Annotated in this window: 110 protein-coding genes (2 of these 110 cut by a window edge); 67 read left to right on the top strand and 43 right to left on the bottom strand. The window is 68.5% G+C overall.

The annotated features are described in order from the left end of the window. From trxB to FFF93_RS16795, 4 genes are all read right to left on the bottom strand, one after another. A protein-coding gene (gene trxB / locus FFF93_RS16820) for a thioredoxin-disulfide reductase (RefSeq protein WP_138767914.1) crosses the window boundary here: on the bottom strand, positions 1–455 show its beginning. The gene continues 502 nt to the left of window position 1, outside the view; only the first 455 of its 957 coding nucleotides appear in the window; its start codon is at positions 453–455; its stop codon lies off the left edge, out of view. Between the two features lie 179 nt (positions 456–634). Then, positions 635–2,233, bottom strand: coding sequence for an ABC transporter substrate-binding protein (locus FFF93_RS17005; protein ID WP_186372192.1), 1,599 nt, complete (start codon positions 2,231–2,233; stop codon positions 635–637). Between the two features lie 171 nt (positions 2,234–2,404). Beyond that, positions 2,405–4,489: a murein biosynthesis integral membrane protein MurJ gene (murJ, locus tag FFF93_RS16800; protein WP_261375213.1), complete on the bottom strand. Its 2,085-nt coding sequence runs from the start codon at positions 4,487–4,489 to the stop codon at positions 2,405–2,407. A gap of 115 nt (positions 4,490–4,604) precedes the next feature. After that, on the bottom strand, positions 4,605–5,105 hold the full coding sequence (locus FFF93_RS16795; protein WP_138767919.1) for an NUDIX hydrolase: 501 nt from the start codon (positions 5,103–5,105) through the stop codon (positions 4,605–4,607). Positions 5,106–5,323: 218 nt separating this feature from the next. Here FFF93_RS16795 and FFF93_RS16790 point away from each other — a divergent pair, with 218 nt between their 5' ends. From FFF93_RS16790 to FFF93_RS16775, 5 genes are all read left to right on the top strand, one after another. Continuing rightward, positions 5,324–6,796, top strand: a complete 1,473-nt coding sequence (locus FFF93_RS16790; protein WP_138767920.1) for a CCA tRNA nucleotidyltransferase — start codon at positions 5,324–5,326, stop codon at positions 6,794–6,796. Further along, positions 6,797–7,381 (top strand): histidine phosphatase family protein, encoded by a 585-nt coding sequence (locus FFF93_RS16785; protein ID WP_395858401.1) that lies wholly within the window; start codon positions 6,797–6,799, stop codon positions 7,379–7,381. Between the two features lie 680 nt (positions 7,382–8,061). Next, positions 8,062–8,202: a hypothetical protein gene (locus FFF93_RS17000; protein ID WP_186372191.1), complete on the top strand. Its 141-nt coding sequence runs from the start codon at positions 8,062–8,064 to the stop codon at positions 8,200–8,202. A 150-nt stretch (positions 8,203–8,352) separates the two neighbouring features. After that, on the top strand, positions 8,353–9,822 hold the full coding sequence (locus tag FFF93_RS16780) for a glycosyltransferase family 87 protein (RefSeq protein WP_138767921.1): 1,470 nt from the start codon (positions 8,353–8,355) through the stop codon (positions 9,820–9,822). A 5-nt stretch (positions 9,823–9,827) separates the two neighbouring features. Beyond that, positions 9,828–11,267 (top strand): NAD(P)/FAD-dependent oxidoreductase, encoded by a 1,440-nt coding sequence (locus tag FFF93_RS16775; RefSeq protein ID WP_138770295.1) that lies wholly within the window; start codon positions 9,828–9,830, stop codon positions 11,265–11,267. Here the strand turns inward: FFF93_RS16775 and FFF93_RS16770 are convergent. Continuing rightward, on the bottom strand, positions 11,264–11,959 hold the full coding sequence (locus tag FFF93_RS16770) for an ABC transporter ATP-binding protein (RefSeq protein WP_138767922.1): 696 nt from the start codon (positions 11,957–11,959) through the stop codon (positions 11,264–11,266). The genes FFF93_RS16775 and FFF93_RS16770 overlap by 4 nt on opposite strands. Before the next feature lie 63 nt (positions 11,960–12,022). Beyond that, positions 12,023–13,117 (bottom strand): ABC transporter permease, encoded by a 1,095-nt coding sequence (locus FFF93_RS16765; protein ID WP_138767923.1) that lies wholly within the window; start codon positions 13,115–13,117, stop codon positions 12,023–12,025. Positions 13,118–13,339: 222 nt separating this feature from the next. Between FFF93_RS16765 and FFF93_RS16760 the strand changes: the two genes are divergently transcribed. The 5 genes from FFF93_RS16760 to FFF93_RS16740 are packed head-to-tail and all read left to right on the top strand — an operon-like array spanning position 13,340 to position 20,285. Further along, on the top strand, positions 13,340–14,653 hold the full coding sequence (locus tag FFF93_RS16760; protein ID WP_138767924.1) for a sensor histidine kinase: 1,314 nt from the start codon (positions 13,340–13,342) through the stop codon (positions 14,651–14,653). Then, positions 14,650–15,306 carry a response regulator transcription factor gene (locus FFF93_RS16755; protein ID WP_138767925.1) on the top strand — a complete coding sequence of 219 codons (657 nt, stop codon included), beginning with the start codon at positions 14,650–14,652 and terminating at the stop codon, positions 15,304–15,306. Before FFF93_RS16760 ends, FFF93_RS16755 begins: the two co-directional genes overlap by 4 nt. 51 nt (positions 15,307–15,357) lie before the next feature. Next, complete coding sequence (locus tag FFF93_RS16750) at positions 15,358–17,334, top strand: penicillin-binding transpeptidase domain-containing protein (protein ID WP_138767926.1); 1,977 nt, start codon at positions 15,358–15,360, stop codon at positions 17,332–17,334. Between the two features lie 50 nt (positions 17,335–17,384). Further along, the gene (locus FFF93_RS16745) at positions 17,385–19,067 is read left to right on the top strand and encodes an ABC-F family ATP-binding cassette domain-containing protein (protein WP_138767927.1); all 1,683 of its coding nucleotides are present in this window, start codon (positions 17,385–17,387) and stop codon (positions 19,065–19,067) included. A 30-nt stretch (positions 19,068–19,097) separates the two neighbouring features. Next, the gene (locus FFF93_RS16740; protein WP_138767928.1) at positions 19,098–20,285 is read left to right on the top strand and encodes an MFS transporter; all 1,188 of its coding nucleotides are present in this window, start codon (positions 19,098–19,100) and stop codon (positions 20,283–20,285) included. Here the strand turns inward: FFF93_RS16740 and FFF93_RS16735 are convergent. Continuing rightward, positions 20,218–20,934 carry a phosphatase PAP2 family protein gene (locus tag FFF93_RS16735; protein WP_138767929.1) on the bottom strand — a complete coding sequence of 239 codons (717 nt, stop codon included), beginning with the start codon at positions 20,932–20,934 and terminating at the stop codon, positions 20,218–20,220. The genes FFF93_RS16740 and FFF93_RS16735 overlap by 68 nt on opposite strands. 38 nt (positions 20,935–20,972) lie before the next feature. Between FFF93_RS16735 and FFF93_RS16730 the strand changes: the two genes are divergently transcribed. The 6 genes from FFF93_RS16730 to FFF93_RS16705 all read left to right on the top strand — a co-directional run bounded on the left by FFF93_RS16730 (position 20,973) and on the right by FFF93_RS16705 (position 28,653). Beyond that, positions 20,973–22,475, top strand: a complete 1,503-nt coding sequence (locus FFF93_RS16730) for a bifunctional phosphatase PAP2/diacylglycerol kinase family protein (protein ID WP_138767930.1) — start codon at positions 20,973–20,975, stop codon at positions 22,473–22,475. Positions 22,476–22,601: 126 nt separating this feature from the next. After that, positions 22,602–23,546: an ABC transporter ATP-binding protein gene (locus tag FFF93_RS16725; RefSeq protein ID WP_138767931.1), complete on the top strand. Its 945-nt coding sequence runs from the start codon at positions 22,602–22,604 to the stop codon at positions 23,544–23,546. Between the two features lie 3 nt (positions 23,547–23,549). Beyond that, the gene (locus tag FFF93_RS16720; RefSeq protein ID WP_138767932.1) at positions 23,550–24,455 is read left to right on the top strand and encodes an ABC transporter permease; all 906 of its coding nucleotides are present in this window, start codon (positions 23,550–23,552) and stop codon (positions 24,453–24,455) included. A 298-nt stretch (positions 24,456–24,753) separates the two neighbouring features. Next, positions 24,754–26,184: an amino acid permease gene (locus tag FFF93_RS16715; protein ID WP_261375210.1), complete on the top strand. Its 1,431-nt coding sequence runs from the start codon at positions 24,754–24,756 to the stop codon at positions 26,182–26,184. A 179-nt stretch (positions 26,185–26,363) separates the two neighbouring features. Beyond that, positions 26,364–27,287 (top strand): 3,4-dioxygenase subunit beta, encoded by a 924-nt coding sequence (locus FFF93_RS16710; RefSeq protein ID WP_138767933.1) that lies wholly within the window; start codon positions 26,364–26,366, stop codon positions 27,285–27,287. A gap of 22 nt (positions 27,288–27,309) precedes the next feature. Then, positions 27,310–28,653: a M18 family aminopeptidase gene (locus FFF93_RS16705; RefSeq protein ID WP_138767934.1), complete on the top strand. Its 1,344-nt coding sequence runs from the start codon at positions 27,310–27,312 to the stop codon at positions 28,651–28,653. On the opposite strand, the gene FFF93_RS16700 is transcribed toward FFF93_RS16705, so the two are convergent. Next, positions 28,650–29,339: a DUF1345 domain-containing protein gene (locus FFF93_RS16700; protein ID WP_261375209.1), complete on the bottom strand. Its 690-nt coding sequence runs from the start codon at positions 29,337–29,339 to the stop codon at positions 28,650–28,652. The two genes, FFF93_RS16705 and FFF93_RS16700, sit on opposite strands and share 4 nt — an antisense overlap. Before the next feature lie 249 nt (positions 29,340–29,588). Here FFF93_RS16700 and rpsF point away from each other — a divergent pair, with 249 nt between their 5' ends. The 6 genes from rpsF to FFF93_RS16670 all read left to right on the top strand — a co-directional run bounded on the left by rpsF (position 29,589) and on the right by FFF93_RS16670 (position 32,578). Continuing rightward, positions 29,589–29,894 (top strand): 30S ribosomal protein S6, encoded by a 306-nt coding sequence (rpsF, locus tag FFF93_RS16695; RefSeq protein WP_056428835.1) that lies wholly within the window; start codon positions 29,589–29,591, stop codon positions 29,892–29,894. 53 nt (positions 29,895–29,947) lie between these two features. Next, a complete protein-coding gene (locus tag FFF93_RS16690; protein WP_138767935.1) occupies positions 29,948–30,520 on the top strand; it encodes a single-stranded DNA-binding protein in 573 nt (190 codons plus the stop codon). A gap of 125 nt (positions 30,521–30,645) precedes the next feature. Beyond that, a complete protein-coding gene (gene rpsR, locus FFF93_RS16685) occupies positions 30,646–30,885 on the top strand; it encodes a 30S ribosomal protein S18 (protein ID WP_003800144.1) in 240 nt (79 codons plus the stop codon). 17 nt (positions 30,886–30,902) lie between these two features. Continuing rightward, on the top strand, positions 30,903–31,355 hold the full coding sequence (rplI, locus tag FFF93_RS16680; protein ID WP_056736830.1) for a 50S ribosomal protein L9: 453 nt from the start codon (positions 30,903–30,905) through the stop codon (positions 31,353–31,355). A 196-nt stretch (positions 31,356–31,551) separates the two neighbouring features. Further along, positions 31,552–32,178, top strand: a complete 627-nt coding sequence (locus FFF93_RS16675; protein ID WP_138767936.1) for an FMN reductase — start codon at positions 31,552–31,554, stop codon at positions 32,176–32,178. Positions 32,179–32,254: 76 nt separating this feature from the next. Next, the gene (locus FFF93_RS16670; protein ID WP_138767937.1) at positions 32,255–32,578 is read left to right on the top strand and encodes a zf-TFIIB domain-containing protein; all 324 of its coding nucleotides are present in this window, start codon (positions 32,255–32,257) and stop codon (positions 32,576–32,578) included. Between the two features lie 25 nt (positions 32,579–32,603). Here FFF93_RS16670 and FFF93_RS16665 read toward each other — a convergent pair whose 3' ends face one another. Then, the gene (locus FFF93_RS16665) at positions 32,604–33,179 is read right to left on the bottom strand and encodes a hypothetical protein (RefSeq protein ID WP_138767938.1); all 576 of its coding nucleotides are present in this window, start codon (positions 33,177–33,179) and stop codon (positions 32,604–32,606) included. Between the two features lie 3 nt (positions 33,180–33,182). Further along, the gene (locus FFF93_RS16660) at positions 33,183–33,650 is read right to left on the bottom strand and encodes a hypothetical protein (RefSeq protein ID WP_186372190.1); all 468 of its coding nucleotides are present in this window, start codon (positions 33,648–33,650) and stop codon (positions 33,183–33,185) included. 625 nt (positions 33,651–34,275) lie between these two features. Here FFF93_RS16660 and dnaB point away from each other — a divergent pair. Beyond that, positions 34,276–35,658: a replicative DNA helicase gene (dnaB, locus tag FFF93_RS16655; protein WP_138767940.1), complete on the top strand. Its 1,383-nt coding sequence runs from the start codon at positions 34,276–34,278 to the stop codon at positions 35,656–35,658. Here the strand turns inward: dnaB and FFF93_RS16650 are convergent. Beyond that, positions 35,655–36,614, bottom strand: coding sequence for an acyl-CoA thioesterase (locus tag FFF93_RS16650; protein ID WP_138767941.1), 960 nt, complete (start codon positions 36,612–36,614; stop codon positions 35,655–35,657). The genes dnaB and FFF93_RS16650 overlap by 4 nt on opposite strands. 144 nt (positions 36,615–36,758) lie before the next feature. Beyond that, positions 36,759–37,193: a DoxX family protein gene (locus FFF93_RS16645; RefSeq protein WP_138767942.1), complete on the bottom strand. Its 435-nt coding sequence runs from the start codon at positions 37,191–37,193 to the stop codon at positions 36,759–36,761. 173 nt (positions 37,194–37,366) lie between these two features. Here FFF93_RS16645 and FFF93_RS16640 point away from each other — a divergent pair, with 173 nt between their 5' ends. The 3 genes from FFF93_RS16640 (at position 37,367) to FFF93_RS16630 (ending at position 39,820) form a co-directional block, all read left to right on the top strand. Further along, entirely contained in the window at positions 37,367–38,719 is a 1,353-nt protein-coding gene (locus tag FFF93_RS16640) for an MATE family efflux transporter (RefSeq protein WP_186372189.1), read from the top strand. Positions 38,720–38,793: 74 nt separating this feature from the next. After that, positions 38,794–39,387, top strand: a complete 594-nt coding sequence (locus FFF93_RS16635) for a hypothetical protein (protein ID WP_138767943.1) — start codon at positions 38,794–38,796, stop codon at positions 39,385–39,387. 85 nt (positions 39,388–39,472) lie between these two features. Then, on the top strand, positions 39,473–39,820 hold the full coding sequence (locus FFF93_RS16630; protein ID WP_138767944.1) for a hypothetical protein: 348 nt from the start codon (positions 39,473–39,475) through the stop codon (positions 39,818–39,820). On the opposite strand, the gene FFF93_RS16625 is transcribed toward FFF93_RS16630, so the two are convergent. Beyond that, a complete protein-coding gene (locus FFF93_RS16625; protein WP_138767945.1) occupies positions 39,817–40,359 on the bottom strand; it encodes a CGNR zinc finger domain-containing protein in 543 nt (180 codons plus the stop codon). The two genes, FFF93_RS16630 and FFF93_RS16625, sit on opposite strands and share 4 nt — an antisense overlap. Positions 40,360–40,524: 165 nt before the next feature. On the opposite strand from FFF93_RS16625, the gene FFF93_RS16620 reads away from it, so the two are divergent. After that, positions 40,525–41,475, top strand: a complete 951-nt coding sequence (locus FFF93_RS16620) for a DMT family transporter (protein ID WP_138770298.1) — start codon at positions 40,525–40,527, stop codon at positions 41,473–41,475. A 74-nt stretch (positions 41,476–41,549) separates the two neighbouring features. Here FFF93_RS16620 and FFF93_RS16615 read toward each other — a convergent pair whose 3' ends face one another. From FFF93_RS16615 to FFF93_RS16590, 6 genes are all read right to left on the bottom strand, one after another. Next, positions 41,550–41,816 (bottom strand): WXG100 family type VII secretion target, encoded by a 267-nt coding sequence (locus FFF93_RS16615; protein ID WP_138767946.1) that lies wholly within the window; start codon positions 41,814–41,816, stop codon positions 41,550–41,552. A 144-nt stretch (positions 41,817–41,960) separates the two neighbouring features. Continuing rightward, positions 41,961–44,225: a cation-translocating P-type ATPase gene (locus tag FFF93_RS16610; protein ID WP_138767947.1), complete on the bottom strand. Its 2,265-nt coding sequence runs from the start codon at positions 44,223–44,225 to the stop codon at positions 41,961–41,963. Between the two features lie 51 nt (positions 44,226–44,276). After that, complete coding sequence (locus tag FFF93_RS16605) at positions 44,277–44,507, bottom strand: heavy-metal-associated domain-containing protein (protein ID WP_138767948.1); 231 nt, start codon at positions 44,505–44,507, stop codon at positions 44,277–44,279. A gap of 73 nt (positions 44,508–44,580) precedes the next feature. Beyond that, on the bottom strand, positions 44,581–44,928 hold the full coding sequence (locus FFF93_RS16600) for a metal-sensitive transcriptional regulator (protein WP_138767949.1): 348 nt from the start codon (positions 44,926–44,928) through the stop codon (positions 44,581–44,583). A gap of 238 nt (positions 44,929–45,166) precedes the next feature. Next, on the bottom strand, positions 45,167–45,766 hold the full coding sequence (locus tag FFF93_RS16595; protein WP_261375204.1) for a DinB family protein: 600 nt from the start codon (positions 45,764–45,766) through the stop codon (positions 45,167–45,169). Beyond that, the gene (locus FFF93_RS16590) at positions 45,756–46,265 is read right to left on the bottom strand and encodes a universal stress protein (RefSeq protein ID WP_138767950.1); all 510 of its coding nucleotides are present in this window, start codon (positions 46,263–46,265) and stop codon (positions 45,756–45,758) included. The genes FFF93_RS16595 and FFF93_RS16590 overlap by 11 nt, the downstream gene beginning before the upstream one ends. A gap of 113 nt (positions 46,266–46,378) precedes the next feature. Between FFF93_RS16590 and FFF93_RS16585 the strand changes: the two genes are divergently transcribed. The 3 genes from FFF93_RS16585 to FFF93_RS16575 are packed head-to-tail and all read left to right on the top strand — an operon-like array spanning position 46,379 to position 48,078. After that, positions 46,379–46,579: a hypothetical protein gene (locus tag FFF93_RS16585; protein WP_138767951.1), complete on the top strand. Its 201-nt coding sequence runs from the start codon at positions 46,379–46,381 to the stop codon at positions 46,577–46,579. Between the two features lie 50 nt (positions 46,580–46,629). Next, positions 46,630–47,781: a sialidase family protein gene (locus FFF93_RS16580; protein WP_138767952.1), complete on the top strand. Its 1,152-nt coding sequence runs from the start codon at positions 46,630–46,632 to the stop codon at positions 47,779–47,781. Positions 47,782–47,790: 9 nt separating this feature from the next. Next, positions 47,791–48,078 (top strand): MoaD/ThiS family protein, encoded by a 288-nt coding sequence (locus tag FFF93_RS16575; protein WP_138767953.1) that lies wholly within the window; start codon positions 47,791–47,793, stop codon positions 48,076–48,078. Positions 48,079–48,082: 4 nt separating this feature from the next. On the opposite strand, the gene FFF93_RS16570 is transcribed toward FFF93_RS16575, so the two are convergent. Next, complete coding sequence (locus FFF93_RS16570; RefSeq protein ID WP_138767954.1) at positions 48,083–48,319, bottom strand: hypothetical protein; 237 nt, start codon at positions 48,317–48,319, stop codon at positions 48,083–48,085. A 185-nt stretch (positions 48,320–48,504) separates the two neighbouring features. Here FFF93_RS16570 and FFF93_RS16565 point away from each other — a divergent pair, with 185 nt between their 5' ends. Further along, positions 48,505–49,599: an ATP-dependent DNA ligase gene (locus FFF93_RS16565; protein ID WP_138767955.1), complete on the top strand. Its 1,095-nt coding sequence runs from the start codon at positions 48,505–48,507 to the stop codon at positions 49,597–49,599. A gap of 37 nt (positions 49,600–49,636) precedes the next feature. Here FFF93_RS16565 and FFF93_RS16560 read toward each other — a convergent pair whose 3' ends face one another. Beyond that, complete coding sequence (locus FFF93_RS16560; RefSeq protein WP_138767956.1) at positions 49,637–50,956, bottom strand: MFS transporter; 1,320 nt, start codon at positions 50,954–50,956, stop codon at positions 49,637–49,639. A gap of 225 nt (positions 50,957–51,181) precedes the next feature. On the opposite strand from FFF93_RS16560, the gene FFF93_RS16555 reads away from it, so the two are divergent. From FFF93_RS16555 to FFF93_RS16500, 12 genes are all read left to right on the top strand, one after another. Next, a complete protein-coding gene (locus tag FFF93_RS16555; protein WP_395858400.1) occupies positions 51,182–52,051 on the top strand; it encodes an IclR family transcriptional regulator in 870 nt (289 codons plus the stop codon). Between the two features lie 125 nt (positions 52,052–52,176). Then, positions 52,177–53,058: a shikimate dehydrogenase gene (locus FFF93_RS16550; protein ID WP_138767957.1), complete on the top strand. Its 882-nt coding sequence runs from the start codon at positions 52,177–52,179 to the stop codon at positions 53,056–53,058. Next, positions 53,058–54,998, top strand: a complete 1,941-nt coding sequence (locus FFF93_RS16545; protein ID WP_138767958.1) for a bifunctional sugar phosphate isomerase/epimerase/4-hydroxyphenylpyruvate dioxygenase family protein — start codon at positions 53,058–53,060, stop codon at positions 54,996–54,998. The genes FFF93_RS16550 and FFF93_RS16545 overlap by 1 nt, the downstream gene beginning before the upstream one ends. A 50-nt stretch (positions 54,999–55,048) precedes the next feature. Further along, positions 55,049–55,957, top strand: a complete 909-nt coding sequence (pcaH, locus tag FFF93_RS16540) for a protocatechuate 3,4-dioxygenase subunit beta (RefSeq protein ID WP_186372188.1) — start codon at positions 55,049–55,051, stop codon at positions 55,955–55,957. Continuing rightward, positions 55,950–56,543, top strand: a complete 594-nt coding sequence (pcaG, locus tag FFF93_RS16535; RefSeq protein ID WP_138767959.1) for a protocatechuate 3,4-dioxygenase subunit alpha — start codon at positions 55,950–55,952, stop codon at positions 56,541–56,543. Before pcaH ends, pcaG begins: the two co-directional genes overlap by 8 nt. Next, the gene (locus FFF93_RS16530; protein ID WP_138767960.1) at positions 56,540–58,036 is read left to right on the top strand and encodes a lyase family protein; all 1,497 of its coding nucleotides are present in this window, start codon (positions 56,540–56,542) and stop codon (positions 58,034–58,036) included. Before pcaG ends, FFF93_RS16530 begins: the two co-directional genes overlap by 4 nt. Next, complete coding sequence (locus tag FFF93_RS16525) at positions 58,029–58,847, top strand: alpha/beta fold hydrolase (RefSeq protein ID WP_138767961.1); 819 nt, start codon at positions 58,029–58,031, stop codon at positions 58,845–58,847. The genes FFF93_RS16530 and FFF93_RS16525 overlap by 8 nt, the downstream gene beginning before the upstream one ends. Then, positions 58,844–59,278 carry a 4-carboxymuconolactone decarboxylase gene (gene pcaC, locus FFF93_RS16520; protein ID WP_138767962.1) on the top strand — a complete coding sequence of 145 codons (435 nt, stop codon included), beginning with the start codon at positions 58,844–58,846 and terminating at the stop codon, positions 59,276–59,278. Before FFF93_RS16525 ends, pcaC begins: the two co-directional genes overlap by 4 nt. Before the next feature lie 51 nt (positions 59,279–59,329). After that, positions 59,330–60,544 carry a thiolase family protein gene (locus FFF93_RS16515; RefSeq protein WP_138770302.1) on the top strand — a complete coding sequence of 405 codons (1,215 nt, stop codon included), beginning with the start codon at positions 59,330–59,332 and terminating at the stop codon, positions 60,542–60,544. Between the two features lie 3 nt (positions 60,545–60,547). After that, positions 60,548–61,207, top strand: a complete 660-nt coding sequence (locus FFF93_RS16510; RefSeq protein WP_138767963.1) for a 3-oxoacid CoA-transferase subunit A — start codon at positions 60,548–60,550, stop codon at positions 61,205–61,207. Between the two features lies 1 nt (position 61,208). Next, complete coding sequence (locus tag FFF93_RS16505; RefSeq protein WP_138767964.1) at positions 61,209–61,880, top strand: 3-oxoacid CoA-transferase subunit B; 672 nt, start codon at positions 61,209–61,211, stop codon at positions 61,878–61,880. A gap of 101 nt (positions 61,881–61,981) precedes the next feature. Then, a complete protein-coding gene (locus FFF93_RS16500) occupies positions 61,982–62,797 on the top strand; it encodes an IclR family transcriptional regulator C-terminal domain-containing protein (RefSeq protein WP_138767965.1) in 816 nt (271 codons plus the stop codon). A 54-nt stretch (positions 62,798–62,851) separates the two neighbouring features. Here the strand turns inward: FFF93_RS16500 and FFF93_RS16495 are convergent, their stop codons facing one another. Together FFF93_RS16495 and FFF93_RS16490 are read right to left on the bottom strand one after the other, a co-directional pair. After that, positions 62,852–63,478 carry a hypothetical protein gene (locus tag FFF93_RS16495; protein ID WP_138767966.1) on the bottom strand — a complete coding sequence of 209 codons (627 nt, stop codon included), beginning with the start codon at positions 63,476–63,478 and terminating at the stop codon, positions 62,852–62,854. 112 nt (positions 63,479–63,590) lie between these two features. Then, positions 63,591–63,824: a hypothetical protein gene (locus tag FFF93_RS16490; protein ID WP_138767967.1), complete on the bottom strand. Its 234-nt coding sequence runs from the start codon at positions 63,822–63,824 to the stop codon at positions 63,591–63,593. Positions 63,825–64,033: 209 nt separating this feature from the next. On the opposite strand from FFF93_RS16490, the gene FFF93_RS16485 reads away from it, so the two are divergent. Continuing rightward, entirely contained in the window at positions 64,034–64,993 is a 960-nt protein-coding gene (locus FFF93_RS16485) for a diacylglycerol kinase family protein (RefSeq protein ID WP_138767968.1), read from the top strand. On the opposite strand, the gene FFF93_RS16480 is transcribed toward FFF93_RS16485, so the two are convergent. Together FFF93_RS16480 and mscL are read right to left on the bottom strand one after the other, a co-directional pair. Next, positions 64,990–65,877, bottom strand: a complete 888-nt coding sequence (locus FFF93_RS16480; RefSeq protein WP_395858399.1) for an amino acid-binding protein — start codon at positions 65,875–65,877, stop codon at positions 64,990–64,992. The two genes, FFF93_RS16485 and FFF93_RS16480, sit on opposite strands and share 4 nt — an antisense overlap. A 98-nt stretch (positions 65,878–65,975) precedes the next feature. Further along, positions 65,976–66,485: a large conductance mechanosensitive channel protein MscL gene (gene mscL / locus FFF93_RS16475; RefSeq protein WP_138767970.1), complete on the bottom strand. Its 510-nt coding sequence runs from the start codon at positions 66,483–66,485 to the stop codon at positions 65,976–65,978. A 215-nt stretch (positions 66,486–66,700) separates the two neighbouring features. On the opposite strand from mscL, the gene FFF93_RS16470 reads away from it, so the two are divergent. From FFF93_RS16470 to FFF93_RS16455, 4 genes are all read left to right on the top strand, one after another. Beyond that, entirely contained in the window at positions 66,701–67,753 is a 1,053-nt protein-coding gene (locus FFF93_RS16470; RefSeq protein ID WP_138770303.1) for an FUSC family protein, read from the top strand. Between the two features lie 36 nt (positions 67,754–67,789). After that, positions 67,790–68,569, top strand: a complete 780-nt coding sequence (locus FFF93_RS16465) for an IclR family transcriptional regulator (RefSeq protein ID WP_138767971.1) — start codon at positions 67,790–67,792, stop codon at positions 68,567–68,569. A 93-nt stretch (positions 68,570–68,662) separates the two neighbouring features. Next, a complete protein-coding gene (locus tag FFF93_RS16460) occupies positions 68,663–69,853 on the top strand; it encodes a 4-hydroxybenzoate 3-monooxygenase (RefSeq protein WP_138767972.1) in 1,191 nt (396 codons plus the stop codon). A 107-nt stretch (positions 69,854–69,960) separates the two neighbouring features. Continuing rightward, positions 69,961–70,353, top strand: coding sequence for a nuclear transport factor 2 family protein (locus tag FFF93_RS16455; protein ID WP_138767973.1), 393 nt, complete (start codon positions 69,961–69,963; stop codon positions 70,351–70,353). Between the two features lie 51 nt (positions 70,354–70,404). Here the strand turns inward: FFF93_RS16455 and FFF93_RS16450 are convergent, their stop codons facing one another. From FFF93_RS16450 to purB, 8 genes are all read right to left on the bottom strand, one after another. After that, entirely contained in the window at positions 70,405–72,177 is a 1,773-nt protein-coding gene (locus FFF93_RS16450) for an iron ABC transporter permease (protein WP_138770304.1), read from the bottom strand. Positions 72,178–72,209: 32 nt separating this feature from the next. Next, complete coding sequence (locus FFF93_RS16445) at positions 72,210–73,274, bottom strand: ABC transporter ATP-binding protein (RefSeq protein WP_138767974.1); 1,065 nt, start codon at positions 73,272–73,274, stop codon at positions 72,210–72,212. A 92-nt stretch (positions 73,275–73,366) separates the two neighbouring features. Beyond that, positions 73,367–74,470, bottom strand: coding sequence for an extracellular solute-binding protein (locus FFF93_RS16440; protein WP_138767975.1), 1,104 nt, complete (start codon positions 74,468–74,470; stop codon positions 73,367–73,369). Between the two features lie 186 nt (positions 74,471–74,656). Continuing rightward, the gene (locus FFF93_RS16435) at positions 74,657–75,823 is read right to left on the bottom strand and encodes an alkaline phosphatase family protein (protein WP_261375203.1); all 1,167 of its coding nucleotides are present in this window, start codon (positions 75,821–75,823) and stop codon (positions 74,657–74,659) included. Positions 75,824–75,917: 94 nt separating this feature from the next. Then, positions 75,918–76,421 (bottom strand): GNAT family N-acetyltransferase, encoded by a 504-nt coding sequence (locus FFF93_RS16430; protein ID WP_138767976.1) that lies wholly within the window; start codon positions 76,419–76,421, stop codon positions 75,918–75,920. Between the two features lie 173 nt (positions 76,422–76,594). Continuing rightward, positions 76,595–77,263, bottom strand: a complete 669-nt coding sequence (locus FFF93_RS16425; RefSeq protein ID WP_138767977.1) for a histidine phosphatase family protein — start codon at positions 77,261–77,263, stop codon at positions 76,595–76,597. 40 nt (positions 77,264–77,303) lie between these two features. Next, positions 77,304–78,182, bottom strand: a complete 879-nt coding sequence (locus FFF93_RS16420) for an endonuclease/exonuclease/phosphatase family protein (RefSeq protein WP_222424635.1) — start codon at positions 78,180–78,182, stop codon at positions 77,304–77,306. A gap of 109 nt (positions 78,183–78,291) precedes the next feature. Next, a complete protein-coding gene (gene purB / locus FFF93_RS16415) occupies positions 78,292–79,734 on the bottom strand; it encodes an adenylosuccinate lyase (protein WP_138767978.1) in 1,443 nt (480 codons plus the stop codon). 214 nt (positions 79,735–79,948) lie between these two features. On the opposite strand from purB, the gene FFF93_RS16410 reads away from it, so the two are divergent. Together FFF93_RS16410 and FFF93_RS16405 are read left to right on the top strand one after the other, a co-directional pair. Then, complete coding sequence (locus tag FFF93_RS16410; RefSeq protein ID WP_138767979.1) at positions 79,949–80,245, top strand: hypothetical protein; 297 nt, start codon at positions 79,949–79,951, stop codon at positions 80,243–80,245. Next, positions 80,245–81,717: a hypothetical protein gene (locus FFF93_RS16405; RefSeq protein ID WP_138767980.1), complete on the top strand. Its 1,473-nt coding sequence runs from the start codon at positions 80,245–80,247 to the stop codon at positions 81,715–81,717. Before FFF93_RS16410 ends, FFF93_RS16405 begins: the two co-directional genes overlap by 1 nt. Before the next feature lie 22 nt (positions 81,718–81,739). On the opposite strand, the gene FFF93_RS16400 is transcribed toward FFF93_RS16405, so the two are convergent. Continuing rightward, positions 81,740–82,168, bottom strand: coding sequence for a phage holin family protein (locus FFF93_RS16400; RefSeq protein WP_138767981.1), 429 nt, complete (start codon positions 82,166–82,168; stop codon positions 81,740–81,742). A gap of 59 nt (positions 82,169–82,227) precedes the next feature. On the opposite strand from FFF93_RS16400, the gene FFF93_RS16395 reads away from it, so the two are divergent. From FFF93_RS16395 to FFF93_RS16380, 4 genes are all read left to right on the top strand, one after another. Beyond that, the gene (locus FFF93_RS16395) at positions 82,228–83,346 is read left to right on the top strand and encodes a histidinol-phosphate transaminase (protein WP_186372187.1); all 1,119 of its coding nucleotides are present in this window, start codon (positions 82,228–82,230) and stop codon (positions 83,344–83,346) included. A 147-nt stretch (positions 83,347–83,493) separates the two neighbouring features. Further along, on the top strand, positions 83,494–84,735 hold the full coding sequence (pdhA, locus tag FFF93_RS16390; protein ID WP_138767983.1) for a pyruvate dehydrogenase (acetyl-transferring) E1 component subunit alpha: 1,242 nt from the start codon (positions 83,494–83,496) through the stop codon (positions 84,733–84,735). Then, positions 84,735–85,715 carry an alpha-ketoacid dehydrogenase subunit beta gene (locus FFF93_RS16385; RefSeq protein WP_138767984.1) on the top strand — a complete coding sequence of 327 codons (981 nt, stop codon included), beginning with the start codon at positions 84,735–84,737 and terminating at the stop codon, positions 85,713–85,715. The genes pdhA and FFF93_RS16385 overlap by 1 nt, the downstream gene beginning before the upstream one ends. Before the next feature lie 11 nt (positions 85,716–85,726). Continuing rightward, the gene (locus FFF93_RS16380; protein ID WP_138767985.1) at positions 85,727–87,232 is read left to right on the top strand and encodes a dihydrolipoamide acetyltransferase family protein; all 1,506 of its coding nucleotides are present in this window, start codon (positions 85,727–85,729) and stop codon (positions 87,230–87,232) included. A 37-nt stretch (positions 87,233–87,269) separates the two neighbouring features. Here FFF93_RS16380 and FFF93_RS16375 read toward each other — a convergent pair whose 3' ends face one another. After that, on the bottom strand, positions 87,270–87,605 hold the full coding sequence (locus FFF93_RS16375) for a hypothetical protein (RefSeq protein WP_138767986.1): 336 nt from the start codon (positions 87,603–87,605) through the stop codon (positions 87,270–87,272). A 222-nt stretch (positions 87,606–87,827) separates the two neighbouring features. On the opposite strand from FFF93_RS16375, the gene FFF93_RS16370 reads away from it, so the two are divergent. Further along, positions 87,828–89,429 (top strand): AMP-binding protein, encoded by a 1,602-nt coding sequence (locus FFF93_RS16370; protein ID WP_222424634.1) that lies wholly within the window; start codon positions 87,828–87,830, stop codon positions 89,427–89,429. 15 nt (positions 89,430–89,444) lie between these two features. Here FFF93_RS16370 and FFF93_RS16365 read toward each other — a convergent pair whose 3' ends face one another. The 3 genes from FFF93_RS16365 to FFF93_RS16355 form a co-directional block, all read right to left on the bottom strand. Further along, the gene (locus tag FFF93_RS16365; RefSeq protein WP_138767987.1) at positions 89,445–89,876 is read right to left on the bottom strand and encodes a universal stress protein; all 432 of its coding nucleotides are present in this window, start codon (positions 89,874–89,876) and stop codon (positions 89,445–89,447) included. Between the two features lie 49 nt (positions 89,877–89,925). Then, on the bottom strand, positions 89,926–91,218 hold the full coding sequence (locus FFF93_RS16360) for a PLP-dependent aminotransferase family protein (protein WP_138767988.1): 1,293 nt from the start codon (positions 91,216–91,218) through the stop codon (positions 89,926–89,928). A gap of 127 nt (positions 91,219–91,345) precedes the next feature. Then, positions 91,346–91,909 (bottom strand): NAD(P)H-dependent oxidoreductase, encoded by a 564-nt coding sequence (locus tag FFF93_RS16355; RefSeq protein WP_138767989.1) that lies wholly within the window; start codon positions 91,907–91,909, stop codon positions 91,346–91,348. A gap of 125 nt (positions 91,910–92,034) precedes the next feature. Here FFF93_RS16355 and FFF93_RS16350 point away from each other — a divergent pair, with 125 nt between their 5' ends. The 6 genes from FFF93_RS16350 (at position 92,035) to FFF93_RS16325 (ending at position 100,206) form a co-directional block, all read left to right on the top strand. Beyond that, positions 92,035–92,688, top strand: coding sequence for a helix-turn-helix domain-containing protein (locus FFF93_RS16350; protein ID WP_315851463.1), 654 nt, complete (start codon positions 92,035–92,037; stop codon positions 92,686–92,688). A gap of 364 nt (positions 92,689–93,052) precedes the next feature. Continuing rightward, a complete protein-coding gene (locus FFF93_RS16345) occupies positions 93,053–94,039 on the top strand; it encodes an ABC transporter permease (RefSeq protein ID WP_138767991.1) in 987 nt (328 codons plus the stop codon). Between the two features lie 2 nt (positions 94,040–94,041). Next, a complete protein-coding gene (locus FFF93_RS16340; RefSeq protein ID WP_138767992.1) occupies positions 94,042–95,004 on the top strand; it encodes an ABC transporter permease in 963 nt (320 codons plus the stop codon). Next, positions 95,001–97,241, top strand: coding sequence for an ABC transporter ATP-binding protein (locus FFF93_RS16335; RefSeq protein WP_138767993.1), 2,241 nt, complete (start codon positions 95,001–95,003; stop codon positions 97,239–97,241). Before FFF93_RS16340 ends, FFF93_RS16335 begins: the two co-directional genes overlap by 4 nt. Positions 97,242–97,287: 46 nt before the next feature. Further along, entirely contained in the window at positions 97,288–99,000 is a 1,713-nt protein-coding gene (locus tag FFF93_RS16330; protein ID WP_138767994.1) for an ABC transporter family substrate-binding protein, read from the top strand. Positions 99,001–99,135: 135 nt separating this feature from the next. Further along, on the top strand, positions 99,136–100,206 hold the full coding sequence (locus FFF93_RS16325; protein ID WP_138767995.1) for a Gfo/Idh/MocA family oxidoreductase: 1,071 nt from the start codon (positions 99,136–99,138) through the stop codon (positions 100,204–100,206). A gap of 14 nt (positions 100,207–100,220) precedes the next feature. On the opposite strand, the gene ald is transcribed toward FFF93_RS16325, so the two are convergent. Continuing rightward, a complete protein-coding gene (gene ald / locus FFF93_RS16320; RefSeq protein WP_138767996.1) occupies positions 100,221–101,339 on the bottom strand; it encodes an alanine dehydrogenase in 1,119 nt (372 codons plus the stop codon). A gap of 245 nt (positions 101,340–101,584) precedes the next feature. Between ald and FFF93_RS16315 the strand changes: the two genes are divergently transcribed. Further along, positions 101,585–102,805, top strand: coding sequence for a CdaR family transcriptional regulator (locus FFF93_RS16315; RefSeq protein ID WP_138767997.1), 1,221 nt, complete (start codon positions 101,585–101,587; stop codon positions 102,803–102,805). Between the two features lie 12 nt (positions 102,806–102,817). Here FFF93_RS16315 and FFF93_RS16310 read toward each other — a convergent pair whose 3' ends face one another. From FFF93_RS16310 to ptsP, 3 genes are all read right to left on the bottom strand, one after another. Beyond that, positions 102,818–103,075 (bottom strand): hypothetical protein, encoded by a 258-nt coding sequence (locus tag FFF93_RS16310; RefSeq protein ID WP_138767998.1) that lies wholly within the window; start codon positions 103,073–103,075, stop codon positions 102,818–102,820. A 74-nt stretch (positions 103,076–103,149) separates the two neighbouring features. Then, positions 103,150–103,599, bottom strand: coding sequence for a helix-turn-helix domain-containing protein (locus FFF93_RS16305; protein ID WP_138767999.1), 450 nt, complete (start codon positions 103,597–103,599; stop codon positions 103,150–103,152). Between the two features lie 41 nt (positions 103,600–103,640). Next, on the bottom strand, positions 103,641–105,326 hold the full coding sequence (ptsP, locus tag FFF93_RS16300; RefSeq protein ID WP_138768000.1) for a phosphoenolpyruvate--protein phosphotransferase: 1,686 nt from the start codon (positions 105,324–105,326) through the stop codon (positions 103,641–103,643). A gap of 90 nt (positions 105,327–105,416) precedes the next feature. Between ptsP and FFF93_RS16295 the strand changes: the two genes are divergently transcribed. The 3 genes from FFF93_RS16295 to FFF93_RS16285 are packed head-to-tail and all read left to right on the top strand — an operon-like array spanning position 105,417 to position 109,346. Then, entirely contained in the window at positions 105,417–106,145 is a 729-nt protein-coding gene (locus FFF93_RS16295; RefSeq protein WP_138768001.1) for a TetR/AcrR family transcriptional regulator, read from the top strand. Positions 106,146–106,203: 58 nt separating this feature from the next. Beyond that, positions 106,204–108,198, top strand: a complete 1,995-nt coding sequence (locus tag FFF93_RS16290) for a PTS mannitol transporter subunit IICBA (RefSeq protein WP_138768002.1) — start codon at positions 106,204–106,206, stop codon at positions 108,196–108,198. Continuing rightward, complete coding sequence (locus tag FFF93_RS16285; RefSeq protein WP_138768003.1) at positions 108,198–109,346, top strand: mannitol-1-phosphate 5-dehydrogenase; 1,149 nt, start codon at positions 108,198–108,200, stop codon at positions 109,344–109,346. Before FFF93_RS16290 ends, FFF93_RS16285 begins: the two co-directional genes overlap by 1 nt. A 95-nt stretch (positions 109,347–109,441) precedes the next feature. Here FFF93_RS16285 and FFF93_RS16280 read toward each other — a convergent pair whose 3' ends face one another. Then, positions 109,442–110,905: an amino acid permease gene (locus tag FFF93_RS16280; RefSeq protein ID WP_138768004.1), complete on the bottom strand. Its 1,464-nt coding sequence runs from the start codon at positions 110,903–110,905 to the stop codon at positions 109,442–109,444. A 126-nt stretch (positions 110,906–111,031) separates the two neighbouring features. Here FFF93_RS16280 and FFF93_RS16275 point away from each other — a divergent pair, with 126 nt between their 5' ends. Next, a complete protein-coding gene (locus FFF93_RS16275) occupies positions 111,032–111,553 on the top strand; it encodes a GNAT family N-acetyltransferase (RefSeq protein WP_261375202.1) in 522 nt (173 codons plus the stop codon). Positions 111,554–111,597: 44 nt separating this feature from the next. Next, on the top strand, positions 111,598–112,018 hold the 5' portion of the coding sequence (locus tag FFF93_RS16270) for a MarR family winged helix-turn-helix transcriptional regulator (protein WP_138768005.1). 53 nt of this gene lie beyond the right edge of the window; only the first 421 of its 474 coding nucleotides appear in the window; the start codon lies at positions 111,598–111,600; its stop codon lies off the right edge, out of view.

Below are 112,018 nucleotides of genomic sequence, written 5' to 3'. Positions count from 1 at the left end.
TTGAAAAAGAAACCGTCGCACGTTGCACACCAGCTCACACCGTGTCCCGAGAGGCGCTTCTCGTTCGCGAGTCCAAGCTCGCGGTAAGCAGATCCGGTAGACAGGATGATGGACCGGGCCTGGAAGGTCTCCCCCGTGCCGATGGTCACGGTCTTGATGTCGCCGTCGAGATTCAGTGCGGTGACGTCCTCAAACTGGATTTCCGTGCCGAAGCGTTCTGCCTGCTTCTCGAAGTTCTCCATCAGGTCCGGGCCCATGATGCCGTCCGGGAATCCCGGGTAGTTCTCGACGTCGGTGGTGTTCATCAGCTCTCCGCCGGCGGTCACCGACCCTGCCAGGAGCAGCGGCTTCAGGTTGGCGCGTGCCGTGTACACCGCGGCGGTATAGCCCGCGGGGCCGGAGCCGACGATGATGACATCACGTACTTCGGACGCGGTGTTTTCTGCGTTGCTCACTGAACGGTGAACCTCTTCCTTTGTCGATGCGCCCGCCTGGATGGCCGGCCACATGGCACAACTGCCGTGCGGGCGCGAATATTCCGCTGATGCCGGTCACAGCGAAGGCATCCACAAGTACTCAGGGTACCGGTGGGCACAGGAAACCGGGGTGTGTCGGCCCGGGTTGCGAGGGCCGGTTACTGGACTTTGATCTCGGCCAGGCGCAAGCCGTAGCCGTAGCGGGTCTTGGGTGCGGCCAGCTTGGGCAGGCTCTTGATGGAGACGATCACATACTGCGCCGTGACGGGCTCCGGCAGCGGCATGGTGAGCTCCGGCGAGGTGAAGCTGTTGCTACCCACCTGCTTGGCTCCGTCCAGCGAGGGCCGGTCATTGGTGAAGACGCTGATGTTGCCGCCGGAGGCTCCGAGCTGGCTAAGGGTCACCGAGGAAATCTGGGCCGGACTCTTGAGCTTGACGATCAGCGGAACGCCGTCGGGCGCGAAGCCGCCCCAGCTGTCGGTGGCGAATTCCATGTCGGACCAGTAGCTAGCGGCGTTGCCGTCATAGGTCTTCACCAGATCGCCGTCGTAGGTGGCGGCGAAGTCGAAGTTGCCTTGGCGGGTGACGGACTCAATGACTGGCGGCACGGCTGCCGGCCGTGCGCTTTGGCTCGCCGACGCCGTGCCCGACTGGGTGGGGGTAGCAGCGGCAGTGGTGGTCTTGGCAGCTTCTGGCGCACCGCCCTTGAAAAGCCCGCCCAGGTTGGTGACGGCGAAGATGAGGCCGATGACCAGCACGGCAGCCAGCAGGGCGCCCACGAGCCAACGCATGGACCGCGGCTCGCGCCGGGGCTCGTCATCGTTGTTATCGTCGTTGGCGTCGTAGTCCGCGTAATCGTCCTCCACCGCACGTTTCCGGGCGAAGGCTGGGAAGCGTGCGGCGGCGGCGCCGGCGCCCTTTGAGCCGGCCGTCTCCAACGAGGTGGTCCGCTGCTCAGGCTCGGCGTAATCGTAATTTTCGTCCTCCCAGAGGGAGACCTTCGGCTTCTCCCCGGCCGGGGATGCCTGGGCCGCGGGCTCGGCTGGCTGGGCGGGCTGGACCGGGTGGGCCGCCGTTGGCTGCGGCGTGGCCGCCTGGGGCGCGGTCTTGGGGGACCTGGCTGAGTTTGCGGCGGCGGCCCCCGCGGCTACACCGGCGGCACCGGCAGCGGCAGCCCCCGCTGCGCCGGCTCCACGGGCACCGGCGCCTGCGCCCCCGGCACCAGCAGCCGGAGAGGCCTCCGGTGGGGCGGGAACGCGCTGCGGAGGGGCCGACGGCGTCGTGGGTCGAAGTCCGGCCTGGCGCTGTTGTTCGCCGTAATTGATGTACCCGGCTTCGACTTCCTCGTCGTCGTAGAGTCCGTCATAGGTCTCGGGTTCCGTGGAGCGCGCCTGGCCGAAGATTTCGCTGCCCAGCGTGTCGGTGAAGAAGGGCTCGACGTAAGGCGGGTTGGAACTGACCACCAGGTCCAGCAGGTCAGCGGCCGAGGTGTGGTTGGTAATGAGGTAGGTGGCGGCGTCGCTGACCCCGAGATCGAGGATCTGGACGTGGCCGGGGCGTTCACCCGTTGCCACCTCGCGGGCGCTCTGGGCCACCTGGTCGGCGTTTCCCGGGCCGGCAACGAGGATGCTCACGGGGCGGTTGAGCACCTGGTCCACGCCGTCCAGCACCAGATCCTGGTCATGCGAGGTCAGTACCGTGGCTGTGACCTTGTAGCGGCCGCCAAGTACTGATCCGACATCGATCGGGTGGGACACGGGTTCCTCCTAGACTGTCCGGGAACTGCCGGCCCTGATGACGTCAACAGTCATCGCAGGCCCCCCGGTAAGCCGGTGGACCCCAGGTCTGCAACTCCCCTTGTTAGTCTTCGATCCTAGCCGATGCAGTGTCCGCGCCGCGTGATTCAGGCATCCGGAAGCGCAGTGGGGTTATTTTTTCTTCCGCCGGCCGAACGGGAAGTAAGGGTTGTGTCCTGCCTGCCCCTGATACGTCCGGCGGCCCGGCAGGGGTATCTCGGACCGACCCTGGGTGGCCTGGGCGGTGCCGGGAAGCTCCTCCTCGGGGAGGTAGCCGCCGTCGGCCCCCCAGCCGCGGCCGTCGTCGCGGAGGTCCGGGCCGGCGCGGAAGGAAGCCGCGTCGAATTCGCCCGAGATCCGGGGGATCAGGCCGGTGTCCACCGAGGTGGTGGCCCGCTGGGGCATCGTATGGGCGGGGGCCTGAGCCTCGTGCGCCACTGCCTCTCCGGCGCCGGTCTCCGGTCCGGTTTCGGGGTGCGTTTCAGCGGCGGCGGGGGCACGGCGGAGGCGGCCGAGCAGCGGCTGCAGCAGGTCCTGCAGCTCCGTGACGCGGAGGGCCTTGAGCAGGACAAAGTAGACGGCGAGCATGACGGGGCCGACGACGACGATCGTCACCAGGGCCGCGGGCCTGCTGCTCCAGGCGAAGCCGTCGGGCCGGTAGCTGCCCATGAGCCACAGCGCGCCGGCGGCGGCCACGGCCGAGCCGAGTGCGGCGTAGCCCATACGGATGTAAGAGCTGGCGACCCGCGGCCCATCAAGGTGCCCGAGCAGCCGGCGCAGGAAGAACGCACTGACGATGACCGAGAGGATGTTGCCGCCGGTGTAGAGGACGGCAATGGCGAAGATGATCTGGTCGAACGGCAGGTACTGGATAAAGAAGGCCGCCACGACGTTGACCGCGGCCAGCACCAGCTGGATGAAGAACGGGGTGCGGGCGTCCTCATTGGCGTAGAACACCCTCGACATCATGAAGTTGGCGCTCATGAACGGGGTGCTAAGGGCCAGGATGGTGAGCGTCTGGGCCAGCATGACGCCGTCCTGCCGCTGTTCCCCGGAGAAGAACATGCCCAGCGGTCCGGCCAGGGCGAAGAGCGCCAGGGCCCCGAAGACCGTCGCCACGGCCATGGTGCGCAGACCGTGCGACAGTGCCCGGCGCAGCTCGGCCCGGTTGCCGTCCTGGGAGGCCCGCGTCATGCGGTTGAAGAGCACCGTGGCCAGCGAAAGCGCAATGATCGAGTGCGGGAGCAGGTAAAGCTGGCTGGCCACTTCCAGCACGGCGTTGCCCGGGAGGGTGGCCGCCGCGGCGTGGTCGCCCGCGCGTTCGAGCCTGAGGCGCTCCGCACCGGGGATCGTGGCGATGCGCATGACATAGAGGAACGCCAGCTGGCCGGCGGCGGCGGTGGCCAGCGTCCAGACGCTCAGCCTCGCGGCCTGCCCCAGGCCCACGCCACGCCAGCCGAAGCGCGGCCGCAGGCCCAGCCGCAACCGGAAGACGGGAACCAGCAGGATGGCGGTCTGCGCGATGACGCCGATGGTGGAGAACCCTGCCACCAGGAAGGTCTGGAAGGGCCCCCAGTTGTCGATGGTGTGCGGGTTGGCGGCGTTGGCGCCCAGGATCCAGATGAACATGCCCAGGCCCGCAATGGCGACCACGTTGTTCAGGATCGGGGCCCACATGGCGGGCCCGAAGGCGCCGTTGGCGTTCAGCACCTGCGTGAGCAGGGCGTACAGGCCGTAGAAGAAGATCTGCGGAAGGCACCAGAACGCGAACGAGACGGCCAGCGATTTCTGCTGCGGCGAGTAGCCCTGAGTGGTCAACTCAATGACCCAGGGTGCGAGCAGCGTCACCAGCAGCGTCAGGGAGAGCAACACCACGACCGCCAGGGTCAGCAGCCGGCTGATGTAGTCCGCGCCGCGGTCCGGTCCCTTGCTGGCCTTGATGATCTGGGGCACGAGGACGGCATTGAAGACGCCGCCGGCCACTAGCAGGAAGATCAGGTTCGGCAGGTTGTTGGCGTTGATGAAAGTGTCGGTAACCGTCGAGCCGAGACCGAGGGCCGCTGCCAGCATCCAGGTCTTCCCGAAGCCCAGGAAGCGTGAAACCAACGTTCCGGCGGCCATGACGGCGCTGGAACGCGCCTCTCCGGGATGGGCGGCCTGGGCGGCGGCCGCCCCGGAGGGGGCGGGCTTTTCTGAAGGGGGCTTGGCTGCAGACATTGTCTTCATCGTCTCACCCGGGCGTGCTTTTGTGCGCAATCCGCGCAAGGGAGCACCCCGGGCGGCGCGCCGTGGAGCGCGGCCGGTGCGGCGTGTGGCATCCCCTCGGGATGCCTCAGCGGTGTTCGGGGAGCACTTCCCGGGCGAGGTCCGCGATGCGGCGCTCATTCGGGAAGGAGAGCTTGCGGGCCAGTTCGTGGAGCGGGACCCAGGCGACGTCGACGGCTTCCTGGTCCGGATCGTTCTCGATGGTCAGTTCCCCGCCGGTGGACTGCAGGAGGTAGTGGTGGACGGTCTTGTGGACGCGGTGCCCGCTGACGGTGAACCAGTAATCGATGCTTCCGAGCGGCGCCAGGATCTTGCCTTCGATCCCGGTTTCCTCCGCGATCTCGCGGACTGCGGCTTCCTCGTTGCTTTCCTCGCCCTCCGGGTGGCCCTTGGGCAGGCACCACTCGAGGCGTCCGCCGCGGTTGAGGCGGGCAATAATGGCAACCCGCAACTCGGCGTCGGAGGTGTCCACCACAACGCCGCCGGCAGAGATTTCCTCGACGGTCGGCAGCGAAGCCGGTCCCGGGTGCTGCGCAGGCGCGACGTTGGCACCTATTGCCGATGGCAACGGTGCGTTTGTCCTCCTGCCGGGAGCGCTCGGTACGGGATGGGCCATGAAGTCCACTCTAACGACTCTTGCCCTGACTTGATGACCTAAACATGACGGGAACGTGGCCGGGCAGAAAACCGGCGCGGCGTCCCTGCCGGTCCGCGCCGCGGCCTCCGGCGGATCGTGGAGGGCTCCGGTGTGGTGCTGGCCGGGATTTCTGACAAGCTTAAGAGACTATGGCGCACGCACATCACCAGACTGACTCCCACACCGTCGACTTCCAGGTGGACCCGGTGGTCCTCGAACTTGGGCAGCGCTTCGTCGACGCCGGTCATGAGCTTTCCCTGGTGGGCGGTCCGGTGCGTGATCTCTTCCTGGGCCGGGTCTCACCGGACCTGGACTTCACCACGGACGCGACGCCGGATCAGACCGTGGCACTGATCAAAAAATGGGCGGACAACTACTGGGAGATCGGGCGCGCCTTCGGAACGATCGGCATGCGCAAGGCCGGGTTCCAGATCGAGATCACCACCTACCGCGCCGAGGCCTACGATCCGGAGTCGCGCAAGCCTGTGGTGGCGTTCGGAACATCCCTCACCGACGACCTGTTGCGCCGGGACTTCACCATCAATGCCATGGCCCTGCGGCTGCCGGCGATGGAACTGGTCGACCCCTTCGGCGGGGTCCGGGACCTGCACTCCTCCACGCTCGCCACGCCCGGTTCCCCGGAGGACTCCTTCTCCGATGACCCGCTGCGGATGATGCGTGCCGCCCGCTTCGCGGCCCAGCTGGGCGTGACGGTGCACCCGGACGTGCGCCAGGCCATGACAAAAATGGCGGAGCGGATCAAGATCATCTCCGCCGAACGGGTCCGCGACGAGCTCGTCAAGCTCATCTGCGCCGCCCGGCCCCGGACCGGCGTGGACCTGCTGGTGGAGACCGGGCTGGCGGAATTCGTGCTGCCCGAAGTCTCGGCCCTGCGCCTCGAATCCGATGAGCACCACCGCCACAAGGACGTCTACCAGCACTCGCTGCAGGTCCTGGAGCAGGCCGCGGCGCTGGAATCGGAGGCTGACGGTCCCGTGCCCGGCCCGGACTTCGTGCTGCGGTTCGCGGCGCTGATGCACGACGTCGGCAAGCCCGCGACGCGCCGCTTCGAGCCCGGCGGTGCGGTGAGCTTCCGCCACCACGACATGGTCGGGTCCAAACTGACCTCCAAGCGGATGAAAGCGCTGCGCTTCGACAACGACACCATCAAGGCCGTGGCCAGGCTGGTGGAACTGCACATGCGCTTCTACGGCTACGGCGACGCCGGCTGGAGCGATTCGGCTGTCCGCCGCTACGTCACCGACGCCGGACCGCTCCTGGAGCGCCTGCACCGCCTGACCCGTTCGGATGTGACCACCCGTAACCAGCGCAAGGCGGAGCGGCTGGCCTTTGCCTACGACGACCTGGAGGCGCGCATCGCGGCGCTTCGGGAGCAGGAGTCCCTCGAGGCCGTCCGTCCCGACCTCGATGGCGGCCGAATCATGGCCCTGCTGGGACTCAAGCCGGGTCCCGTGGTGGGGCGGGCCTACAAGTTCCTTCTGGAAGAGCGGATGGAACACGGCCCGCTGGATCCGGCCGTGGCCGAAGCAAAGCTGCACGAATGGTGGGCGGCGCAGCCGGAAGCTGCCGCCGTCGATATTTCCCCAACAGAGGAGTCCTAAGTGATTGCACCTTCGAGCGGGCCCCGCCCGCAGCTCTGGATCCTGCGCCACGGCGAAACGGAATGGTCCAAGAGCGGGCAGTACACCGGCCTCACCGACCTCCCGCTCACGGTGGAAGGCGAGCAGCAGGCCGTGGAAGCGCGGAAGGTGCTCGACGCCGTCGACTTCGACCTTGTGCTGACCTCGCCGCTGCGCCGGGCACGCCGGACGGCGGAGCTGGCTGGTTTCCCCGACGCCCAGCTGGAACCCCTCGCGGTGGAATGGGACTACGGCGAGTACGAAGGCATCAGCTCCGACCTGATCCGCAAGGACAACCCCGACTATCTGATCTGGACGCACGGGGTGCCGAACGGGGAATCCCTCGACGACGTCGCGGCCCGCGCGGACAAAATCGTCGCGCGCGTCCTTGAATCCGGGCTGGACAATGTGCTCATTGTGGCGCACGGCCATTTCTCCCGGATCCTGACCGCGCGGTGGCTTGGCCTCGACGCCCACGAGGGCCGTCACTTTGTGCTCGGCACCGCGAAAGTGTGCACCCTGGGCTGGGATAAGAAGACCCCTGCCGTCGTCCGCTGGGGACTATAAAGTCCGTGTATATAGTCCGCGGGGAAAAGTTTTTCCGAGAATCTTTATGAATTATGTGGTCAATGGCCGCATTCATGGTGTATTTTTATTCCTGACCCCAGTGCGTCTTGCCAGGGTCCCGGCGCGCGTCGCCCGGCCAGTCAGCCGGAGCTACGGCAGAACAGAAAAGGAGGTTGGGAAAATGATTACTTTGACTCGCGGATGGATGTACACCCTCACCGCCACCCCGGCCTCTGACGCTGCCGCGCGCCCGAAAGTCGGACTTTCCGCCTGCTAATCCCCCGCTCCCGGCCTGAAGCCGGAGTCGGTAGCTTGCCAGGGCTTTCCTTCACGGAATGCCTGGAAGGAACGTCGGACCCAGCGGACCTTCGCGGTTGCGCCATCACCCCATAGTTCGGAACCCAGCTTCTTGTTGGGGCTGCAGCGCATTGCGTACGGGGGCCATTCCTTCGCGGTCGTTCTTGACGGCCGCGAAACCACCTCATTAGTGCCCGGTATTTTCGCGCCCAATTTCGAGGCTCATTTCACCGATTTTAAAAGGCTCTAATTGGCATGCCCAATTGTTTTCCATTGCCGCAAATGAAAGGTCCAGCGTGACTATCGCAACGAGTTCAACCGCACGAGCCGCCACCCGGCGGCGCCTATCTCTCCGCCGGAACCATCGAAGGGAGGTGACCACCATGATCCGAAAACTGCATGAGGTACTTGTCTTCAACCCGAACCAGGTTCGCCGGGAAGGGACGCAGTTCAACGGCCAGTTGCTGGAACAGCGGCGAGAAGAGGTTTTCCTCGCCATGTACCAGCTGGGACGTCTCCGCTGATGTCGCGGCGATCCGGCCCGACCTGGCAGAGAAATGCGCCCAGCGAAGGAGGAACTGGTGACAGCGATTGGAACCGATCCGCAAGGAGCCCACGCGGCGACGCGTGGGCTCCCCCGTTTAACCGCCCGGCCGCCCCGGTAAGCTCGAGGCATGCAGGAGACAAAGCCGCCGGGGAACCGCAAGCGGACCCGACTGGTAGTCCCGAGCCGCAGTGACCTGCTGCTGCGGAACTTCACCGAACTCATCGGCGGCCCGCTTGGCTGGCGGACGGCCCCCGGCATCGTCTCCCCCGGCTTTTTCACCGTCGAACGGGTCCTGGTTCTACTCACCGTCCTCGCCGCCCTGCTAGGGATCCTGCTCAAGAGCTACTGCCGCGGCAACGGCTGGGAATCCCCCAGCCAGTTCTACGCCACCTGCTATTCGGACTTCCCCGAGCTATTCCGGAACCGCGGACTCGGCGACGGCGCCTTTCCCTTCGTCACCGCAGGCAGCTTCTTCGAATACCCCGTGCTGATGGGGTTCATCGCCGGAGCCACGGCCCTCCTGGTCCCCGGCCACGGCGTCAGCGATTCCCGCGTCCTGGCCTACTTCGACGTCAACGCCACCCTGATCGCCGCCGTCTGGATCGTCACCGTGCTGGCCACCGCACGAACCGCGCGGCGCCGGGCCTGGGACGCCGCCATGGTGGCCCTCGCCCCCGGCATTGTCCTCGCGGGCTTCATCAACTGGGACATGTGGGCCGTCGCCCTGCTGGCCCTTGGCATGTACTTTTTCTCGAAGAACAAACTGCTGCTCGCCGGCCTTTGTATCGGACTCGGCACCGCGACCAAGCTCTACCCGCTGCTGGTCCTCGGCGCGGTGGTGCTGCTGGCAATCCGCACCGGCAAGGTCCGTGCCTTCCTTGTCACCGCCGCCGCTGCCGCCGCCGCCTGGCTGGCCGTGAACATCCCGGCTGCCACCACCGACCCGGCCGGCTGGAAGTACTTCTACCAGTTCACGGAGTCACGGCCGGCGGGCTACAGCTCCCCCTGGTTCGCCTACAACCTCGTGGCCGGACGCCTGGGCTGGAAGCCGCTGGAGGCCGAGGCCATCAACGCCTCGGCCCTCAACCTCTTCCTGGTGGCCTGCGTGCTGATCGCGGTCCTGGCCCTCGCGGCCCCGCGCAGGCCGAGGCTGGCCCAGCTGGCGTTCCTGATCGTGGCCGCCTTTATCCTCACCAACAAGGTGTATTCGCCGCAGTTCGTGATCTGGCTGATCCCGCTGCTGGCCCTGGCCCGGCCCCGGTGGCGCGACTTCCTCATCTGGCAGGCCGTCGAGGGGCTGCACTGGGCCGCCATCTGGATGTACCTCGGTCAGGTCACCAGCGGCGGCGCCGCCCAGCACAACATCGACATGCCCTACTACGTCCTCGCAGTCCTGGCCCACATGCTCGCCACCGGCTACCTGATGGCGCGGGTGGTGTGGGACATCTGCGACCCGGGATACGACGTCGTTCGCCGCCACGGCGCTGATGATCCCCACGGCGGCCCCTTCGACCGGGCCGCGGACTGGCTCCGGCTGGATCTCCTGCGCCCCTCGGCATCCGTGCTGCCGTGGCGGCGCGCCCGCACCGGGGCCTGATCCGGGTGCCCGACGTCGCCGTCGTAGGTTCCGGGCCCAACGGGCTGGCTGCCGCCGTGACGATGGCGCGGGCCGGGCTGGCGGTGCACGTCTACGAGGCAGCTGCGACCGTGGGCGGGGGGCTTCGCACTGCGGAGCTCATCGAGCCAGGCCATTTCCACGACGTGTGCTCAGCGGTGCACCCGATGGCCCTGGCATCGCCGTTCTTCCGCGAGTTCGAACTGTCTCGTCGCCTCCGGCTGGAGGTCCCGGTGCTCTCCCACGGCGCACCCCTCGACGGCGGGCGTGCCGCGCTGGGGTACCGCTCGCTGGAGCGGACCGTGGCCTCCCTGGGGCGCGACGGCCCGGCCTACCGCCGGCTCATGGCGCCCCTGCTTGACCGGCTGGACGGGATCGCCGATCTCACCCTCAACCAGCTGCTCCGGGTGCCCCGCGACCCGCTGGCGGCAGCCGTCTTCGGACTGCGGACCATCGAGCAGGGCTCGGCCCTGTGGGGAGTGAGGTTCCGCGACGAGCTCGCACCGGCACTGCTCAGCGGGGTGGCCGCCCACGCCGTGGCTCCCCTGCCGACGCTGCCCGCCGCGGCAGCCGGCCTGCTGCTGGGCGCGCTGGGCCACGCCGGCGGCTGGCCCATCCCGGTGGGCGGCTCGGCGGCGATCGCCCGGGCGATGGTGGCCGACATCGAAGACCACGGCGGGGTGGTGGAAACCGGGGCGCGGATCGTCTCGCTGGCACAATTGCCCCCGGTCAAGGCCACGCTGCTGGATGTCGCCCCGCCGGGACTGCTTCGGATCGCCGGCAGCCGGCTTCCGGCCGGGTACCGCCGCGCGCTCGAGTCGTTCCGCTTTGGCAACGCCGCCTGCAAGGTCGATTTCATCCTGTCCGGCCCGGTGCCGTGGGCCGCCCCCGAACTCGCCGACGCCGGCACGGTCCACGTGGGCGGCACCCGGGCCGAAACCGCCGCGTCCGAACGCACTGTGGCTGCCGGCCGGCATCCCGAGCGGCCCTATGTCCTGGTTTCCCAGCCTTCCCGCTTCGATCCGGGACGCGCCCCCGCCAGCCGGCAGGTTCTGTGGACCTACTGCCACGTTCCCGCAGGATCCACCGTGGATATGGGCGAGGCAGTCACGGCCCAGCTGGAGCGCTTCGCCCCGGGTTTCCGGGACCTGGTCGTGGGCCGCCGCGTGACGACGGCCGCGGAACTGGCCGGATACAACGAGAACTACGTTGGCGGCGACTTCAGCGCCGGGGTGATGGATCTGCGCGGCCTGCTCCGGCGCCCTGTGCTGGGACCCGTACCGTGGCGGACACCCGTTCCGGGTCTGTACCTCTGCTCCTCGTCCACCCCGCCCGGGCCTGGTGTCACCGGTATGCCGGGCTTCCACGCGGCCAAACATGCCTTGAAGGACATATTCGGACTGCCAGCGCCGGCGCTGGGGTTCTAGGACGCAGCAGCCAGGATTCCCGCCGACAGGCGGCCGTCCCGCATGGTCGCCACGGCGTCGGTGAAGGAAACCAGACCGGTATCGTGCGTGACCATCAGGGTTGCCACGCCGAATTCGTCCGTGACCTGGCGGAGCAGCCGGACAATCTCCTCACTTCGGCCGCGGTCCAGCGCCGCCGTGGGCTCGTCAACCAGCAGCACCGCCGGGCTGGCCATGAGGGCCCTCGCGATGTTCACGCGCTGCCGCTGCCCGCCGGAGAGCTGGTGCGGACGTTTGTCGAGCACCGACGCCAGGCCAACACGCCCGAGCAGCTCCACGGCCTTCCGCCGTGCCTCGACCAACGGCTCGGCCCGCAGATGGGCGGCGACCAGAAGCTGTTCCACCGCGGTGAGCGACGGCAGCAGGTTCGGCTGCTGGAAGATGATCCCGATGCTGTCCCGGCGGAGTGACGTCCGCCCGGCGTCCGGAAGCGCGGCGGCATCCTGGCCCGCCACCAGGACGGATCCGGCGGTGGGACGCACCAAGGTGGCGGCCACGGCCAGCAACGACGACTTTCCGGAACCTGACGGGCCCACAAGGGAGACGAATTCGCCGCGGCGCAGTTCCAGGCTGACGTCGTCGAGGGCACGCAAGGTGCCCTCGCCGTCGGGGTATTCGAGGGTGACATGGCTGAAGTTCAGGACGGGTTCCATTTATATGCCTTTCAGGGAATGTTTTTAGCGGCCGGGGCAGCGCACGGGCGGGATGGGCGGGTGTTAGTTGCCGCCGAGTGCCAGGAGCGGGTCGATCCGGGCGATGCCGCGCACTGCCAGCGCCGCGCCGGCCAGTCCCAGGACCACAATCCCGGCGACGGGCAGCAGGGTGGTCTGCACGGTGGTGAGGAACGGCGCCGCCTGTGCGGCCAGCAGGCCGCCGACCACGCCGGCCGCACCTCCGGCGGCGGCCCCGGCGACAAGGACGACCGCCGCCTGCACCATGGCGTCCTTGAGCACGTACGCCGAGGAACCGCCGAGGGCCTTGACGACGGCAATGTCCCTGGTGCGCTGTACCGTCCACACGGTCAGAAACGCCACGATCACCAGCGCCGAGATGCCGTAGAGGAAGGCTTGCATGAGCATCAAGGACCCGTTCTCGCTGCGGTAGGAGCCGAGCGCCTGGAAGGAACCCTCCCGGCTGGCACTGACCGTTCCGGCAGCCTGGTCCGCCGCCGGGACGTCCGCGCCGCCGTCGGTGAAGCTCGCCGCGATCACGGTGGCGACGGCGTCCCCTCCGGCCAGATGGGCCAGCTTCCGCCAATCGGCCAAGGTGGTCCAGACGACGCCGGTGTGCGAATACCACTGCTCCTGGACCACGGCCGAAACCGCGAGTTCGGTGCCGCCCACCGACACCCGGCTGCCGACTGCGAGGTCGAGTTCCCTGGCGAGTCCGGACCCCACCACCACCGTGCCCTCGGCGACCGGGGCCGGGGCGAGGCGGCCGCCGGAGTCGACGCCGAAGACTGCCACGTTGGCGGTGCCGGCCGGGTCTCCGCCCGCGCCGAGGGCCTGCAGGCGGGTTTGGCTGATGCCGAGCGCTTCGGCCCTGCTGACGCCGTCGCGGGCGGCCCAGGCGGCCAGCTGGGTGCCGGTGACCTCGGATTCGGTGAAGGAGGCCTTCGGGCTGGTGCCGGCCGGTGCACCGAAAACGATGTGATCTGCCGGCAGGTCGGCAATGGCAGAGGTTGACTGGTTGCCGAGTCCTGCGGTGAGTCCGGAGAGCATCACGAGCAGCAGGGTAATCAGGGCAACGACCCCGCCCATCAGGGCGAAGCGGCCCTTGGCGAAGCGGATGTCGCGGATGGCGAGAAACATTGGTGTCCTTTGCGGTGGTTAATGGCGTCCTTCCACTCTGGCGCCGCGGGAGCGGCCTGACATCGGGCGTCCGGATGGTCCGGGGCGGACACCTGGTTGATCCGCCGGTCAACCAAAAGGTTGATTGTGGCCGCCCGCCGCCTGTTGTCCGGCTTTGTTGTCCGGCTTTGTTGTCCGGCTTTGTTGTCCGGCCTGCGGCCGGCTCCGGGCTAGGCTGAAAGCATGGAGGACCAAAGCGGCGCTGCGGAGCACGACTTCACCGGAGCAGCCGTGATCCTCCGCGTCCTGCGGGTCAGCCTGCACGTGGGTTTCGCCGTGCTGCTGCTGGTGGCGCTGGTGCGGCTGCTGGCCGCCGGGGTCCACGGAGCGGCGTGGCTCCAGGTCGGTCTGGTGCTCTGCCTTGCCGGCGTCTACCTTGCGGGCACGGTACTGGAGAAACGCCACTCCGTCCGGCCCGGCCGGTTCGACCCACGACCGCTGTCCGCCTGGTGGCTGGCCGCGGTGTGCCTGCTTTGGCTGCTGTTGGTCTGGGGCAGCGCGGACTTCGTCTGGCTGGCCTTCCCGCTGTTCTTCCTGCAGCTGCACGTGCTTCCGCGGGGTCCGGCGCTGGCCGCCATCGCGGCCAGCACCATGATGGTCGTCGCGGCCCTGTGGTTCCACAACGGCGGGCCGGCCGGGAGCCAGCTGCAGCTGCCAATCGTGCTCGGGCCGGCCTTTGGCGCGGCCTTCGCCGTGGTCACCGGGCTGGCCTACCGGGCGCTCTACCTGGAGGCGGAGAATCAGCGGCTGGCAGCCGAGGAACTCCGCGCCACCCGCGCCGAACTGGCCCGCAGCCAGCACGACGCCGGGACGCTGGCGGAGCGGACCCGGCTGGCCTGCGAAATCCACGACACCCTGGCCCAGGGCTTCTCCAGCATCGTGCTGATGGGACGCTCGGCCGAACAGGCGCTGGACGCCGGGGACACGGGACTGGCCCGAAACCGGCTCCGGACCGTCCAGGACACCGCCGCCGCCAACCTGGCCGAGGCGCGCAACTTCGTCCGCGGCCTGCAGTCCCCCGACCTCGAGCAAAGTTCACTGGTGGACAGCCTGCGCCGGCTGTGCGCGCAGACCGAAACGGAGGCGGCCGCCCGCGGCGCGGCCCTGAGCTGCCGGCTTGAGGTGGAGGGCACCCCCGCGGACCTCCCCAACCCGTACCGGACCACCCTGCTGAGGGCTGCCCAGTCCAGCCTCGCCAACGTGTGGACCCACGCGAACGCCGGAACCGCCGTCGTGACCCTGTCCTTCCTGGGCTCCGAGGTGGCCATGGACATCTTCGACGACGGCGCCGGCTTCGACCCCGCCGCGGTGCCGAACCGCGCCGACGGATCCGGCTTCGGCCTGGCGTCGCTGCGGGACCGGGTGGCGGCGCTGGCCGGGACCCTGGACCTTGAGTCCGCCCCCGGCGAAGGGACCGTCGTCGCCATCCGGCTGCCGCTCGAGGGGCGGACACCACCGGGCACGCCGGCCGGTGCGCCCGGGAAGGCGGGACGGTGAACCAGATCCGGGTCCTGCTGGTCGACGATCATCCCGTGGTCCGGGCCGGCCTGCGGGCCATGCTGGCCGGCTTCGAGGGCATCGCCGTCGCCGCGGAGGCCGCCGACGGCGCCGCCGCCCTCGCCGCGCTGGCGCGGCTGAACACCCTGGGCGAGCCGGTCGACGTCGTGCTCATGGACCTGCAGATGGGCGCGGGCATGGACGGGGTCACGGCAACGGGCAGGATTAAGGCTGGCGAGGCCGGGACGCCGGCACCGCCCGTACTGATACTCACGACCTTCGACTCCGACGCGGACATCCTCGCCGCGGTGGAGGCCGGCGCGAGCGGCTACATGCTCAAGGATGCGCCGCCGGAGCAGATCCGCCAGGCGGTGCTGGCTGCCGCCGCGGGCCAGACCGCGTTGGCCCCGGAGGTCGCCGCACGGCTGCTGGGCCGGATCCGGAACCCCGAGCCGGCCCTTTCCGCCCGGGAAATCCAGCTGCTCGAGCTGCTTGCCACCGGCCTGGGGAACCGGGCCATCGCCCGGCAGCTGTTCATTTCGGAGGCGACGGTGAAGACGCACCTGGTACATATCTACGGGAAACTCGGCGTGGACAACCGCACGGCCGCCATCGCCGTGGCGACGCAGCGGCGGATCATCCGCCGGGGCTAGGGCCGACCCGGTGACACGGCAATGTCCCTGGCACAGGGCATAATGGCGCGAATGGGGAAAATTCAAAAGCTTTCACTGGGCCTGGTGGGCCTCCTTCTCGGCGCCTCGCTGGTGGCCTGCGACGACGGCCGGGCCGGCGCGCAGGAGGCCGCGAAGCAGCTCGCGTCCGCGGTGGCCGCGCTCGACGTCGGCGCCGTGCCCTTTGAAGGCAAGGACTCCGTGGCGGCGAACGAGAAGCTCCACGAGGTCTTCAAGGGGCTGGACCCGGTCAAGCCTGCGGTCCAGAGCGGCGAACTCAAGCTGGACGCCGCCACCGCGACCGTGCCCCTGGAGTACAGCTGGAAGATCGGCGCCGCCGAATGGAAGTACTCCGTCTCCGCCCAGCTGAAGAAGTCGGGCGACAAATGGCTCACCGTGTGGAGCCCGGGGCTGCTGGTGCCCGGACTGGCCGACACTGAGATCCTTGGCACCTCGACCGAGGCGCCGCAACGGGCCGAGATCCTGGGTGCCGCCGACGCAAAGCTGGTCACCTACCGGCCCGTGGTCCACGTCGGCATCGACAAGCCCCGGCTGGGTTCGGCGGACCCCGCCGCCTCCGCGGCCAAGCTCGCCCAGCTGGTGGGCGCCGATCCCGCCGCCTACACCCAGCAGGTCCAGGCAGCCGGCGCCGAGGCGTTTGTCACCGCCATCACCCTCCGCCAGGATGGCCGGACCATCACCGACGAGCAGATCGCCGCAGTGCCGGGCGCCCGCGCCATCGCCGATTCACTCCCCCTCGCGCCCTCCCGCACCTTTGCCCGCGCGCTGCTGGGCAGCGTGGCCGAGGCCAGCGCCGAACAGATCGAGAAATCCGGCGGTGCGCTCAAAGCCGGGGACAGCACGGGCACCGGCGGCCTGCAGCAGCAATACGATGCCCAGTTGCGCGGCACGGACGGCGTCCAGGTCTTTGCCCAGACCGCGGGGCTCACCGCTGAGCAGCGCCAGGCCCAGCTCAACGGCGGCCGCCGTGTCCTCTTCCAGGAACCGATGAAACCCGGAACCCCGCTGAAGACGACCCTTGACCCGAAGCTGCAGCAGCTGGCCGAGGACACCCTGGCCAAGGTGGGCCCGGCGTCGGCCATCGTGGCGCTGCGGCCCTCCAGCGGAGCGGTGCTGGCCGCCGCTTCGGGGCCGGGCAGCAACGGCTATGACACGGCCATGCTCGGCCAGTACGCGCCAGGGTCCATCTTCAAGATCGTGGATTCGCTGGCTATGTTCCGCAACGGCATGACCCCGGACGCCACGGTGGACTGCCCGGCCACCCTCACGGTGGACGGCCGGACGTTCAAGAATGCCGAGGGCTACCCAGCATCCTCGCTGGGCTCGGTCACCCTGCGGGACGCCTTCGCGCACTCCTGCAACACCGCCTTCATCAACGCGCGGGAAAAGGTCAGCCAGGCCCAGCTGGAATCGGCGGCCACGTCCCTGGGCGTCGCCGTGGAGGCGCCCACGCTGGGCGCCGCGGCCTTCCTGGGCTCGGTCCCGGGCGAGGCCACCGGCACCGAGCACGCTGCCTCGATGATCGGCCAGGGCAAGGTGCTGATGTCCCCGCTCGCCGCGGCCATCATGGCCGGCTCGGTGGCCAAGGGGGCCCCCGTCGCCCCCGTGCTGGTCCTGAACCCGAACGCCGCCGCGGCCGGAAGCCCCGCGCCGTCGGCCGGGGCCACCGCCGGGCCCTCGACGTCGGCCCCCGCCCCCGCAAAGTCCGCCGGCACCCCGGTGACGGCCGCCGAAGCCGCCTCCCTGGCGGACATGATGCGCGCCGTGGTGACCTCCGGCCACGCGGGCTTCCTGGCCTCCGTGCCCGGCGCACCCGTGGGCGCCAAGACCGGCACCGCGGAATTCGGCAAGGAGAACCCGCCCAAGACCCATGCGTGGATCGTGGCCGTCCACGGGGACCTCGCAGTGGCCGTGTTCGTCGAGGACGGCGGCCTCGGCGCCACCACGTCCGGGCCGCTGCTCAAGGAGTTCCTCACCGCCGCGGGCTGAGGCAGGCGTTCCGCCGCCTTCGGCCGCACCGGCCGTGGGAGGATTGCAGTGTGGCTCATATTGACGTATCCGGCATCGACTACTTCCTCTCCGACGGCACCCAGCTGCTCAACGGGGTGACGTTCAAGGTCCCGGACGGCACGAAGACGGCGCTGATCGGGCCCAACGGAACCGGCAAGACGACGTTGTTCCGGATCATCTCCGGGGACCTCGTCCCGGACGAAGGCGTGATCGGCCGGTCCGGGAACATGGGCATCATGCGCCAGTTCGTCGGCCAGGTGCGGGACGAATCGAGCGTCCGCGACCTGCTGGTCTCCGCCGCGCCGCCCGCGCTGGCGGCCGCCGCGCACGCCGTCGATAAGGCGGAACTGGCGATGATGGAGCACGACGACGAGCCCACCCAGATGGCCTACGCGCAGGCCATCGTGGACTGGGGCGACGCCGGCGGCTACGACGTCGAAACCGTCTGGGACGAGGTCTGCATGGCCGCCCTCGGCCTGCCCTTCGACCGCGCACAGCACCGCCCGGCGTCGAGCCTCTCCGGCGGCGAGCAGAAGCGGCTGGTGCTCGAGGCGCTGTTCGCCGGACCGGACGAGCTGCTGCTCCTGGACGAGCCGGACAACTACCTTGACGTCCCGGGCAAGCGTTGGCTCGAGGCGAAGCTCAACGAGTCGAAAAAGACCGTGTTTTTCATCAGCCACGACCGCGAACTGCTGAACAACGCCGCGGGCCGCATCGTGACCCTGGAACCAGGCATCAACGGTGCCGGCGCCTGGGTCCACGGCGGCGGCTTCGGCTCCTACGTGGACGCCCGCGCGGACCGCAACGCCCGCTTCGAGGAGCTCCGCAAGCGCTGGGACGAGGAGCACGTGAAGCTCAAGGAACTCGTCAATATGTACAAGAACAAGGCCGCGTTCCGCTCCGACATGGCCAACCGCTACCACGCGGCGCAGACCCGGCTGGCGAAATTCCTCGAAGCCGGCCCGCCCGAGGCACTGCCGATCGAGCAGAACGTGAAGATGCGGCTCAAGGGCGGCCGCACCGCCAAGCGCGCCATCGTGGCGGAGAGGCTGGAGCTCACCGGACTGATGAAGCCGTTCTCCACCGAGGTGTGGTTCGGCGACCGGGTCGGCGTGCTTGGCTCCAACGGTTCGGGAAAAAGCCACTTCCTGCGGCTGCTGGCCACCGGCGGCACCGATCCGGAACGCGAGCACCTGCCGGTCTCCGACGTCGAAATCGCCGAAGTCCCGCACGAGGGGACGGTAAAACTCGGGGCCCGGATCCGGCCCGGATTCTTCGCGCAGACCCACGTCCGGCCCGACCTGCTGGGCAAGACGCTGCTGGAGATCCTGCACCGCGGCGACGAACACCGCTCCGGGCTGGCCCGCGAGGCGGCCGCCGGCGCGCTGGACGGCTACGGCCTGGCGGGGCAGTCGGAGCAGAAGTACGAGTCCCTCTCCGGCGGGCAGCAGGCGAGGTTCCAGATCCTGCTGCTGCAGCTCTCCGGGGCCACCCTGCTGCTGCTCGACGAGCCCACGGACAACCTGGACCTGCACTCGGCCGAGGCCCTGGAACGGGCCATCGACCACTTCGAGGGAACGGTCCTGGCCGTCACCCACGACCGCTGGTTCGCCCGGACCTTCGACCGCTTCCTGGTCTTCGGCTCGGACGGCAGGGTCTACGAATCGGCCGAACCGGTCTGGGACGAAAAACGCGTCGAGCGTGCCCGCTGAGTGCCCACAACCCGGGGGAGCAGTGAACCCATGACCAGAACCGCCAGCGCACCGGAACTGAAAGCCGCCGCCGGCGCGACCTTCCTCGTTTTTGGCATCAACGGACTCGTCTTCGCCAGCTGGGCCGCCCGGATCCCCGCGGTGACCGAGATCCTGCACATCACCTCGGGACAGATGGGAACCCTGCTGCTGTGCGTCGCCGTGGGCTCGCTGATCGCGCTGCCCACCGCCGGGTTCGTGGTGGGGCGGCTCGGAACCGCCAACACCGTGCGCGCCGCCGGCCTGCTGGCCGCCGTCGCAGGTGCCGGCGTGGCACTGTCCCTCGCCGCCGCAGCCGTTCCCGGAACGGCCGTCTCGCTCTTCTTCCTCGGCATCGGCATCGGCCTCTGGGACGTCTCCCAGAACATTGAAGGGGCCGACGTCGAACACCGCCTGGGGCGCACCATCATGCCGCAGTTCCACGCTGCCTTCAGCGGCGGCGCCTTCGTGGGGGCGCTGGTTGGCGCGGGACTGTCCGGCCTCGGCGTCGGGCTCCCGGCGCACCTGCTGGCGATTGCCGCCGTCGTCGCGGTCCTGACCACGCTGGCCCCGCGGTACTTCCTGCCGCATGCCCCGGAGCCGCGCCCGGCCGCCGGGGAAGCCGGGAAGCCACGGGCCGCTTCGGCCTGGCGGGACGGCCGCACCCTGCTGATCGGCGTCGTCGTCCTGGGCGCCACGTTGACCGAGGGTGCCGGCAACGACTGGATCGCCAAGGCCGCCGTGGACGGCCTGGGCGCCCAACAGTCCACCGGGGCCCTGCTCTTCGCGGCTTTTGTGCTGGCGATGACCGCCATGCGCTTTTTCGGCGGCCGCGCGATCGACGTGTACGGAAGGGTGGCGGTGCTGCGGGCCAGCATGGCCGCCGCAGCGGCCGGACTGGGCTTCTTCGTTTTTGCCGGGAATATCTGGCTCGCCACCGCCGGCGCCGCGTTGTGGGGCGTTGGCGCCGCCCTCGCGTTCCCGATGGGCATGTCCGCCGCGGCCGATGACCCGAGGTACGCCGCGGCGCGCGTCTCGGTGGTTTCCACCATCGGGTACATCGCGTTCCTTGCGGGGCCGCCGCTGCTGGGCTACCTCGGCGACCTCACCGGGATCCGGCTGGCGCTGCTCGCTATCGGGGTGCCGATTCTGGGGGCGCTGCTGCTCGCCGGCGCCGCGAAGCCCTTGCGCGCCAGCTGAGCAGCCGCCTGGCGTCGGCGTTCTCCCTGATGCAGCTCTGTTGCCAGCCGAGCCAGAGCAGCAGCACCACCGGCGCGGCGAGGCACAGCGCACCGACGGTGTCCGTCAGCCAATGCGCCGACAGGTACGTCCTGCTGATCATCATGGCCACGGTGCCGGCCCCGGCGACCAGCCAGACCCAGGCCTTCGCCATCAGGAGCGCCAGCACCAGGACGAAGGCCGTGGTCGAGGCGACGTGCCCGGACGGGAAGGACCCCGTATCGGTCAGGACCACCGTGTTGTGCGGGCGTTCGCGCAGCAGGGCGGCCTTGAGGAGTTGGGTCAGAATGAGTACGGCCACCCCCGCCGCCGCGCTGAAGACGGCAGCCCGCGGCCGCCGTCGGACCAGGAGCGCCACAACCAGCAGCCCGTGGAGCAACAGCACGCCGCGGTAGCCGGCGATGTTCAGGAAGGCGTTGGTTCCGTCCCAGAAGGGGCTGCGCAGCCCGGTGACAAACCCGGCCCAGGCGTGGTCGAGGCCCAGAAACGGCGGGCTGGCCACGTCGGCGAGCAGCAGGCCGCCCAGCACCGCCGCGACGGCCAGCATTGCGGTGCAGGCCGCGAGGAGGCGGCCCGGGGACACATGCCGGGGATCCAACACTCGGGTCATCGCCTCATCCTAGCGGGGCTCGGCAGTAGGCTGGGGAAATGCGAAGCATGCTGAGAAAAGCGCCTGGCCGGCTCGAGAAGCTCGACCGGAAACTGGTCCGGGCCGTCTCCCGGTTACCCGGCGGAGGCCACGACGACTTCTTCCGGCGGCTCTCGGCGGCCGCGAACAACGGCAAGCTCTGGTTCGGAATAGCCGCGGTGATGGCGCTCTTTCCCGGCAGGACCCGGCGGGCGGCACTGCACGGAGTGCTGGCGCAGGGCGTGGCCTCCGCGGTGACGAACCTGGTCTTCAAGACGCTGCTGCCGCGGGCCCGACCGCTGCCCGAGCATCTCCCGGTCTTCCGCTTCGTCCACCCGCAGCCCACCAGTTCCTCCATGCCGTCGGGGCATTCTGCCTCCGCCGCTGCCTTCGCCCTCGGCGTGGGGCTGGTCCGGCCGGCACTGGGCGCCGCGGTGGCGCCCGTCGCCGCCGGCGTTGCCTACTCCCGGGTCCACACCGGGGCTCACTGGCCCTCCGATGTCTTCTTCGGCACCGCGATCGGGGCGGGGGCGGCGCTCGTGACGCGTACCTGGTGGCCGGTCCGGCCCCCGTTCCCCGCGGTCCAGCGCACCCCCGTTCCGGCGCCGGCGCTCCCCGACGGGGAGGGGCTCGGAATCGCGGTCAACACGCTGGGCGGCTCCTACGCCGAGGAAACGGCCGACGCCCTGCAAGAAGTATTCCCTAAGGCGTATATAAAGGAGATCGGGCCGGACGAGGATGTCGCCGCGGCAATCGAGGCCGTGGCGACCCGGCCCGGCGTCGTCGCGCTCGGCGTCTGGGGCGGTGACGGGACGGTGGGCACCGCCGCCGCGTCTGCCGTCGAGCACTCGGTGCCGCTCCTGGTGCTGCCCGGCGGCACGCTGAACCACTTTGCCCGCGACGCCGGCACCCCCACCCTGCAGATCGCCGTCGACGCCGCAAGCAACGGGGAGGCTGCGCGGGCCGATATCGGCCACGTCGCGGTGGAGCGGGGTTTGCCGGACAGCCCGGAGAAGCTTGAGATCACCATGCTGAACACGGCCAGCATCGGCCTGTACCCCAACCTCGTGCGGCGCCGGGAACAGCTCCAGCCGGCCCTGGGCAAGCCGCTGGCCGGGGTCGTCGCCATGTTGCGGACCTTCGCCGCGGGCACCCCGAGCACGCTGGTGGTGGACGGCGTGCGGCACAAGCTCTGGATCCTCTACGTCGGCCGCGGCCGCTATTATCCCCGCGACCATGCGCCGCTGGTCCGACCGGTGCTCGACGACGGCGTGCTGGATCTGCGCATGATCACCGCGGACGAGTCGTTTGCGCGCCTGCGCCTGCTGTGGGCCGTGCTGACCGGCACCGTGGCCACTTCGCGGATCACCCACCTGCGCGAAGCCAGCCGGATCCGGGTGGAACCGGGCGACTCGACCATGGTGCTGGCGGTGGACGGCGAAGTCATGCCCGCTGTCCGGGCCGTGGAGTTCTCGGTCAAGCACGGCGGCATGGTCTATTACACGCCGCAGCAGAACGACTGACGGCCGGCCATTGCTTGGGAACCACCCTGATTCGCCCCTGAAACAACCCTGAGAACGGCGAATTTGCGACATTGCCTCGGTAGCGTGGGGCGTACACAACCACACGCTACGCAAAGGAACGCTTCCATGATCGAAGCACGAGGCCTGACGAAGGTGTACGGCGAGAAGACTGCCGTCGCCGGAGTCAATTTTAACGTCGAGGCCGGCCGGGTCACCGGCTTCCTGGGCCCCAACGGCGCCGGCAAGTCCACCACCATGCGCATGATCATGGGACTGGACCGGCCGACGTCGGGATCGGTCACCGTCAATGGTGTGCCCTTCAACCGGCACCACGCCCCGTTGCGCGACGTCGGCGCCCTGCTGGACGCCAAGGCGGTCCACACCAGCCGCTCGGCCTACAACCACCTGCTCGCCATGGCCGCCACCCACGGCATCCCGAAGAAGCGCGTGCACGACGTCATCGAAATGACCGGGCTGGCCGAGGTGGCCAGGAAGAAGGTGGGCGGATTCTCCCTTGGCATGGGCCAGCGCCTTGGTATCGCCGCGGCGCTGCTGGGCGACCCCCAGACCGTCATCCTGGACGAGCCCGTCAACGGCCTCGACCCGGAAGGCGTGGTCTGGGTCCGCAACCTCGTTAAGTACCTCGCCTCCGAGGGCCGCACCGTGTTCCTCTCCAGCCACCTGATGAGCGAAATGGCCGTCACGGCGGACCACCTGATCGTGATCGGACGCGGCCGGATCATCGCCGACGCCCCGATCCAGGAGATCGTCAACGGCAAGGGGCAAGGCCGCACCCGGGTCCGCACCGACCAGCCGGACCATCTGGTGCGCCTGCTGGCCGGCACCGGTGTCTCGGTGCAGGTGCAGGACAACGAACTCCTGGAGGTCACGGGGCTGGAGCCGAAGCACATCGCCCGCACCGCCCTCGACAACCACGTCATGATCTACGAACTCACCCCGCTCCAGGCCAGCCTCGAGGAGGCCTACATGGAGCTGACGAAGGATGAGGTCGAATACCACTCGCTGATCACCACGGGCGCCAACGCCCCCGCCCAGGCCGGAGACCACTAAGCCATGAGCTCGACCACACTCGAACCCACCCCGTCCCGCCGCGGGGCTCACTCCGGCGCCTCAAACAACCAGGCAACCGACCGGGCCGGCAGCGGCCTCAGCACCGGCCCCGGACCGAGTTTCCCGCGGGTGCTCAACTCCGAATTCATCAAGTTCCGCACCCTGCTGTCCACGCTGATCCTGCTCGGCGCTACCATCGTGGTCATTGTGGGGGTCGGCGCCCTTGCTGCCTGGGGAATCGGCCAGGCGCTGCAGTCCTCCGGCGCCAACCCGCAGCGTGCCGCGGCGCTAGCCGCCCAGGGCGACATTGCCGCCTCCGCGCCCAGCGCGGGCATCTCCTTCGCGCAGTTGATCCTCGGTTCGCTGGCCGTGCTGATCATCAGCTCGGAGTTCACCACGGGAATGGCCCGGTCCACGTTCACGGCCGTGCCGAAGAGGATCCCGGCTTACCTTGCCAAGGTCCTCATCGTTATCGTTGCGGCCTTCCTGGTCACGGCACTCTCGCTCTGGCTCGCCGGGCTCGTGGCGGTCCCGATCTTCGACCAGTACGGGCACACCCTGGACGTCTCCAGCGGCCACTACTACCGCACCCTGCTGATCAACAGCGGCTACGTGGCCGCCGTGGCCGCGATCGGCATGGCCCTGGGCGCCCTGCTGCGCAACTCCGCCGGCGGCATCATGAGCCTCGTCGGGATCTTCTTTGTGCTGCCGATCGCGCTGCAGATCATCCAGGGCGACTTCGTCAAGGAACTCCGCAAGTTCATCCCGTCCAACACGCTGGCCCCGATGACTGCCGCCGAGCACCTCCCCGACACCCTGGAGGCCTGGCAGGCCGCCCTGGTCCTGGGCGCGTGGGTGGTCGTCCCGGTGCTGCTGGCCGGGATCCTGCTCAAGAAGCGGGACGTCTAGTCCGAAGTCACGGGGGCGCGCCGGCCGGCTGGCGCGCCCCCGGCCCCTACCCCAAAGGTCCCGAAACAGTGGTTTCCGGCACATTGCGGAATTGCCGGTGAGGCATCAGGCCTTGCCTGGGAGGCCCTCCCACTGGAGATCCGCCCCAAAACACGCGGCGTAATCTGTGGGATTGCACAGAACATCGCGTTTCCTTTGCCGTCTAGGGTGAAACGACACTGTGGTCCACTGCACATCCGTCCCGGGCATCGCCTGGCGCGGGTCACGGACCGACACCACCCACGAAGGACGGCGCTTAATGCAGGCTGACCAGCAACTCTCCAAATCCCTGAAACCACGGCATCTGTCCATGATCGCCATCGCCGGCGTCATCGGTGCCGGGCTCTTCGTCGGCTCCGGCGCAGCGATCCAGCAGGCCGGCCCCGGCATCCTGGTCGCCTACCTTGCCGCCGGCCTCGTCGTCATCCTCGTCATGCGCATGCTTGGCGAAATGGCGGCAGCCAATCCCGAAACCGGTTCCTTCTCGACCTACGCCGACAAGGCCCTTGGCCGCTGGGCCGGTTTCAGCATCGGCTGGCTCTATGCCTGGTTCTGGATCATCGTGCTCGGCATTGAGGCCACGGCGGGAGCGGCCATCATGCACCGCTGGGTGCCCGGCATCGACCAGTGGGTGTGGGCGCTGGTCCTCATGGTGCTGCTGACCCTGACCAACCTCGGCTCAGTGAAATCCTACGGCGAGTTCGAGTTCTGGTTCGCCTCCATCAAGGTCGCCGCGATCGTGCTGTTCCTGCTCTTCGGCGCCGCCGCGATCCTCGGCCTGGTACCCGGCGTCCAGGCCCCCGGCCTGGACAACCTGACCGGCAAGGGCGGTTTTATGCCCAACGGCCCCGGCGCCGTCCTCGCCGGCATCCTGGTGGTCGTGTTCTCCTTCTTCGGCGCCGAGATCGCCACCATCGCCGCCGGCGAATCGGAAAACCCTGTCGACGCCGTCAAGAAAGCCGTCAAGTCCACCGTCTGGCGCATCCTGGTGTTCTACATCGGCTCCATCGCGATCGTCGTGACCCTGCTGCCATGGAATTCCGCGTCCGTGGCGAAGAGCCCGTACGTCGCCGTGATCGAGCTGTTCGGCATCCCCGGGGCCGGAACCATCATGGACATCGTTGTGCTGACCTCCGTGCTGTCCTGCCTCAACTCGGGCCTGTACACCGCCAGCCGCATGCTCTTCTCGCTCTCCCGCCGCGGCGATGCACCCCGCTCGTGGATGCGGATCTCCAGGCGCGGCGTCCCCGCCGCCGCCGTGCTGGCATCAACCGTGGTGGGATTCATCACCGTGGGCCTGAACTACATCGCCCCGGACACCGTCTTCCTGTTCCTGGTCAACACCTCAGGCGCCATTGCCCTGTTCGTCTGGCTGGTCATTTCCGTTTCCCAGCTGATCCTGCGCCGCCGGATGGGCACCGCAGCCCGGGAACTGCAACTGAAGATGTGGCTATTCCCGTACCTGACCTGGGTCGCGATTGTCAGCATCGTCGCGCTGCTGGTGGGCATGGTGGTACTCGATTCCACCCGCGAATCGCTACTGCTCTCACTGGCACTGGCCGCCGTCGTGGTCGGAATCGGGCTCTGGCGCTACCGCAAGCACAGCACCTCCGCTCCCGCCCAGCCGGGGCCGAACTCCGCCGCCGATGCCCCCAGCGAGGAAGCCACCGCCGGCGTCGGCCCGGCCTAAGGTCCGCCGGACATGCCGCGCCACCGGACATGCCCTGCGCCGGGGGCCGCGGATGGACATATTGCCTTTATGCCCATCGGCGGCAGCCACGGGAGGGCATGTCCGGTGATCGGCGGGGCCACAGGGCGGCCACAGCAGCGCCCTAGCCCTGGCACAGCGCCGCGCGGCTGCATGGGGGCATGGACACCTCGACCCCGCCCCCGCTCGAACCGCACCCCAACCACGACCGCGGCCTGGAATTCGACCTCGGAACGCTGATGAGCCGCCGCTCGCTGGGCATATTCCTTGGCGCGGGCACCGCGGCGGCCCTCGCCGCCTGCACCCCTGGCGGCTCCCGGGCCGGTGCCGCCTCCTCCACGGGCGCGGCGCCCTCGGCGGCCTCAACGGCGGCGGCCGCCACGGCGCCGGGTTCGACGGCGGCGGCTGCCGGCACGGCCTCCGCCTCACCCACCCTGACCCGCGCCATCGCCGAATGCGGCGTCGAGATCCCGAGGGAAACGGCCGGACCGTTCCCCGGCGACGGATCCAACGGGCCGAACGCCCTGGCGGCATCCGGGGTGGTCCGGAAGGACATCACCGCCAGCTTCGGCACCTCGTCCACCAAGGCCGACGGCGTGACCCTGACCGTCACCCTTACCCTGCTCGACAACGCCAAGGGCTGCGCACCGCTGGCCGGCGCCGCCGTCTACGCCTGGCATTGCGACAAGGACGGAAAATACTCGATGTACGACGCCGGACTGAAGAACGAGAACTACCTCCGCGGCGTCCAGGAGGCCGATGCCAACGGGCAGGTCACCTTCACCACCATCTTCCCTGGCGCCTACAGCGGACGCTGGCCGCACATCCATTTCGAAGTCTTCGAGTCCATGAGCAACGCCACCTCGGCCGGACAGATCCTCACCGTCTCGCAAATCGCGCTGACCGACGCCGCCTGCAGGGACGTCTACGCCTCGGCCGGCTACGAATCGAGTGCCCGAAACTTCCCGCGGACCACGCTGAAGTCGGACAACGTCTTTGGCAACGACGGGGGGATCTACCAGCTGGCCACCATGGCCGGTTCGGTGACCGGCGGGTACACGGCCGGACTCAACGTCACGGTCTAGCGCCGGCGCTAGACTCGGAGCCATGCCTTCCTCCGCCACAGCCGCAGACCATATCCAGGACCTCGGCGCGTACGTCAGCGCGTCGCCGTCGAGCTTCCATGCCGTCCACGAGGCCGCCCGCCGGCTGGACGACGCGGGATTCACCGGCCTCGACGAGCTGCAGGCCTGGGACGGCGCGGCCGCCGCGGGTTCCGCCGGCAGGTTCTACGTGGTCCGCGACGGCGCCCTCATCGCCTGGGTGACGCCGACGGGTGCCGGACCCGCCACCGGCTTCAACATCCTCGGCGCGCACACCGATTCGCCGTCGTTCAAGCTCAAGCCCAAGGCCACCACCGGCAAGTTCGGCTGGCTGCAGGCCGGCGTCGAGGTCTACGGCGGGCCGCTGCTCAACTCCTGGCTTGACCGCGAACTGCAGCTCGCCGGGCGGCTGGTGATGCGTGACGGCACCGAGCACCTCACCGCCACCGGGCCGCTGTTGCGCTTCCCCCAGCTGGCCATCCACCTGGACCGCGCCGTGAACGACGGCCTGGCCCTGGACAAGCAACAGCACATGAACCCGGTCTTCGGCCTCGGCGACCCCGCCGGCGCGGACCTCCTTGGCCTCCTCGCGGACCGGGTGCCCGGTGCCACCGTGGATCCGGGGCAGATCGGCGGCTACGACGTCGTTATTGCGGATACCCAGGCGCCGGCCGTGTTCGGTGCCCGCGGCGAGTTCTTCGCTTCAGGGCGGCTGGACAACCTCTCCGCCACGCATGCCGGTCTCGCCGCACTCATCGCGCACGCGTCCGGACCGGTCCCGGCGGACGGGCCGATCGCCGTGCTGGCCGCCTTCGACCACGAGGAAATCGGCTCCGCCTCGCGCTCGGGGGCCTGCGGCCCGGTCCTGGAGGACATCCTGGTCCGGATCTCCGACGGGCTCGGGGCGACGGCGAGCCAGCGGCGGCAGGCGTTCGCGGCGTCGTTCTGCGTGTCCGCCGACGCCGGGCACGCCGTGCACCCCAACTACCCGGAGCGCCACGACCCGGCCAACCGGCCCGTCCTGAACGGCGGCCCGCTGCTGAAGATCAACGCCAACCAGCGCTACGCCACCGACGCCGCCGGCGCGGCACTCTGGGCCGGGCTCTGCGCCGACGCCGGGATCCCCTACCAGGAGTTCGTCTCCAACAACGTGATGCCCTGCGGGTCGACGATCGGTCCCCTGACCGCCACCCGGCTAGGGATCCGGACGGTCGACGTCGGCGTTCCGCTGTTGTCGATGCACTCGGCCCGCGAGCTCTGCGGCGTCGAGGACCCGCACCGGCTGGCGCTGGTCACCGAACTGTTCTTCCGCACCGCCTCCCACCCGGTACCCCGGGCCGTCTCCTAGGAGCCGGCGAGGCCGATCACGAGGTTGATGGTCGCGGCCAGGATAACCGTGCCAAACAGGTAGGACAGCAGGCTGTGCTTGAGGGCCTCGGCGCGGATCGCATGGTTTTTCAGGGCCGTGTCCGACACCTGGTAAGTCATCCCCAGGCTCGTGGCGAGGTAGGCGAAGTCGGTGTACTGGGGCGGTTCGTCCTGGTTGAAATCGATGCCGCCCACCGCGGACCCTGCCTGCGGTGCGGTGCTGTAGTACAGCCCGGCGTACCGGACGGTAAAAAGCGTCTGCACCAGCATCCAGGCCAGTGCGACGGACGCGAGTGCCAGCAGGCCCCCGCCGAGCCGCGATCCGCCGTCGTTGCTGCTGTGCGAATCGAGCACGACGGCGGCCACCGCCGCGAGGCTGGCGACGTTGGCGGCCAGGATCATCAGGTCCGTGACGCGGCGGGACGGATCCTCCGAGGTGGCGTGCGCCCGGGTGTCGGCGGCGTCCAGCGGCCCGATCACGATCCACACCCACACCACATAGGTCAGCGCGGCGCTGCTCCAGCCCACCGCCGGGGCCTCCACCCAGCGCCCGGCGAGCCCTGAAGCGCCGGCGGCCAGCAGACCGGCAAGCACCATGACGGCGAAGCGCAGCCGGCTGCGGTGGATCGTCGTTGCCGTGGAACGGGAGGGCGAACCAGTACTCATGCCCCGATCATGGCACACGCACCCGGGAGGTTATCCACATGCCTGCGGGGGGCGCTTCCGCCGCCGCCGCCGGTGACCTACGGTGGCGGTGGAGAAAATCGCTGAAACCGGCCGGGATGCACTAAGCTGTTGAAGTCTGTGCTGCGCCCTGCCTCCGTTCCGGGGGCGATGCCCGGCACAAACACCGCAAATGAACCTCCTGTTACGGAAATGCCGTAACCGCTTAGCCCAAAGGAGGTGGGTTCACATATGCGTCCTTACGAATTGATGGTAATCATCGACCCCGAGGTCGAAGAGCGTACCGTTGAGCCAACGCTTCAGAAGTTCCTGAACGTCATCACGACCGATGGTGGAACCATCGAAAAGGTTGACATCTGGGGCCGTCGTCGCCTGGCTTACGAAATCCAGAAGAAGTCCGAAGGTATCTACGCCGTGGTGAACTTCACCGCTGAGCCGGCTACCGCCAAGGAACTTGACCGCCAGCTGAGTCTCAACGAGACCATCATGCGCACCAAGATCACCCGCCCCGAAGAGCAGAAGGTTGTTGCTGAGTAATCAGCTCCATCCCTCAATCTTTAACCCCGCAGGAACGAACAAGGAGGCAGTAGATGGCAGGCGAAACCACTATTACGGTCATCGGTAATCTCACCAATGATCCCGAACTGAGGTTCACACCGTCAGGTTCGGCAGTAGCTAACTTCACCATCGCGTCTACTCCCCGCACCTTCGACCGCCAGTCCAATGAGTGGAAGGACGGGGAAACCCTGTTCCTCCGCGCCTCGGTATGGCGCGAAGCAGCCGAAAATGTCGCGGAGTCCCTCACCAAGGGCATGCGCGTGATCGTTTCCGGCCGCCTGAAGAGCCGTTCCTACGAAACCAAGGAAGGCGAGAAGCGCACCGTTATCGAGCTTGAGGTCGACGAGATCGGCCCCAGCCTGCGCTACGCCAACGCCAAGGTCAACCGCACCCAGCGCTCCGGCGGACAGGGTGGCCAGGGTGGCTTCGGCGGCGGCAACAGCGGCGGTTTCGGTGGCAACTCTGGTGGAAGCCAGGGCGGCAACTCCGGCGGAAGCTGGGGCGGCAACCAGCCCGCGCAGCAGGATGATCCCTGGGCCACGCCCGGGTTCAGCAATGCAGGCGGCGGCTGGGGCAACGGCCCGGATTCCGAACCTCCCTTCTAAACAACATCTAAGGTCCGACGTCGGGACCCGCGAGGCAGCCGCACGGCAGCCACGCGACGACCGCCGCGGATCACCACCATCCCGTGGATCAATATCCACGGGCTCCATCGAATAGGAGCTCCACGATGGCTAAGGCTGAACTCCGTAAGCCCAAACCAAAGTCCAACCCCTTGAAGGCCGCTGACATCACTGTCATCGACTACAAGGACGTAGCATTGCTGCGCAAGTTCATCTCCGACCGCGGAAAGATCCGCGCCCGTCGCGTCACTGGCGTCACGGTGCAGGAACAGCGCAAGATCGCCCAGGCAATCAAGAACGCCCGCGAAGTTGCTCTGCTGCCTTACTCCGGCGCTGGCCGCGGCTAAGGAAGGGATTAACTAACATGGCAAAGCTCATTCTGACCCACGAAGTAACCGGTCTCGGTGCTGCTGGCGACGTTGTCGAGGTCAAGGACGGTTACGCACGTAACTACCTGCTGCCCCGCAACTTCGCCCTGACCTGGTCGAAGGGTGGCGAGAAGCAGGTTGAATCCATCAAGGCTGCCCGTGCCGCCCGCGAGCACGCTTCCCTGGAAGACGCTCAGAAGCAGGCCGCTGCGCTGCAGGCCAAGCCGGTCAAGCTCGTTGTCAAGGCTGGCGAGACCGGACGCCTGTTCGGCACCGTCAAGCAGGGCGACGTGGCCGACGCTGTTGAGGCCGCAGGCCTTGGCCGCATCGACAAGCGCAAGGTTGAACTGCCGGCTCACATCAAGTCGACCGGTTCCTACCAGGCCAACGTCCGTCTTCACGACGACGTGTCCGCTGTGATCGAGCTCGACGTCGTTGCAGGTAAGTAGTCTTTTCGACTGACTGAACTGCACAGGAGGCCCTCGCCTCCGGATTCCCTTGGGAACCGGACGCGGGGGCCTTCCGCGTTTAACCCCGGCGCCGTGGACGGTGGCAGGGAATAAACGGGTGATGCCGCCGCTTCTACAGGTAGATGCAAATGCATGTAGTGGCATTGCAGATCTGGATCCGAACTAGGAGTACACCGTGGAAACCCGCCGTATCACCGTTCTCTCCGCCGGACTCGGCGTCCCGTCGTCAAGCCGCCTACTGGCGGACCAGCTGGCGGCTTCGGCCGAACGCCAGCTGACCAACGCGGGCTACGCTGTGACGGTCGACGTCGTCGAACTGCGGGATCTGGCCGTTGAGATCGCCAATAACTTCGTGACCGGCTACGCTGCGCCGCGCCTGGCCGAGGTGATCGCCGGGGTGGAGGCTTCCGACGGCATCATCGCCGTCAGCCCGGTCTTCAGCGCGTCCTACAGCGGATTGTTCAAGTCGTTCATCGACGTGCTGGACCCCAAGTCGCTGGACGGCAAGGCCGTGTTGCTGGGCGCCACCGGCGGCACCGACCGGCATCAGATGGTGCTGGACTACGCGATGCGCCCTCTCTTCAGCTACCTGCGCACCCGGACCGCCGCCACGGGCGTCTTCGCCGGGCCCCAGGACTGGGGAACGACCGGCGACGGCGGCACCCCGCTCTCGGCGAGGATCGAGCGGGCGGCGGGGGAGTTCACCCGCCTGCTCGACGGTGCGCAGCCGCGGCAGCAGCAGGCGCCGCTGGAGTCACTGCCGTTCGAGCAGTTGCTCGCCGGCATCTCCGCCGGCAACTAGCGGAGCCGCCGGCCACCCGCCGCTGCCTTGGCCGTCCGGGCTGAACTTATTCGATGCCCGGGTCGTTGTGCGGTACATGAAATGTCCCCTGGATTCCGTAGACCTGGTAATGACCGAACGTAGCGGCGTGGAAATTGATTACTGCCCGCAGTGCCGCGGGGTGTGGCTGGACCGCGGCGAACTGGACAAGATCATCGATCGGGCGGCGGACAGTTACCGCGGCCCCGGCCCGGTCGCACCCGCGCCCGCCGCGGCGCCGACCCCGCCGGGGCACATTCCGCCGCCTCTCTACAACCTGGATCCGCGCCGGAATGACCGTCGCCCGGATGACCGGCGCTTTGACGACCACCGCCGGCCAAAGAAAAAGGAAGGCTGGCTGGGGGACCTGTTCGACTTTTAGGCGCTGCGCGTCGCAGTGCAGCCGGTCATTCTTCGAGCAGCGCGATGAACTCGCGGGCCTGCTTCAGGGAAATGTCCGAGTGCCGGGTCAGCGCGGCCGCCGCGCCCTCGGTGTCGCCGCTCCTGGCCAGCGTGCGGATCCGGCCGTAAATCTCGTCGTTGAGCATGTTGCTGCTGACCTCGCGGGTGATCTCTCCCTTGCTCGCAATCGCCCGGTACCGGTAGGGAAAGCGCTGCGGCGCGTCCTCGTCGTCGTCGTGGGCGGGCTGCTCGGGCGCCTGCCGGGGCCGGTACGGCTGCGGGTGGGCGGCCAGGGCTCCAACCGCGTCCCGGGAGGCCCGGAGGCCCTCGCCGGTGGCTTCCAAGTAGAGCTTGATGGCTGCCATGGCCTGGCCCTGCGCGATCAGGGCGTACAGCCGGCGGTGCTGCTCCTGATCCAGCTTCGCCGCGGCCGTGCGGGCAAGCTCCGCCGAATTGCGGATGGGCTGTGGGGCCTCGTCCGGCCGGGCGGCCGGACGGCGGCGCCCCACGGCGCGGGCGGCCAGGACGACGGCGACGCCCGCGAACACGAGGATCAAGAGGGGGACGAGCAGGGCTTCCATGGGCTACAGCCGATCTACGTAATTCTTGGCGGTCAAGAGGTCTGAATGGGTGGCCTGGCGCAGCAGCCTGATCGCTTGCATCTTGTGCCCGGAGCGAGCCAGGGACTGGAGCTGCAGGGTGAACTGGGGGCTGAGCTGGCCGCCGGGCAGCACGGCACCCATGTGACCGGGCCGTCCCGCGTCGCTGAAGGAGCCTGGCCGGGCGCCCAGGGCCGCGCGGGCGTGCTCCTCCTGCTGCGATTGCTGCTGTGCGTTCTGGCTGGGGCGGGTTGAGGCATCCACACGCGCCCGTGCGGCCATGGCGGCCCTCACCTGGGCCTCGTAATGGGCACGTGAGCGCACGGCCAGTTCCAGCTGGTACCGCTCGGCGTCGGAGATGCCGAGGTTGCGTGGTTTCAGTGCCGCGGCTACTGCCCACAGGATGCCTGCGAGGATGAGGGCAGGCAGCATGACTATCAAGACGTCGCCCATGGCCACAGCTTATGCCAGATAGCAGTTATCCACAGCACATTCTGGGTTTCGCATACAAGCCGCGGTCAGGGCCGTCAATTCCGCCCCTTCCGGTGACAAACATCACAAAATTCGCATATTTGCGTCGGCCTGTGGCCTCCGTACGCCGCCGCTATCCCCAGCCGCCGGGTGCAAGCTGTGGATGAAACTTGGTGCAATTTCTTTTTCGTCCACAAGGAAAACGGTGTATTTCCGCAGGTCAGCGGCATGTTAGGCGGCAAAGTATTCTTCTATCCACAGCCGTTCCCACAGGCTGTGCACAAGCAGGGGCCGTTAGTCCACAACTTATCCACAGGGGTGCGGGGAAGCCGGGTTGGAGCCTGCCCGATCGGGGGCTAACGTTGCGGGTGTCCAGCCGCGGCGGCACCGACTTCCGGTCCCGCTGCGAGGTGCCGGGCGGGCTGGCACCGCATGGCCGGCGCAGCTCCTGCGGGCAGGTCAAAAAGTCGGTGCGGGCTGATAGGAAGTAAGCGGCGGGCGCCTGGGGGCCCGGGGCACGTTTCGCTGCAACGCGGGCACCACAACAGATGGCTTAAACGCCGGCGGGGAACGCGACACCGCCGGAACACTATGAAGGACGGCAGTTTTGTCAGTTACGCATCTTGACTCGGTTGAGGGCACCCGGGGGGCCGAAGGCAGCCGCAAGCCGCCGCAGGACATCCCCGCCGAACAGTCCGTGCTGGGCGGCATGATGCTGTCCAAGGATGCCATCGCGGACGTTGTGGAAATCCTGCGCGGCCAGGACTTCTACCGCCCGGCGCACGAGACCGTCTACGAGGCCATCATCGACCTCTACGGCCGCGGCGAGCCCGCCGATGCCGTGACCGTGTCGGATGAGCTGACCAAGCGGGGCGAAATCAACCGGATCGGCGGCCCGGCCTACCTCCACGAGCTGATCCAGACCGTTCCCACCGCGGCCAATGCCGGCTACTACGCCGAGATTGTGGCCGAACGGGCCGTCCTCCGCCGGCTGGTCAATGCGGGCACCAAGATCGTCCAGCTCGGCTACGGCCAGGACGGCGAGGTGGAGGACCTGGTCAACCAGGCGCAGGCGGAGGTCTACGCCGTGGCCGAGCGCCGCACCGCCGAGGACTACGTCGTCCTCAAGGACGTCATGGAATCGACAGTGGATGAGATCGAGGCGTCCGGGCACCGCGGCGAAGGCATGGTGGGCGTCCCCACCGGCTTCTATGAACTCGACGAACTGACCCACGGCCTGCACCCGGGCCAGATGATCGTTATCGCCGCCCGTCCCGCCGTCGGCAAGTCCACGTTCGCGCTGGACTTCGCCCGCTCCGCGGCCATCAAGAACAACCTCGCCACGGTCATGTTTTCGCTCGAAATGGGCCGGAACGAAATCGCGATGCGCCTGCTCTCGGCGGAGGCCACGATCGGCCTGCAGGACCTTCGCAAGGGCACCATCAAGGACGAGCAATGGTCCAAGATCGCCACCACCATGGGCCGGATGAACGATGCCCCGCTGTTCATCGATGACAGCCCCAATATGTCGCTGATGGAAATCCGCGCCAAGTGCCGCCGGCTGAAGCAGCAGCACGACCTAAAGCTGGTCATCCTCGACTACCTGCAGCTCATGAGCTCGGGCAAGAAGGTCGAATCCCGCCAGCAGGAAGTCTCGGAGTTCTCCCGCGCACTCAAGCTGCTGGCCAAAGAACTGCAGGTTCCCGTCATCGCGCTGTCGCAGCTGAACCGTGGCTCCGAGCAGCGCCAGGACAAGCGTCCGATGGTCTCCGACCTGCGCGAGTCCGGCTCGATCGAGCAGGACGCCGACATGGTCATCCTGCTGCACCGCGAAGACGTCTACGACAAGGAGTCCCCGCGCGCCGGCGAGGCGGACATCCTGATCGCCAAGCACCGCAACGGTCCCACCAAGGACATCGTGGTGGCGTTCCAGGGCCACTACTCCCGCTTCGCCAACATGGCGGGCGATGCCGGCGGCGGAGGCTTCTAGAGCAGGTGGTTGGGCAGCCGGTTTCCGGGTGCCCGGCCCCTGATCTCCAGCAGCTCCCGGGCATGCGCGTGCAGCCGCTTATCCTCCGCGGAGACCGGAACCCACCTCGGGACCGGCACGGAGGTCCCGTTCTCGTCCCGGGCCACCATGACGGTCAGGCAGTACGTGGTGAGGTTCAGTTCGTGCCCCTTGGGATCGCCGGAGCGGACGTGGACGGCAATGTGCATGCCCTTCGTCCCGGTGTAGACCAGCCGGGCCTCCACCTCCACGAGGTGGCCGATGAGCAGCGGCCGGTAGAACCGCACGCCGCCGGAGAAGACCGCCACCGTGTCCATCCCGCAGTAGCGTGAGGCGCACACGTAGGCGGCCTCGTCGATCCACTTCATGACGATTCCGCCGTGGACCTTGCCGCCCCAGTTCACGTCCGTGGGGGCCGCCATGAACCGCAGCGTAACGCGTTCGGCGGTTCCGGCGTCGGTGTATTCCTGCCCGCTCATGGCCTGGACGATGTCCTCGCGGACCTTGATCCGCGCCAGCGCGTGGTCGCGCTGCTCGATCTCGGCCGGCGTCGACGGTTCATACTGCGGCACCGGAATCGGTTTGCCGTCCTCGCCCACGGCCACGAAGATCACCATGCACTGGCTGCGCATTGTGGCGGGGCTGCCCTTGGGATCGCCGGAGGAGACGACGGTCCGGATGTGCATGGAGGAACGGCCGGTGTAGGCGATGGTTGCCGTGACCTCCACCATGTCGCCGCTGTTCACCGGATCCGCGAAGTGGATATTCCCCACATAGGCGGTCACGCAGTAGGACTTCGCCCAGCCGACGGCGGCGGCGTAGGCTGCCTTGTCCACCCACTCGAGCACCGTCCCGGCGTCCACGGAGCCGCTGTGGCCGACGTCCGTGGGGGCGGCAAGGAAGCGCAGGGTGACGGCGTTGGCGGAAGTCTCACTCATGGAAGTGAGTGTACTGACCGGCTGCCACACCGCCTCGGGGCCACCGACATAATCGCGGCGCCGGGCGCCACACAGACCGCCACCGACGACGGCGGGCGGCCACCGTAAGATGACTGCCCGCCGTCGTGCGCGTTGGATCCGGGGCTACGCCAGGGCGCTGAGCTTGGATCCGCTGCGGCCAAAGACGGCCTTGTCGACGGATACCCGACCGGCGCCGACGAGCGCTACGGCGAGGGCCGCGGCGGCCAGGAGCAGCACCAGCTCATAGCCGCCCGCGGCGGCAAATATGCCCGCCGGCGCATGCACCAGGAACAGGGCGCCCAGCATGTCCAGGGCGAGGAGCACTGCGAACACGCGGGTCAGCACGCCGAGGATCAGGGCGACGCCGCCGACAAGTTCCAGGGTGGCGATGACCGGGGCGACGAGGTTTGCGGCCGGGACACCCATTTGCACGAAGGCGGCCTGAGTACCGGGAATGGTGAATTCGTTGAATTTCTGCCAGCCGTGGGCGGCGAACAGGAAGCCGGTGACGACGCGCAGGATCGTGCGGGCCGCGGTGGTGAGTGTGGGCTGGTTCATGACATACCGTTCTGACGATGGGAAAGCCGGGGGCGGGTCAACTCTTTAGTTGAAGATTCAAGTTATATTGTGCTCACACTTAGTTGAAAAGTCAACTAATGAGGCCCGCGGTGACAGCGGGGTGGGACAGGGGTGACGCCGGAGGACGCCGGGAGGGCCGCTAGGGTGGTTCCGTGCCAGAACCAGCCCCGGCCCCAGCAACGCTGACGCCCCACGCCCGCCGGCGGGAAATCCTCCGCCTTGCCGTTCCCGCGTTCGGGGCGCTGGTCGCGGAGCCGCTGTTCCTGCTGGCCGACTCCGCCATCGTCGGACACCTGGGTGTGGCCGAGCTCGCCGGTGTCGGGCTGGCCTCCGCCGTGCTGCATACCGCGGTGGGGCTGATGGTGTTCCTGGCCTACTCCACAACCCCGGCGGTGGCGCGGGCGGTCGGCAACGGGCAGCTGACCCGGGCCCTGGCGGCCGGACGTGACGGCGTGTGGCTCGCCCTGGTGCTGGGTGTCGCCCTGGCCGCGGCCGGATTCTTCGCCGCTGAACCGCTGCTGGACCTGATGGGTGCCCGCGGCGAGGTGCGGACCTTTGCCGTGGACTACCTGCGCTGGTCCATGCCCGGCCTCGTGGCAATGCTGCTCGTCTTTGCCGGGACCGGTGTCCTGCGGGGCCTGCAGGACACCCGGACGCCGCTGGCCGTGGCTGCGGCCGGCTTCACCGCGAACATCGCGCTGAACTTTTTCCTGGTCTACGGCGTGCGGCTCTCTGTCACCGGCTCGGCCGTGGGCACCAGCATCGCCCAGTGGGCCATGGCCCTGGCCTATGTCGCGATGGTCCAACGCAACGCGCGCAACCATGGGGTGTCCCTGCGCCCGGACTGGCACGGCATCCGGGCGCTGGCCCGGGTGGGCTCGTGGCTGATGCTGCGGACGCTCAGCCTCCGCATCGCCATCCTTGCCACCGTGCTGGTGGCCACGGCCCAGGGGCCGGTCAACCTGGCTGCGCACCAGCTCGCCATGACCATCTTCACCTTCCTCGCGTTCGCCCTGGACGCCCTCGCGATTGCCGCCCAGGCGCTTATCGGCAAGGAACTTGGGGCCGCCCGACCGGCCGCCGCCCGCGAGCTGACCGGAACCATGGTCCGCTGGGGACTTGGCTTCGGCGCGCTGACCGGAGTCCTGCTCGCCGCCGCCGCGCCGTGGGCCGGGCTGCTGTTCACGCCCGATGACGGCGTCCGGTCCGCCCTCACGCTCGCCCTGTGGGTCCTCGCCGCCGGGCAACCGCTCGCGGGCTACGTCTTTGTCCTCGACGGGGTGCTGATCGGGGCCGGTGACGCGCGGTACCTGGCGATCGCCGGCGTCGTGAATCTCGCCGCCTACCTGCCCCTGCTCCTGGCGGTCCAGCTCTCCGGTTCCGCCGGCGGCCCGGCGCTGCTCTGGCTGTGGGCCGCCTTCTCGCTCGGCTACATGCTGGCCCGCGCGCTCACGCTGGGGCTGCGGGCCCGCACGGACCGCTGGATGCTGCTCGGCGCCCGCTGATGCCGTGGCCGCAGGCCGGTGCGGGCGGCGGGCGGACGGTGCGGCCGGGATCCGGAAGCCCCTAAACTGGACGGGTGACTCTCCCCGCAGCCCCCCACGCCGCCACTGCCCAGCCCGCCGCCACGGACCTCTGGAAGCCCGTCCTGGTCCGGGCCGCCGTCGCGCTGGCGTTCGGCGCCGTCACGGTGTTCTGGGCGGCGCCGTCCGTCTCGGGCATGGGCTGGGCGGGCGGTCTCTACCTGCTCGCCAGCGGCGTGGTGCTGGTCTGGAGCGTCAAGAAGACCGGATTGCCGCACGGGACGGGCACCGCCAAGGCCCTCGCCGCCGCCGGTGCGGTGCTCACGGGCACCGGTGCGGCCGTCGGGCTGATCCCCGGAAGCCTGGTCTTCGGCATCGTCGGCGCCCTCGGCCTGGGGCTCGCCGGCGCCGCGGAGCTGTACCTCGGCCTGGCCACCCGCCGCCGCTCGGTGCTGGCGCGCGACTGGATCGCCTCCGGCGTGGTCGGCCTCGGCACCGCCGCGGCGCTGCCCTTCTTCATCGAGCTCGGTCCGCACGCGCTGCTGGGCGTGGCCGGCGGCGGCGCCATCATCAGCGGCGTGCTGTGGACCCTGGCCGGACTGACCCTGCGGCACGATGCGCGGGGCGTTTCCGCGGAGGCCGTAAACTAGGAGGGACAGGTTCTACCCTGCGTAGAACAACCGCGGTATCACGACTGCCACGCCTGCCCGGCGCTGGCGGCAGGAGGAAAGCACCTTGGCAGAGCAGAAATCAGGAGCACGCCGCAGTCTGCGGACCTCGGTCAAGGGACCGCTGATGTTCTCCGCGTTCTGGGCAGTGCTGGCCTTTGTCGCCGTCCTGATCTTCGCCTCCGGGGGCAGCGCCAAAGCGCCCCGCTTCGACCTCGCCTTTACCGGCGCCGGCATCGCCTTCATCGTCACGCTCGTGATCGCCGCCATGCTTTCGATGAGTTACAAGGACAACGCCGAGCACCTGGGCAAGGGGTCCGGCGTCAACCTCAGCTCCAAGCGGCCGTCGTCGTCCCACGGCCACTCCGGCGCGCAGCCGGCCCCGGACGCTGACGAGGCCGGCGAAATCCGCTAGGACGCCGCCTTCCGTGCACGGTAGGCAGCGACGTGCGCGCGGTTGGCGCAGTTTCCGGTGTCACAGTAGCGCTTGGAACGGTTCCGGCTGAGATCCAGCACGACGGCGTCGCAGTCGTCCGCGGCGCAGACCAGCATCCGCTGCATTTCCTTGCTGCGGATTACGTCCACCAGGGCCATCGCTGCCTCGGTGCTCATCCGGTCGGCCAGCGGCGCCTCGGGGCTGGTGGCGTGCAGGTGCCAGTCCCAGCCGTCGTGCTTCATGAGTTGCGGCAGGGCCCTGGCCTCGCGCAGCAGCCGGTTAACGGTCTCCACGGCGGTGGCTTCGTCGGCCAGCCACAGTTCGGCCAGCTCGGCGCGCAACCGGTGCACGCTCGCCAGCTCCCCGGCGTCCCGGGTCCGTGAGCCGCTGAAGCCCTCGGCCTCGAGGAAGCGGTCCAGGTCCGCGACGGTGGACAGTTGCTCTTCACCGTTGGCGGCCGTGTTGATCAGGCCGACCACCGAGCGCAGCGCAACTTCCGTGTCAGGGGCAAAAACCATCTTGACTCCTTACGTTGTCCGGGCGTACTGTCATGACCATAACCCCACTTTACTCCTGACAGGAGGCAGCCCGTGTCTGCCGCACGCCGCCCCGCCGGGGCCCAGGCCACGAACCAGCCCGCGTTCCGCGGCGCCGACAACTCCCGGCCGGACGCGCCAGGCTTCCTGGCCTCGGGGCTCGGGGTGGCGTTGTTTTCCTCGGCCGTGTTCGGACTTTCCGGTTCCTTCGCCAAGGCGCTCCTGGAGACGGGCTGGACCCCCGGTGCCGCCGTGACGGCCCGGCTCACCGGAGCCGCGCTGGTCCTGGCGGTCCCGGCCGTCGCCGCCCTGCGGGGCCGCTGGCATCAGCTCCGGAACAACTGGCTCACGGTGCTGCTGTTCGGCCTGATCGGCGTGGCCGCGTGCCAGCTGTTCTACTTCAATGCGGTTGCGCGGCTGTCGGTCGGCGTTGCGCTCCTGCTCGAATACCTTGCCCCGGTCATCATTGTGCTGTGGCTCTGGGCGGCCAGCCGGAAGCGGCCGAGGCCGCTCACGATTGCGGGCACGCTGCTCTCGCTCGCCGGACTGGTCCTGGTGCTGGACCTCACCGGGGCGGTGAAAATCGACGTCGCCGGCGTGCTGTGGGGGATCGCGGCCGCGGTCTGCCTGGCCATCTACTTCTTCATCACGGCCAAGGAGAATGACACGCTCCCGCCGATCGTGCTGGCCTCGGGGGGACTCATGGTGGGTGCGCTGGTGATGTGGCTTGCGGCGGCGACCGGGCTGCTGCCGATGGCCGCCAGCACCTCCGACACGCGGCTTGGCCCCTGGGTCACGCCCTGGTGGGTGGCGCTGGGCGGCCTGGTTGTCCTGGCCACCGTGCTCGCCTACGTCTCCGGCGTCGTGGCCGCGCGGGCGCTGGGCTCAAAGGTGGCATCCTTCGTCTCACTGACCGAGGTGCTGTTCGCCGTCATCTGGGCCTGGCTGCTGCTCGGCGAGCTTCCCGGCCCGGTCCAACTCCTCGGCGGCCTGCTGATTGTCGGCGGGGTGGTGCTGGTCCGGCTGGATGAACTGCGGCGCCCGGCCGCCCTGGCCGCCGAACTCGACCACGCGAACGACGTCGAACCCGTCCCCTGAGCGGCGGCGGCGGCCGCAGCGGCAAACGGCCCGGACGCGGCGTGCGTCCGGGCCGTTCGCTGCACTCTGGGTGCCTAGCGGGAGGAGGCGCTTTCCTGGTCGGCGGCGTTGCGGGTGGCCTGCTGGCTGGCCTGCTGCAGGGCCTGCGAGACCCGGGTGAGGGCGGCCATGTGCTCGCCGTTCCACTCGTTCCGGAACTTGTCCGCATCCGGGCCCATCCACTGGGTTCCGGCCAGGACCTTGGTCAGCATCGACTTCTGGTTCTCGATCTCCTGCGAACCGGCCTGCAGCTTCGACCCAAGAGTCTTGAGCTGAGCAACATCTGCACCCCAAATAGCCATTCGAAAAATCTCCTTCAGTTCACCGGACCCGAAACCTGTCGGCATCCCCAGCGGCCTCCGGCTGCTCCGGAAGATCCATTGCCTAGAACCTACCCCGCCCCGCAAAAAACTGTCGATGGGCAGCCCTCCCCATTGGGCGGCGGGCTACTTGCCGAAGCTGCGGAGCCGCAGCGAGTTGGCGACCACCAGCACGGAGCTCGCCGCCATTGCCGCGCCGGCAATCATCGGATTGAGCAGGCCCAGCGCGGCCACCGGGATGCCGACCGCGTTGTAGAAGAAGGCCCAGAACAGGTTCGTCTTGATCGTGGCCAGCGTCCGGCGGGACAGCTCAATGGCCTGTCCGACCTGCCGCAGGTCGTTGCCCATCACGGTCAGGTCCGCGGCTTCGATGGCGACGTCCGTGCCGGAGCCCATGGCGATGCCCAGATCCGCCTGCGCCAGGGCCGCGGCGTCGTTCACGCCGTCGCCGGCCATTGCCACCGTGGCCCCGCCGGCCTGCAGTTTCCGGACCGCGTCCACCTTGCCCTTGGGCAGGACGCCCGCGAAGACGTCCTCCGGCGGGATGCCGACGGCGGCGGCAACCTGGCCGGCCACAGCGGCGTTGTCTCCGGTCAGCAGGATGGGTCGCAGGCCCAGTTCGCGGAGCCGGGCAATGGCCGCCGCGGAGCCGGGCTTCAGCGTGTCCCGCAGGCTGATGATGCCGGCCGGTTCCCCGTCGACGGCCACCCAGATGGCGGTGGCTCCGGCCGCCTCGGCGGCGGACAGGGCCTCCCGCTGCGCTCCGGAGACCGCGACGCCGTTCTCCTGCAGCCAGCCGGACCGGCCCACCGTAACGAGACGCCCGTCCACGCTGCCGCGCACGCCGCCGCCGGGGGCCGAATGGAAGTCGGTGACTGCGGGCAGCCGAGCGGCGTCGCCGGACCCGTGCCCGCCGGTGAGTGCCGCCGCGGCGATGGCCCGGGCGACGGGATGTTCGGAGGCGGCTTCTGCCGCACCCGCGAGCCGCAGGACCTCGCTTTCGCCGAACGGAGCGAAGGCGCGGGTGCCGTCGACGGCGAGGTGGCCGGTCGTGACCGTGCCCGTTTTGTCCAGCAGGATGGTATCCACGGTGCGGGTGTCTTCGAGTACCTGCGGACCCTTGATCAGGATGCCCAGCTGGGCACCGCGTCCGGTCCCGGTGAGCAGGCCGACCGGGGTGGCCAGGCCCAGCGCGCACGGGCAGGCGATGACCAGCACAGCGACGGCGGCGGTGAAGGCGGCGCGGAGCTCGGCGTCGCTGACGGCCGGTCCGGCCGCGAGCAGCCAGACGCCGAAAGTGACCGCGGCGAGGACGAGGACCATCGGGACGAAGACGGCGCTGATCCGGTCCGCGAGCCGGGCAATTGGCGCCTTTCCGGACTGCGCCTGGGAGACCAGCCGGCCCATCTGGGCCAGTGTCGTGTCAGCGCCCACCCTGGTGGCGCGGACCAGGAGCCGCCCGGAGGTGTTGATCGTGGCGCCGGTGACCTGGCTGTCCGGTCCGACTTCGACCGGCACCGATTCCCCGGTGACGAGGGAGGCGTCGACGGCGGACGAGCCCTCGATGACCACGCCGTCGGTGGCGATCTTCTCGCCGGGGCGGACGACGACGACGTCCCCGACCCGGAGCCGGTCGGCGGGCACCTTGAACTCCAGGCCGTCCCGGAGGACGGTGGCGTCCTTGGCGCCCAGGTCCAGCAGGGCCTTAAGCGCGTCGCCGGCCTTCTGCTTGGCGTTGGCCTCCAGGTAGCGGCCGAGCAGCAGGAAAGTGGTGACGACGGCGGCGACCTCGAAGTACAGTGCGCCGGCTCCCATGCCTTCCATGCCCGGGTGCTCGGTGAGCCTGGGATCGGCCAGGAGCTGCCACGCGGAGAAGGCGTAAGCGGAAGTGACGCCGATCGACACGAGCGTGTCCATGGTGGACGACAGATGCCGGGCGTTTACGGCGGCGGCCCGGTGGAACGGCCAGGCCGCCCAGCTGACCACCGGCAAAGCCAGGGCGCCGGCAACCCAGCCCCAGTTCGGGAACTGGAGGGCCGGGAACATGGAAATCAGGAACACGGGGACGGTCAGGGCCGCCGCGGCCACCAGTCGTGGCCTCAGCGTTGCCGCCGGGCCCGCGGCCGCCGCCTCGGCCGCCGTCTCATGCGGTGTTCGGAGCGTGGCCTTGTAGCCGGCGGCATTCACGGTGGCGGTGATTTGCTCGTCCGTGATGCCGGCCGGAACGGTGACCCGGGCGGACTCGAGCGGCAGGTTGACCGAGGCGGTGACGCCGTCGAGCTTTCCGAGCTTGCGTTCGACCCGCCCCACACAGGAGGCGCAGGTCATGCCCTCGATGTCGAGTTCAATCACCCGGCTTCCGGGCTGGTCCAGCAGCTGCGCGTTGCTCACGGTATGTTTCCCTTCAGTCCTGCCTGGTAAATGTCCGGCCCGGTGGCGGGCTCAGGCCTCGTTTGCTACCACCAGGTAGCCGGCTTCGGCGACTGCTTCGCCGATTTCGGAAGGCGAGAGCGGCTTCGCGGAGGTGATCGTCACGGTGGAGATGCCGCCGGCGTTGAGGTCGACGTCGACGCTTTCGACGCCGGCGAGGGACTCAAGTTCTTCGGAGACGGAGGAGACGCAGTGTCCGCAGGTCATGCCGGATACCTCGATGGTGGTGGAAACGGTGCTCATGGCTTGCTCCTTGGTGGGGGACTGGTGGTTCATCAGCCCGGTCGTTTGGTGCGGGGTGTGGTTGGTGTTGCCGCTACCGCAGCAGGCGCCCGATGGCATCGGTGGCCTCCTTCACTTTGAAGTCGATGGCTTCCGCCCGGAGTGCAGGATCCGGCTCGGCCGCCGCGCCGACCACACAGTGGCCGATGTGCTCTTCAACCAGCCCGAGGCTGACGGCGTGCAGGGCCTTGGTGACGGCGGCAACCTGGGTGAGGATGTCGATGCAGTACTTGTCCTCATCGACCATCCGGGCGATGCCGCGGACCTGTCCCTCGATCCGTTTGAGCCGCTTGAGGTAGGCGTCCTTGTTGGCGGAGTAGCCGTGCTGCTGGGGCGCGGCGTCGTCCAGGGCGGCCGTGGCGGAGGTCTGGGACTCGTTCATGCCCCCAACCTATACCCCATGGGGGTATCTGACAAGTACCCTCCAGGGGTATCGTCGCGGGGCGCGGAAGGGGCCGCGCAACGGGACTCGGCCGGCCGGAAATTAAAGAGCTCCGGAGTGCGTTATTGGGGGATACGCACTCCGGAGCAGCTATGGGGTAGGGGGTTTCCCGCCTACGAATACAACCTTACTTGGCGGTAGCGACGATGCGCCAGCACCTCGAATAACTACTTTCGCTTTATTTTCCCGGGGCGGGCCGGGGGCTGAATTTCCGGGAAGCAGGGGCATCCGGTGACAGCTGGCCGGCATGGAAATCGAAGTGCTCAATCGGGTAGGCGTAGATATCCGCCAGGGACATCGTCAGCCGGAAGAACGGATCCCAGCGCTCGGGAAAAGACATGCTGCGGCCCAAGTCCTCAGGAGCCTCGCTCGCCAGGCGGCGTTCCAGGGCCGAGGTGACGCGGCGGAGTTTGGCGGCCATCCTGCGGTGGTTGAACACGCGGGCGCCGGCCTTGGAGCCCCAGTAGTTGACGACGTCGAACGGTGCCGTCCCGGAGTTGAGCAGCCGCGCGAAGCCGCGGTTGACGGGAAGCGGCAGCCGGCCAAAGACGCGCACCATCGGCAGCAGCGCCAGCACCACCATGTAGCCGAACACCATGTGGTACAGCAGTTCCTCGTTGCTCCAGCGGGTTCCCGCGCTGCGCCGCCGCAGCCACTCCGGGGTGGCGGAGGCCAGGCAGGCTTCCAAGTCGTTGCAGTTTCGGTGGTAGCCAGCCGCCACGGCCGCCCGGTCGAGGCGGTCCGGTTGGCCGCCGGGAGCTGCGGGTTCAGGGAGCACGGCGGGTTTTGCCGGGTCCGGGGGCCCGCGTGGGGACGATCAGGATGGGCCGGTCCTGGTGGTGGCTGAGCCAGGCGGCCACAGAGCCGTTGAGGGCGGCGGTGATCCGGTGCCCCAGCCCGGGTTCGGGGGTGCCCACCACGATCATCGCCGCGCCGGCGTCGGCCGCCAGCCGCCCGAGGGCCCTGGCCGGATCCCCCCCCAGGGTCCGCAGGGTCCATTCGACGCCGTGGCCCTCGCACACAGCGGCAATGTCGGACCGCAGGCGTTCCGTTTGCTTCCGGATCTCCTCGTTATCCGCCTCGGGGTGCAGCGACAACCGGTGGGCGGAACGGGCCGGATCCCACTCGACCAGGTAGCTGGCCTCGTCCACGAACGCGCAGAGCAGTGGCGCGGCAAGGACCCCGGCCAGCGTTACGGCGGTTTCGAGCACCTCCGGAGGCTGTCCCGGGAGGACGCCGACAACCAGCGGTGCGTGGGGCGTGCGCTCTGCGGGCATAGTCCATTCTTGCCCCGCGGCCGCCTGCCCGGCTAGGGCCATCCTCCCCGAAACAGCCCTTGATCGGCCCTCCCGCCGGACCTACCGTTGAAGGACAGCGGAAGGCGGGCAGCGTGGAAATCTATATGTGGTGGCTGGACCTGGACCTCGCCAGCAAGGAGTGGCTGCGGGAGAACCTGCGTGCCGCGGAGCTGCCGCTGCCGGTGCTGCAGGGCATCGCCGAGGCCGGCGGCCCGCACCCGGACAGGGCCACCGGGGTGCTGAGCGACGCCGATTGGGACTTCGTCGAGACCCAGTCCGAGTTCGTCGACTGAATGGGCTTAAACCATTGCGGCGGCCGGGCCGGGGTGGTTGCATGTAGGGCATGGCTACCGCAGAGAGTTATGTCCTGGCGATTGGAACCAAGAAGGGCCTGTGGCTGGCAACCAGCCGGGACCGCCAAAACTGGTCGCTGTCCGGCCCCCATTTCCTGATGAGCGAGATCCCCAGCATCGGCATCGATACCCGCGAGGGCCGGACGCGGATCCTGGTCGGGGTCCGCTCGGAGCACTGGGGACCCACCGTCTTCCACTCCGATGACCTCGGCGAAACCTGGCACGAGCCCGAAAACGGCGCCATTCGATTCCCCGAGGACACCGACGCCGCACTGGAGCGCGTCTGGCAGATCCACCCCGACGCCGAGTCCCGCCCCGGTGTCGTCTGGGCCGGCTGCGAGCCGATTTCCGTCTGGAAGTCCACCGACGGCGGTGAACACTTCGAACTCAACCGCGGCCTTTGGGACCACCCGCACCGCAGCGAATGGGGGGCCGGCTACGGCGGTGCCGCCGCCCACTCGATCGTCGTCAACCCCGACGGTGACAAGGTGCACGTGGCGATGAGCACCGGCGGGGTCTACCGCTCGGTCGACGGCGGCACCTCCTGGGAGCCGCGGAACAAGGGGATCTCCGCACGCTTCAACCCCGACCCCTACCCCGAATTCGGCCAGTGCGTCCATAAGATCGCGGCGGACGCCGCCGTCGACGGCCGCCTGTACGCCCAGAACCACCACGGCGTCTACCGCAGCGACGACGACGCCGAAAGCTGGGAGTCGATTGCCGAGGGGCTGCCGGCGGACTTTGGCTTTGTTATGCTCACGCACCCGCGCCGCGCCGGCACGGCCTGGGTCATCCCGCTCAAGGCCGACGGCGAACGGATTCCGCCGGAAGGGAAGCTGGCCGTGCACCGGACGGACGACGCCGGGGCGCACTGGAAACGGCTGGATCACGGCCTCCCGCAGGCCGATTTCAATGCCGTGCTGCGCGACGCGGCCTGCGTCGATGCGGCCGAACCCGCCGGCGTCTACTTCGGGACCCGCGGCGGCAGCGTCTACGCCAGTGCCGACGAAGGCGAACACTTCACTGAGGTCGCATCGCACCTGCCCGACGTACTCTGCGTCCGGGCCGCGGCGCTCACCGGCGCTCCGGCGACCGGCGCCCAGGACGACGGCGCCCTCGCCGCGGCCGAGGTTTCCGCGTGAGGCGTCCCTTTGCCTGACATCACCGTGGTGCTGCCCAGCGTCCTGCAGCCGCTGGCCGGCGGGCAGTCCATCCTGACTGCGCCCGCCGAGGGGGCCGTAACGGTGCGGTGGCTGCTGGATACGGTGGCCGGTGACTTTCCCGCGCTGTCCCGGCGGCTGCGGGACGAAACCGGTGCTGTCCGCCGTTTCGTGAATATCTACGTCAACGGGAACGAAATCCGGCGCCTGCAGGGTCTGGGCACGGAGGTGGCGCCGGGCCAGGAAGTGCTGATCATCCAGTCCGTCGCCGGCGGCTAGCCGGTCAGGCCACCCGCCAGAGGCTGCATTCGTCCGTGTTGACGGCCTTGCGCGTGCCCGACTGCCGGTCCAGGATCCAGACGACGCCGATTCCCGGTGCCGTTTCCTGCACGCAGCCGCGGCGGATCACGACGTCGTCGTAGTTCGGGCCGACGCGCAGCCGGGCCTCGATCTCGTCGCCGCGGTGCAGCTGGTCAAGGGCGCGGACTCTGGTTATGTGGGCTTTGGCTTCCTTCAACATGGCTGGCCTCCTGGACTGGAGCTGGTGCCTGCTCTTGCCGGCACTTCCAGTGTCCGGCGCCAATGTTGCCGCCGCGTTTCCGCCCGGTAAGCGCTGGGTTAGTTTTGCGGGGCCGCCCCGGCAGCCGTCCGGGCCGGGCATCCGGGGGATCGACGCGGGCGTTCCCCCGCGCCAGAATAGGGCCCATGCAACTGCCCCTGATGCCCCCGATCGCACCTATGCTGGCGAAGGCGGTCAGCGCCCTGCCCGAGGGCCCGATGAGCTTTGAGCCCAAGTGGGACGGATTCCGGTCCATCATCTTCCGCGACGGCGACGAGGTGGAGATCGGCAGCCGCAATGGCAAGCCCCTGACCCGCTACTTTCCGGAGCTGGTGGAGGCCCTGAAGCTGAACCTCCCGCCCCGCTGTGTGCTCGACGGCGAGATCGTGCTGGTGGGGGCCTCGGGGGACCGCCTTGACTTCGACGCGCTCCAGCAGCGGATCCACCCCGCCGCGAGCCGGGTCCGCCTGCTCGCTGACCAGACCCCCGCGAGCTTTGTCGCCTTCGACCTGCTGGCCCTGGACGACGAGGATTTCACCGCCCGGCCGTTCGAGGAGCGCCGGGCGGCTCTTGAGGTGGCGCTCGCCCGCTGCGCCGCGCCGGTGCACCTCACCGCCGCGACCCGGGACCGGGACACCGCGGGACGGTGGTTCCGGCAGTTCGAGGGCGCCGGCCTGGACGGGATCGTGGCCAAGGCGCTTGCCTCCAGCTACCAGCCGGACAAACGCACGATGTTTAAGGTCAAGCACGAGCGCACGGCGGATTGTGTCCTCGCCGGGTACAGGGTGCACACCTCGGGCCCGGACCGGATCGGTTCGCTGCTGCTGGGGCTGTACGACGGCGACGGCGTCCTCGCCAGCGTCGGGGTGGTGGGCGCATTTCCGATGCAGCGCCGCAAGGAACTGTTTGAGGAGCTCCAGCCGCTGGTCACCGACTTTTCCGACCACCCGTGGGCGTGGGCCCGGCAGGAGGAGGGGGCGCGGACGCCGCGCAACGCCGAAGGGAGCCGGTGGAGCGGGAACAAGGACCTGGGTTTTACGCCGCTGCGCCCGGAGCGGGTGGTCGAGGTGAAGTACGACCACATGGAGGGCGAGCGGTTCCGGCACACCACCCAGTTCGTCCGGTGGCGGCCGGACCGGGAGCCCGGTTCCTGCACCTACGCGCAGCTGGAGGAGCCCGTCAGCTATGACCTGGCCGCGGTGCTGGGTGCCGGCGGCCCGGGGACGGCGGACGGCGGCTGAACCTCCCGCCGTCGGGGACGCCGTCGCCTTCCGTCCGTCAGCGCAGGCCGAGTTCCTTGGTGGGAACCTTGAAGGTTTCCTGGGCGGTCAGTGCAGAGACGGCGGCAATGACGCAGATGATGCCGGTGAAGATGGTGATCTGGACCCAGCCGCCTGGCTTGATGCCGCCCATGGCCGCGACGATTGCCGGGGCGAAGCCCGCCATCAGGAAGCCGAGCTGGGTGCCGATCGCCAGTCCGGAGAAGCGGACCTTGGTGCTGAACATCTCGGCGTAGAAGGAGGGCCAGACGGCGTTGGAGGCCGCGTAGCCGAAGGAGAAGAAGCCGATGGCGGCCAGGAACATCAGCGGGACACTGCCGGATTCGAGGCTGAGCAGGAACACCGGGGTCAGCACCGCGCTGGAGAGCGCGCCGTAGATGAAGACCGGCTTGCGGCCGATCCGGTCGGCCAGCTTGCCGAAGAGCGGTTGGGTGCCGAGGGCGACCAGGTTGGCGCCCACCACCAGCCAGAGTGTGACGGTGCCGTCCACATTGGCGACGTTCTTGGCGTAGCTGATCGCCAGGGTCCCGAACACGGTGGAGACGGCGGCGATGAAGGCACAGGCCACCACGCGCAGCACGTCGCGCCAGTGGTGCTTGAGCAGGTCGGCGACGGGGAGCTTGGAGATCTGGGCGCTCTTCTGTGCTTCCTCGAAGGCCGGCGGCTCGTGCAGGGTGCGGCGGATGAAGAACGCGACCACCACGACGACGGCGCTGAGCCAGAACGGGATGCGCCAGCCGATGCCGTACTTGATCTCGTCCGGCAGCGCCAGGACGGGGATGAAGACCAGGGCGGCGAGAATCTGGCCGCCCTGGGTGCCGGTCAGGGTCCAGGAGGTGAAGAAGGAACGGCGGTTGTCCGGGGCGTGCTCCAGGGTCATGGAGGAGGCGCCGGCCTGCTCGCCGGCGGCGGAGAGGCCCTGGCAGAGCCGGGCGATCACCAGCAGCACGGGTGCCCACCAGCCGACGGTCTTGAAGTCCGGCAGGCAGCCGATCACGAACGTGGAGGCGCCCATCAGCAGCAGCGTGAACATCAGGACCTTCCTGCGGCCCACCCGGTCACCGAAGTGGCCCAGGATCACGGCGCCCACCGGGCGTGCCACGTAGGCGAAGCCAAAGGTGGCGAAGGACATGATCGCGGCGTTCGCGTCGGCGTCCGGGAAGAAGACTTTCGGGAAGATCAGGGCGGCGGCGGAACCGAAAATGAAGAAGTCGTAGTACTCGACGGCGCTTCCCAGGAAGCTGGCGAGGGCTGCCTTCTTTGGTGTCCCGGCCGGTGCGGCAGTGCCCGGCGTCGTAGACGGGAGTGTCTGGCTCATGGTGTTCCTTTGTGTGACGACGTTGTCGCGGATGGATCGGGAAGGTCTCACCGGCCGGTGGCTTTAGGTGTGAGGCAGCCGGTGGACCGAGGAAAGACCCGGACTAGTAGCCACATGGTGGGAGCTACTTGTGCGATGTAGCAAGCATGGCTGTGATTGCCATCACTTGTCAACAAAAATAATCATCATCTAGCAATAGCTCTCACCATGTGAGAACATCGATGCATGAGTGTGAACCAAGACACAGAGTCGGCCCTCGCTGCCGACGCCCCCGCCGACGCCACTGCAGGCACGCCCGCCGAGGCCCCCGCGGGCGGCCCCAGGAAGCCCGGGCGGGAGGATTCCCGCACCGACATGGTGGGCAAGGCCCTGGGGCTGCTGGTCCTGCTGGGGGACGAGCCCCGCGGGGCCAGCGCGGCGGAGCTCTCGCGCCGCGCCGAACTGCCGTTCAGCACCACGTACCGGCTGCTCGGCTCACTGACCAGGGACGGCTTCGTGGACTACGAGCCGGACGGCCGGCGCTACCACCTGGGCCTGCGCGTCTTCCAGCTCGGCCAGCGGGTATCCAACCATCACGGCTTCGCCGGCACCGCGCTTCCCATCCTGCGGCGCGTCACCGAGGAGACCGGCGAGGCCACCATCCTGTCCGTGCGCGACGGGAACCACCACCTCACCGTCAACAAGGTGGACGGCCCGCAGACGTTCCGCGTCACCTCCGACCCCGGCCACCTCGGCGCCCTGCACACGACGTCGGTGGGCAAGGCGCTCGTCGCCTTTGCCGATGACGCCACGCGGCGCCAGCTGGTGGAGGAGCTCGAGCTGGAGCCGCTCACGGACCTTTCCATCACCGACCGGGACGCTTTCCGGACCGAGATCGAACTGGTTCGCAAGCGCGGCTACGCCACCATGGACGAGGAAAACGAGCTCGGCATGCGCGCCGTCGCCGTCCCCGTCTTCAACTCCCAGGGGTACGCCTTCGCCTCGCTGGCCACGGCGGTCCCGGTGTTCCGGATGAGCATGGAGGCCCTCGTGGCCCTGGTGCCGCTGCTCCAGTCCGCAGCGGCCGAGCTTTCGGCCCGGCTTCCCCAGCAATAAGTCATGTTCGTAATAAGAACAACCGTGCAAGATGTGAACAATTGCGGTAATGTAATCCCCATCACCCGGCCCGCCGCCGTCCACACCGCGGCCCGCCGAGTGCCGTTGTCAAAGGAGCTAGACGGATGAGCAACCGAGCCGAGTCCTTCCTCGTGGGCCTCGTAGGCGATGGCGTCACGCCATCCCTCACGCCCCCCATGCACGAACGGGAGGGCGACGTGCAGGGCCTGCGGTACCTGTACCGCCCCATCGACCTCACCGGACTCGGCCTCCCGGGGCAGGCCATCGGGGAACTCCTCACCGGCGCGCAGCGGCTGGGCTTCAACGGCCTGAACATCACCCACCCCTGCAAGCAGCTGGTGCTCCAGCACCTCGACGAGGTCTCCCCGGACGCCCGGCGCCTCGGGGCGGTCAACACCGTGACCATCCGCGACGGCCGCTTCATCGGCCATAACACCGACTTTTCCGGATTTGCCTCCGCGCTCGCCTCCGGCCTGCCCGGGGCCAAGCTGGACCGCGTGGTGCAGCTCGGCGCCGGCGGCGCCGGATCCGCCGTCGCCTACGCCCTGCTCACCGCCGGGGTCCGCCGTCTGGACCTCGTGGATACCGACGCGGCCCGCTGCGCCGACCGGGCCGCCGAACTCGCCGGGCTCTTCCCGGACAGCCAGGTCACCGCGCGGACGACGGCGGAGCTCCCGGAGCTCATGCCGCTCGCCGACGGCCTGGTCCACTGCACCCCCGTGGGGATGGCTGCCCACCCCGGGGTGCCGCTGGAGACCTCCCTGCTGGAGTCCCGGCACTGGGTCGCGGACATCGTCTACCGGCCGATCGAGACCGAACTGGTCCGCGAAGCCCGCGCCAGGGGCTGCGAGGTGCTCGACGGCGGCCGGATGGCCGTGGGCCAGGCCGCCGACGCCTTCCGGATCTTCACCGGACTCGAAGCCGACGCGGACCGCATGCGAGCCCATTTCCTGGAGCTCGTCGCCGCCGAGGAGGTGGCCGCCTGATGCGCACCGGAATCGCCACCGTCTGCCTCTCCGGCACCCTGAAGGAGAAGATGCAGGCCTGCGCCATCGCCGGTTTCGACGGGATAGAGATCTTCGAACAGGACCTCGTCACCACCTCGCTGAGCCCGGAGCACGTCCGCTCGATGGCCGCGGACCTGGGCCTTACCCTTGACCTGTACCAGCCGTTCCGCGACTTCGACAGCGTCCCGGAGGAGCTGCTCGCCGCCAACCTGCGCCGGGCCGAGGCCAAGTTCCGGCTGATGTCACGGCTGGGCATGGACACCATCCTGGTCTGCTCCAACGTGGCCACCGCCAGCATCGACGACGACGAGCTGCGCGCCGCCCAGCTGTCCCGGCTGGCCGAGCTCGCCGGCGGGCACGGGGTGAAGGTCGCCTACGAGGCCCTGGCCTGGGGGAAGTACGTCAACGACTACGAGCACGCCCACCGGCTGGTGGAACTCGTGGACCACCCGAACCTGGGCACCTGCCTGGATTCCTTCCACATCCTGTCCCGGGACTGGGATACGGCACCGATCGAGGGGTTCAACCCGGAGAAGGTCTTCTTCGTCCAGGTGGCGGACGCCCCGAAGCTGTCCATGGATGTGCTGTCCTGGAGCCGGCACTACCGGGTCTTCCCGGGCGAGGGACAGTTCCAGCTCGCCAAGTTCATGGGCCACGTGGTCCGCGCCGGCTACACCGGCCCCGTCTCGCTTGAGGTCTTCAACGACGTCTTCCGGCAGTCCGACGTCGAACGCACCGCCGTCGATGCCATGCGCTCGCTGATCTGGCTCGAGGAACAAAGCGCCAGGTGGCTGGAGGCCAACCCCACCCCCGCAGAGGCGGCCGCCGGTCCCGGACGCCGCCGCCATCCGATGGAACTGGCGACGCTGCCCCGGGTGGCCGAACCGGCCGGGTTCAACTTCGCCGAGGTCCGGGCCGCCGACACCGGTGCCCTGGAGACCCTGCTGGGCCAGCTGGGCTTCGGGTTCAACGGCCGGCACCGGACCAAGAATGTGCAATTGTGGACCATGGGCCACGCACGCGTGATCATCAACGAGGAAGCCCCCGCCGCCGCGGAGACCGCCATTGCCGCGGTCGGCTTCGACGTCGATTCCCCCGTGATCGCCGCCGCCCGGGCCCAGCAGCTGAAGGCCCCCGCGGTGCCGCGCAAGAGCCAGGCGGACGAGGAAGTCTTCCAGGGCTTCGCCGCGCCGGACTCCACCGAAATCTTCCTCTGCCAGGGCAGCCCGGACGGCACCGCCGCCTGGGTCAAGGAATTCGGCACGGCCGCTGGAACCGCCGGAACCGGCGCCGCGGGTCCGCAGGCCGTGATCGACCACGTCAACCTCGCCCAGCCCTGGCAGCACTTCGACGAGGCCGTGCTCTTCTACACCAGCGCGCTGGCCCTTGAGCCGCAGCCGTACGCCGAGGTGGCCAGCCCCACCGGCCTGGTCCGCTCCCAGGTGATGACCACCCGTGACCGGGGCGTGCGGCTGGTGCTGAACCTGGCGCCGCTGCTCCAGCAGGAGGGCGGGCCCGAGTCGGCCGGCACCGGATCTTCCGGGGACGCGTTCGCCGGAACCCAGCGCCGGACCTACCAGGAGCACATCGCCTTCGCGGTCGATGACCTGGTGGCCACGGCCCGGGCTGCCCGCGGCCGCGGCCTGGAGTTCCTGCGCATCCCGGCGAACTACTACGAGGACCTGGACGCGCGCTTCGACCTGGACCCGGCGTTCCTGGCCACGCTGAGCGAGCTGAACCTGCTCTACGACCGCGACGCCGACGGCGAGTTCCTGCACTTCTACACCGCCACCGTGGGCAGCGTGTTCTTCGAAATGGTGGAACGGCGCGGCTCCTACGACGGCTACGGGGCCCCCAACGCCCCGGTCCGGCACGCCGTCCAGTACGACCACCTGCACCAGCTGAAACTCACCGCCTGACCGCACCCGGCCAGGACCGACCCATCCCAACCCAATGAAAGGAGGCTGCTGTGCCTGAAGAGATCAACCTCGAGATTTTCAACGCGGACCCGCTCACCGAGGACGTGTCCGACGCAGCGCCCGAGGGCGCATCGAAGGCTGCCGCCCGGCAAGTTCCGGCCCTGGACACCGCGGCGGAATCGCAGCAGATTCTCAGCGACGAGATGACGGCGCTCGGGGATGCCTACGCGCAGGCGCTCCGAAACGGGGCCCCGGCGGAAACCCAGCCGCGGCTGGACTACCCGCCGTACCGCAGCAGCATCCTGCGCCACCCGACCAAGAGCCTGCAGCACGCGGACCCGGAAACCATCGAGCTGTATTCACCGGCATTCGGGCACATGGACGTGCACGCGCTGGAATCCGACCTCACCATCCAGCACAACGGCGAGCCGCTGGGCGAGCGGATCATCGTCTCCGGCCGCGTGCTCGACGGCGACGGCCGGCCGGTGGCGGGCCAGCTCGTGGAGATCTGGCAGGCCAACTCCTCCGGCCGCTACATCCACAAACGCGACCAGCACCCGGCACCGCTCGACCCGAACTTCACCGGCGTCGGCCGCTGCATCACCGGCGCGGACGGGTCCTACAGCTTCACCACGATCAAGCCCGGCGCCTACCCGTGGAAGAACCACCTGAACGCCTGGCGGCCGGCGCACATCCACTTCTCCCTCTTCGGCCAGGAGTTCACCCAGCGGATCGTGACGCAGATGTACTTCCCCGGCGACCCGCTCTTCGCCCTGGACCCGATCTACCAATCGATCGTGGACCAGGACGCACGGGACCGCCTGGTTGCCACTTACAACCATGATCAGACCAAGCCGGAGTGGGCGCTGGCCTACAACTGGGACATCGTCCTGACCGGTTCGAAGCGGACCTGGACCGAGAACGAGGCACTGGGCGCAGAAGGAGACGACCATGAGTAAATTGACCCCTACCCCCGGCCAGACGGTGGGCCCGTTTTACGGCTACGCCCTGCCCTACGCCAAGGACCGCGAGCTGATGGCCCCCGGTTCCGCCGGTTCCATCCGGCTGCAGGGCACCGTCTTCGACGGCGCCGGCAACCCCGTCCCGGACGCCATCCTGGAGATCTGGCAGGCCGACGCCGAGGGCAACGTCCCGCAGCACACCGGCTCCCTGGTCCGCGACGGCTACACCTTCACCGGATTCGGCCGCAGCGCCGTGGGCAACACCGGCGTCTTCACCTTCACCACGGTCAACCCCGGCCCCACCGCCCCCGGCGCCGCGCCGTTCATCTCCGTGGTCGTGTTCGCCCGCGGCCTGATGAACCGGCTCTTCACCCGCGTCTACCTGCCGGAAAACGAGGAAGCCCTCGCCGCCGACCCGCTGCTGGCCTCGCTCGATCCGGAACGCCGCCGGACCCTGATCGCCCGGCGCGACCCCGACGGCGGCCTGAGCTGGGACATCCGGTTGCAGGGCGAGGACGAGACGGTGTTCCTCGACTTCGAGGGCGCCGGCCTTGCGGGCGCGGGTGCCGGGGACGCCCGGTGAGATCTCCGCACACTGAGGGCAGCGGCCCGGACGGCGACTACGGCCTCCTGAGCCCGGTGTCGGCGTCGCCCAGGGTGGCGGCACTGACCGGGGACCGGGCGGTGCTCGACGCCCTGCTCCGGGTTGAAGCCGGCTGGGCTGCCGTTCTGGAAGAAGCTTCCCTGGCGCCGGCCGGCTCCGCCGCCCTCGTGGCGGCGGCCGCCGACGTTGCCCGCTACGACATTGCCGGGATCGCCGTCCGTGCCCAGGGCGGCGGCAACCCGGTGATCCCGCTGCTCGCCGACCTCCGCGATCAGGTCACGGCGCTGGACACGGACGGCATCGGTGCCGCAAAGGCCGTGCACACCTCGCTGACCAGCCAGGATGTGCTCGACACCGCCCTGATGCTGCTGGCCGCCGGCGCCGTCCGGGAACTGCTCACCGAGACCCGCCGCACGACGGCGGCCCTGGCCGACCTGGCGCAGCGGCACCAGCAGACCCTGTGCGTGGGCCGCAGCCTGACCCAGCACTCGCTGCCGTTCAGCTTCAGCCTGAAGGCCGCGCAGTGGTTCCACGGGCTCGCCGCCGCCGCGCAACGGCTCGAGGCACTCGAACTGCCGGTCCAGACCGGGGGGGCCGCAGGCACCCTGGCGGCCGGAACCGTGCTGGCCGAAGGCTCCGCCCTGGCACCCCTCGACCTTGCCGACCGCCTGGCCGCCCGGCTGGGTCTGGCCGCCGCCCCGGCACCCTGGCACACCAACCGCCTGGCCGTCACCGCGCTCGGCGACGCCCTGGCCGCCGTGACGGACGCCGCGGGCAAGATCGCCGCCGACGTGCTGTTCCTGAGCCGGCCCGAGGTAGCCGAACTCGCCGAACCCCGGGCGGCCGGCCGCGGCGGCTCCTCGGCCATGCCGCAGAAGCAAAACCCGGTGCTGTCCGTGCTGGTGCGCAGCGCCGCCTTGCAGACTCCGGCGCTGGCAGCCCAGCTGCACCTGGCGGCGGCCAATTTCAACGACGAACGTCCCGACGGCGCCTGGCACAGCGAGTGGACCGCGTTGCGGTCGCTTCTGCGCCTGGCCCTCGGCGCTGCAGGACAGCTCCGCGAACTGACCGAGGGCCTTCAGGTCTTCCCGTCGGCGATGCGGCGGAACCTGGACCTCTCCGGCCCCCTGCTGCTCTCCGAAGCGGTGGGTGCCGCCGTCGGACCCCTGCTCGGGACGGACGGCCGACGCCGGCTCCAGGCGGTGGTGGACCAGACTCTCCAGGTGCACGCCGCCGAACAGTCCAGCTCCTACCGGAAACTGCTCCGGGCGGCCGTCCCGGCGGAACTGCTCTCCGACGAGCGGCTTGAGGACCTGCTGGATCCGGCCAACTACCTCGGCCAGTCCGCCGAAATCTCGCGCCGCATCCTCGCCGCGTGGCCCGCCTACGCCCAGCCTGAGGTCGCGCAACCCCGTCGCGAACCGACCGAACGTAACAACCCGCCCGAAGAGAAAGGCGCCCACCGTGGCTAGACCAACCCTCAAGGCCGTACTGCTCTCGCCCGTGCGCGAGCTCGGCGACAAGCCGCTCCTCGTGGTGGGCCCGTCCCTGGGGACGTCCACGCTGCTCTGGAGCCAGGCCGGTGCCCTGCTCGGCGACGACGTCGACGTCGTCGCCTGGGACCTCCCCGGCCACGGCATCTCCCCGGCCGCGGCGGAGACCTTCACGGTCGACGAACTGGCCGACGCTGTCGTCGAACTGGTCGATTCGATCGCCCCCGGCGCGCGCTTCCACTACGCCGGCGTGTCCCTCGGCGGGGCCATCGGCCTGCAGCTGGGCATCAAGCACGGCGAACGGCTCAAGAGCCTGTCCGTGCAGTGCACGGGCGCGAAGATCGGCACCCCGGAGGGATGGCTGGAACGGGCCGAGACGGTCCGCAACCAGGGCACCCCGGTGATGATCGAGGGCTCCGCCCAGCGCTGGTTCGCGCCGGGTTTCATGGAGCGCGAGCCCGACCGCAGCAGCCGCCTGCTGCACACCCTGCGTGATACTGACCGCTTCAGCTACGCGTTCTGCTGCGAGGCCCTCGCCGGATTCGACGTCCGCGAAGAACTGGGCAGCATCCGGGTCCCCACCCAGGCGCTGGCCGGCGCCCACGACACCGTCGCCCCGCCGTCGTTCGCCCAGGAGATCGCCGACGGCATCACCGCCGGCGGCGGCACGGCCAATGCGGCGACCCTGGAGGGGGTGGCCCATCTGGCTCCCTTCGAGGCACCCGGCCACGTGGCCGAACTGCTGCGCAGCCTGATCCGCTGGACCGAATCGCGCGGAGCGGGCCAGTGACCGGGCCCGAGCGGAACGGTGTGGTCCAGCCGGATGCCACCAGCCAGGAGATCTACGACGGCGGCATGAGGGTGCGCCGCGAAGTGCTCGGTGCCGCGCACGTGGACCGGGCCAACGCCGCCAAGGACGACTTCACCGAGGACTTCCAGGACATGATCACCCGGATCGCGTGGGGCGGGATCTGGACGCGGCCCGGAATCAGCCGCCAGATGCGCTCCGCCGTCACCATCACCGCGATGGTGGCGCACGGCCACTGGGAAGAGCTGGCGATGCACATCCGCGCCGCCATCACCAACGGCCTGAGCAGGGACGAAATCAAGGAAATCCTGCTGCAGACCGCGATCTACTGCGGGGTCCCCTCCGCCAATACCGCCTTCAAGACCGCCCAGCAGGTGTTCCGTTCCATGGACGACGCCACCCCGCCCAACTAGCTCGCAACAACTGCCAGCTGCTTGGGCTCCACAGAGAATTCAGAGGAAATGATGAATCACGCTTTTGTGTACGACGCCGTGCGGACCCCGTTCGGGAAGTTCGGCGGCGGGCTCGCCGGGGTGCGTCCGGATGACCTGGCCGCGCACGTGATCGGCGAGGCCGTGAAGCGGGCCCCGGGGCTCGATCCGGAGCGGATCGATGAGGTGGTGTTCGGCAACGCCAACGGCGCGGGCGAGGAGAACCGCAATGTGGCCCGGATGGGTACCCTGCTGGCGGGGTTGCCGGTCTCGGTCCCGGGGACCACGGTGAACCGGCTGTGCGGGTCCTCGCTGGACGCGGCGATCATCGCGTCGCGGCAGATCAACACCGGCGACGCGGAGCTGGTGCTGGTCGGCGGGGTCGAATCGATGTCCCGGGCGCCGTGGGTGCTGCCGAAGACGGAGAAGCCCTACCCGGCCGGGGACCTGTCCCTGGTCTCCACGACGCTGGGCTGGCGCCTGGTCAACCCGGCGATGCGCCCGGACTGGACGGTGTCCCTGGGTGAGGCGACCGAGCGGCTGGCCGACAAGTACGGGGTGACCCGGGAGGCGCAGGACGAGTTCTCGGCCGCGTCGCACAACCTTGCCGCCGCGGCGTGGGATGAGGGGTTCTACGACCGGCTCGTCGCCGCGGTCCCGGGCACGGACCTGGTCCGGGACGAGGGGATCCGTCCCGGGTCCTCGGCGGCCAAGCTCGCCGGGCTAAAGACCGTGTTCCGTGCCGAGAACGGCACCGTCACGGCCGGGAACGCGTCCCCGCTCTCGGACGGCGCGTCCGCGGCGTGGCTCGGCTCCGAGGCCGCCGCCGGGCTGCTGGGGCTGGACCCGCTGGCCCGGGTCGCCGGTCGCGGGGCGCACGCGAACGATCCGCAGTTCTTCGGCTACGCCCCGGTCGAGGCGGCGAACAAGGCCCTCGCGAAGGCCGGGATCGGCTGGGACCAGGTCGGCGCCGTCGAACTCAACGAAGCCTTCGCCGCGCAGTCCCTGGCCTGCATCAACGCCTGGGGCATCGACCCGGCGATCGTGAACCGGCACGGCGGCGCGATCGCGATGGGACACCCGCTCGGCGCCTCCGGGGCCCGGATCCTGGGCACCCTGGCCCGGTCCCTGCAGGCCTCCGGGCAGCGCTGGGGCGTCGCCGCGATCTGCATCGGCGTCGGCCAGGGCCTCGCCGTCGTCCTCGAAAACGTATCTGCCGCACCGTCGGCACCGGCCGCAAAGGGCTAGGACATGCTGAACTTCATTGACACCGTCGGCGAGGCCGTCGCCGGCATCAAGGACGGCTCCACGGTGATGATCGGCGGCTTCGGCAACGCCGGGCAGCCGTTCGAACTCATCGACGCCCTGTTGGACTGCGGCGCCACGGACCTCACCGTGGTGAACAACAACGCCGGCCAGGGCGACCAGGGCCTCGCGCTGCTGATCAAGGAGGGCCGGGTCAGGAAGATGATCTGCTCGTTCCCGCGGCAGTCCGACTCCTGGCACTTCGACGCGAAGTTCCGCGCCGGCGAGATCGAGCTGGAGCTGGTGCCGCAGGGGAACCTGGCCGAGCGGATCCGCGCCGCCGGCGCCGGCATCGGCGGATTCTTCACCCCGACCGGCTACGGCACCATGCTGGCCGAGGGCAAGGAAACCCGTTTCCTGGACGGCAAGTGGCAGGTGTTCGAAACCCCCATCCACGCCGACGTCGCGCTGATCAAGGCGCTCAAGGCCGACGGCAAGGGCAACCTCGTCTACCGCAAGACGGCCCGCAACTTCGGCCCCATCATGGCGGCGGCCGCCCAACACACGATCGTCCAGGTCTCCGAGGTCGTCCCCACCGGCGGCCTGGACCCCGAGAACGTCGTGACCCCCGGAATCTACGTCAACAGCATCGTGAAGGTGGCCTGAGATGAGCCTCAAGACGAGTATCCAGACTTCGGACGCGCCGCTGGGCCGCGATGACCTGGCGCGCCTGGTGGCCCGGGACATCAAACCCGGCTCGTTCGTGAACCTGGGCATCGGCCAGCCCACCCTGGTCTCCAACTACCTCCAGCCGGAGCAGAACATCACGCTCCACACCGAGAACGGCATGCTCGGCATGGGCCCGGAGGCCACCGGCGACCAGGTCGACGGCGACCTCATCAACGCCGGCAAGATCCCGGTGACGGAACTGCCCGGAGCCTCCTACTTCCACCACGCGGACTCCTTCGCGATCATGCGCGGCGGGCACCTGGACATCTGCGTTCTGGGCGCCTTCCAGGTCTCCGCGACCGGCGACCTCGCGAACTGGCACACCGGCGCGCCCGACGCGATCCCCGCCGTCGGCGGCGCAATGGACCTGGCGACCGGCGCCAAGGACGTCTTCGTGATGATGACGCTGCTGACCCGTGAAGGTGTGTCCAAGCTGGTGGAGAGCTGTAGCTATCCGCTCACCGGAATCGGCTGCGTCACCCGGGTCTACACCGACAAGGCTGTGTTCCTCACCGGCCCCGACGGCGTCCAGGTGCGCGAAACCTTCGGCTGCACGCTCGAGGAGCTGCAGGACATGGTGCCGGTGCCGCTCACCGCCGCCGCAGCCTGACCACCGCGCGAACGTACACTTGAGGCCCCGCCGGAGCGCCGTTTCGGGGCCTCAAGTGTACGTTCGCGCGTATAAAGTGATGCGTGACCGAGAGGCGTGAAATGACTGAGGCAGCAAAGGGCACCCGGGCCGACGGTGCGCCCGCGGCCAGCGACCAGTACGTGCAGTCGCTGGCGAGGGGACTGGCGGTGATCCGGTCCTTCGACTCGGAGCACCCGCTGATGACGCTGACCGAGGTCGCTGCCCGCACCGGACTCACCCGCGCCACTGCGCGCCGGTTCCTGCACACCCTCGTCGAGCTCGGGTACGTCCGCACCGACGGCAAGGCCTTCGCGCTGACGGCCAAGGTGCTCCAGCTCGGCTACGCCTACCTCTCCGGGCTGTCGCTGCCGCAAATCGCCCAGCCGCACCTGGAGGAGCTCTCGCTCAAGCTGGGGGAGTCGACGTCGGCGGCCGTGCTGGACGGGACCGACATCGCCTACATCGCCCGGGTGGCGACGCGACGGATCATGACCGTCGGGATCACTGTCGGCACCCGTTTCCCGGCGTACGCCACCTCAATGGGCCGGGTGCTGCTGGCCGCCCTCCCGCCGGCCCAGTTGAAGGAGTATCTGGCCACGGCCGAGCTCCGGCCCCTCACGCCACGAGCCATCTCCACCCCCGAAGACCTCGCGGCGGAGCTGGAAACCGTCCGGGCCCAGGGCTGGTGCCTGCTGGACCAGGAACTCGAGCTCGGCCTGATGTCCCTGGCGGCGCCGATCCACGATGGTCCCAAGGTGGTCGCGGCCATCAACGTCTCGCTGCAGGCCCAGGCCGTCGCGGCGCAGCCCGATCCGGCGGCCTACCTGGATTCGGTGCGCGAGGCCGCCGTCGCGACGGCGGAGCTCATCTCGGCGGATCTCTCCGCCGGCGGCTGAAAGCGTTGGAGGCTGAAGGCGCCGGAGTCTGACCCGCCCGCCCCGGACCGCTGCCTAACCGCGCCGGGACCGGGCGAACAGCTGCCGCAGCGTAAAAAAGCAGCCCAGGGCGCTGAACAGCAGCGCCATCAGGAACTCACCCCGGAGGCCTTCGACCAGCTGCGGGTTGTTGCCCAGGTTGTAGCCCAGCAGGTCCCACGCCCGGGGCTCGAACAGCAACCCCAGCGGCGGGGCACCCAGGTACTCGGCCAGGTCCAGCCAGATGCTGCCCATGAAGGACAGCAGCACCGTCGCCAGGGTCACGCCAACCACCACCCATGCCCCGCGCCGGGTTATGGCGCCGCCGCCGCCCGCCGTGCTGCCGGCGAGATACAGCCGGGCGGCCCCGGCAGCTGTCACGAAGGCAACGATGGAACCCATCCACCCCAGCTTCCACATGACCAGCCAGAGCCCGACGCCGACCGGGACCACGGCGAGGGCAAACACGGTGCCGCGCACCGCGCTTTCCAGGGACTCCGGCCGGACCGCGGGGAGGGGCAGGGCGGGTAGCTGAGACTGCCGGTGTTCCGCGGAATCCGGCCACGGCGCCCCGTCCGGCCAGCGCTGGCCGTATTGCGGCTCGGCCTTGCCAAAGGATTCGGATTTTTTTCCGGCGTCAAAATCTGCGCGCTCTGTCATCATTCCCCCAAATGAGATGAGTGTTCCGGTCAACGATGTGCCGGTAAATCCCGCTTAGTCTGGCACAAAGCGGAAGGAAAATGATGATTTGGGCGCCATTGTTTCGGCGCCGCGGTCAGGGCGCGGGCACTGGCTGCGTCGAGATCGCGATAGTGACCCCGGCCCCGTCGTCGCTGATCCTCAGGTGCAGCGGCCGGTCCACGAGACTGGCGTGCATGTCTTCGCTGTCTTCCGGGGCCAGTTGCTCGGCCAGCCGGGTGAGGGCCAGTGCCATCGCCCGCCCCCAGTCGTGCGGGTCCCTGCTCGATGCTTCGGCTTCGGCTGAGTAGTTTTCTTCCGATCCGGTCATGTGCTGCCGCCTTCCGTGCCTGGAACGAGGCCGCCCGGCGAATCCGGGGCATCCGGCCGGGCCGGGCGCGCGACAGTTCCTAAACATGGCCAGTGTAGTGACCGCCCGGACGGTGCGTCCATGATTCCCGGGCACGTTGCGCAAGGTTCCGGCCCTGCCCCGATAGGATTTCCCTGCGGGGCCCATCCCGTCACTTGCCGAAGGACGCCATGCCACAGACTAATGCCGCGCAGGACACCTCCGCGCAGGGCACCCCCGTACAGCCCCGCCGCGCCGCCGTGGTCATCAACCCCATGAAATCCCCCGGCGAGGACTTCAAGGCCGCCTTCTACCGGCTCTGCGAAACGCAGGGCTGGACGGAGCCGCTGTGGCTCGAGACCACGGCCGAGGACACCGGACTGGGCCAGGCGCGGGAGGCGCTGGAGGCAGGCGTCGACGTCGTGATCGCCGCCGGCGGCGACGGAACGGTCCGCTGCGTGGCCGAGGTCCTGGCGGGTACCGGGACGCCGATGGGCCTGGTTCCGATGGGCACCGGCAACCTGTTGGCCCGCAACATCGGCGTCGACATCACCGACCCGGTGGCCGCCAGCTACGACATCCTGAACGGCAGCGACATCAAGGTGGACGTCGTAAAGGCAAGCCTGGACCACGCGGAGGACGAACAGCTCTTCCTGGTCATGGCCGGCCTCGGCTACGACGCGGCGATCATGGCGAACACCGTCGACGAACTCAAGGACCGCGTGGGCTGGCTCGCCTATGTGGAGGCCGGCATCCGGCACCTGCCCGGCAAGCCGGTCAAGGCACACATCAGCATCGACGGACAGCACCCGGTCCGGCGCAGGATCCGCAGCGTCATGGTGGGCAACTGCGGCAAGATCACCGGGGGCGTGGAGGTCTTCCCCGACGCAAAGATCGATGACAACGTCTTGGACGTCCTGATCCTGGCCCCGGCGGGCAAGCTCGGCTGGTTCAGCGTCCTGGCCGGCATGTTCGGCCGGAAGAACGGCAAGAACAAGTCCGTGGAGTACTTTGCCGGGAAGTCCGCGGAAATCAGCCTCGACCATGAGCAGGAGTTCCAGCTCGACGGCGACCACATCGGCAAGGCCAAGCACCTCAAGGTGGCCGTGGAGCACGAGGGCCTCACCATCAGGATGACGAAGGCGGCTTAGCCCTCCGTCACCGGGACCTGCCGGTAGGCGAGGATCTCGGCGAGCTCGGCCAGCCGGTGCGCCCGCGCGGATTCCGCGGGGGTGAACGGCTCGCCGGGCCGGACAAAGCTGATCGGACCGTGCCAAGCGGTCGGAATCCGGAGCAAGGTTCCGTCCTGCGGGTCCTGGAACGGCGGCCCCGGATGCGAGCCGGGCAACGCCACGATCCGTGCCCGCAGCAGCTCCGCCACGGCCAGCGGCAATTCGGCGGGATGGGCTGCGATCCGAGCGGCGAGGGTCAGTGCGCCGGTCTGCCCGTCGGCCATGGCCAGGGCGGTTGTGGGCCAGACCTGGGGCTCGCGGCCGCCGCCCTCGCGCAAGGCCCGCAGCAGACCGAGTTCGCCCACCTCCCCCGGGGCCGCCAGGACAAATTCGTCCAGGACGCCGCCCGGCACGTGATGGACGTGGATGCTCAGGATGTTCGTGTCCAGGCCGGCCAGTTCCTGCGTGAGCTTTTGCAGTGCCCCTGGCCGATCCCTCAGCACCGTGCGCGCCCGCCACAGGGCAGGGGCGGCGCCGAGCCGGCTGCGGTGCCGCAGGGCCGGGGCGTGCAGCCACCGCCGCAGCATCCGCGCCGCCGAGGGTTCGGCCACCCAGATCACCAGGACCGTGGCGGTCACCGTGAGGACCAGCACCTTGGCCAGGTAGGGCAGATGGGTTTCGACCACGGCGGCGTGCACCAGCAGTTCGATCGGTAGCATGACGGCGACATTGGCCAGGGTCAGCCGCGCCTTGGTCGGTTCGGGCATCTGGCCGCAGACTTCGCAGCTTAACTCCGCCGCGGCCCGGGCCGGGTGCGCGGGACGTGGCCCCGCGGGCGTTCCACGTTTTGCTCTGGGCTTCATGCTCCCATCGTGTCCGCCAGCTGTTTCAGGCCGGTTGCCGCCGGATGAAGATTTCCGTCGACGGGTTCCGGCTGCGGGACTGTGGCGCTGCGGCCAGGCTAGCGGCTGTGCCCGCCGGAGTACTCGGCCGCCCGGCCGGCCCGGGCGTCCGCGGGGCGTTCGCCGCCGTCGTCCGCGGTCGCGCCGCCGGCGTCGGCTACCCCGGTCCCGGCCAGCGAGGCCAGCAGGTCACGGATCTCCGCCAGCAGCGCGGTGTCCGGCGGGAGGGGCTTCTCCTCGGGCTCGGCGGTGGCCAGCCGCTGCTTGACCAGCCGGTTGATCCGGTTCATCGGCGCCACGAAGATGAAGTACACCACGGCGGCGGTGATGATGAAGGTCACGAAGGCCGTGATGACGGCGCCGATGTTGACGAAGGTCTTCGTGTTTCCGGGCCAGACGTAGAAGCCGAGTCCCTGGGTCTCGACGCCGCCGGCGGCAGCGATGACCGGGTTGATGATGTTCGTGGTGAACGCCGTGACCAGGGCGGTGAAGGCGGTGCCGACGAAGACGGCGATGGACAGTTCGATCACGTTGCCGCGCAGGATAAAGTCCTTGAATCCTTTGAGCATGGTGTCCTCTCGAATGGATGCCGTGTGGTTGGTTCAACCGCTAGACGCTACCATCTTGGCCCGTGGCCACGTCTTCCGGTGAACGGAATCTGACGCCAGCGATGTCCCGGTTCCGGCGTAGGATTCAGGCGGATGCCAGTGCCGCCGTCGTTCCCTCAACCGAATGCAAAGGAAGGCCCATCCCGCCCGTGAAGCCCGCGACATTGCTTGCCGACATGTTCACCATGGCTCCGGCCAACAAGGATCACCAGGTCGCGGTGCGGTGCGCCGTGGGCGTCTTCGTCCCGTTGCTCAGCCTGGTGCTGCTGGGCAGACTGGATCTGGCCATCTTTGCCTCCTTCGGCGCCTTCACCGGGATCTACGGCCGAAACGAGCCCCATGGCAGGCGGCTGATCCTCCAACTGCGGGCCGGCACGCTCATGCTCGCCGTCATCCTGCTCGGCGCCCTGACGGCCCGCGCCGGGGAAGCGTTGGCCCTCACGCCGTCCGGCAGCATCTGGCTGCAGGTCCTCGCCACCACGCTGGTGGCCGGCGGCTGTTCGCTGATCGTCGCCTGGTGGCGGCTCCGTCCGGCGGGGTCCCTGTTCCACATCTTCGCCTTCGCGGCAATTGCCTCTATCCACAACCAGCCGCCGCTGTGGCAGGGAATGCTGGTGGCCGTCCTGACCGTCCTTTTCGCGCTAGTGGTCGGCATGTCCGCCCGCGTGGTCCCGAGCCGCCGCAAGCCCTGGTCGTGGCCCCCGCCGGCACGGCTCACCGACCGGGAGCGCCGCGTCGCCTGGCGTGAAGCGGTGGGATACCTCGTGGCGGCGGGGCTGGCCGGCACCCTTGCCACCGTGGTCGGGGAGTGGCTCGGCTTCGGCCACAACTACTGGGCGATGGTGGCCGCCGTCGTGCCGCTTGTGGGGCACACAACCCGGCACCGCCTCAGCCGCGGCCTCCAGCGCATCATCGGTACCGCCCTGGGACTGGTCCTGCTAGCCCTCATCCTGCTGCTGGCACCCGCCCCCTGGCAAACGGTCCTGGTGATCGCCGCCTGCCAGTTCGGTGCCGAACTGTTCATCGCCCGCCAATACGTGCTGGCCCAGGTCTTCGTCACCCCTCTGGCGCTGATTTCGACCCTGCTGGTGGCTCCGACGCCGGCGGGAACGCTGCTGCGGGACCGCTTCCTGGAGACGCTCATCGGAGCCGCCGTCGGCGTCGCCGTTGTCCTGGCCCCGCTCGTGTGGCGCCGGCTGGGCGCGGGCGTCCATTCAATGGAAGACTGATTCCAAGGCAAAACAACAGTTCGGGAAGCAGGGCGGATGGCTAACTCCCGCACCGGGGAATCGGTGGTTGACCGGGTGGTGCGTCTGATCGAGGCGTTCCCCGAAGGTTCGGCGTCCCTGCAGCTCTCCGACCTCGCGGACCGGGCCGGCCTGCCGCTAACGACGGCGCACCGGCTGGTCCGGCAGCTGGCCGGACACGGTCTGGTGGAGCTGGGCGGCGGCGGATCGGTCCGGCTGGGGCTGCGGCTGTGGGAACTGGTGAACCGGAATTCCCCCACGCTGGCCCTGCGGCAGGCGGCGATGCCCTTTATGGAGGACATCCAGCAGGTGCTCAACCAGAATGTGAACCTGGCCGTGCTGGACGGCTGGGAGGCCCTGTTCGTGGAGCGGCTGTCCCGCCGCGGCTCCGTGGCGAACCGCGCCCAGATCGCCGGCCGGATGCCCGTGCACCTGTCCTCGGCCGGGCTCGCCCTGATGGCCCACCAGCCCGCGGCGGTGCAGGCCGCGTACCTGCGCCAGTTCACCGACCCCGCGGGGAGGCTCCGCGCAGGCGATGTCCGGGCGCTCCTCGCCGAGTCGGCCGGCCAGGGATTCGCGGAGCTGGCAGGGGTGGTGGACCCGGACACCTGGGGGATCGCCGTGCCCGTTCTGGACGCCAGGAAGCGGACGGTGGCGGCCCTCGGCGTCGTGGTTCCGCTGCGGGAGGTGCGGCTGCAGGCGCTGGTGCCAGCGCTGCAGACCGCGGCTAGGGGGATCGGCCGCCGGCTCGGAGACGCCCGCACGGCCGCTGAATTCCGTTCAATGGAAGACCTGTAACGCGGATCACTCCGGCGGGCGCACACTGTAGCCAGAGAATCCACCGGCCCCGGACGCCCAGCAGTCCGGGCCCCGCAACGAAGCGAGGACACCATGGCAAACCGCAAAGTCATGACCACCCAGGTCGCGATCATGGGCGCCGGCCCGGCAGGGCTGATGCTCTCGCACCTGCTGGCCAAAGAGGGAATCGAATCCACCGTGATCGAGATCCGCAGCCACAAGGAAATCTCCGAAACCGTCCGGGCGGGCATCCTGGAGCACGGCTCCGTGAACCTGCTCGTGGACAGCGATGTTTCGGACCGCGTCCTGCGTGACGGGGACCGGCACGACGGCATCGAACTGCGCTTCAACGGGGAAAGCCACCGAATCGACTTCCAGGACCTCGTCGGCGAGTCGGTCTGGCTCTACCCCCAGACCGACGTTTTCCTCGACCTCGCCGCGCGGCGCCAGGCGGACGGCGGCGATGTCCGCTACAGCGTCACCGACACCACCATCTACGACCTTGAGGGTAAGCCAAAGGTCTGGTTCACCGATGCCGAGGGAGTGGAATGGGAGCTGCAGGCCGACTTCATCGCCGGCGCGGACGGTTCGCGCAGCCACAGCCGCTTCCAGATCCCGGAGGCCCAGCGCAAGTGGTACTTCCACGAGTACCCCTTCGCCTGGTTCGGGATCCTGGCCGAAGCACCGCGCAGCTCCGACGAACTGATCTACGCCAACTCAGAGAACGGCTTCGCCCTGATCAGCCAGCGGACCGAGACGGTCCAGCGGATGTACTTCCAGTGCGACCCGAATGAGGACGTCAACGACTGGAGCGAAGACCGGATCTGGGACGCCTTCCGCAGCCGGGTCAACGGCAACGGCTTCGAACTCAAGGAGGGTCCGGTCATCGACAAGACCGTCCTGAAGTTCCGCAGCTTCGTGCACGCCCCAATGCGCCACGGCAAGCTCTTTCTCGCCGGCGACGCCGCCCACACCGTCCCGCCGACCGGGGCCAAGGGCCTGAACCTCGCACTGCACGACGTCAAGGTGCTGTTTGAGGGCCTCGACAGCTTCTACAAGACCGGCTCCACCAAGCTCCTGGATGTGTACAGCGACCGCGCCCTGGACCGGGTCTGGAAGGCGCAGCATTTCTCCTACTGGATGACGTCCATGCTCCACACCCCGACCGACGCCGACGACTTCGCCCGCGCCCGCCAGCTCGGCGAGCTCAGCTCCGTCGTGTCGTCGCGGTACGGCCGCGCCTACCTCGCGGAGGCCTACACGGGCTGGCCGTCAGGGCGCTAGGAACGGCCCCGGGGAGGGGCACAATTCCGTCGACAGCACCCCCGCCCAGGACTAGCCTTTAACCGTCCCAGCATGACCCGACAAGGACGACGGAGAGGTGTCCGATCATGGGAACCGCAGAAAATATTGAGCTGGTCCGGCGGGGGTACGAAGCCTTCAACACCGGGGATATGGCAACCCTCAACGAGCTGTTCGCGGAGGACGCAGTCTGGCACGTGGCCGGCAGCGGCGTGCTCTCGGGCACGAAACAGGGCCGCGACGCCATCCTGGCCTACTTTGGGGAACTGGGAGCACGCACCCAGGGTGACTTCCAGGCCAGGGTCCAGGACATCGTCGGCGGCGAGGACCACACAGTCGCGATCCAGCAAACACACGGCACCAACAACGGCAAGACCCTGGACATGTCCACCGTCATCACGTTTGTGGTCCGCGACGGAAAGATCGCCGAGGGCAGGGAGTATTTCGAGGACACTGCCAGGGCGGACGACTTCTGGGTCTAGGCCGCGCCGACACCCCGGGCCAGGCGGCGGCCAGCCCACACCGGGTGGCGGTCACGGAACGGGCGCGGGATCTTTCCGCGCGTCGTCCACGGGGACCGTCGCCGGGCTTGCCGTGACGCCCTCGCGGGCCTTTGCCGGCGCGCCCGGCTTCCGCCCGGACCGGCCGTAGACCAAGTACATCGTGACGCCGGTGATCACCATCAGCAGCACCGTGTAAACGAAGGTGTTCGACACCCCCTCGATGCCCTCCGCGCCGTCGGTGTTGGCTTTGATGACCAGGCCCAGCGGTTGGAACAGCGGATGGGCGAGGAAGATCGCCGTGTCGTAGTCGTCCAGCATGCTGTTGAAGTTCAACGCCGTCACCGCGGCCGCGGCCGGCAGCACGATCGGCAGCAGGATGCGCCGGAAGATGTAGAGCGTTTTCGCCCCCATGATCCCGGCGGCCTCCTCGAGGGAGGAATTGACCGCGGCAAACGATGCCTTGAGCATCCTGAGCGTAAAGGGGATCTTCACCGTGACGAAGGCGACCAGCAGGATCACGGTGGTTCCGGTCAGCACTGCGCCGCCCACCAGCGGATTCGGGTGGTCGTAGCTGAGGATCAGGCCCAGGGCCAGCAGCGCCGCAGGCAGGATCCACGGGATGTGCAGCAGGTACTCGACGGCGGTCGTGACCCAGTTGCGGTACTTCTGCAGGATCCGGGCCACGAACAGCAACCCGCCGACGGCGATCACGGCGGCCAGGGCGCTGTAGGCAATGCTGATGAGGAAGGGCCGCAGCCCCGCGGGCTGGGTCAGTACCCGGACGTAGTTGTCCAGGGTCAGGCTCCCCGGCTGGAGCTGGCCGGTCTGGATGGCGGCGCCGTCGGCAAAGGAGTACAGCACAATCAGGACCACCGGCAGCGTGTACACCGCGAACAGCAGGTACGCGAGGGCGTGCACGACGGCGTTGGCCGCGCGGTTGGTGATCTGTTGCTTCTGCAGCCCGGCGGAGACCTTTGACACCGAGAAGTACGTTCCGCCCTTCTCCAGCCGCGTCATGACGGCGAGCATCAGCATGGTCGCCACGCCCAGGATGACGGCCAGCAGGGCTGCGAGATCCCGGGAAGTGGGGCTGTTGGTGAACGTCAGGATCATCGGGGTGATGGTCTGGAAGTCCCGACCGCCGAGCACCTGCGGGGCCGACAGGGCGCCCAGGCCGGTCAGGAAGGACAGCACCGTCACGGCGAACAGGGTGGGCTTGAGCATCGGCAGCACGATCCGGCGCAGGATGGTCCAGGTGGAGGCCCCCATGTTCCGGGCCGCCTCGATGGTCTGGTAGTCCACGCCCTTGAGGGCGTTGGTGACAAACAGCATGTGGTTGGTGGTGGTGGCAAATGTCATCACGGCCAGGACGGCGAAAAATCCGGAAAACCAGCCGCGGTCCAGGTCCGGGAAGAGGGCGACCAGAAACCCGGTGACGATCCCCTTGTCCCCGTAGATGAACTTGTACCCTGCGGCGAGGACGATGCCGCCGTAGATGAACGTGGTGGCGTAGCCGAGGAACAGGATCCGCGAACCGCGGATCTTGAAGTACTGCGTGACCAGGACAATGAAGATGCCCACCACATTGACCGTGATGGACAGTGCCACGGCAAGCAGGAAGCTATTGCCCAGCGATTTCATCGCCCGCTGGGAGGAGAAGAGCTTCTCGGCGGCCCGGCCGGAGAAGTGTCCGTCGGGGAAGAACGTCTGGATCAGCACGTTCGCGTTGGGCCAGAGCAGGAAGGCGGCGATGAACCAGGTCAGGACGACGCCGGCCACCAGCACCGCCGGGGAGCGGAGCATGCTCCGGATGCTGGCGCCGCTGGCCCCCCGGCTCACGCCCGGTTCGCTTCCTGCAGCCGGGAATCCAGGGAGATCCCGGTCTCCGAGTGGTACTGGAGCACGTGGGCCGGCTGGACGTACACGGTCGCGGGGCTGCCGGTGACGGGGTGCGCCCCGCCGTCCTCCTTGACCAGTAGGCGGATCTCGGACCCGTGGCAGCGCACAACGTAGCGGCTGTGCAGGCCGTGGTACGTCCGGGAGATCACGGTGCCGTCCACCGGAACGGCCGAGCCGTCGGCGGCCGGCTCCAGCGACGCTTTCTCCACCCGAAGGTAGGAGCTGGCCGAGGGGTCGAGGGCCCGGCGTGACTGCCGGTTCAGCTCGGCGACGAAATCCGCGCTCAGGCGCGAGCTGTCGCCGATGAAGTTGCAGACGAACTCGGTGGCTGACTCGTCGTAGATGCTTTGCGGCGTGCCCACCTGCTCCACCACGCCCTTGTTGAAGACGGCCACCCGGTCGCTCATGGCCAGCGCCTCGTCCTGGTCATGCGTGACGTAGACGGTGGTGATGCCGAACTCGCTCTGCAGGTCCTTGAGCTGCTGCCGGAGCTGGTGCCGGAGCTTGGCGTCCAGATTCGAGAGTGGCTCGTCGAGCAGCAGGATCTTCGGCTGCAGCACCAGCGCGCGGGCGACGGCGACCCGCTGTTGCTGCCCGCCGGAGAGCTCGGCGACGTTCTTGTGCAGCTGCTCCTCGGACAAGTCCACGCGCCGGGCGATGTCGCGGACCAGCCGGTCGCTGTCCGCCGCCTTTTCCTTGCGGACGCGCAGGCCGAAGGCGATGTTTTCCCAGACGCTCATGCTGGGGAAGAGGGCGTAGTTCTGAAACACCATGCCCACCTGCCGCTTGTCGCTGGCGAGCCGGGTGACGGCCTTGCCGTCGACGTAGACCTCGCCGGCCGAAGGTTCGATGAATCCGGCCAGCGTGCGCAGGGCCGTCGTTTTTCCGCAGCCCGAGGGCCCCAGCAGGGTGAAGAACTCGCCCTGCTTCACCTCCAGGTTCAGCTCGGGGATGGCGGTGAAGTCGCCGAAGGTGACCTCGATGTTTTCGAAGCGGATCATGGGACCTGTCTTTTCTGGCGGCGGGGCGGGGGTGGCAGCGGCGACGGCGGGGCCCGGCCGGCGCTATTGCCGGCCGGGCCCGTCCGCACGGCTCAGCTCATGTATTCCAGTTCGATCTTTTCTACCCACTTGCCCATGTTCGCCTGCACGAAGTTCCAGTCGATGTCCTGCTGCTTGAGCGTCTTGAAGAACTCGACGACCTCCGGCTTGGCCTTGGCCACCGCAGCCGTGTTGACCGGCATGGAGTTGAACTGCTGGGCCCATTCGCCCTGGGTCTGCGCGCTGCCGAACCAGTTGATGAATTTGAGCGCCTCATCCTTTTTCTTTGAGCCCTTGACCAGGGCCACCTGCTCGATCGCCAGCGGCACGCCGACCGACGGCATGACGGTTCCCACCGTGACCTTGAAGGACTTCTGGCGTTCGGCGATGATCGAGGACGGCATCTGGCCCATGTCCGTGTCACCCGAGGCGATGCGGGCGAAGAGGTCGGTCTTGGCGACCGCCGGGGTGCCGTTCTTGAAGTAGCCTTCGATCTGCTTCCAGCCCTCGTCGGAGATGCCCAGGTCGCCGCCGTCGTCCTTGTAGCGGGTCAGGATACTGGCGAACACCAGCTGGGCGGTCGCGGTGCCCAGCCCGGTGACGCGCTCGTAGCGGGTCTTGAACTTGTCCTGCGTCCAGAGGTCGGTCCAGTCCTTGGGTGCCTGGTCCTTGGTGTACTTGGCGGAGTTGTAGCCGAGCAGGATTGCCTGCTGGACCAGGGGCCAGTACGCCTTGGAATCGGACTTGTCGCCCTTGGCGGCATCGACTTCCCCGGACCACGACGGGGTGAACGGCTCAATCGCCCCGGCGGCCTTGATCTGCTCGAAATACATGTTGTTCAGGCCGAACGCGACGTCGGCAATCGGGTTGTTCTTTTCGGCGATGAGCTTGTTGGTGGCGTCGGCGCCGCCGGCGCCCACGATTTCAATCTTGAACCCGGCCTCCGCGGCCTTCTTGGTGAGCCACTCGCCGCGGCCTTCGCCATTGGAGTTCGTGTAGACAACGAGGGTCTCGCCGGACGGCGGTCCGGAGGGAGCGACGGCGGCCGGCCCGGCGGCGGCGCCGGAAGAGGACCCTGGGGCTGCGGCCCCGGCGCCGCAGCCGGAGAGGAGGCTGACGGCAACGGCGGCGGCAACCATGGTTTTCAACGTGCGCACAGGTGGGACTCGATTCTGATTGGGACCAGGGGCATTGTGGGGCCAGCCTATAGCCGCGGAATGCGGATTGGGGCGATTATGCCTATCGAATCGATGAAATCGTTCGGACCACGGTGTTTGAGTCTGGCCTGCGCGCGGTAACGGCGGGCGCCGGCGGCCTTAACGCGTCGTGAACACCCGGCGCCGTCAGGAGCGGGCGTTGAACACGTCCGCGCCGAAGCTCTTGAGCCCCGGCGCCCCGGCGTACCCCAGCCGTGGCAGCGAGAAGATGTCCTCGATGCTGGCCAGGAGGCTGAAGTGGTTGTAGGGCGTGTCCGATGCTGTGCCGCCGCGGGTGAAGGGTGAGAGCACAAGGGCGCCGACGCGGCCCCCGGCGGCGCCCCCCGGAATCGTGGCGGACCCGGTCGTCTGGCCCTCGGTCTCGTCGAAGGTGATGACCAGCACGCCGTCCTGCTTGAAGGCGGGGGAGTCGAGGATGGCAGGCACCTGCTCGCGAAGCCAGCTGTCGCTGGCTGCCAGCCCTCCCGGGCTGCCGTCGACGCAGGGGTTGTCGTGGCCGTCATGGCAGAGGTTGGGCGAGATGTAGGCGAGGTTCGGGGTCGTGGCTGCCGACTGCAGGTCGCCGGCCAGGGCCGAGAAGTCCACCACGTTGCGCTCGCAGTCCGGCGACGAGGTAATCGAGGTGAAGTAGACGAAGGGGTTGTGCCGGGTGGCGTACTGGTCGCCCGTCCTGGCGCCCGCATGGTCGTCCTTGGCCCCGGGTTCAGGATGCAGGCAGGGCGTCCCCATGTCCTCCATGTAGCCCTTCCAAGTCTTTCCCGCCGCACTGAGCTGGCCGGCGACAGTGGGAACGGACTCGGGATAGACACAGCCGGTGCCCTGCACCAGGCCCAGGGCGGCCGTCCCGGTCTGGGTGAAAGGCGCATACGTCGGGCAGTCCGCACGGGTCATCGGGTTTGATCCCTGCCCCGAGATTTGGGCCAGGTAATTCGGATTGGAGTTGTGGGCGATGGCGTAATAGTCGGAGAGCAGCACGCCCTGGGCGCGCAGGGTCCGGGAGAGGTAAGGGGCCGCGGAGCCGGCCCCCCAGACCTTGTCGTAGCCCTTGTTTTCGAGGTTGATGACAAAGACATGGCCGGGTTTGCCACCAGCCTGCGCCCCGCCGGTGGCGGACGCCGAGGACGACGGCGGAGCGAAGGACGACGTCGGCGGTGCAGTCGCCGTGGAAGTCCCGCTGCCGGTGGGCCCGGGCGGCGGTGGGGCCGGGGTGCAGGCCGCGGCGGCTGCGATGAGCACGGCGGCAAGCAGGAGGCCGGTCATCCGGCGGGCGGGGTGGGCACGGTTCCGGCTCATGCGTTCCGGCTTTCTCTTGACGCTGTGGTCCGTGTCTTAAGCAAAGCCCTTCGCGGCCCCCGGCGACAGCGGCCGGGCAGTATTCACAGGGAGTTCACACCATTGCCGTGCGCGCGGCGCTGTGCGAGTCGATTGCCTTGGCGTAGCAGTACGAGTGTTCCACCCCGACGTAGGGGTCGAAATTGGGCACGGCCGTGAAGCCCGAACTCTCGTAGAAGTGCCGGCCGTCCGCCTGCACCGAACCCGCCTCCGCGGTCAGGGTGGTGATGCCGAGGGCATGGGCATGTCCTTCCAGCGCCGCCAGGATCGAACTGGCCACCCCCGAGCCGCGGGTGTACGGCAATACATAGAGCCGTTTGATCTCCGCGGAGTGGTCGTCCAGCAGCCGCAGCCCCCCGCAGCCAACCGGCTGGCCGGACGCCTTGTCGTGGGCCACCAGAAAAACCGCGGTGTCGGCCTCCGACGGCGGCGGTCCGGGCTCGTGATCGCTGTGGCCGAAGCGGGCGTCCAGTTCCGCCTGCTGGGCGGCCCGCAGGTCGGCGCCCACGGGGTTGGCCCAGGGGACCTGCCGGATGTGGAGCCGCGGGTTGGTCTGCATCGCTGCCTCGATTCGCCGAAGGGTTATGCAGACCAAGGCTAGGGAGCGGCGGTTTCGGCGGTGTTTCCGCCGTGTAAGGCCTTCGAGAACTCGGCACCCTGCCGTTTCGACGGTTCCGCGCCCACTCGACGTTCGCAAGCGCCCCTCCGGCACGGAAGCGTCGAAACGGGCCGTCAGGCCGGGCGGCCGGTGGGGTCTTCCGCCGTCGGATCCGCGAGGGCAAGTCCGCCCACCGGACTGCCGTCCCAGTGGATCAGGCGCCAGCCGGCGTCGGGATCGCCGTCGAGAGCCACGATGCCGGTGTTGGCGAGCACGTGCCGCGCCGCGAACTCCGCCTCGACATTGGCGGCACGCAGCCCGGTCCAGACCCGGATCGCCGCGCCGTGGCTGACCACGGCGACGGTGGCCTGGTCCCCGCCGGTGTTGGCGGCGGCGATCCTGGCGATGGAGTCGTCGAAGCGTTCGAAGAAGTCGTGGCCGCTGGGGCCGGAGGGCATCCGCCGGTCCAGTTCACCCGCGGTCCAGGCAAACACGGTGCCCAGGTAGCGCAGGTGGGATTCGCGGTCGGTGAGCTTTTCCAGGGCCCCGGCCTCGATTTCCCGCAGCCCGGCCAGCACCTCGATCTCCAGGCCCCGGCTGCTGGCCAGCGGCGTGGCCGTGAGCTGGGTGCGGACCAGGGTGGATGCGTAGAGCAGTTCGATCCGCTCGTTCACCAGGGAACGGGCAAGGGCGGCCGCCTGGCGCTCGCCGAGCTCGGTCAGGCCAGGTCCCGGATGGGCAGTGTCCAGCTGGCCCAGGACATTGCCCGGGGTCTGCCCGTGGCGGATCAGCAGAAGCCTCATGGCAGCGATTTTACCGGCTGCTTTTATCGGCTGCGCCGGGTTACTGGATCCGGACCGTGGCCTGGATCGGCGCGTGGTCGCTGGGGTAGCGGTCGTCCAGGCGGAAGGTGTTGACCGCTGCCTCGGCAACCTGGATATCCGGCGTCACCGCGATCCAGTCGATGCGGCTTTCGCCGATGACCGGGTCCTTGTAATTCGGGAACGTGCCGTACTCGGGGGTCAGCCGTTGCTGCGCGGCGGTCCAGGAATCCCGGAAGGCGCCGCTGCCCACCAGGGTGCTGTACGCCCCGGAGGCGCCGGCGTCGGCGTTGAAGTCCCCCATCAGGACGGTCGGCAGCGCCGGCCCGCGGGTGGCATGCTCGATGATGGCCTCGGCGCTGCGCAACTGGGCGTTCTCTGACTCGTGATCAAAATGTGTGTTGACCACCATCAGCTCACGCCCGGTGCAGTTGTCTTCGAACCGGCCCCACGTGGCGATCCGGGTGACGTCGTTGCCCCAGGTCGCCGAGCCGGGCACCGTGGGCGTATCCGAGAGCCAGAACTGGTCCCACTCGTGCAGCCGCAGGCGGCGGGAGTCGTAGAAGATGCAGGAGTGCTCGCCCCGGCTGCCGCCCTCGCGGCCGTGGCCGATCATCCGGTAATGCTCCGGAAGGGCCTCCTCGATCACGGCCAGCTGGTGCTCCAGCCCTTCCTGGATCCCCAGCACTTCCGGGAGTTCCTCGGCCAGGACGGCCTGCAGCGCCGGAACCCGCTCGGGCCAGTAGTCGGCCTGCCCCGGCAGGGTCGCCGGGATGTCGCAGCGGATGTTGAAGCTCATCAGGCTCAGGGCGGCCGGGTCGGCGCTGGGTCCCGCCGGGCCGGGGTCGGCGTCGGGTTCGGTCAGAACAGTCCGTGCTGTCGACTCAGTGTCGCTCGGCAAGGGGTCTCCTCGTGTCGGTAACAACCCCAGCTTCCACCTGGAAGCTGGCCAGTCCTCGACGGCCGCGTAAACGGCGGCCTGCCGGAAGGTTAATTCGGGGCAAGCCCGGCTAGGCCAGGTGGTCGACCAGCTTGTCCGCGATGCCGGTGTACTTGCCGGGGGTGAGGGCCAGCAGCCGGGCCTCGGCGTCCGCGGACAGGCCCAGGCCCTGGACGAATTCCTGCATCCGGGCGGCGTCGACGCGCTGGCCGCGGGTCAGGTCCTTGAGTCGTTCGTACGGGTTTTCCATGCCCGCGACACCGGCGATAGCCTCGGCGCGCATCACCATCTGGATTGCTTCGCCAAGGACCTCCCAGTTGGTGTCCAGATCCCGCGCCAGCACGTCCTCCGCGACGTCCAGGCGGTCCAGGCCCTTGGCAACGTTGGAGATGGCGAGCAGGGAGTGGCCGAACGCCACTCCGATGTTGCGCTGCGAGGAGGAATCGGTGAGGTCGCGCTGCCAGCGGGAGGTGACCAGGGTGGAGCCCAGCACGTCCAGCAGCCCTGAGGAGATCTCCAGGTTCGCCTCGGCGTTCTCGAAGCGGATCGGGTTGACCTTGTGCGGCATGGTGGAGGACCCCGTGGCGCCGGCCACCGGGATCTGCGCGAAGTAGCCGATCGAGATGTAGCTCCAGATGTCCGTGCAGACGTTGTGCAGGATCCGGTTGAAGCGTGCGACGTCGGCGTACAGCTCGGCCTGCCAGTCGTGGCTTTCGATCTGGGTGGTCAGCGGGTTCCAGTCCAGGCCAAGGCCCTCGACGAAGCTCCGGGCGACCTGCTCCCAGTCGGCGCCCGGCACGGAGGCGACGTGCGCCGCGTAGGTGCCGGTGGCCCCGTTGATCTTGCCGAGGTACTCGGTCCGGGCGATGCGGTCCAGCTGGCGGGTCAGCCGGTGTGCGATCACGGCGAGTTCCTTGCCCAGCGTTGTGGGGGTGGCGGGCTGGCCGTGGGTGCGCGAGAGCATCGGCACCGCGCGGTTGGCCTCGGCCATCGCGCTGATCTGGGCGACGAGCTTGCGGGCGGCGGGCAGCCAGACGTCCTCCACGGCGCCCTTGACACCCAGCGCGTAGGAGAGGTTGTTGATGTCCTCGGAGGTGCAGCCGAAGTGCACCATGGCGGTCAGGTGCTCGATGCCGATCCCGGGCAGGCGCCGGCCAATGTAGTACTCCACGGCCTTGACGTCGTGCACTGTGACGGCCTCGATGTCGGCCAGCTCGGCGACCGACGCGGCGTCGAATTCGGTCACAATGGCGCGCAGCTTCGCCTGCTGCTCTGAGCTCAGCGGGCCCGCGCCGGGCAGCACGTTGTTGCTGGTCAGGTGGATGAGCCATTCAACCTCGACGGCGACCCGGTCGCGGTTGAGGGCGGCCTCGGAGAGGTAATCCACCAGCGGCGCGACGGCCGACTGGTAGCGGCCGTCGAGCGGGCCGAGCGCGATCTGGTGGTCGGAAGCGGCGAGGGCCAGGCGTCCGGACGGCGTGCGGGTCTCAGCTGTGGCGGCAGTTTCAGGCATGGTTCGATTCTTTCACGAAGTGCCGCCGGCCTTGAAGCGCGCGGTTGCGTATGACATTCCGGCTGCGGGCCCGGTCCCCGGTCTGGGTGGCGGCGGGTCCCCGGTCTGCGGGCCGGGTGCTTTTCCACATAGCCGCAGCGGCCGCTTCCGACGCCGGCCGCGGGTCCCTAGCGTCGAACCCGGAACTGAAGGGAAAAGGAAGGGAGTTCCGGTCATGAGCGGCACGTTGACAGCAGCCGATGCGACGGCCTGCGCCTCACGCAGCTACGAGGTCCAGCAGTTGGCTGCCAGGGTGGCGTCCTGCGCGGAGCAGGCCGGCGCGGTTCTTGGCAGTCTGGGCCGGCTGGAACTCCAGGCCTGGCAGTCCCCGGCGGGCCGCGCCTACCGCACAACACTGTCGCTGCAGGCCGCGTCCCTGCGGCGCGCCCGGGACGGGTTGCAGGGCGCGGCTACGGCGGTGCTGCGGCACGCCCAGCATGTGACGCTCTCTTCGGGGCGCCCGGGCTTCTGATGACGGAGTTCACCCCGGCCGGCTCCGGAGAGGTTCCGCGCCCTTCGCCGCCTCCTCCGGACGGGATGCTGCGCATCCGCGGCGGGGTGGGCGGACTGAGCTTCCAGTTCGAGGAGCTGCTGGCCGGCGCGGCTGCCCTGGACGCGGTGGTGCGGCAGCTGTACGCCGTGGAAGGGGAGGCCGACGGGATCAGGCGGTCGCTCTTCGAGTACCAGACGGATTCCTATCGCAGCGGCAGCGACGCCATTATCGCGGTGGGCGAGGCCGGCCGGGACGTCGGCCGGGTCCGGGCAGAACTGGAACATATCGCAGCCCAGGTGCGGGCCAGCCACCGGGAGTACGAGTTCACCGAAGCCCGCAACGCGCTGTTGCTCAGGATGGGACTCAGCGGCCCGGAGTACGGGTCCGCCCAGGGGCCCTTCGAGCTCCCCGGCGTGCGCGACCAGGTCGAACACGGGGTGGCCGCGGCTCCCCGCGGCCTCGCCCTGCTGCTGGGCCTGCCCGTTCCGCTCGCCGGCGCCGTCGGGGCGCTCAGCGGGCCCGCCGACGTCCGCCGCGCGGTGCGGGAACTGACGACGGCGCCGGGGCTGGGCTTCCTGAAGCCGCGGCCGGTCAGGGTCGTCGGCAGCGAAACGGCCATTGCGGACGTTGATGTCTCGCCGGGCGGTCTGCTGCGCCGTGCGGAGGCGGTGGGCCGGAACAGCGGCGACATCGAGGTCATCCGGATCGACGGCGGAGACCGCCCCGCCTGGGTGGTCATCATCCCGGGAACGCAGCTCGGCGGCCCGCCCGAGGGAACGAACCCCTTCGACGCGGCCGGCATCGCCGAGGCGCTTGGCTACGACTCGGCGGCAACCAGCGCGGCCGTCGGGCAGGCATTGCGGGAGGCCGGCGCGGAAGCGGGGGAGCAACTCGCCGTGGTGGGCTACAGCCAGGGCGGTATCCATGCCATGAACCTGAGCCGGGACAAAGCGTTCCTTGCCGAATTCGACCTCAAGTTCGTGCTGACCGCGGGTTCCCCGGTCGGTGGCATCAGCCCGGAGCCTGGGATCGGCAGCCTGCATCTGGAACACCAGCATGACTGGGTGCCGGGGGCAGACGGGCTGGCCAATGCCGACACCAGGGACCGGGTGACTGTCACGCTGACCAACAACCTGACCCTGCCGCCGCCACAGGATTTCGGCCTCGGCCCGGGCCACAACCTGGAGAACTACGCGGCCGGGGCGGAAGCGGTCTCGGCGAGCCGGGATCCCTCGCTGCAGGCCTCCACGGCGGCCTTGGCCGCCGTGGTCGGGGCGGGCGGCAGCGCAACGGTGACCAGGTTCTCCCTCCGGCGCGAGGCGCTGCCTGCGCCGGGGGTACTCACGGCGCCGGGCCCGGAGCGGAGGGCGGCCGTGCCGCCGTCGGCCAGGCCCGCCGTGCCGCGAACGGGACCGGCCGCGACGCCGGTACCACTGGGCGTGCCCGGTTAGCCCCGACGCTTAAAGCGGCCGGTTAGCGCCGACGGCCGCCCGGGAGCCGGCCGGCTACCAGGGACACCACGGTGATGATGATGGCCGCGAGCACCGCGGTCCAGAAGAAGGAGTCGATGGTGAAATGCACCGGTGTGTAGGAGCTCAGCCACGAGGTGAGGTACAGCATGGCCGCGTTGATGACGATCGTGAACAGCCCCAGGGTGAGGATGGTGATCGGCAGCGACAGCAGGCTGACCAGCGGTTTGACGAGGGCATTGACGAGGCCGAAGATCAGGCCGATGAACAGGTAGGCCAGGATGATCCCGATCGTGTCCGTGCCCTGCGTGACGCCGCTTTTGGCCACGGCCCCGGTGGTGGCCGAGGTGGAGATATCGAGCCCGGGAAGGATCCAGCTGGCGATCCACAGGGCCAGTGCATTGACGATGACCCGCACGAAGAGTGAGCGCATGGCCCCATGCTGTCACACCACCGCGCCACCCGGCAGGAGGGCGAAGTAGGCTAGGTGGCATGACTTCATCAGACAACCAGGCCGGGGGGATCCGCCCGCGGCCGGTGGTAGACCTCCTTCCCCGCTACGCGGCCGGCAAGCCGCCGGTCCCGGTCGAGGGGCTCGTGAGCTACAAGCTGTCCTCCAACGAGAACCCCCTGCCCCCGATTCCTGCAGTGCAGCAGGCCATCGCGGCGCAGACCGACTTCAACCGCTACCCGGACCCGATGAGCAGCAAACTGCGCGGGGAGCTCGCCGGGTTCCTGGACGTCCCGGCCGAGGACATCGTCACCGGCGCCGGCAGTCTCGGAGCCCTCAACCAGTTGCTGGCCACCTTCGCCGGGCAGAACGACGACGGCAAAGCCGACGAGGTCATCTACGCGTGGCGCTCCTTTGAGGCCTATCCCATCAGCGTGGGCCTCGCCGGCGCGGACAGCGTGCAGATCCCGCTGACGGCCGAGGGCCGGCACGACCTCGACGCGATGGCCGCCGCGGTGACGGCGCGCACCCGGATGATCCTGCTCTGCACCCCCAACAACCCCACCGGTCCCATCCTCACCACCGAGGAAACTGAGCGCTTCCTCAAGAGGGTCCCGTCGGACATCGTGGTGGTCATTGACGAGGCGTACCAGGAGTTCGTCCGGGCCGGGGACGCGGTGGACGGCATCGAGATGTACCGCAAGTATCCCAACGTCGTCGTGCTGCGGACCTTCTCGAAAGCCCACGGGCTGGCCGGACTGCGGGTGGGCTACAGCGTGTCCCAGCCGGAGCTCACGCAGCACCTGCGCGTCACGGCCACGCCGTTCGCGGTTTCCCAGATCGCCGAGGCGGCAGCTGTCACCTCGCTCCAGCACTTCGGCGAGGTTGTAGAAAGGGTACAAAGCCTGGTCGACGAACGGGACCGCGTGACGGCCGGACTGCGCGAGCTCGGCTGGTTTGTGCCGGATGCGCAGGGCAACTTTGTCTGGCTGAATCTCGGCGCCAACAGCGCGGAATTCGCCGCGCTGGCGGGCGAACGGGCACTGTCTGTCCGGGCTTTCGGCACCGAGGGAGTGCGGGTAAGCATCGGCGAGCCGGAGGCCAACACCCGGTTCCTCGAATTGTGTGCGATCTATACAAAAGCCCCGCAACGTTCCTAGCGCTTAACATGAAGCCCGCGGGGAGCCCGCTGCGGATAAAGTAGGGGACGAGTTAGCCAAATATATGCCGGGCCAGGAATGTATTCCCGGTCCGGCATGTATCCCAGCGATTGCGGCGCATTCGGATGCGGCAGGCAAGGAGACGGTATGGGCGCCACACATCTGCCCTCTACCGAGTTCGACGGAACCGACGTGGACGACCAGCGCGAGGCGCAGGCCGAAGCCGTGTTGGGCGACCCCGCTGTCCCCATGGTCCAACTGCTGGGCCCGGACGGCACCCTGGGCACCGATCCGGTGTTCTCCGAGTACGCGGCCCGGCTCGACGCCGAAAAACTCCGCAGCTTCTACGCCGACATGGCCAAAATCCGCCGCTTCGACGTGGAGGCTACCGCGCTGCAGCGCCAGGGCCAGCTGGCCCTGTGGGTCCCGCTTACCGGCCAGGAAGCGGCCCAGATCGGTTCCGGCCGGGCCAGCCAGCCGCAGGACTACATCTTTCCCACCTACCGGGAGCACGGCGTCGCGCTGACCCGCAATGTGGACCTGGCCGAACTGCTCCGCCAGTTCCGCGGCGTGTCCAACGGCGGCTGGAATCCGAAGGACACCAACTTCCACCTGTACACCTTGGTCCTCGCCGCCCAGACCCCGCACGCCGTCGGCTACGCCATGGGCATCCAGCGGGATCAGAAGCTCGCCGCCGCCACGGCCGGGGAGTCTGAGGCCGGGGCGGAGAAGCCCAAGGCCGCCGTCATGGTCTACTTCGGCGACGGCGCCAGCTCCGAGGGTGACGTCCATGAGTCCATGGTGTTCGCTTCCTCCTACAACGCTCCCGTGGTGTTCTTCTGCCAGAACAACCACTGGGCCATCTCCGTGCCCACCGCCGTGCAGACCCGGATCCCGCTCTCCAACCGCGCCAAGGGCTACGGTTTCCCCGGGATCCGGGTGGACGGCAATGACGTGATCGCGGTCCACGCCGTCACGGAGTGGGCCCTGGAACGTGCCCGCGAAGGCAAGAGCCCGGTCCTGATCGAGGCCTTCACCTACCGCGTCGGCGCGCACACCACTGCGGACGACCCCACGAAGTACCGCGGCTCCGAGGAGGAAGCGCAGTGGCGGGCGAAAGACCCGCTGGAGCGGCTCGAGAAGTACCTCCGCGCCGAAGGCCTTGCCGACGACACCTTCTTCGAACAGGTCAAGGCCGACGGCGACGAGCTCGCCGCCTACGTCCGCAAGACCACGCACGACCTGGAAACCCCGGACATCCGCACGGCGTTCGCCAACACCTACGCCGAGGCGCACCCCCTGGTGGCCGAAGAGCTGGCGTGGTTCGAGGAATACAGCGCCGGCTTTGCCGACGAGGCGGAGCCGGCCGACACGGAGGCGGCCAACTGATGACCACCATGACCATTGCCAAGGCCATCAACGAGGGCCTGCGCGCGACCCTGGCCGGCAACCCGCGCACCCTGCTGATGGGCGAGGACATCGGCCCGCTGGGCGGCGTCTATCGCGTCACCGACGGCCTGATCGGCGAGTTCGGCGCCGACCGCGTCGTGGACACCCCGCTGGCCGAGTCCGGCATCATCGGCACCGCGATCGGCCTGGCGCTGAGCGGCTACCTGCCGGTCTGCGAGATCCAGTTCGACGGCTTCGTCTTTCCGGGCTTCAACCAGATCACCACGCAGCTGGCCAAGATGCATTCGCGCAGCAACGGCAACCTCACCGTCCCGGTCGTCATCCGGATCCCCTACGGCGGCGGGATCGGCTCGATCGAGCACCACTCCGAGTCCCCGGAAGCGCTGTTCGCCCACACCGCCGGGCTGCGGATCATCACCCCGTCCAACCCGCACGACGCCTACTGGATGATCCAGCAGGCCGTCGACTGCCTGGACCCGGTGATCGTCTTCGAACCGAAGCGCCGCTACTGGCTCAAGGGCGACGTCGACACCGACTCCCCGGGCCAGTCCGCGGACCCGTTCCGGGCCCACGTGCTGCGCGCCGGTACCGACGCCACAGTCGTGGCCTACGGCCCACTGGTTCCGGTGGCCCTCGCCGCGGCCGCAGCCGCCGCCGAGGACGGCCTCAGTGTGGAGGTGATCGACCTGCGCTCCATCTCGCCGATCGACTTCGACACTGTCACGGCCTCGGTCCGCAAAACCGGCCGGCTGATCGTGGCGCATGAGGCACCGACCTTCGGCGGCATCGGCGGCGAGATCGCCGCCCGGGTCAGCGAGCGGGCCTTCCACTCGCTCGAGGCCCCGGTCATCCGCGTCGGCGGCTTCCACATGCCCTACCCGGTGGCCAAGGTGGAGGAAGACTACCTGCCGGACATCGACCGCATCCTTGAGGCGCTGGAACGCGCCCTCGCCTACTGACGGGGATCTCCATGACCGTGAACAAGTTCAACCTTCCCGACGTCGGCGAGGGCCTGACCGAGGCCGAGATCGTGTCCTGGAAGGTCAAAGCCGGCGACACCGTGGCCGTCAACGACGTGCTCTGCGAAATCGAGACCGCCAAATCCCTCGTGGAACTGCCCTCCCCATACGCCGGGACCGTCACCGAACTGCTGGTCGCGGAGGGCGTGACGGTCGACGTCGGTACGCCCATCATCAGCGTCTCCGACACTGCGACGGCCGAGCCCGCCTCCGCCGCAAAACCGGCGGCTGCACCTGCCGCAATGGCTCCCGCAACCCCGGACGAAGCGCCGATGTACGGGAAGCTGGAGCCGGACACCTCCGAGGCCGGCGGCCCTCCGGCCGGCGGTCCGCTGGTCGGTTCCGGTCCCAAGGCCGACGCCGTCAAACGCCGGCGCCGGATCTCCGCCCCGCCGGTTCCGGCCGCCGCCGCCCAGGCCCCCGCCGTCGAACCCGTCGAGGCGCACGACATCTGGATCAGCCCTGAAGCCGTCGCCCGCGCCGAACGTCCGGCCCCGGCAGACGCCGAAGCCGTCGACCAGCGGCCCACCCTGGGCGGCGCCATCACGGGCCTCGTCAGCCGCGTCCTGGCCAAACCCCCGGTCCGGAAGATTGCCCGGGACCTCGGCATCGACCTGGCCGACGTCGTGCCCACCGGCGCACGCGGCGAGGTGACCCGCGAGGACCTGGTGAGCTACCAGGCGCAGCGCGACGCCGAGCTGGACCAGGCGGATTCATTCTGGGGCAAGACCGGCCGGCCCCAGGAACAGCGGATCGAGCGGATCCCAGTCAAGGGCGTGCGCAAGGCCACAGCCCGGGCCATGGTGGAGTCCGCCTTCGCGGCCCCGCACGTGTCCATCTTCGTGGACGTCGATGCCAGCCGCACCATGGAGTTCGTCAAGCGGCTCAAGGTTTCCCGCGACTTCGAGGGCATCAAGGTCTCGCCGCTGCTGATTCTCGCCAAGGCGGTCATCTGGGCCGCGGCGCGCAACCCCAGCGTCAACGCGAGCTGGGTGGATGCCGGAGACGGCAGCGACTCGGCCGAGATCCATGTCAAGCACTTCATGAACCTTGGCATCGCTGCCGCGACTCCGCGCGGCCTGATGGTGCCGAACATCAAAAACGCCCAGGACCTCTCGCTCAAGGAACTCGCCCTGGCGCTCAACGATCTGGCCACCACGGCGAGGGCAGGCAAGACCCAGCCGGCGCAGATGCAGGGCGGCACCCTCACGGTCACCAATATCGGCGCCCTGGGCATCGACACCGGAACGCCGATCATCAACCCCGGCGAGGTGGCGATCGTGGCTTTCGGGACCATCAAGCAGAAGCCGTGGGTGCTCGACGGCGAGGTGATCCCGCGCTGGATCACGACCCTTGGCGGCTCCTTCGACCACCGCGTGGTGGACGGGGACCTCTCGGCGCGCTTTATGGCCGACGTGGCGGCCATCCTGGAGGAGCCGGCCCTGCTGCTGGACTGAGTTCCGGCCCGGGGGACCGGGCCGGAGCAGCGGGCTGCTAGCCGGCGTAGGACGAAAGCAGCTCCGCCATACCCGGGGCGCCGCCCCAGCCCGCAACGGCCCCGGCGGCGGCAAACACCGCGCCGGCCAGGCCGAAACTGGCGGCCGTGACGCCGCCCAGGAACTTCCAGTCCTCGCGCAGGATGCTGCGGACCGTGTCGGGCATCCGCAGGGCCGGGGAGATCAGGTTAGGTGCACTGTCCACGGAGCCATCATCGAGGTAGGCGACCACACGGCCGCCGGCGCGGTCCACCCGCATGCTGCTGATGTGGTTTCCGTGCCGGGCCAGCAGGATGTCATGGCCGACGAGCTGGCGGCGCTGAAGGGCAGGCATAGCTTCTCCCCGGAGTGGGCGGATAGGACTGTCCGCACCATCGGGGGCACCCCCAATTTTACCGCCGTGCCGTTCGCCCCGGCCGGCAAAATGGGGGTGAGACTGCCCACCAGGTCTGGTGACGCCGATCAAATCCCTGGGATTCCTGTCCCTGGCCCGCGCGGCGGCACTAGAGTGGCACCAGCCGTCGCGCCGGCGGACGCCGATCAAAGGAGATTTTGCGTGTTCTCGAGCCCGTTCCCCGCTGTCGATATTCCCGACGTCAGCCTCTACGAATACCTCTTCGGCTCTCTGACGGAGGACGACCTGGACCGGATCGCCGTCGTCGACGGCACCAGCGGCGCGGAAACCAGCTACCGCGAGCTGCGCGACCGGATCAACGCCCTCGCCGGCTCCGTTGCCGCCCAAGGTCTGGGAGTCCACGGGGTCGCCGCCATCCTGTGCCCGAACATCCCGGCGTTCACCGTAGTTTTCCACGGCCTGCTCCTGGCCGGCGCCACCGTCACGCCGATCAATTCGCTGTACACGGCGGACGAGATTGAAAAGCAGCTCACCGACGCCGGAGCCAGCTGGCTGTTTACGATTTCCGCCCTGCTGCCCGCCGCCCAGGAGGCCGCCGGCCGCGTCGGGATCCCGGCGGAGCGGCTGGTGGTGCTCGACGGCGCCGAGGGCCACCCCTCGCTGACAGAGTTGCTCACGTCCGGCGCGCCGGCCCCGGAGATCAGCTTCGATCCGGCTACCCACATCGCGGTGCTGCCGTACTCCTCGGGCACCACCGGCCGGCCCAAGGGCGTGATGCTCAGCCACCGGAACCTCGTGGCGAACGTTGAACAGTCGCGCGGGCTGCTCAAGGTCCGGCCGGAGGACCGGTTGCTGGCGCTGCTGCCCTTCTTCCACATCTACGGACTGACCGTGCTGCTGAACCTGGCCCTCCGGGAACGCGCCCGCCTGGTCACCATCCCCAAGTTCGACCTCGCGGAGTTCCTGCGGATCGTCCAGGACCACAAGTGCAGTTACCTCTTCATCGCACCTCCGGTGGCCGTGGCGCTGTCCAAGCACCCCATGGTGGCGGACTACGACCTCAGCTCCGTCCACACCACCCTCTCCGGGGCGGCGCCCCTGGACGGCGAACTCGGGGCGCGGCTGGGCGAGCGGCTCGGCTGCAGGGTGCTCCAGGGCTACGGCATGACGGAAATGAGCCCCGTCTCGCACCTGATTCCGGTCGATGCCACGGACGTTCCGGTCAGCTCGGTGGGCTACACGGTCCCCAACATGGAGTGCAGGCTGCTCGACCCGGCCACGGGGGAGGAGATCGAGGTCCCTGCCGAGGGAACCAGCGCCCCGGGCCACCTGCTCTGCCGGGGGCCCAACGTCATGCTCGGTTACCTGAACCGGCCCGAGGAAACGGCGGACACCCTGGATGCGGACGGTTTCCTGCACACCGGCGACATCGCCACGGTGCGGGCGGACGGGGTGGTGTCGGTCGTGGACCGGCTCAAGGAACTGATCAAGTACAAGGGCTACCAGATCGCGCCGGCCGAGCTCGAGGCGCTGCTGCTCACCCACCCCGGCATCGCCGACGCGGCCGTGATCGGAACCGCCGACGCCGACGGCCAGGAGGTGCCGATGGCCTTCGTCGTGCGCCAGCCCGGCGCCGACGGCGAGGCGCTGGACGAGGCCGCCGTGCAGGACTTCGTTGCCGCCAGGGTGGCTCCGTTCAAGAAGATCCGGCGCGTCGAGTTCATCGACGCGGTGCCGAAGTCCTCCTCCGGCAAGATCCTGCGCCGGATGCTGAAGACGGCGGAGCCGGCACCGCAGCCCTAGCGGTGCTGGCCAGCCCTAGTCGGAGGAGTCGGTCTTGGCGATGTAAACGTCGCAGGGGGCGTTGTGGGCCACGCTGTTCGCAACGCTCCCCAGGACGCGGCCGAGGCCGCGCATACGGCGGTTGCCGACCACGATCATCTGCGCACCGGAGCGCTCGGCCTCGTGGATCAGCGCTTCCGCGGGCTTGCCCCGGGCAGCGGCGTAGGTGACGTTGACCTCGGCCGTGCGCAGGCCCTCTGCGACGGACTTGGCGACCTTTTCGGCATCGTCGGCGTCGGAAACAATCCACCGGTCGCTGCCGCTGCTGAACACCTCGGTCCGGTCGCTGTCGAAGGCGCTGACCACGTGCAGGGTGGCCCCCAGGGAGACCGCGAGGTCCCGGGCCGTGTGCGCGGCCTTGAGGGCAGTTTCACTGCCATCGACGCCAACAACGATAATTCCGGTCATAGGGAACTCCTCTGGTCAAGCACGGATCGGGCCACAGCAATGATTCAGGCTACAACGCGGCGACGGCTTCCCCCAGCACCGGCGCCAGGCGTCGGACGCCTTCTTCGATGGCGTCGGGAGGCACCGCGCTGTATGCGAGCCGCAGTTTGTTGGAGGGCTCATCCGAGTGGGTGAAGGCCGCCCCGGGCACAAAGACGACGCCGGCGTCGATGGCCTTCTGCAGCAGCGGATAGGTGTCGACGCCCTCGGGCAGCGTAACCCAGACGAAGAAGCCGCCCTCAGGCCGCGTCCAACTCAGCCCTTCCGGCATGTACTTCTCCAGTGCCGCGAGCATCGCCTCGCAGCGTTCCTGGTAGAGCCCGCGGTACGTGGCGATCTGGCCGCGCCAGTCGTAATCCCGGAGGTACGCGGAGACCAGCATCTGGTTGAGCGTCGGAGGGCACAGGGTGACAGCCTCCGAGGCCAGGTAGTAGCGGCGCTGGAGATGCGCCGGGACCAGCGCCCAGCCGATCCGCAGGCCCGGGGCGAAGATCTTGGAAAAGGAGCCCATGTAGATGACGTCATCCGGGTTCCCGGCCCGCAGCGGGGTCAGCGGCTTGCCGTCAAAGCGCAGCAGGCCGTAGGGGTTGTCCTCCAGGATGAGAATATTCGCGTTGCGGCATATATCAACGACCTGCTGCCGGCGCTCGGCGGCGAGGGTGATGCCGGAGGGGTTGTTAAAGCTCGGGATGGTGTAGAGGAACTTGATGTTCTTGCCCGCGGTCTGCAGGGCGGCGATCTTGGCTTCCAGGAGGTCCGGAATGATTCCGTTGCCGTCCATCGGCACGGTGCCCACCTCGACCTGGTAGGCCTCGAATGTGTTGAGCGCGCCGACGTAGGTGGGATCTTCGACAAGGACGACGTCGCCCGGGTTGCAGAAAACCTTGGTGGCGACGTCCTGGGCGGACTGCGAGCCAGCGGTGATGACAACGTTTTCAGGCTTGGCGTCAAGGATGCCCTCGGCTGCCATGACCTCGCAGATCTGCGTGCGGAGTTCCTCGGTTCCCTGCCCGCCGCCGTACTGGAGGGCGGTCATACCCTGTTCCGCGATGATCTTCGCGGCGGACTGGCCGAGGCGTTCGAGCGGGAGTGACTGAAGGTAGGGGCTGCCGCCGGCCAGCGAAACGAGGCCGGGACGCAGGGAGATCTCGAAGACGTCCCGTACGGCGGACTGCTTGATGTTTGCGGCGCGCTCCGAGAAAAGCCTCTCGTGGCGGTGGGCGGACGTAGCCGCGCGTTCGATTGCGTCAATTGCCTCGGCCGGGAGAAGCTCTGCGGCGGCATCAAGTGTTTCGTGGCTCACAGTCCTAGGATACAGGGCCGGGTTGCCAGTGGGAAAACTTTTGTTCACAAAATCGCCGAAAGGTGCCCGGACGCAGGACACCCCGGCAGCTGGGGGACTGCCGGGGTGTCGGTCTGCAGGCCGGGGATTAGGCTGCTTCGGTGCTGCGGGCCTCTTCGAGGGCGGCAAACACACCCTTGATCTGCTCCACTACCTCGGCGTCGTCCTTCGGGTGGATCTCCGCGAAGCGGACCATGGAGCCCGGAACGGCAAGCTTGACGCCTTCGAGGACCTGGGCGCCGGCGATGCCGACGGCCTTGCGGGCCTCGTCCTGGGCCCAGACGCCGCCGTACTGGCCGAATGCGGTGCCGACGACGGCCGTGGGCTTGCCGCTGAGGGCGCCGGCGCCGAACGGGCGTGAGAGCCAGTCGATGGCGTTCTTCAGGGGCGCGGGGACGGTGCCGTTGTATTCCGGGGTGACCAGCAGCAGGGTGTCCGCTTCATTGGCGGCGGCACGCAGCGCGGCCGCGGCGGCGGGGACCTGGCCCTCGACGTCGATGTCCTCGTTGTAGAACGGGATGTTGCCGAGGCTCTCGTGGATGACGACCTCCACCTGCTCGGGGGCGTTGAGCTGGATCGCCTCGGCGAGCTGGGCGTTGGTGGAGCCGGCGCGCAGGCTGCCGACCAGGGTGAGAACGGTGTTGGTGGTCATGTGAACTCCTTGTATCGCGGCGCCGAGGTTCCGGCGGCTAGATGGTCGCGGAGGCTTTGGGGGGCCTTCATCCATCTAAACGGACTACGGTCCGTTTAATATTCCCCGGGGCTACAATTGGCGCTGTGAGCCTAATCCCAATCCGCCCCGGCGCGCCGGATGCCCCAGCTACGGGTGCGCCCGACAGCCGCCCCGGCAGCGGTCGCGCGGCCGAGTCGGAGCGCCGGGATGCCGCCCGCAACCGTGAGCTGCTGCTCCGGACCGCCCGGGAACTCATCGAGGAGCGCGGCGTGGACGGCCTCACGATGGCCACGCTCGCCCGGCGTGCGGGCGTAGGCAACGGCACAGTGTTCCGTAGATTCGGCAGCCGGGCGGGTCTGATGGTGAACCTCCTCAGTGATGCCGAGGCCCAGTTCCAAGGCAGGTTCATGTTCGGCCCGCCGCCCGTGGGGCCGGGAGCCCCGCCCCTGGAGCGGCTCATCGCGGTTGGTGCCGAGCGCATCGGCTGGGTGCTGGAATACGGTGACCTCGCCCGGGCCGCCGACGTGTCTGCCTATAACCGCTTCGATGTGCCGGCGGCCGTCCTCTGGCACCGCCATCTCGAACTGCTGCTTCGCCAGGCCGGCGTCACCGCTGACCCCTGGCTCATGGCCGGCGCCATCAGTGTGACGCTCGAACCGGAACGGATCCTTCACTCCGTCCGGGTCCACGGCGTGGCTCCCGACCGCCTCGTCGAATCATGGCGTGAGCTAGTCACCCGCGTCGTCAACGGGGCGTAGGCTAGCCGGTCCGAGCGCCGGCTGCCAAGTCAAATCAATTCAAAGGAATTATTCATAACGATCTGGTAGTAGCTATACCGTTTCGGCCCGTTTCCCGCGCCTGCCCGCAATTTCTTTGTGATAGTTTCCTCTGGAATGTGACCCGCAACATAGTCCACAAGGACTCGCCGAGAGGCCTGCGGGGGGCCAGGCACCCGCTGGCCGTGATCCCGGATCGGCAGCGGAAACCCCCTGCCATATGGGGGGGACAACGGAAGGATCCATGCTGTGAATCTCAAGACTCCTGCAAGCGCCGCGGCGGAAAAGACCGCCCAGGCAGCGGCAGGCACCGTAAAGACACCGGCGATCCAGAACTAGTCGTCCCATGCTCCGATATCTCGCCAAACGTGCCCTCACGTATGTCTTCATGATCTTCCTGACCACCACCGCGGGGTACTTCCTGGCCGTGAACACCTTGCAGCCGGCGCTGCTGGAGCAGGAGCGGATTCCGCGGCCCACCCCCGAGCAGGTGGTCAATTCCTTCCGGCTCAAGGGCCTCGACCCGGAGCTCAGCCCGTGGGAGCGCTACGTTGACTGGCTCACGGCGATCGTCACCCGCTGGGATTGGGGACGCAGTCCCAACGGCGCGTTCATCAACGCCGAGTTCGGCGACCGCGTCTGGATCTCGACCCGGCTGTTCCTGGCCTCCATCATCCTGACCCTGATCATCGGCGTCGCCCTGGGCGTCTACACCGCGGCCCGGCAGTACAAGTTCTCCGACCGCGCCATCACCTCATACAGCTACCTCGTCCACATCGTGCCGGCGCCGATCGCCTACTTCCTGGTCCAGCTCGGTGCCATCAACATCAACGAGACGGCCGGTGAGCGGATCTTCTTTGTTACGGGCATCTCCACACCCGGGATGGAGGGCAACGGCTGGGCGCAATTCGTCGACCTGATGGCCCACTACGCCGTGCCAACCTTCGCGATCACGATCGTGGGCTGGGGCACCTACCAGATCGCGCAGCGCCAGTACCTGCTCGATAACGTCAACGCCGACTTTGTCCGCACCGCCCGCGCCAAGGGGCTGACCCGCAACCAAGCCATCAGCCGGCACGCGCTGCGGGTGTCCTTTATCCCGGTTGCGCAAAGCATCGCCTTTACCATCCCCGCGATCTTCGCCGGCGGCTTCTTCGCGGAGAAGATCTTCGCCTGGCACGGCGTCGGCTCCTGGAGCATCGACGCGATCGCCCTCCAGGACGTCAATGCCGCAACCGCCACGCTCGCCTACGGCTCCGTGATCTTCGCAATCGGTGCGATCCTCGCGGACTTCGCCACCACGCTGGTCGACCCGAGAGTGCGGGTGCAGTAACCATGACAAACCTGAATGCCATTGACCCCGCCGCGGTCGCCGAAGAAGCAAGAATCGAAGGCAACGACGTCGTCATTGCCAAATCCTCGATCATCCTGCGCCGCTTCCTGCGCAATAAGACGGCCGTCGCGGGCCTCGTGATCTTCCTCGCCCTCACGCTGTTCTCCTTCGTGGGCGGTTTCTTCACGAACTGGGACAAGGAGACGATCGACCCGTTCAACATCGGCATGCCGCCGTCGGCCGAACACCTGCTCGGCACTTCCCAGGCCGGGATCGACCTCTACGCCCTGACCGTGGAGGGGACCCGGATCTCGATTCTGATCGGCCTCGTCGTCGGCCTCGTCTCGGTCCTGATCGCCGCCGTCTACGGCTGCACCATGGCCTATTTCGGCGGGAAGGTGGACAAGGTCATGCTGTTCATCCTCGAAGCCCTGATCATGATGCCGGCCCTGCTGGTCGTGGCCGTCGCCACGAGCGGGGGCGGCAACGGACTGCAGAAAACGCTGCCCAGCTGGCTCCTGCTGATCATCGTCCTGCTGGTCTTCAGCTGGATGGGCACCGCGCGTCTCATCCGCTCGCTGTCGATGTCGCTGATGACACGCGACTTCGTCAAGGCGGCCCAGTACATGGGGATCCCGCCGCGGCGCATCGTCTGGCGCCACCTGGTCCCGAACATCGGCTCGCTGCTGGTGCTGGATATCACCCGCGGCATCACCGGCGCGATCCTGGCCGAGGTTGCGTTCTCCTTCATCGGCATCGGCATCAAGGTCCCGGATGTCAGCCTGGGTGTGCTGATCGGCCAGGCCACCTCCCAAGTGTCCACGTTCCCGTGGATGTTCTGGGTCCCGCTGACCGTCATGTTCCTGCTGACCGGTTCGCTCGCCATGATGAACGACGGCCTGCGTGACGCGTTCGATCCCAGCTCCAGCTCCGTAGGCAGCGCCAGGAAGAAGAAGACGGTATGAGCCACGAAATGACCGCCAGCACCGGGTCCGCCGACCTCTCCACCGCCGAGCGACTGCACGTGGCCGGGCTGCACACGGCCGGCAGGAACTACACGGATGCCCCGGCGGATGCGGTGCTGTCCGTCCGGGACCTGAACGTCCGGTTCAACACGGAGAACGGGGTGGTGCACGCGGTCCGCGGCATCGACTTCGACCTCCGCGCCGGCAAGACGCTGGGCATCGTCGGTGAATCGGGCTCCGGGAAGTCCGTCACCTCGATGGCCATCATGGGCCTGCTGCCCCCGACGGCGGAGATCACCGGCTCGGTCCGGCTTCGGGGCAACGAACTGCTGGGCCTCAGCGACAAGGCCATGTGCCAGTACCGAGGCAACGACATCGCCATGGTCTTCCAGGACCCGTTGTCCTCGCTGACGCCGGTCTACACCGTTGGAACCCAGATCGTCGAGGCGCTCACGGTCCACAACCCCACGATGAGCAAGCAGGCCAAGGAAGCGCGCGCCGTCGAACTGCTCAGCATGGTGGGCATCCCGAGCCCGAAGGACCGGCTCAAGGCCTTCCCGCACGAGTTCTCCGGCGGCATGCGCCAGCGCGTGATGATCGCAATTGCCATCGCCAACAACCCGCGGGTACTGATCGCCGACGAACCGACGACGGCCCTCGACGTCACCATCCAGGCGCAGGTCCTCGAAGTGCTGCACACCGCGCAGGAGGAAACCGGCGCCGCCGTCGTTATGATCACGCACGACCTGGGCGTGGTGGCCGGCATGGCCGACGACATCATGGTGATGTACGCCGGCAAGCCGGTGGAAACCGGCAGCGTCGACGAGATCTACTACAACCCGCGGATGCCGTACACGATCGGCCTGCTCGGGGCGGTGCCGCGCGTCGACATCGCCGAGAAGTCCACCCTCGTGCCGATCGAAGGCATCCCGCCGAACCTCATCCACGCACCCACCGGATGCTCCTTCGCGCCGCGCTGCCCCCTGGTCAGCCAGGCCTGCCTGGAGGGCGAGCCGGAGTTGTTGCCGGTCACCGGCAACCACGCGGACGGCGGCCACGCGCACCGGGCCGCCTGCATCAAGACCGGCTCCCTGGGGCAGGAAGTGGACGCCCGTGAGGTGTTCAAGGCCCCGGCCGTGCCGGTGTCGCGCTTTGACGCGGTCCCCCGCACCGAACGCCGGCGCGTGCTGGAGCTCAGGGACGTCAAAAAGCACTTCCCCCTGTTGAAGGGTGCCCTGATCAAACGCCGGATCGGCACCGTCAAGGCGGTCGACGGTCTCAGCTTCGACATCCGCGAGGGCGAGTGCTTCTCGATCGTCGGCGAATCCGGCTGCGGCAAGACCACCACCTTGCTGGAGATCATGGAGTTCCACAAGGACCAGGACGGCGAGGTGGTCATCGGCGGCCTCAGCAACAAGCAGGCCTCCGACGCGAAGACCAAGAGCGCCATGCGCAAGGAACTCCAGATGGTGTTCCAGGACCCCACCGGCGCCCTGGACCCGCGGTTCACCGTGTTCGAAGTGCTGTCCGAGCCGCTCGAGAATGCGGGCATGCCCAAGCCCCAGATCCGGAAGCGGATCATGGAGCTGATGGAACTGGTGGGTCTCCAGCCGGACCACGTCAACCGGTTCCCGAACCAGTTCTCCGGCGGCCAGCGGCAGCGGATCGGCATTGCCCGCGCCCTCGCCGTGAACCCTAAGCTGGTGGTCCTCGACGAGCCGGTGTCCGCCCTCGACGTCTCCGTCCAGGCCGGCGTGATCAACCTGCTCGATTCGCTCCGCGCGGAACTTGGGCTCAGCTACTTGATGGTGGCCCACGACCTGTCCGTGGTGCGGCACATCTCCAACCGGGTGGCCGTGATGTACCTGGGCAAGATCGTCGAAATCGGCGACGTAGACAGCGTCTTCGACAATCCGCGCCACCCCTATACCCGTGCGCTGCTCTCCGCGATTCCGGTCCCGGACCCCGTCCTGGAACGCACCCGCGAACGAATCATCCTGCAAGGCGACCTGCCTTCGCCGCTGGAGGCGCCGAAGGGCTGCAACTTCGCCACGCGCTGCCCGGTCTTCGCGGCCTTGCCGCCGGCCAAACAGGAAAAGTGCCTGACCCAGGAGCCCTTGCTGGAAACAGCGCCCGGCACGGCCGCTTCCGCGGCACCCACAGACCAGCAATTCGCCTGTTTCTACCCGGACGGCGAACTGGACGCGGACATGCTCGTTGTCCACGAAACCACCTGATTCACTCATCCGCATCAACTCGCACTAAGGAATAAAAGGGGAAAACATGAAGAATCTGACCAAGATCGGCGGCGTTACCGCCGTCGTGGCAGCGCTTGCGCTCACCGCCTGCGGCGGTGGCGGCGGCGCAGCAAAGGGTCCCGAGGCCGGCAAGGGACAGGAAGCGGGAAGCGACCTGGCCAAGCTCGTCAGCATCAACGCGAAGGACGCCAAGGACCTGCAGCCGGGCGGCACCGTCACCCTGCCGCTGGGCAACCTTGGACCGGACTTCAACGGTTTTTCCAACAACGGCAACAGCGCGGACAACACCGCCCTGCACCGCCCGATTGACCAGGCCGGCACCTGGGGCTGCTGGAACTTCGACTTCGACGGCACCGCCACGCCGAACAAGGACTTCTGCGAAGACGTCAAGAGCGAGGTCAAGGACGGCAAGCAGACCATCACCATCAAGGTGAACCCGAAGGCCACCTACAACGACGGCACGCCGATCGACGTCAAGACCTTCGAAAACACCTGGAACATGCTCAAGGGTGCCAACAAGGACATCGACGTCGTCAGCTCCGGCGCGTACGAGTTCGTTGACTCCGTCAAGGCCGGCTCCAGCCCCAAGGAAGTCATTGTCACCACCACCCAGCCGGTCTACCCGCTGGACTCCCTGTTCACCGGCTTTGTGCACCCGGCCGTGAACACCCCGGCGATCTTCAACGACGGCTTCACCGGCGAGATGCACCCGGAGTGGATGGCCGGTCCGTTCAAGGTCGACAAGTACGACAGCGCAGCCAAGACGGTCACCCTCGCCCAGAACGAGAAGTGGTGGGGCAACAAGCCGGTCCTGGACAAAGTGGTCTTCCGCCAGCTTGAGAGCAGCGCCGCAATCGCCGCCTTCAAGAACGGTGAAATCGACGGTGTTTCCGCCAACACCATCACCCCCTACAAGCAGCTCGACGGCACCAAGAACTCCGAGATCCGCCGTGGCCAGCGTCTTTTCGCCGGCGGCCTGAACCTCAACGCGCAGAAGGCCCCGTTGACCGACGTCGCCATCCGCAAGGCGATCTTCACCGCCGTCGACCGCGAGGCACTGCGCAAGGTCCGCTTCAACGGCCTGAACTGGGAGGAAGAAAGCTCCGGGTCGATGATGCTGCTGCCGTTCTCCAAGTACTACCAGGACAACTACCCGGTCAAGGAGACCGGCGCCGACGCCGCCAAGAAGGTCCTGACCGACGCCGGCTACAAGCCCAACGCCGCCGGCATCATGGAAAAGGACGGCGTCCCCGCCGCCTTCAAGATCAGCAACTTCGGTGACGACCCCACCACGCTGGCCTTCGCACAGACCCTGCAGAACCAGCTCAAGGCTGGCGGCATGGACGTCGGTATCGACCAGCGCGCTTCCGCCGACTTCGGCAAGGTTGTGGGCAGCCGTGACTTCTTCCTGAGCGTCTCCGGCTACACCGTGGGTGCCGACGCAACCGACGCCGTCAAGCAGTTCTACGACTCCAAGACCAACACCAACAAGCTCGGTGACGCCGACCTCGACGCCAAGATCAAGAAGCTCTCCACCATTGCCGACAACGCCGAGCGCAACAAGGCCGCGATGGACGTGGAAAAGGAGCACATGGCCAAGTACTTCTCCATGGGCGTGGTCATGAACGGACCGCAGATCTCCTTCGTCCGCACCGGCCTGGCTAACTACGGCCCGTCCCTGTTCAAGAGCCTGTCCCAGGTCCCGGACTGGACCACCATCGGCTGGGAAAAGAAGTAGCACCTTCCCTTCCGACGCTCTCTCACCTATAGCGGCTTTTCGGGCGGCGCTCCCTCACCTTCTGGGGGAGCGTCGCCCGAATTGTTGTCAGAGTGAGGGAGCATCGGACCGGGGGCGCCGGAGTAGCGTGGAACCATGCCAGCCGACTCCACTGCCCCCATCCGCAGCAGCCCCATCCGCACGGCCGTCGCCGGCTTCGGCCTGTCCGGCAGCGTTTTCCATGCGCCGCTGATCGCTGCGAATCCGGCCTATTCACTTGACGCCATCGCCACCTCCGACGCCGGCCGGAAAGCGGCCGCCGCGTCCCGCCACCCCGCGGCCACGGTCGTGGACACCCCGGCCGAGCTGCTCGCACGCGCCGGCGGCCTGGACCTGCTGGTGCTGGGGACGCCGCCGGCCACCCACTATCCGCTTGCCAAGGCCGCGCTGGAAGCCGGCCTCGACGTCGTCGTCGACAAGCCCTTCACGGTGCGCAGCGCCGTGGGCGCGGAACTTGTCGACCTCGCCGCGCGGCTGGGCCGCGTGCTCACCGTGTTCCAGAACCGGCGCTGGGACGGGGACTTCCTGACGCTGCGCGGCCTGCTGGAGCGCGGCATCCTCGGCACAGTCATGCGCTTCGAATCACGCTTTGAGCGCTGGTCGCCGAGCGTCACGAAGGCCTGGAAGGCTGCCGCCACGGCCGGCGACGGCGGCGGCGTGCTGTTCGACCTCGGCACACACCTGCTGGACCAGGCCGTGGAACTCTTCGGCCCCGCCACCGTGACCTACGCGGAGCTGGCGGCCCGCCGGCCCGGGGAACGGGCGGACGACGACGTCTTCGTGGCCCTCCGGCACGACTCCGGAGTCACCAGCCACCTCTCGATGAACCTGCTCTGCGCGCAGCAGGGCCCGCGGTACCGCGTGCTGGGCAGCGACGGCGGCTTCACCAAGCACGGCGTCGACCCGCAGGAGCCTTATCTCGCCGCCGGCGGGAGTCCGCTGGACGCCGACTACGGCGTGGAGGCCCGGGAATGGGCGGGGCAATTGGGCCTCGACGGCCACTTGGACCGGCTGCCCACCGAGCGCGGCGCCTATCCGGAGTTCTACCGGATCCTGGCGGACAAGATCCTCGACGGCGGGGCCGCCTCGGCCCTGCCGCTCCCGGTGGATCCCGCCGGGCCGGTGGAGGTGCTGCGGCTGATCGAACAGGCCCGGGATCTGGCCTAAACAGCCATCGGAACTTACGCGGAGACGAGCTCGTGCCAGTCGGCGACGAGGGGCAGGTTGTGTGCCTCGGAGACCGAGCGGTGCGCCACCTTGCCGCCGGCGATGTTGAGGCCCGCGGCGAGGGAGGCGTCGCGTTCGAAGGCTGCCTTGACGCCCAGGTTGGCCAGCGAAACCGCGTAGCGCAGCGTCACGTTGGTCAGCGCGTAGGTGGAGGTGTTCGGCACGGCGCCCGGCATGTTGGCCACGCAGTAGAAGATCGTGTTGTGGACCTTGTACGTCGGTTCCTGGTGCGTGGTGGGGTGGGTGTCCTCGAAGCAACCGCCCTGGTCCACGGCGATGTCCACCAGCACGGAGCCGGGCTTCATCCGGGAGACGAGCTCGTTGGTGACGAGCTTCGGGGCCTTGGCGCCCGGGATCAGCACGGAACCGATCACGAGGTCGGCGTCGACGACGGACTTTTCGATCTCGTAGGCGTTGGACGCAACCGTCTTCAGGCGGCCCTGGTACTGGGCGTCGAGTTCGCGCAGGCGGTTGATGTTGATGTCCAGGATGGTGACGTCCGCGCCGAGGCCCAGGGCCATGGCGGCGGCGTTGGTGCCGGCCACGCCGGCGCCCAGGACAACGACCTTGGCCGGACGGACACCCGGGACGCCGCCCAGCAGCACACCCTTGCCGCCGGCCGGAGCCATCAGCGACGTGGCGCCGACCTGGACGGACAGGCGGCCCGCAACCTCGGACATCGGGGCCAGCAGCGGCAGCGAGCGGCCCTCCTGCACGGTTTCGTAGGCGATGGCCGTGACGCCGGAGTTGATGAGCTCCTGGGTGAGGTCCGGCTCGGCGGCCAGGTGCAGGTAGGTGAAGAGGATCAGGCCCTTGCGGAAGCGGTGGTATTCGGCCTTGACCGGCTCCTTGACCTTCATCACCATGTCCGCGCGGGACCACACGTCGTCGGCCTCGGCGACGATCTCGGCGCCGGCAATGGCGTATTCCTCGTCCGTGATGCCGGAGCCCAGACCCGCGCCGCGTTCCACCAGGACGGTGTGGCCGTGGTGGCGGAACTCGTGCACGCCGGCGGCCGTGATGGCGACGCGGAATTCGTTGTTCTTGATCTCTTTGGGGACACCGATGATCATTTTGGGCTCCAGTGGTTGCGGCCTCGTGGGCCGGGGTGAATGCGGGGAAGTCGTGATTCCAGAATAGAACCGGCTGTGAGGCAGGCGACAGTGCCGCCGTCCGGGTCCACGGCCCCGGTCCCGTCATTCCGGGGTTTTGCAAAAGCACGGCTCGACAGTTGTCGACTACCGGGGCGGCAGGTGTCGCCTGCTGTCCGTTGCCGCGGCGTTCGTGGCCGGGGCCCGCGTGGCAGTAAGGTGGCAGCATGCAGCAGCAGGACGTGGAGCAGCTCGTGGAGGCCGTGGCGCAGCGGCTCGGGCGCGGGCTCTCCTTGGAAGACCTCGACGGCGTCCTGCTCGCCTACAGCTCCAACCAGTCCCAGGCGGACCGGGTCCGGGTGAATTTCCTGCTCAGCAAGCGCGTCGCCGTGGATGTCAGCGCCTGGCAGCTCTCCCACGGCATCGCGACGGCGGTGCGCCCGGTGGTGGTACCCGCCAATGAGGAACTGGGAATGCTCGGCCGCGTGTGTGTCCCGCTGCTGGTCCGCGGATTCCGGGTGGGCTACCTGTGGGTCCAGCTCGACGCCGAGGAACCCACCGCCGCCTCCGTCCTGGCCCGGCTGCCGGAGGTAGCCCGCGAACTCGAGCAACTCTCGGCCCTGCTGCTGGATTCCAACACCGCCGAATCCGAGTTCCGCCGCCGCCGCGAACAGGAGTTCCTCGCCGCCTGCCGGGGCGAGGTGAACGCCGTCGCCGCCGTCGGAGGCTGGAAGGAAGTCCAGGGCCGCGGGCCGTGGCAGCTGGTTACCGTCCTCGACGCCGACGGCTGGGCCGAGGGCTCGGACCCGATCGCCTCCACCCTGATCCACCGCTCCGCCGCGCTGCAGGCGACCATCGGCGTGGACGCCGCCCTCTTCAGCGCCGGGACCGAGACGCACTCCGTCGTGCTGTTCAAGGAGTCCTCCGGCCGCGCCGACCACGCCCAGGTCCTGGTCCACTATCAGCTGGAACTGGCCAAACGCGCCGGCCGTCCGGTCCGCCGGATCATCCTCGGCACGTCAGAGGGATTCTCCCGGCCGCGCGAACTGGCCGAGGCCTACCGGCAGTCGCGCCAGGCGGCGCAGGCCGCTGCGGTGGACCCGCAGCTCGGGGAGCTTGTCGACTGCCGCGCCACCGGCCTGTACCAGCTGCTGGCCTCGGCCGGCGGCGGGGCCGGCGCCTGGGCGGATGCAGGATCCGTGTACTTCAAGATGCTGGAGGACCACGACCGCAACGGGGAACTGCTGCCGGTGCTCGAACTCTTCTATGACAATGACAGCTCGGTCCAGGAGGTGGCCGGGAAGCTGCATCTGCACCGGAGCAGTGTCTACAACCGGCTGGGCAGGATCCGGCAGGTGCTCGGCGTCGACCCGCTCAAGGGGATGGTCCGGCTGGAACTCCATGCGGCGCTCAAGGCCCGGCGTTGGGCCGACCGGCCGAGGATCTAGCTGACCGCGGGCCTAGTGGTCGTCCCGGAAGGCCGGGTCCTGCATCGGTCCGGGTGCGGTGTCCCGCGCTGAGTCCCGCGCTGAGTCCCGCACTGACTCTCGCCTGCGGCGCGTTATCCGGCTGTCCGTCCACAGGGCGACGGCGACGAACGCGACGCAGCTGGCCATAAAGGCCGCCGTGTTGTTCAGCCCCATCACGGTTCCGAGGATGCCGGTGAGCACCATGGCGGCGATGCCGGCCAGGATGTGCCACCCTCTGAACTTACCCACAATTCAAGCGTAACCCCGGCCTTCGCCGCGTTTCCGCGCCGGGCCGGGATCGTTGTTTGATCCTTATCACGCCGTCACGAACCATTCGCGCCGCCGTCATCTTTGCTGTCAGCAGAGTCGCCTTCGTCGGCCGCCGGTGCCGCATTTTCCGCAGCGGTTTTCTTCTTCTGGGTCTCCAGCCATGCCATGACATCGGCCAGCCGGATCCGCCGGTGCGTGCCGCGGTACTCGACCGGAATCTCGCCGCGGTCCGTCATATTGCGCAGGTAGGTGTGCGAGATCCCCGCCAGCTCCGCCGCCTTCGAGGTGGTCAGCATTTCCTCCACGCTGCTGACGGTGACCGACTCGCCCCGGCTGAAGCGGCCCAGCAGGTCGACGACGGCGTCGCGCGCCGCCGGCGGCAGGCGGTGCACGGTGCCGTCGACGAAGACCGTGATGTCGCTGCTGCCGTTGAGCGCGTACTGCAGTTTCTGTGCATCCTCGGCCGGGAGCCCGGCCGTCAGCCGGGGCGCAATCAGTGTCATGGAGTGCATCCTAGCGCCCCGGGCCGGGGCCGACACTCCCGTTACAGGCCGAGGTCCTCCAGTACCGGCAGCTTGGCCCGGACCCAGGCCCGCGCCTCGGTGGCGCTCGGGGCGGAAAGGGCCAGCCGAGCCAGGTCCTGCGCCTCGGCGAGGGTGACCGTCTTGAGCACCGCGGCCACCGCGGCAATGGAGCGCGCCGTCATGGACAGCGTGCTGACACCCAGGCCCGTCAGCACGACGGCGAGGGCGGGATCCGCCGCGGCCTCGCCGCAGACGCCGACCGGCTTGCCGTGGCCCTCCGCGGCGGAGCCCTCAACCGTGAGGCCCACGAGCCGGAGCACGGCCGGCTGCCACGGGGTATTGAGCGCAGCGAGCGGTCCGAGCTGCCGGTCCGCCGCCATGGCGTACTGCGTGAGGTCGTTGGTGCCCAGGCTCGCGAAGGCCACTTCCCGCAGGATGGACTCGGCGGTGAGCGCCGCGGACGGCACCTCCACCATGACGCCGGGCGTCTTGATCCCGGCCTCGGCGCACAGCGACGCGAACCGTGCGGCTTCCTCCGCCGTCGAAATCATCGGCGCCATGACCCAGACGTCCGCCTCGGAGTCCTGCTCCGCCCGGGCGATCGCCTGCAGTTGGCGCTCCAGCACTCCGGGCGTGGTGAAGTCGGTGCGGTAGCCGCGGACCCCGAGCGCGGGGTTCGGCTCGGTGGCGTCGGTGAGGAACGGCAGGGGTTTGTCCGCGCCGGCGTCGAGCGTGCGGAGCACCACCTTCTTGCCGGGGAAGGCGTCGAAGACACCCTTGTACGCGGCGGCCTGCTCCTCCACGGAGGGCTCGGTGTCCCGTTCCAGGAAGCAGAACTCGGTGCGGAACAAGCCAACACCCTGGGCGTTCAGCCCGGCCGCGGCCACGGCGTCTTTCGCGCCGCCCACGTTGGCCAGGAGCGGGACGAGGTGGCCGTCCGCCGTCGTGCCGGTGCCGTCAAAGTCCGCCAGCAGCGACGCGGTGGCGGCCCAGTGCTCCGCGGCGGCGCGCTCCGCGTCCCCGGGCTCCGCCGTGATGGTGCCGGCGGCGCCGTCGACGTAGACCTCCGTACCGTCCGGCAGGGAGTCGACGCCGGCGGCGGCGACGACGGCGGGCAGGCCAAGGGAACGGGCGATGATCGCGGTGTGGGACTGCGGGCCGCCGCCGGCTGTCAGGAGTGCGAGCACCTTCTCGGGATCGAGCGTGGCCGTGTCCGCCGGGGCGAGGTCCTCGGCAATCAGGATGAAGGGCGTTGCGGAGGACGGGATGCCCGGGGCGGGCACACCGCGCAGCGCAGCCACGATCCGCGCCCGGACGTCCAGGACGTCGGTGGCGCGCTCGGCCATGTAACCGCCCAGGTTGTGCAGCATCTCGGACACCGACGCGCCAGCCTCCCAGATGGCACGCTGGTTGGAGGTGCCGCGGCCGATCAGCTTGGCGGCGGACTTCAGCAGCATGGTGTCCGTGGCCATCAGCGCCGTGGCTTCCAGCACGGCCTTGCCGTCGCCGCTGACCGTCTCAGACCGGGCCTTGAGCTCGTCGTGCACGGCCTTCGCCGCAGCTTTCAGCGCCGCCGTCGCATCCTCGGCAGAGACGCCCGCCGGCAGCTGTTCGCCCGCGGGCGGCTCGCTGACCGGTTTCGGCATCTGGCGGATGGTGCCGATGATCCGGCCGGGGCTGACGCCTACTCCTTGGAAGTTCTGCACTGAAAGTCCTCGTTCTCTGCGGTGAGCCAGTAAAGAAAGTGTATGTGATGCACTTCATATAGCGTTGCTATAGGTGCTAGGGTAGCGGTTATGAGTATCGATGGCCAGCTACCGCCCAAGATCCGGCTGCTCCGTGCAGCCGCCGGATTGCTGGCCAAGTCCGGAGGCGCCGCGGTCTCTACCCGCCAGATCACGCAGCTGGCGGGGGTGACAGCCCCCACCCTGTACCACCACTTCGGGGACAAGGAAGGGCTGTTCGACGCCGTCGTCGCCGCCGGCTTTGAGGAATACGTGGCCGGCGAACGCGATTTCGCCCCGTCCGGCGAGCCGCTGGAGGACATCCGGCGCATGTGGGACCAGCATGTGCAGTTCGGGCTCAAGCAGCCCGAGCTGTACCTCGTGATGTTCGGCAATATCCGCCCCGAGAGCCGTCCTGCCGTCGTCGCCGACGCCGAGGCGCTGATGGAGGAAATGCTGAACAAGGCGGCCGTTGCGGGCCAGCTCGCGGTCCCGCCCAAGGAGGCGGCCCGGAGCATCCTGGCCGCCAATGTGGGCGTCACGCTCATGCTCATCACCGAGAAGGCGCCGGAGCGGAACCTCGAGCTCTCCGCCATGACCCGCGACGCGATGATCTTTGCCGTCTCCACGGAGCAGGCACGGGCGTCCGGGCCGGAAGACTCCGGAAAATCCCCGGTGGTGGTCGCGGCCATCGCCCTGAATGCGGCATTGCAGGCCTCGCATTCGGACCAGCTCTCCAGCTCGGAGCTCAAGCTCTTCCTCGAATGGCTTCACCGGATCTCCACCAGTTCCACCAGCTAGCTCGTCGAAAATATCGGACAATCCTGCGATGCCGCAGGAATCACGGTTAGGAAATCACATGGCAACAGAGACAGTGGCGAAACCCCGGAGCAGTGTGCGGGTCGGTGTACAGAAATTTGGCACTTTCCTGTCCGGCATGATCATGCCCAACATCGGCGCCTTCATTGCCTGGGGCATCATTACGGCCTTCTTCATCCCGGCGGGCTTCACCCCCAACGCGGACCTGGCCAAGCTGGTCGGGCCGATGATCACCTTCCTGTTGCCGCTCCTGATCGGCTACACCGGCGGGCGCATGGTCTACGGGGTTCGCGGCGGCGTCGTCGGCGCGGCCGCGACGATGGGCGTGATCGTCGGAACGGACATCCCTATGTTCATCGGCGCCATGATCATGGGCCCGCTGACGGCATGGATCATGAAGAAGATCGAAAGCCTCTGGGAAAACAAGGTCAAGCCAGGCTTCGAGATGCTGATCGACAACTTCACCGCAGGCATCGTCGCCGCCGTCATGGCCATCTTCGGCATGCTGGTGATCGGCCCGGTGGTGAAGGCCTTCAGCAACGGCGCCAGCGGCGTCGTCGAGTTCCTGGTCAATAACGGGTTGCTGCCGTTCACCAGCATCTTCATCGAGCCCGCCAAGGTCCTGTTCCTGAACAATGCCGTCAACCACGGGATCCTGACCCCGCTGGGTACCGAACAGGCGCTGGCCCAGGGCAAGTCCATCCTGTTCCTGCTGGAGGCCAACCCCGGCCCGGGCGTCGGCATCCTGCTTGCCTACATGATCTTCGGCAAGGGCATGGCCAAGGCGTCGGCCCCCGGTGCCGCGCTGATCCAGTTCGTCGGCGGCATCCACGAGATCTACTTCCCGTTCGTGCTGATGAAGCCGATCATCATCCTCGCCGCGATCGGCGGCGGCATGACCGGCATCTTCACCCTCGTGCTCACCGGCGCCGGGCTGCGGTCGCCGGCCGCTCCGGGCAGCATCATCGCGGTCTTCGCCGCCACTCCCGCGGACAGCTTTCTCGGCGTGGCGCTGTCCGTGCTGCTTGCCGCGACCGTGTCCTTCCTGATTGCCTCCGTCATCCTCAAGTCCAGCAAGGACGTCGAGGGTGACGAGCTCGGCGCGGCAACCACCCGGATGGAAGCCCTGAAGGGCAAGAAGAGCTCTGTCTCCTCCACCCTGGCAGGATCCGGTGCGGGCGGCGTCGCGGTACTGGCCGGTCCGGTCAAGAACATCGTTTTCGCCTGCGACGCCGGTATGGGTTCGTCCGCGATGGGCGCCTCGGTGCTGCGGAACAAGATCAAGGCCGCCGGCTACCCGGACGTCAAGGTCACCAACTCCGCCATCGCCAACCTCAGCGACAGCTACGACGTCGTCATCACGCACCAGGACCTGACCGAACGGGCCAGGCCCGCCACGTCCAGCGCCGTCCACGTCTCCGTGGACAACTTCATGAACTCGCCGAAGTACGACGAGATCGTGGAATTGGTCAAGAGCAGCAACGCACCGGCGGACGCCTCGGACGCCTCGGGCGCCGTGGCCGGCGGCGCGGGTGCCGGCGCGGGCGCAGGCACCGCGGTGGCCGCGGAAACGGCCGCCGAGCCGGAAGCCGGGGCCGGCCCGTCCGGCATCCTGGTCGCCGACAGTGTGGTGCTCAGCGGCACGGCAACCACCCGCGACGCCGCGATCGACGAGGCGGGCCGGCTGCTGCTGGACCGCGGCGCCGTCGACGCCGGCTACCTGGACGCCATGCACGAGCGCGAGGAATCCGTCTCCACGTACATGGGCAGCCACCTCGCGATCCCGCACGGCACCAACGCCGCGAAGGACCACATCATGAAGTCCGCGGTGTCCGTGGTCCGCTACCCGAACGGCATCGACTGGAACGGCAAGGAGGTCAAGTTCGTCGTCGGCGTCGCCGGCATCAACAACGAGCACCTCCAGATCCTGTCCTCGATCGCCAAGGTCTTCACCAACAAGGCCCAGGTCGCGCAACTGGAGGCGGCCACCACCGTCGATGAAGTGCTCGACCTGTTCGGAAGGGTCAACTCCTAGTGAAGGCTGTACATTTCGGAGCCGGAAACATCGGCCGCGGGTTTGTCGGGCTGCTGTTGCACGAGGCCGGTTATGAGGTGGTGTTCGCGGATGTCGCGGACGCCCTCATCACCGCCCTCGCCGCAGCGGACAGCTACCAGGTGCACGAGGTGGGGGACAGCCCCGCCGTGCGGACCGTGGATAACTTCCGCGCGCTCAACTCCGGCACTCGGGAGGCCGACGTCGTCGCGGAAATCGCGACGGCGGACATCGTCACCACCGCCGTGGGCCCGCACATCCTGAAGTTCGTGGCGCCCGTGATCGCCAAGGGGATCGCGGCCCGGGCGGCGGGGCTGGCGCCGCTGCAGGTGATGGCGTGCGAGAACGCCATCAACGCCACCGACATCCTGAAGTCCGAAATTACCGCCCAGTGGGACCCGGCCGCCGGCTCGCTGGACGCCGCCGCCGTATTCGCCAACACGGCGGTGGACCGGATCGTGCCCAACCAGGAGGCCGGGCAGGGCCTGGACGTCACGGTGGAGACGTTTTACGAGTGGGTCATCGACCGCACCCCGTTCGGGGGCAAGGAGCCGGTCATTCCGGGGGCGACCTTCGTGGACGACCTGGCCCCTTACATTGAGCGGAAGCTCTTCACCGTGAACACCGGGCACGCCTCCGCGGCATACTTCGGCTTCGACGCGGGCCTGGCCAAGATATCCGAAGCCATGGCGGACCAGGACGTGGCCGCGGACGTACGCGCCGTGCTGGACGAGACCAAGGAACTCCTGGTGGCCAAGCACGGCTTCAACCGCGAGGAACAGGAAGCCTACGTGCAGAAGATCCTCGGCCGCTTCTCCAACCCGCACCTTCCGGACACTGTGAACCGGGTGGGGCGGGCGCCGTTGCGGAAGCTCAGCCGGCACGAACGCTTCATCGGGCCCGCGGCGGAGCTGGCCGAGCGCGGAATCGTCCCGGAGGCGCTGCTCGGAGCGATCGCCGCCGCGCTGCGCTTCAATGACCCGGCCGACGCCGAGGCCGTTGAGCTGGCGCAGATCCTGAACTCCTCCACCCCGGAGGACGCCACCACGAGGATCACCGGCCTGGACGCGGACCACCCGCTGTTCCCGGCCGTCCGCGCCCTCGTCGAGGAGGCCAAGGCCGCCGTCTAGCCGGACGCTCCCGCACCTTTCGCGGAGAAACGACGGGCCCTCCCTCACCTGGTGTGAGGGAGGGCCCGTTGTTTAAGCCGGGATCTGCGGGAGGGTCAGACGCGGGCGGCGTCGGTCTCGGCGTCGGCCATCGCCTTCCATTCGGCCACGCGGGCCTGGTGCAACGGCGAGCGGCGGACGACTGCGAATGCCGCGCCGAGGATCGCGAACCAGAGCGGCGTGACCAGCAGGGCGACGAGGGTGTCCGGCTGTGTGGTCAGCGCCCAGATGAGGAACGCGAAGAACGCGAAGACGACCCACACCATCGGGATGCCGCCGGGCATCTTGAACGTCGAGGCCGCGTGCAGCTCCGGCCGGCGCTTCCGGAACACCAGGTAGCTGGCCAGGATGATGCTCCAGACAAACATGAAGCAGACAGCGGAGACCGTGGTGACCATGTCGAAGGCCACGCCCACGTCCTTGCCCGCATACAGCAGCGCGACGCCGGCGAGCAGCAGCACACAGGACAGGAACAGCGCGTTCTGCGGGACCTTGCGGCTGGAGAGGCGGCCGAAGAGCTTGGGGGCGTCGCCGTCGTTGGCCAGGCCGTAGACCATCCGGGATGTGGAGTAGATGCCGGAGTTGGCCGAGGACATGGCGGACGTGAGGACCACCAGGTTCACGACGGTGGCGGCCATGCCGAGGCCGGCGAGGGAGAACATGGCGATGAACGGGCTCTGCCCGGCCTTGAACCCGGTCCAGGGGGTAACCGACATCAGGATGATGAGGGCGCCCACATAGAAGAGCATGACGCGCAGTGGGATGGCGTTGATGGCGCGCGGCAGGTTGTGCTCCGGGTTTTTGGTTTCAGCCGCGGCGGTGCCCACCAGTTCGATGCCCACGAACGCGAAGACGGCGATCTGGAAGCCGGCCACAAAGCCCATGAATTCCTTGGGGAAGAGGCCGCCGTGGCTCCACAGGTTGCTGAAGCTGGCCGTGCCGGCGTTGGACTGGAAGCCTGTGAAGATCATGACCAGGCCCACCACGATCAGCGCCACGATGGCCACGATCTTGATCAGGGCGAACCAGAATTCCGTCTCGCCGAAGGCCTTGACGGTCGGAAGGTTCAGCAGCAGCAGGATGATGATGGTCGCGATGCCCGGGACCCACAGCTGGACGCCGGGCCAGAGCTGCTCGGCGTAGCCCGCGATCGCAATCACGTCGGCCACGCCGGTGACCACCCAGCAGAACCAATAGGTCCAGCCGGTGAAGAAGCCGGCCCAGGGGCCCAGCAGGTCGCCGGCGAAGTCGCTGAAGGACTTGTAGTTCAGGTTGGACAGCAGCAGCTGGCCCATGGCGCGCATCACGAAGAACAGCATGAAGCCGATGATCATGTACACGAAGATCACGGACGGCCCGGCTACCGAGATGGTCTTGCCGGAGCCCATAAAGAGACCGGTGCCGATGGCGCCGCCGATGGCCAGGAGCTGGATGTGCCGGTTGCTCAACGAGCGTGCAAGGTGGGGCTCGGTGTCCCGGCTGGAGGCAGTTCTCTGCTCCGCGGTTGTCTGTTCGGGCATGTCAACAATCCTTTGTGTGGTCCGCCGAAGGTGACGGCGGTTACAAATCAGCCTTACCAAAGTACAGCTTCGGAACGCTGGCGGCCTTGTCGGGTGGCAACCATTGCGTCATGGCAAGCTGGGTGGGTGACTTCCACTTCGGCTGACCAGACCGCCCTGCTAAAATTCGGCGTCGACGCCGGAACTTTCCGCCTGCGCCCCGCGGCCCGGACGGACCTGCCCGCCATTCTCCGGCTGCTCGCCGACGACCAGTTGGGCTCCTCGCGGGAGGACCCCACGGATCCGGCGCCCTATGAGGCGGCCTTTGACGCGATCGACGCCGACCCGGCCCACCTGCTGCTGGTCGGGGACCTGGTGCCGGAGGACGGTTCCGGGTCCCGAATTGTGGCTACCTTCCAGCTCAGTTTTCTCCCGGGCCTGTCCCGGCGGGGGACGTGGCGCGCGCAGCTTGAGGCCGTCCGGGTCGCCGCCGAACTGCGGGGTCAGGGCGTCGGCGCCGCCATGGTCGAGTGGGCGCTCGCGGAGTCCCGACGCCGCGGCTGTTCCCTCGTGCAGCTCACCACTGATAAGTCGAGGACGGCGGCCCACCGGTTTTACGAACGGTTGGGGTTTGCGGCGAGCCATGAGGGCATGAAGCTCCTGCTCTAGCCTCCATTGACTCTTAGGATGCCTAACTGTTAGGCTACCTAACTATGAGTGAACAACCGTTGCCGGACGCCGGCCTGATCGCCCTCGCCGGAGATTTCCGCGAAGCCCTGCGCCACAGCATTTACCTGGTCCGGCGGCTGGACGCCGACGGTGAACTCAGCGCCGCCCAGCTGAGCACGCTCAAGATGCTGCTGGACAGCTCGGGTGGCACTGCCGAAGCGGGCGGCGTGCGGGTGGGTGAAATTGCCCGGAACCTCGGCGTCAAGGTGCCGAGCGCCACCGAGCAGATCATCAAGCTCGAACGCGCCGGGCTGGTCCGCCGCGAGGCTGACCCGGCCGACTCCCGGGCCGTCCGCGTCCACCTCACCCGCGAGGGACACGCCGCCGTCGACTCGGCGAACCAGCGCCGCAACGCGGTCATGGCGGCCATCCTCGGTTCACTCACCGATGCCGATCGGAAAGCCC

The sequence above is a fragment of the Arthrobacter sp. KBS0702 genome, from assembly GCF_005937985.2.
Taxonomy (GTDB): domain Bacteria; phylum Actinomycetota; class Actinomycetes; order Actinomycetales; family Micrococcaceae; genus Arthrobacter.
The sequence above is the reverse complement of the archived record's forward strand: the minus strand, read 5'-3'. Positions and strand labels throughout refer to the sequence as shown.

What these genes read in the sequence shown, in the direction of transcription:
- FFF93_RS16760 (WP_138767924.1), top strand. Translation starts at nt 13,340, where the DNA reads ATGGAGGACCAAAGCGGCGCTGCGGAGCACGACTTCACCGGAGCAGCC.
- FFF93_RS16385 (WP_138767984.1), top strand. Translation starts at nt 84,735, where the DNA reads ATGACCACCATGACCATTGCCAAGGCCATCAACGAGGGCCTGCGCGCG.
- FFF93_RS16590 (WP_138767950.1), bottom strand. Translation starts at nt 46,265, where the DNA reads ATGCCCGCAGAGCGCACGCCCCACGCACCGCTGGTTGTCGGCGTCCTC.
- FFF93_RS16515 (WP_138770302.1), top strand. Translation starts at nt 59,330, where the DNA reads ATGAATCACGCTTTTGTGTACGACGCCGTGCGGACCCCGTTCGGGAAG.
- FFF93_RS16305 (WP_138767999.1), bottom strand. Translation starts at nt 103,599, where the DNA reads ATGACACTGATTGCGCCCCGGCTGACGGCCGGGCTCCCGGCCGAGGAT.
- FFF93_RS16355 (WP_138767989.1), bottom strand. Translation starts at nt 91,909, where the DNA reads ATGACCACCAACACCGTTCTCACCCTGGTCGGCAGCCTGCGCGCCGGC.
- FFF93_RS16485 (WP_138767968.1), top strand. Translation starts at nt 64,034, where the DNA reads ATGCCACAGACTAATGCCGCGCAGGACACCTCCGCGCAGGGCACCCCC.
- FFF93_RS16550 (WP_138767957.1), top strand. Translation starts at nt 52,177, where the DNA reads ATGAGCAACCGAGCCGAGTCCTTCCTCGTGGGCCTCGTAGGCGATGGC.
- FFF93_RS16335 (WP_138767993.1), top strand. Translation starts at nt 95,001, where the DNA reads ATGAGCCACGAAATGACCGCCAGCACCGGGTCCGCCGACCTCTCCACC.
- FFF93_RS16410 (WP_138767979.1), top strand. Translation starts at nt 79,949, where the DNA reads ATGAGCGGCACGTTGACAGCAGCCGATGCGACGGCCTGCGCCTCACGC.
- FFF93_RS16365 (WP_138767987.1), bottom strand. Translation starts at nt 89,876, where the DNA reads ATGACCGGAATTATCGTTGTTGGCGTCGATGGCAGTGAAACTGCCCTC.
- FFF93_RS16280 (WP_138768004.1), bottom strand. Translation starts at nt 110,905, where the DNA reads ATGCCCGAACAGACAACCGCGGAGCAGAGAACTGCCTCCAGCCGGGAC.
- FFF93_RS16720 (WP_138767932.1), top strand. Translation starts at nt 23,550, where the DNA reads ATGAGCTCGACCACACTCGAACCCACCCCGTCCCGCCGCGGGGCTCAC.
- FFF93_RS16690 (WP_138767935.1), top strand. Translation starts at nt 29,948, where the DNA reads ATGGCAGGCGAAACCACTATTACGGTCATCGGTAATCTCACCAATGAT.
- FFF93_RS16345 (WP_138767991.1), top strand. Translation starts at nt 93,053, where the DNA reads ATGCTCCGATATCTCGCCAAACGTGCCCTCACGTATGTCTTCATGATC.
- FFF93_RS16480 (WP_395858399.1), bottom strand. Translation starts at nt 65,877, where the DNA reads ATGAAGCCCAGAGCAAAACGTGGAACGCCCGCGGGGCCACGTCCCGCG.
- FFF93_RS16545 (WP_138767958.1), top strand. Translation starts at nt 53,058, where the DNA reads ATGCGCACCGGAATCGCCACCGTCTGCCTCTCCGGCACCCTGAAGGAG.
- pdhA (WP_138767983.1), top strand. Translation starts at nt 83,494, where the DNA reads ATGGGCGCCACACATCTGCCCTCTACCGAGTTCGACGGAACCGACGTG.
- pcaG (WP_138767959.1), top strand. Translation starts at nt 55,950, where the DNA reads ATGAGTAAATTGACCCCTACCCCCGGCCAGACGGTGGGCCCGTTTTAC.
- FFF93_RS16780 (WP_138767921.1), top strand. Translation starts at nt 8,353, where the DNA reads ATGCAGGAGACAAAGCCGCCGGGGAACCGCAAGCGGACCCGACTGGTA.
- FFF93_RS16560 (WP_138767956.1), bottom strand. Translation starts at nt 50,956, where the DNA reads ATGAGCCAGACACTCCCGTCTACGACGCCGGGCACTGCCGCACCGGCC.
- FFF93_RS16725 (WP_138767931.1), top strand. Translation starts at nt 22,602, where the DNA reads ATGATCGAAGCACGAGGCCTGACGAAGGTGTACGGCGAGAAGACTGCC.
- FFF93_RS16710 (WP_138767933.1), top strand. Translation starts at nt 26,364, where the DNA reads ATGGACACCTCGACCCCGCCCCCGCTCGAACCGCACCCCAACCACGAC.
- rplI (WP_056736830.1), top strand. Translation starts at nt 30,903, where the DNA reads ATGGCAAAGCTCATTCTGACCCACGAAGTAACCGGTCTCGGTGCTGCT.
- FFF93_RS16380 (WP_138767985.1), top strand. Translation starts at nt 85,727, where the DNA reads ATGACCGTGAACAAGTTCAACCTTCCCGACGTCGGCGAGGGCCTGACC.
- purB (WP_138767978.1), bottom strand. Translation starts at nt 79,734, where the DNA reads ATGCCTGAAACTGCCGCCACAGCTGAGACCCGCACGCCGTCCGGACGC.
- FFF93_RS16400 (WP_138767981.1), bottom strand. Translation starts at nt 82,168, where the DNA reads ATGCGCTCACTCTTCGTGCGGGTCATCGTCAATGCACTGGCCCTGTGG.
- FFF93_RS16665 (WP_138767938.1), bottom strand. Translation starts at nt 33,179, where the DNA reads ATGGAAGCCCTGCTCGTCCCCCTCTTGATCCTCGTGTTCGCGGGCGTC.
- mscL (WP_138767970.1), bottom strand. Translation starts at nt 66,485, where the DNA reads ATGCTCAAAGGATTCAAGGACTTTATCCTGCGCGGCAACGTGATCGAA.
- murJ (WP_261375213.1), bottom strand. Translation starts at nt 4,489, where the DNA reads ATGTCTGCAGCCAAGCCCCCTTCAGAAAAGCCCGCCCCCTCCGGGGCG.
- FFF93_RS16570 (WP_138767954.1), bottom strand. Translation starts at nt 48,319, where the DNA reads ATGTTGAAGGAAGCCAAAGCCCACATAACCAGAGTCCGCGCCCTTGAC.
- FFF93_RS16430 (WP_138767976.1), bottom strand. Translation starts at nt 76,421, where the DNA reads ATGCAGACCAACCCGCGGCTCCACATCCGGCAGGTCCCCTGGGCCAAC.
- FFF93_RS16660 (WP_186372190.1), bottom strand. Translation starts at nt 33,650, where the DNA reads ATGGGCGACGTCTTGATAGTCATGCTGCCTGCCCTCATCCTCGCAGGC.
- FFF93_RS16580 (WP_138767952.1), top strand. Translation starts at nt 46,630, where the DNA reads ATGGCTACCGCAGAGAGTTATGTCCTGGCGATTGGAACCAAGAAGGGC.
- FFF93_RS16405 (WP_138767980.1), top strand. Translation starts at nt 80,245, where the DNA reads ATGACGGAGTTCACCCCGGCCGGCTCCGGAGAGGTTCCGCGCCCTTCG.
- FFF93_RS16495 (WP_138767966.1), bottom strand. Translation starts at nt 63,478, where the DNA reads ATGATGACAGAGCGCGCAGATTTTGACGCCGGAAAAAAATCCGAATCC.
- FFF93_RS16670 (WP_138767937.1), top strand. Translation starts at nt 32,255, where the DNA reads ATGAAATGTCCCCTGGATTCCGTAGACCTGGTAATGACCGAACGTAGC.
- FFF93_RS16490 (WP_138767967.1), bottom strand. Translation starts at nt 63,824, where the DNA reads ATGACCGGATCGGAAGAAAACTACTCAGCCGAAGCCGAAGCATCGAGC.
- FFF93_RS16450 (WP_138770304.1), bottom strand. Translation starts at nt 72,177, where the DNA reads ATGCTCCGCTCCCCGGCGGTGCTGGTGGCCGGCGTCGTCCTGACCTGG.
- FFF93_RS16735 (WP_138767929.1), bottom strand. Translation starts at nt 20,934, where the DNA reads ATGACCCGAGTGTTGGATCCCCGGCATGTGTCCCCGGGCCGCCTCCTC.
- FFF93_RS16625 (WP_138767945.1), bottom strand. Translation starts at nt 40,359, where the DNA reads ATGGTTTTTGCCCCTGACACGGAAGTTGCGCTGCGCTCGGTGGTCGGC.
- FFF93_RS16460 (WP_138767972.1), top strand. Translation starts at nt 68,663, where the DNA reads ATGGCAAACCGCAAAGTCATGACCACCCAGGTCGCGATCATGGGCGCC.
- FFF93_RS16470 (WP_138770303.1), top strand. Translation starts at nt 66,701, where the DNA reads ATGTTCACCATGGCTCCGGCCAACAAGGATCACCAGGTCGCGGTGCGG.
- FFF93_RS16375 (WP_138767986.1), bottom strand. Translation starts at nt 87,605, where the DNA reads ATGCCTGCCCTTCAGCGCCGCCAGCTCGTCGGCCATGACATCCTGCTG.
- FFF93_RS16715 (WP_261375210.1), top strand. Translation starts at nt 24,754, where the DNA reads ATGCAGGCTGACCAGCAACTCTCCAAATCCCTGAAACCACGGCATCTG.
- FFF93_RS16465 (WP_138767971.1), top strand. Translation starts at nt 67,790, where the DNA reads ATGGCTAACTCCCGCACCGGGGAATCGGTGGTTGACCGGGTGGTGCGT.
- FFF93_RS16700 (WP_261375209.1), bottom strand. Translation starts at nt 29,339, where the DNA reads ATGAGTACTGGTTCGCCCTCCCGTTCCACGGCAACGACGATCCACCGC.
- FFF93_RS16395 (WP_186372187.1), top strand. Translation starts at nt 82,228, where the DNA reads ATGACTTCATCAGACAACCAGGCCGGGGGGATCCGCCCGCGGCCGGTG.
- FFF93_RS16330 (WP_138767994.1), top strand. Translation starts at nt 97,288, where the DNA reads ATGAAGAATCTGACCAAGATCGGCGGCGTTACCGCCGTCGTGGCAGCG.
- FFF93_RS16435 (WP_261375203.1), bottom strand. Translation starts at nt 75,823, where the DNA reads ATGAGCCGGAACCGTGCCCACCCCGCCCGCCGGATGACCGGCCTCCTG.
- FFF93_RS16500 (WP_138767965.1), top strand. Translation starts at nt 61,982, where the DNA reads ATGACTGAGGCAGCAAAGGGCACCCGGGCCGACGGTGCGCCCGCGGCC.
- FFF93_RS16600 (WP_138767949.1), bottom strand. Translation starts at nt 44,928, where the DNA reads ATGAACGAGTCCCAGACCTCCGCCACGGCCGCCCTGGACGACGCCGCG.
- FFF93_RS16425 (WP_138767977.1), bottom strand. Translation starts at nt 77,263, where the DNA reads ATGAGGCTTCTGCTGATCCGCCACGGGCAGACCCCGGGCAATGTCCTG.
- FFF93_RS16340 (WP_138767992.1), top strand. Translation starts at nt 94,042, where the DNA reads ATGACAAACCTGAATGCCATTGACCCCGCCGCGGTCGCCGAAGAAGCA.
- FFF93_RS16290 (WP_138768002.1), top strand. Translation starts at nt 106,204, where the DNA reads ATGGCAACAGAGACAGTGGCGAAACCCCGGAGCAGTGTGCGGGTCGGT.
- FFF93_RS16445 (WP_138767974.1), bottom strand. Translation starts at nt 73,274, where the DNA reads ATGATCCGCTTCGAAAACATCGAGGTCACCTTCGGCGACTTCACCGCC.
- FFF93_RS16650 (WP_138767941.1), bottom strand. Translation starts at nt 36,614, where the DNA reads ATGAGTGAGACTTCCGCCAACGCCGTCACCCTGCGCTTCCTTGCCGCC.
- FFF93_RS16765 (WP_138767923.1), bottom strand. Translation starts at nt 13,117, where the DNA reads ATGTTTCTCGCCATCCGCGACATCCGCTTCGCCAAGGGCCGCTTCGCC.
- rpsR (WP_003800144.1), top strand. Translation starts at nt 30,646, where the DNA reads ATGGCTAAGGCTGAACTCCGTAAGCCCAAACCAAAGTCCAACCCCTTG.
- FFF93_RS16455 (WP_138767973.1), top strand. Translation starts at nt 69,961, where the DNA reads ATGGGAACCGCAGAAAATATTGAGCTGGTCCGGCGGGGGTACGAAGCC.
- FFF93_RS16505 (WP_138767964.1), top strand. Translation starts at nt 61,209, where the DNA reads ATGAGCCTCAAGACGAGTATCCAGACTTCGGACGCGCCGCTGGGCCGC.
- FFF93_RS17000 (WP_186372191.1), top strand. Translation starts at nt 8,062, where the DNA reads ATGATCCGAAAACTGCATGAGGTACTTGTCTTCAACCCGAACCAGGTT.
- FFF93_RS16565 (WP_138767955.1), top strand. Translation starts at nt 48,505, where the DNA reads ATGCAACTGCCCCTGATGCCCCCGATCGCACCTATGCTGGCGAAGGCG.
- FFF93_RS16615 (WP_138767946.1), bottom strand. Translation starts at nt 41,816, where the DNA reads ATGGCTATTTGGGGTGCAGATGTTGCTCAGCTCAAGACTCTTGGGTCG.
- FFF93_RS16315 (WP_138767997.1), top strand. Translation starts at nt 101,585, where the DNA reads ATGCAGCAGCAGGACGTGGAGCAGCTCGTGGAGGCCGTGGCGCAGCGG.
- FFF93_RS16790 (WP_138767920.1), top strand. Translation starts at nt 5,324, where the DNA reads ATGGCGCACGCACATCACCAGACTGACTCCCACACCGTCGACTTCCAG.
- FFF93_RS16730 (WP_138767930.1), top strand. Translation starts at nt 20,973, where the DNA reads ATGCGAAGCATGCTGAGAAAAGCGCCTGGCCGGCTCGAGAAGCTCGAC.
- FFF93_RS16555 (WP_395858400.1), top strand. Translation starts at nt 51,182, where the DNA reads ATGAGTGTGAACCAAGACACAGAGTCGGCCCTCGCTGCCGACGCCCCC.
- FFF93_RS16770 (WP_138767922.1), bottom strand. Translation starts at nt 11,959, where the DNA reads ATGGAACCCGTCCTGAACTTCAGCCATGTCACCCTCGAATACCCCGAC.
- FFF93_RS16750 (WP_138767926.1), top strand. Translation starts at nt 15,358, where the DNA reads ATGGGGAAAATTCAAAAGCTTTCACTGGGCCTGGTGGGCCTCCTTCTC.
- ald (WP_138767996.1), bottom strand. Translation starts at nt 101,339, where the DNA reads ATGATCATCGGTGTCCCCAAAGAGATCAAGAACAACGAATTCCGCGTC.
- FFF93_RS16705 (WP_138767934.1), top strand. Translation starts at nt 27,310, where the DNA reads ATGCCTTCCTCCGCCACAGCCGCAGACCATATCCAGGACCTCGGCGCG.
- FFF93_RS16295 (WP_138768001.1), top strand. Translation starts at nt 105,417, where the DNA reads ATGAGTATCGATGGCCAGCTACCGCCCAAGATCCGGCTGCTCCGTGCA.
- rpsF (WP_056428835.1), top strand. Translation starts at nt 29,589, where the DNA reads ATGCGTCCTTACGAATTGATGGTAATCATCGACCCCGAGGTCGAAGAG.
- FFF93_RS16510 (WP_138767963.1), top strand. Translation starts at nt 60,548, where the DNA reads ATGCTGAACTTCATTGACACCGTCGGCGAGGCCGTCGCCGGCATCAAG.
- FFF93_RS16740 (WP_138767928.1), top strand. Translation starts at nt 19,098, where the DNA reads ATGACCAGAACCGCCAGCGCACCGGAACTGAAAGCCGCCGCCGGCGCG.
- FFF93_RS16605 (WP_138767948.1), bottom strand. Translation starts at nt 44,507, where the DNA reads ATGAGCACCGTTTCCACCACCATCGAGGTATCCGGCATGACCTGCGGA.
- FFF93_RS16325 (WP_138767995.1), top strand. Translation starts at nt 99,136, where the DNA reads ATGCCAGCCGACTCCACTGCCCCCATCCGCAGCAGCCCCATCCGCACG.
- FFF93_RS16645 (WP_138767942.1), bottom strand. Translation starts at nt 37,193, where the DNA reads ATGAACCAGCCCACACTCACCACCGCGGCCCGCACGATCCTGCGCGTC.